The organism is Citrifermentans bemidjiense Bem (genome assembly GCF_000020725.1).
GTDB lineage: Bacteria > Desulfobacterota > Desulfuromonadia > Geobacterales > Geobacteraceae > Geomonas > Geomonas bemidjiensis.
In genome coordinates this window covers 115344-228481 of record NC_011146.1, presented here as the reverse complement: position 1 = coordinate 228481, position 113138 = coordinate 115344, and the positions used below count along the sequence as shown (strand labels likewise).

The 113138-nt window shown below is 61.8% G+C and carries 102 protein-coding genes and 4 tRNA genes (1 of these 106 only partly in view); 51 read left to right on the top strand and 55 right to left on the bottom strand.

Features of this window, described 5'->3' with window-relative positions; genetic code table 11:
* The 4 genes from gdhA to GBEM_RS00955 form a co-directional block, all read right to left on the bottom strand.
* A protein-coding gene (gdhA, locus tag GBEM_RS00970) for an NADP-specific glutamate dehydrogenase (protein ID WP_012528632.1) crosses the window boundary here: on the bottom strand, window positions 1–179 show its 5' end (the start). It extends 1171 nt beyond the left edge of the window; the window shows 179 of its 1350 coding nt (coding positions 1–179); it begins with the start codon at window positions 177–179; its stop codon lies beyond the left edge, outside the window.
* A gap of 374 nt (window positions 180–553) precedes the next feature.
* The gene (locus GBEM_RS00965) at window positions 554–1624 is read right to left on the bottom strand and encodes a type IV pilus twitching motility protein PilT (protein ID WP_012528631.1); all 1071 of its coding nucleotides are present in this window, start codon (window positions 1622–1624) and stop codon (window positions 554–556) included.
* A gap of 42 nt (window positions 1625–1666) precedes the next feature.
* Entirely contained in the window at window positions 1667–3379 is a 1713-nt protein-coding gene (locus GBEM_RS00960; RefSeq protein WP_012528630.1) for a DUF4388 domain-containing protein, read from the bottom strand.
* 204 nt (window positions 3380–3583) lie between these two features.
* Window positions 3584–4387 carry a triphosphoribosyl-dephospho-CoA synthase gene (locus GBEM_RS00955; protein WP_012528629.1) on the bottom strand — a complete coding sequence of 268 codons (804 nt, stop codon included), beginning with the start codon at window positions 4385–4387 and terminating at the stop codon, window positions 3584–3586.
* A gap of 461 nt (window positions 4388–4848) precedes the next feature.
* Here GBEM_RS00955 and GBEM_RS00950 point away from each other — a divergent pair, with 461 nt between their 5' ends.
* The 5 genes from GBEM_RS00950 to priA all read left to right on the top strand — a co-directional run bounded on the left by GBEM_RS00950 (window position 4849) and on the right by priA (window position 13385).
* On the top strand, window positions 4849–7332 hold the full coding sequence (locus GBEM_RS00950; RefSeq protein WP_012528628.1) for a penicillin-binding protein 1A: 2484 nt from the start codon (window positions 4849–4851) through the stop codon (window positions 7330–7332).
* Window positions 7333–7550: 218 nt separating this feature from the next.
* Window positions 7551–7835, top strand: a complete 285-nt coding sequence (locus GBEM_RS00945; RefSeq protein WP_012528627.1) for an HU family DNA-binding protein — start codon at window positions 7551–7553, stop codon at window positions 7833–7835.
* Window positions 7836–8293: 458 nt separating this feature from the next.
* Window positions 8294–9655, top strand: a complete 1362-nt coding sequence (locus GBEM_RS00940; RefSeq protein ID WP_012528626.1) for a DEAD/DEAH box helicase — start codon at window positions 8294–8296, stop codon at window positions 9653–9655.
* A 149-nt stretch (window positions 9656–9804) separates the two neighbouring features.
* Complete coding sequence (locus tag GBEM_RS00935; RefSeq protein ID WP_012528625.1) at window positions 9805–10992, top strand: FprA family A-type flavoprotein; 1188 nt, start codon at window positions 9805–9807, stop codon at window positions 10990–10992.
* Between the two features lie 134 nt (window positions 10993–11126).
* Window positions 11127–13385 carry a replication restart helicase PriA gene (gene priA, locus GBEM_RS00930; protein WP_012528624.1) on the top strand — a complete coding sequence of 753 codons (2259 nt, stop codon included), beginning with the start codon at window positions 11127–11129 and terminating at the stop codon, window positions 13383–13385.
* Between the two features lie 130 nt (window positions 13386–13515).
* On the opposite strand, the gene GBEM_RS00925 is transcribed toward priA, so the two are convergent.
* The gene (locus tag GBEM_RS00925; protein ID WP_012528623.1) at window positions 13516–13887 is read right to left on the bottom strand and encodes a hypothetical protein; all 372 of its coding nucleotides are present in this window, start codon (window positions 13885–13887) and stop codon (window positions 13516–13518) included.
* A 217-nt stretch (window positions 13888–14104) separates the two neighbouring features.
* Here GBEM_RS00925 and GBEM_RS00920 point away from each other — a divergent pair, with 217 nt between their 5' ends.
* From GBEM_RS00920 to GBEM_RS00830, 19 genes are all read left to right on the top strand, one after another.
* Window positions 14105–14653: an acyloxyacyl hydrolase gene (locus tag GBEM_RS00920; RefSeq protein ID WP_012528622.1), complete on the top strand. Its 549-nt coding sequence runs from the start codon at window positions 14105–14107 to the stop codon at window positions 14651–14653.
* Between the two features lie 125 nt (window positions 14654–14778).
* Window positions 14779–15234, top strand: coding sequence for a GreA/GreB family elongation factor (locus GBEM_RS00915; RefSeq protein WP_012528621.1), 456 nt, complete (start codon window positions 14779–14781; stop codon window positions 15232–15234).
* 22 nt (window positions 15235–15256) lie between these two features.
* Entirely contained in the window at window positions 15257–16261 is a 1005-nt protein-coding gene (locus GBEM_RS00910; RefSeq protein ID WP_012528620.1) for a YhdH/YhfP family quinone oxidoreductase, read from the top strand.
* 404 nt (window positions 16262–16665) lie between these two features.
* The gene (locus GBEM_RS00905; RefSeq protein WP_012528619.1) at window positions 16666–17841 is read left to right on the top strand and encodes a GspE/PulE/PilB domain-containing protein; all 1176 of its coding nucleotides are present in this window, start codon (window positions 16666–16668) and stop codon (window positions 17839–17841) included.
* Window positions 17842–17949: 108 nt separating this feature from the next.
* On the top strand, window positions 17950–18354 hold the full coding sequence (locus tag GBEM_RS00900) for an NADH-quinone oxidoreductase subunit A (protein ID WP_012528618.1): 405 nt from the start codon (window positions 17950–17952) through the stop codon (window positions 18352–18354).
* A complete protein-coding gene (locus tag GBEM_RS00895) occupies window positions 18351–20735 on the top strand; it encodes an NADH-quinone oxidoreductase subunit B/C/D (protein WP_012528617.1) in 2385 nt (794 codons plus the stop codon). The genes GBEM_RS00900 and GBEM_RS00895 overlap by 4 nt, the downstream gene beginning before the upstream one ends.
* Window positions 20736–20757: 22 nt before the next feature.
* Complete coding sequence (gene nuoE / locus GBEM_RS00890; RefSeq protein WP_012528616.1) at window positions 20758–21228, top strand: NADH-quinone oxidoreductase subunit NuoE; 471 nt, start codon at window positions 20758–20760, stop codon at window positions 21226–21228.
* Window positions 21229–21237: 9 nt separating this feature from the next.
* Entirely contained in the window at window positions 21238–22503 is a 1266-nt protein-coding gene (gene nuoF, locus GBEM_RS00885; RefSeq protein WP_012528615.1) for an NADH-quinone oxidoreductase subunit NuoF, read from the top strand.
* A 25-nt stretch (window positions 22504–22528) separates the two neighbouring features.
* Window positions 22529–24475, top strand: a complete 1947-nt coding sequence (locus GBEM_RS00880; RefSeq protein ID WP_012528614.1) for a 2Fe-2S iron-sulfur cluster-binding protein — start codon at window positions 22529–22531, stop codon at window positions 24473–24475.
* A complete protein-coding gene (nuoH, locus tag GBEM_RS00875) occupies window positions 24472–25464 on the top strand; it encodes an NADH-quinone oxidoreductase subunit NuoH (protein WP_012528613.1) in 993 nt (330 codons plus the stop codon). Before GBEM_RS00880 ends, nuoH begins: the two co-directional genes overlap by 4 nt.
* Window positions 25465–25510: 46 nt before the next feature.
* Window positions 25511–25960, top strand: a complete 450-nt coding sequence (locus GBEM_RS00870) for an ankyrin repeat domain-containing protein (RefSeq protein ID WP_012528612.1) — start codon at window positions 25511–25513, stop codon at window positions 25958–25960.
* A 127-nt stretch (window positions 25961–26087) separates the two neighbouring features.
* On the top strand, window positions 26088–26618 hold the full coding sequence (gene nuoI, locus GBEM_RS00865; RefSeq protein WP_012528611.1) for an NADH-quinone oxidoreductase subunit NuoI: 531 nt from the start codon (window positions 26088–26090) through the stop codon (window positions 26616–26618).
* 21 nt (window positions 26619–26639) lie between these two features.
* A complete protein-coding gene (locus GBEM_RS00860; protein ID WP_012528610.1) occupies window positions 26640–27122 on the top strand; it encodes an NADH-quinone oxidoreductase subunit J family protein in 483 nt (160 codons plus the stop codon).
* Entirely contained in the window at window positions 27119–27427 is a 309-nt protein-coding gene (gene nuoK, locus GBEM_RS00855) for an NADH-quinone oxidoreductase subunit NuoK (RefSeq protein WP_012528609.1), read from the top strand. The genes GBEM_RS00860 and nuoK overlap by 4 nt, the downstream gene beginning before the upstream one ends.
* A 163-nt stretch (window positions 27428–27590) precedes the next feature.
* Window positions 27591–29462, top strand: a complete 1872-nt coding sequence (gene nuoL / locus GBEM_RS00850) for an NADH-quinone oxidoreductase subunit L (RefSeq protein ID WP_012528608.1) — start codon at window positions 27591–27593, stop codon at window positions 29460–29462.
* 15 nt (window positions 29463–29477) lie between these two features.
* Window positions 29478–30962 carry a complex I subunit 4 family protein gene (locus tag GBEM_RS00845; RefSeq protein ID WP_012528607.1) on the top strand — a complete coding sequence of 495 codons (1485 nt, stop codon included), beginning with the start codon at window positions 29478–29480 and terminating at the stop codon, window positions 30960–30962.
* 48 nt (window positions 30963–31010) lie between these two features.
* Window positions 31011–31352 carry a GxxExxY protein gene (locus tag GBEM_RS00840; RefSeq protein WP_012528606.1) on the top strand — a complete coding sequence of 114 codons (342 nt, stop codon included), beginning with the start codon at window positions 31011–31013 and terminating at the stop codon, window positions 31350–31352.
* 81 nt (window positions 31353–31433) lie between these two features.
* Window positions 31434–32828, top strand: a complete 1395-nt coding sequence (locus GBEM_RS00835; protein WP_012528605.1) for an NADH-quinone oxidoreductase subunit N — start codon at window positions 31434–31436, stop codon at window positions 32826–32828.
* 68 nt (window positions 32829–32896) lie between these two features.
* Window positions 32897–33223 (top strand): MazG-like protein, encoded by a 327-nt coding sequence (locus GBEM_RS00830; RefSeq protein ID WP_012528604.1) that lies wholly within the window; start codon window positions 32897–32899, stop codon window positions 33221–33223.
* A 73-nt stretch (window positions 33224–33296) separates the two neighbouring features.
* Here GBEM_RS00830 and obgE read toward each other — a convergent pair whose 3' ends face one another.
* The 7 genes from obgE to GBEM_RS00795 all read right to left on the bottom strand — a co-directional run bounded on the left by obgE (window position 33297) and on the right by GBEM_RS00795 (window position 40926).
* A complete protein-coding gene (gene obgE / locus GBEM_RS00825; RefSeq protein WP_012528603.1) occupies window positions 33297–34313 on the bottom strand; it encodes a GTPase ObgE in 1017 nt (338 codons plus the stop codon).
* Window positions 34314–34387: 74 nt separating this feature from the next.
* On the bottom strand, window positions 34388–34645 hold the full coding sequence (gene rpmA, locus GBEM_RS00820) for a 50S ribosomal protein L27 (protein WP_012528602.1): 258 nt from the start codon (window positions 34643–34645) through the stop codon (window positions 34388–34390).
* Between the two features lie 67 nt (window positions 34646–34712).
* The gene (gene rplU, locus GBEM_RS00815) at window positions 34713–35021 is read right to left on the bottom strand and encodes a 50S ribosomal protein L21 (RefSeq protein ID WP_012528601.1); all 309 of its coding nucleotides are present in this window, start codon (window positions 35019–35021) and stop codon (window positions 34713–34715) included.
* 118 nt (window positions 35022–35139) lie between these two features.
* Entirely contained in the window at window positions 35140–35442 is a 303-nt protein-coding gene (locus GBEM_RS00810) for a Rieske (2Fe-2S) protein (RefSeq protein ID WP_012528600.1), read from the bottom strand.
* A 51-nt stretch (window positions 35443–35493) separates the two neighbouring features.
* Window positions 35494–36672: a formate-dependent phosphoribosylglycinamide formyltransferase gene (gene purT / locus GBEM_RS00805; RefSeq protein ID WP_012528599.1), complete on the bottom strand. Its 1179-nt coding sequence runs from the start codon at window positions 36670–36672 to the stop codon at window positions 35494–35496.
* Between the two features lie 34 nt (window positions 36673–36706).
* Entirely contained in the window at window positions 36707–38197 is a 1491-nt protein-coding gene (locus GBEM_RS00800) for an Rne/Rng family ribonuclease (protein ID WP_012528598.1), read from the bottom strand.
* A gap of 242 nt (window positions 38198–38439) precedes the next feature.
* Window positions 38440–40926 carry a TIGR03960 family B12-binding radical SAM protein gene (locus tag GBEM_RS00795; protein WP_012528597.1) on the bottom strand — a complete coding sequence of 829 codons (2487 nt, stop codon included), beginning with the start codon at window positions 40924–40926 and terminating at the stop codon, window positions 38440–38442.
* A gap of 286 nt (window positions 40927–41212) precedes the next feature.
* On the opposite strand from GBEM_RS00795, the gene GBEM_RS00790 reads away from it, so the two are divergent.
* The gene (locus tag GBEM_RS00790) at window positions 41213–41446 is read left to right on the top strand and encodes a hypothetical protein (protein WP_012528596.1); all 234 of its coding nucleotides are present in this window, start codon (window positions 41213–41215) and stop codon (window positions 41444–41446) included.
* 378 nt (window positions 41447–41824) lie between these two features.
* On the opposite strand, the gene GBEM_RS00785 is transcribed toward GBEM_RS00790, so the two are convergent.
* The 5 genes from GBEM_RS00785 to GBEM_RS00765 all read right to left on the bottom strand — a co-directional run bounded on the left by GBEM_RS00785 (window position 41825) and on the right by GBEM_RS00765 (window position 44732).
* Window positions 41825–42193 carry an exosortase system-associated protein, TIGR04073 family gene (locus tag GBEM_RS00785; protein ID WP_012528595.1) on the bottom strand — a complete coding sequence of 123 codons (369 nt, stop codon included), beginning with the start codon at window positions 42191–42193 and terminating at the stop codon, window positions 41825–41827.
* A 5-nt stretch (window positions 42194–42198) separates the two neighbouring features.
* A complete protein-coding gene (locus tag GBEM_RS00780) occupies window positions 42199–42627 on the bottom strand; it encodes an exosortase system-associated protein, TIGR04073 family (protein WP_012528594.1) in 429 nt (142 codons plus the stop codon).
* Between the two features lie 225 nt (window positions 42628–42852).
* Window positions 42853–43455 (bottom strand): peroxiredoxin, encoded by a 603-nt coding sequence (locus GBEM_RS00775; RefSeq protein ID WP_012528593.1) that lies wholly within the window; start codon window positions 43453–43455, stop codon window positions 42853–42855.
* Between the two features lie 116 nt (window positions 43456–43571).
* Complete coding sequence (locus GBEM_RS00770; RefSeq protein ID WP_012528592.1) at window positions 43572–44390, bottom strand: ATP-binding protein; 819 nt, start codon at window positions 44388–44390, stop codon at window positions 43572–43574.
* Window positions 44391–44429: 39 nt separating this feature from the next.
* A complete protein-coding gene (locus tag GBEM_RS00765; RefSeq protein WP_012528591.1) occupies window positions 44430–44732 on the bottom strand; it encodes a nitrous oxide-stimulated promoter family protein in 303 nt (100 codons plus the stop codon).
* A gap of 105 nt (window positions 44733–44837) precedes the next feature.
* On the opposite strand from GBEM_RS00765, the gene GBEM_RS00760 reads away from it, so the two are divergent.
* Window positions 44838–46283 (top strand): hypothetical protein, encoded by a 1446-nt coding sequence (locus tag GBEM_RS00760; protein ID WP_012528590.1) that lies wholly within the window; start codon window positions 44838–44840, stop codon window positions 46281–46283.
* A gap of 83 nt (window positions 46284–46366) precedes the next feature.
* Here GBEM_RS00760 and uvrB read toward each other — a convergent pair whose 3' ends face one another.
* Window positions 46367–48355 (bottom strand): excinuclease ABC subunit UvrB, encoded by a 1989-nt coding sequence (uvrB, locus tag GBEM_RS00755; RefSeq protein ID WP_012528589.1) that lies wholly within the window; start codon window positions 48353–48355, stop codon window positions 46367–46369.
* Window positions 48356–48400: 45 nt separating this feature from the next.
* Window positions 48401–48850 (bottom strand): response regulator, encoded by a 450-nt coding sequence (locus tag GBEM_RS00750; protein ID WP_012528588.1) that lies wholly within the window; start codon window positions 48848–48850, stop codon window positions 48401–48403.
* Between the two features lie 186 nt (window positions 48851–49036).
* On the opposite strand from GBEM_RS00750, the gene GBEM_RS00745 reads away from it, so the two are divergent.
* Window positions 49037–49228: a twin-arginine translocase TatA/TatE family subunit gene (locus GBEM_RS00745; RefSeq protein ID WP_012528587.1), complete on the top strand. Its 192-nt coding sequence runs from the start codon at window positions 49037–49039 to the stop codon at window positions 49226–49228.
* 373 nt (window positions 49229–49601) lie between these two features.
* On the opposite strand, the gene GBEM_RS00740 is transcribed toward GBEM_RS00745, so the two are convergent.
* The 6 genes from GBEM_RS00740 to GBEM_RS00720 all read right to left on the bottom strand — a co-directional run bounded on the left by GBEM_RS00740 (window position 49602) and on the right by GBEM_RS00720 (window position 53670).
* The gene (locus GBEM_RS00740) at window positions 49602–50012 is read right to left on the bottom strand and encodes a response regulator (protein ID WP_012528586.1); all 411 of its coding nucleotides are present in this window, start codon (window positions 50010–50012) and stop codon (window positions 49602–49604) included.
* 382 nt (window positions 50013–50394) lie between these two features.
* Window positions 50395–50910, bottom strand: a complete 516-nt coding sequence (locus GBEM_RS00735) for a hemerythrin domain-containing protein (protein ID WP_012528585.1) — start codon at window positions 50908–50910, stop codon at window positions 50395–50397.
* A gap of 113 nt (window positions 50911–51023) precedes the next feature.
* On the bottom strand, window positions 51024–51587 hold the full coding sequence (locus GBEM_RS00730) for a quinol:electron acceptor oxidoreductase subunit ActD (RefSeq protein WP_012528584.1): 564 nt from the start codon (window positions 51585–51587) through the stop codon (window positions 51024–51026).
* Between the two features lie 42 nt (window positions 51588–51629).
* Entirely contained in the window at window positions 51630–51812 is a 183-nt protein-coding gene (locus GBEM_RS00725) for a DUF6496 domain-containing protein (protein WP_012528583.1), read from the bottom strand.
* Window positions 51813–51857: 45 nt separating this feature from the next.
* Window positions 51858–52010: a DUF3309 family protein gene (locus GBEM_RS20545; protein ID WP_012528582.1), complete on the bottom strand. Its 153-nt coding sequence runs from the start codon at window positions 52008–52010 to the stop codon at window positions 51858–51860.
* Window positions 52011–52044: 34 nt separating this feature from the next.
* Window positions 52045–53670 carry an AsmA family protein gene (locus GBEM_RS00720; RefSeq protein ID WP_012528581.1) on the bottom strand — a complete coding sequence of 542 codons (1626 nt, stop codon included), beginning with the start codon at window positions 53668–53670 and terminating at the stop codon, window positions 52045–52047.
* A 316-nt stretch (window positions 53671–53986) separates the two neighbouring features.
* Here GBEM_RS00720 and ku point away from each other — a divergent pair, with 316 nt between their 5' ends.
* The 5 genes from ku to GBEM_RS00695 all read left to right on the top strand — a co-directional run bounded on the left by ku (window position 53987) and on the right by GBEM_RS00695 (window position 58852).
* Window positions 53987–54766 (top strand): non-homologous end joining protein Ku, encoded by a 780-nt coding sequence (gene ku / locus GBEM_RS00715; protein ID WP_012528580.1) that lies wholly within the window; start codon window positions 53987–53989, stop codon window positions 54764–54766.
* A 206-nt stretch (window positions 54767–54972) separates the two neighbouring features.
* Window positions 54973–55701: an SRPBCC family protein gene (locus GBEM_RS00710; protein WP_012528579.1), complete on the top strand. Its 729-nt coding sequence runs from the start codon at window positions 54973–54975 to the stop codon at window positions 55699–55701.
* 47 nt (window positions 55702–55748) lie between these two features.
* A complete protein-coding gene (locus GBEM_RS00705; protein ID WP_012528578.1) occupies window positions 55749–56954 on the top strand; it encodes a zinc-dependent alcohol dehydrogenase in 1206 nt (401 codons plus the stop codon).
* Between the two features lie 36 nt (window positions 56955–56990).
* A complete protein-coding gene (locus GBEM_RS00700) occupies window positions 56991–57851 on the top strand; it encodes an SDR family oxidoreductase (RefSeq protein ID WP_012528577.1) in 861 nt (286 codons plus the stop codon).
* Between the two features lie 50 nt (window positions 57852–57901).
* Window positions 57902–58852 (top strand): YihY/virulence factor BrkB family protein, encoded by a 951-nt coding sequence (locus GBEM_RS00695; protein ID WP_012528576.1) that lies wholly within the window; start codon window positions 57902–57904, stop codon window positions 58850–58852.
* A 123-nt stretch (window positions 58853–58975) separates the two neighbouring features.
* On the opposite strand, the gene treS is transcribed toward GBEM_RS00695, so the two are convergent.
* From treS to GBEM_RS00655, 8 genes are all read right to left on the bottom strand, one after another.
* Window positions 58976–62326: a maltose alpha-D-glucosyltransferase gene (gene treS, locus GBEM_RS00690; protein WP_012528575.1), complete on the bottom strand. Its 3351-nt coding sequence runs from the start codon at window positions 62324–62326 to the stop codon at window positions 58976–58978.
* A gap of 193 nt (window positions 62327–62519) precedes the next feature.
* Window positions 62520–64502 (bottom strand): alpha-1,4-glucan--maltose-1-phosphate maltosyltransferase, encoded by a 1983-nt coding sequence (locus tag GBEM_RS00685; protein ID WP_012528574.1) that lies wholly within the window; start codon window positions 64500–64502, stop codon window positions 62520–62522.
* A 40-nt stretch (window positions 64503–64542) separates the two neighbouring features.
* Window positions 64543–67527, bottom strand: coding sequence for a malto-oligosyltrehalose synthase (locus tag GBEM_RS00680; RefSeq protein ID WP_012528573.1), 2985 nt, complete (start codon window positions 67525–67527; stop codon window positions 64543–64545).
* A 12-nt stretch (window positions 67528–67539) separates the two neighbouring features.
* Window positions 67540–69984, bottom strand: coding sequence for a DUF3536 domain-containing protein (locus GBEM_RS00675; protein WP_012528572.1), 2445 nt, complete (start codon window positions 69982–69984; stop codon window positions 67540–67542).
* A complete protein-coding gene (treZ, locus tag GBEM_RS00670) occupies window positions 69971–71860 on the bottom strand; it encodes a malto-oligosyltrehalose trehalohydrolase (protein WP_012528571.1) in 1890 nt (629 codons plus the stop codon). The genes GBEM_RS00675 and treZ overlap by 14 nt, the downstream gene beginning before the upstream one ends.
* Window positions 71861–72090: 230 nt before the next feature.
* A complete protein-coding gene (locus GBEM_RS00665; RefSeq protein WP_012528570.1) occupies window positions 72091–72528 on the bottom strand; it encodes a ferritin-like domain-containing protein in 438 nt (145 codons plus the stop codon).
* 62 nt (window positions 72529–72590) lie between these two features.
* The gene (locus tag GBEM_RS00660) at window positions 72591–72773 is read right to left on the bottom strand and encodes a hypothetical protein (protein WP_012528569.1); all 183 of its coding nucleotides are present in this window, start codon (window positions 72771–72773) and stop codon (window positions 72591–72593) included.
* Between the two features lie 66 nt (window positions 72774–72839).
* Window positions 72840–73019: a Rho termination factor N-terminal domain-containing protein gene (locus tag GBEM_RS00655; RefSeq protein ID WP_012528568.1), complete on the bottom strand. Its 180-nt coding sequence runs from the start codon at window positions 73017–73019 to the stop codon at window positions 72840–72842.
* Window positions 73020–73254: 235 nt separating this feature from the next.
* Here GBEM_RS00655 and ligD point away from each other — a divergent pair, with 235 nt between their 5' ends.
* Window positions 73255–75870 (top strand): DNA ligase D, encoded by a 2616-nt coding sequence (gene ligD / locus GBEM_RS00650; protein ID WP_012528567.1) that lies wholly within the window; start codon window positions 73255–73257, stop codon window positions 75868–75870.
* 157 nt (window positions 75871–76027) lie between these two features.
* Window positions 76028–76204, top strand: a complete 177-nt coding sequence (locus tag GBEM_RS20540; protein WP_012528566.1) for a DUF1328 family protein — start codon at window positions 76028–76030, stop codon at window positions 76202–76204.
* A gap of 64 nt (window positions 76205–76268) precedes the next feature.
* On the opposite strand, the gene GBEM_RS00640 is transcribed toward GBEM_RS20540, so the two are convergent.
* Window positions 76269–77141 (bottom strand): ADP-polyphosphate phosphotransferase, encoded by an 873-nt coding sequence (locus GBEM_RS00640; RefSeq protein WP_012528565.1) that lies wholly within the window; start codon window positions 77139–77141, stop codon window positions 76269–76271.
* 192 nt (window positions 77142–77333) lie between these two features.
* On the opposite strand from GBEM_RS00640, the gene GBEM_RS00635 reads away from it, so the two are divergent.
* From GBEM_RS00635 to GBEM_RS00580, 12 genes are all read left to right on the top strand, one after another.
* Entirely contained in the window at window positions 77334–80234 is a 2901-nt protein-coding gene (locus GBEM_RS00635) for a 4Fe-4S dicluster domain-containing protein (RefSeq protein WP_012528564.1), read from the top strand.
* Window positions 80227–82101, top strand: coding sequence for a quinol:electron acceptor oxidoreductase subunit ActD (locus GBEM_RS00630; protein ID WP_012528563.1), 1875 nt, complete (start codon window positions 80227–80229; stop codon window positions 82099–82101). The genes GBEM_RS00635 and GBEM_RS00630 overlap by 8 nt, the downstream gene beginning before the upstream one ends.
* Window positions 82088–83164, top strand: coding sequence for a hypothetical protein (locus GBEM_RS00625; RefSeq protein ID WP_012528562.1), 1077 nt, complete (start codon window positions 82088–82090; stop codon window positions 83162–83164). Before GBEM_RS00630 ends, GBEM_RS00625 begins: the two co-directional genes overlap by 14 nt.
* Window positions 83161–83712 carry a cytochrome c3 family protein gene (locus GBEM_RS00620; RefSeq protein WP_012528561.1) on the top strand — a complete coding sequence of 184 codons (552 nt, stop codon included), beginning with the start codon at window positions 83161–83163 and terminating at the stop codon, window positions 83710–83712. The genes GBEM_RS00625 and GBEM_RS00620 overlap by 4 nt, the downstream gene beginning before the upstream one ends.
* A 33-nt stretch (window positions 83713–83745) precedes the next feature.
* Window positions 83746–85137, top strand: coding sequence for a cbb3-type cytochrome c oxidase subunit I (locus tag GBEM_RS00615; protein ID WP_012528560.1), 1392 nt, complete (start codon window positions 83746–83748; stop codon window positions 85135–85137).
* A complete protein-coding gene (locus GBEM_RS00610; protein ID WP_012528559.1) occupies window positions 85134–86153 on the top strand; it encodes a cbb3-type cytochrome c oxidase subunit II in 1020 nt (339 codons plus the stop codon). Before GBEM_RS00615 ends, GBEM_RS00610 begins: the two co-directional genes overlap by 4 nt.
* A 123-nt stretch (window positions 86154–86276) precedes the next feature.
* A complete protein-coding gene (locus GBEM_RS00605) occupies window positions 86277–86495 on the top strand; it encodes a cbb3-type cytochrome oxidase assembly protein (RefSeq protein WP_226373985.1) in 219 nt (72 codons plus the stop codon).
* A 17-nt stretch (window positions 86496–86512) separates the two neighbouring features.
* Window positions 86513–86791: a hypothetical protein gene (locus GBEM_RS00600; protein WP_012528557.1), complete on the top strand. Its 279-nt coding sequence runs from the start codon at window positions 86513–86515 to the stop codon at window positions 86789–86791.
* Between the two features lie 8 nt (window positions 86792–86799).
* Entirely contained in the window at window positions 86800–87084 is a 285-nt protein-coding gene (locus GBEM_RS00595; protein ID WP_012528556.1) for a hypothetical protein, read from the top strand.
* Complete coding sequence (locus GBEM_RS00590; protein ID WP_012528555.1) at window positions 87081–87581, top strand: c-type cytochrome; 501 nt, start codon at window positions 87081–87083, stop codon at window positions 87579–87581. Before GBEM_RS00595 ends, GBEM_RS00590 begins: the two co-directional genes overlap by 4 nt.
* 87 nt (window positions 87582–87668) lie before the next feature.
* Window positions 87669–88448 (top strand): sulfite exporter TauE/SafE family protein, encoded by a 780-nt coding sequence (locus GBEM_RS00585; RefSeq protein WP_012528554.1) that lies wholly within the window; start codon window positions 87669–87671, stop codon window positions 88446–88448.
* Window positions 88426–90633, top strand: a complete 2208-nt coding sequence (locus tag GBEM_RS00580; protein ID WP_012528553.1) for a heavy metal translocating P-type ATPase — start codon at window positions 88426–88428, stop codon at window positions 90631–90633. The genes GBEM_RS00585 and GBEM_RS00580 overlap by 23 nt, the downstream gene beginning before the upstream one ends.
* Here the strand turns inward: GBEM_RS00580 and GBEM_RS00575 are convergent.
* The 10 genes from GBEM_RS00575 to serS form a co-directional block, all read right to left on the bottom strand.
* Window positions 90548–92713, bottom strand: coding sequence for an EAL domain-containing protein (locus tag GBEM_RS00575; protein WP_012528552.1), 2166 nt, complete (start codon window positions 92711–92713; stop codon window positions 90548–90550). The two genes, GBEM_RS00580 and GBEM_RS00575, sit on opposite strands and share 86 nt — an antisense overlap.
* Complete coding sequence (locus GBEM_RS00570; RefSeq protein WP_226373908.1) at window positions 92710–93162, bottom strand: YfiR family protein; 453 nt, start codon at window positions 93160–93162, stop codon at window positions 92710–92712. The genes GBEM_RS00575 and GBEM_RS00570 overlap by 4 nt, the downstream gene beginning before the upstream one ends.
* Before the next feature lie 133 nt (window positions 93163–93295).
* Complete coding sequence (locus tag GBEM_RS00565; RefSeq protein WP_012528550.1) at window positions 93296–95341, bottom strand: TonB-dependent receptor plug domain-containing protein; 2046 nt, start codon at window positions 95339–95341, stop codon at window positions 93296–93298.
* A 365-nt stretch (window positions 95342–95706) separates the two neighbouring features.
* Window positions 95707–96057, bottom strand: a complete 351-nt coding sequence (locus tag GBEM_RS00560) for a hypothetical protein (RefSeq protein WP_012528549.1) — start codon at window positions 96055–96057, stop codon at window positions 95707–95709.
* Between the two features lie 98 nt (window positions 96058–96155).
* Window positions 96156–96232 (bottom strand) — tRNA-Arg (locus GBEM_RS00555).
* 46 nt (window positions 96233–96278) lie between these two features.
* A tRNA-Arg gene (locus tag GBEM_RS00550) sits at window positions 96279–96355 on the bottom strand.
* A gap of 8 nt (window positions 96356–96363) precedes the next feature.
* A complete protein-coding gene (locus tag GBEM_RS00545; RefSeq protein ID WP_012528548.1) occupies window positions 96364–96843 on the bottom strand; it encodes a DUF2155 domain-containing protein in 480 nt (159 codons plus the stop codon).
* Window positions 96844–96895: 52 nt separating this feature from the next.
* Window positions 96896–96988: transfer RNA gene (locus tag GBEM_RS00540), tRNA-Ser, on the bottom strand.
* A 68-nt stretch (window positions 96989–97056) separates the two neighbouring features.
* Window positions 97057–97142 (bottom strand) — tRNA-Ser (locus tag GBEM_RS00535).
* Between the two features lie 5 nt (window positions 97143–97147).
* A complete protein-coding gene (serS, locus tag GBEM_RS00530) occupies window positions 97148–98416 on the bottom strand; it encodes a serine--tRNA ligase (protein WP_012528547.1) in 1269 nt (422 codons plus the stop codon).
* Between the two features lie 119 nt (window positions 98417–98535).
* Here serS and thpR point away from each other — a divergent pair, with 119 nt between their 5' ends.
* On the top strand, window positions 98536–99090 hold the full coding sequence (thpR, locus tag GBEM_RS00525; RefSeq protein WP_012528546.1) for an RNA 2',3'-cyclic phosphodiesterase: 555 nt from the start codon (window positions 98536–98538) through the stop codon (window positions 99088–99090).
* Window positions 99091–99345: 255 nt separating this feature from the next.
* On the opposite strand, the gene GBEM_RS00520 is transcribed toward thpR, so the two are convergent.
* From GBEM_RS00520 to GBEM_RS00500, 5 genes are all read right to left on the bottom strand, one after another.
* A complete protein-coding gene (locus GBEM_RS00520; RefSeq protein ID WP_012528545.1) occupies window positions 99346–100164 on the bottom strand; it encodes a flagellin N-terminal helical domain-containing protein in 819 nt (272 codons plus the stop codon).
* A gap of 504 nt (window positions 100165–100668) precedes the next feature.
* A complete protein-coding gene (locus GBEM_RS00515; protein WP_012528544.1) occupies window positions 100669–101103 on the bottom strand; it encodes an FKBP-type peptidyl-prolyl cis-trans isomerase in 435 nt (144 codons plus the stop codon).
* A gap of 108 nt (window positions 101104–101211) precedes the next feature.
* Window positions 101212–101937, bottom strand: a complete 726-nt coding sequence (locus tag GBEM_RS00510) for a DUF1847 domain-containing protein (RefSeq protein WP_012528543.1) — start codon at window positions 101935–101937, stop codon at window positions 101212–101214.
* A gap of 13 nt (window positions 101938–101950) precedes the next feature.
* Window positions 101951–102253, bottom strand: coding sequence for a DUF2288 domain-containing protein (locus tag GBEM_RS00505; RefSeq protein ID WP_012528542.1), 303 nt, complete (start codon window positions 102251–102253; stop codon window positions 101951–101953).
* Window positions 102254–102264: 11 nt separating this feature from the next.
* Window positions 102265–102912: a YceH family protein gene (locus tag GBEM_RS00500; RefSeq protein WP_012528541.1), complete on the bottom strand. Its 648-nt coding sequence runs from the start codon at window positions 102910–102912 to the stop codon at window positions 102265–102267.
* A 282-nt stretch (window positions 102913–103194) separates the two neighbouring features.
* On the opposite strand from GBEM_RS00500, the gene GBEM_RS00495 reads away from it, so the two are divergent.
* Window positions 103195–103674 (top strand): hypothetical protein, encoded by a 480-nt coding sequence (locus GBEM_RS00495; RefSeq protein ID WP_012528540.1) that lies wholly within the window; start codon window positions 103195–103197, stop codon window positions 103672–103674.
* 14 nt (window positions 103675–103688) lie between these two features.
* Here GBEM_RS00495 and GBEM_RS00490 read toward each other — a convergent pair whose 3' ends face one another.
* On the bottom strand, window positions 103689–103904 hold the full coding sequence (locus GBEM_RS00490; RefSeq protein WP_012528539.1) for a MerR family transcriptional regulator: 216 nt from the start codon (window positions 103902–103904) through the stop codon (window positions 103689–103691).
* A gap of 156 nt (window positions 103905–104060) precedes the next feature.
* Here GBEM_RS00490 and GBEM_RS00485 point away from each other — a divergent pair, with 156 nt between their 5' ends.
* Together GBEM_RS00485 and GBEM_RS00480 are read left to right on the top strand one after the other, a co-directional pair.
* The gene (locus GBEM_RS00485) at window positions 104061–104552 is read left to right on the top strand and encodes an FKBP-type peptidyl-prolyl cis-trans isomerase (RefSeq protein WP_012528538.1); all 492 of its coding nucleotides are present in this window, start codon (window positions 104061–104063) and stop codon (window positions 104550–104552) included.
* An 80-nt stretch (window positions 104553–104632) separates the two neighbouring features.
* The gene (locus GBEM_RS00480; RefSeq protein ID WP_012528537.1) at window positions 104633–105658 is read left to right on the top strand and encodes a tRNA dihydrouridine synthase; all 1026 of its coding nucleotides are present in this window, start codon (window positions 104633–104635) and stop codon (window positions 105656–105658) included.
* 41 nt (window positions 105659–105699) lie between these two features.
* On the opposite strand, the gene GBEM_RS00475 is transcribed toward GBEM_RS00480, so the two are convergent.
* Window positions 105700–106947: an MFS transporter gene (locus tag GBEM_RS00475; RefSeq protein ID WP_012528536.1), complete on the bottom strand. Its 1248-nt coding sequence runs from the start codon at window positions 106945–106947 to the stop codon at window positions 105700–105702.
* A 233-nt stretch (window positions 106948–107180) separates the two neighbouring features.
* Here GBEM_RS00475 and GBEM_RS00470 point away from each other — a divergent pair, with 233 nt between their 5' ends.
* Window positions 107181–108218: a GMP reductase gene (locus GBEM_RS00470; RefSeq protein ID WP_012528535.1), complete on the top strand. Its 1038-nt coding sequence runs from the start codon at window positions 107181–107183 to the stop codon at window positions 108216–108218.
* 102 nt (window positions 108219–108320) lie between these two features.
* Here the strand turns inward: GBEM_RS00470 and GBEM_RS00465 are convergent, their stop codons facing one another.
* From GBEM_RS00465 to GBEM_RS00455, 4 genes are all read right to left on the bottom strand, one after another.
* Window positions 108321–110171 carry a cytochrome c3 family protein gene (locus GBEM_RS00465; RefSeq protein WP_012528534.1) on the bottom strand — a complete coding sequence of 617 codons (1851 nt, stop codon included), beginning with the start codon at window positions 110169–110171 and terminating at the stop codon, window positions 108321–108323.
* A 436-nt stretch (window positions 110172–110607) separates the two neighbouring features.
* Window positions 110608–110772 carry a hypothetical protein gene (locus GBEM_RS21640; protein WP_226373907.1) on the bottom strand — a complete coding sequence of 55 codons (165 nt, stop codon included), beginning with the start codon at window positions 110770–110772 and terminating at the stop codon, window positions 110608–110610.
* A 214-nt stretch (window positions 110773–110986) separates the two neighbouring features.
* Complete coding sequence (locus GBEM_RS00460) at window positions 110987–112459, bottom strand: B12-binding domain-containing radical SAM protein (RefSeq protein WP_226373906.1); 1473 nt, start codon at window positions 112457–112459, stop codon at window positions 110987–110989.
* On the bottom strand, window positions 112456–113016 hold the full coding sequence (locus tag GBEM_RS00455) for an MXAN_5187 C-terminal domain-containing protein (protein ID WP_012528532.1): 561 nt from the start codon (window positions 113014–113016) through the stop codon (window positions 112456–112458). Before GBEM_RS00455 ends, GBEM_RS00460 begins: the two co-directional genes overlap by 4 nt.
* Between the last annotated feature and the right edge of the window lie 122 nt (window positions 113017–113138).

Here is a 113138-nt window from a genome sequence, read left to right as displayed (position 1 = left end):
TCCGGCTCGCAGATCCTCTCGATGATCTTGCGCTCGGCGAATTCCGGGTGCTTCACCAGCACCGGTCCGAGGGACTCGAGGACCTCACGTACCGCCTGGTGGAACTCTACCTCACCGGGGTTGCGCTTGAGTACTTCCTGAAAAATCGGCTCTACTTTCTCGTCAATCTGTGGCGACATACTACCTCCTAGTGGCATGGTAAGAGTGTTATGGTCACTCTTTAATCAGTTTTACACTGTCAGGGCAAACCTCCCCCGCCAAGTGCCACATTTGTATGCACGCGCTGAACCATTTTTATGCAGCTATGCCTTAAAAAGATGCAGCCAATTGTTACCCCGCCGATTTATATGACAATTTTCCCAGAGATGTTGAGATACCCTGCTTTCTTTTTGTGCAAAATCGTGTCCTACCGTTTACATTTACGACACAACTAATGTTAGTTTTTACTCAAATGCAGGTATGACAGCTGGGAAAAATGGGAGGCGCAAATAAAAAAAAAGGGGGGGGTGCCGCAATAAACGGCACCCCCCCTTTTCTCGTGGCGATGGCGAGGCTAGTTGGTGAACATCAGTTTCCGTTCCAGGTCCATGGAGTGGGAAAGCCGCTTGGCGTCCTCCATGGTGATCTGCTCCTGCTCGTGCAACTGGATCAGGTGCTGGTCGAAGGTCTGCATCTGGTATTGGCTGCGGCCGTTCTCCATGTGCGCCTCGATCTCGTCCAGCCTCCCCTCCCTGATGCAGCTTTGGATGGTGGTGGTGGCGCGCATGATCTCGAGGACCGGAAGGATCGCCTCTCCGGTCTTGTTCATCACCAGGCGTATCGAGACGGTGGCGACCAGGATGTCCGCAAGCCTTTGGCGCACGATCTCCTGGGCGTCGGGAGGGAAGTGCCCGACGATCCTGTTGATGGTCGATACCGCACCCTGGGTGTGCAGGGTGGAGAGAACCAGGTGGCCGGTCTCGGCCGCCATCAGGCAGGATTCGATGGTGGCGGTGTCGCGCATCTCGCCGACCATGATCAGATCCGGGTCCATGCGCAAAGCGGCTTTTACCGCAGAACTGAAGCTGTCGGTGTCGATCCCCACCTCGCGCTGGATGATGCAGCTCTTCTCGGACTTGAACAGGAATTCGATCGGGTCCTCGATGGTGATGCAGTTGTAGGCGAGGTTTTCGTTGATGTAGCGCAGTATCGAGGCGAGGGTGGTCGATTTGCCGTTGCCGGTCGGGCCGGTCACCAGGATGAGTCCGTTGGGTGCCTTGGCAACCTCCCCAAGCACAGCCGGCAGGCGGAGTTCTTCAAAGGTGCCGATGTTGGCGGGAATGACCCTCATGATGATGCCGAAGTGCCCGCGCTGCTTGAAGATACTGACGCGGAAGCGCGCGCCGCTCGGCAGGGAGAAGGAGGTGTCGTATTCCTTCTGGTCGGCCTCCCAGCGGCGGTTGTTGTGTGCCATGATCTGCGACGCGATGAATTCCGTATCCTCGGAGGTGAGGCTGGGGAGCTTGGAGCGGATGATCTGTCCCTTGCCGCGGAAAAACGGGGGATTGTCCACCTCGAAATGCACGTCGGAAACCTTTTTGCTGAAGGCTATTTCAAGTATTTGGACGAAGATCTTGGAATCCATGGTCCCCCCTGTAACTGAATGGATGACATCGAAACTTGCTGCTTATTTTTGCGCGCACCTTTTGCGGTAGAGCACGTTGTCTATGATGAGCCCCGCATGCTGGGAGAGGATCTCGAGCAGCTGCAGTTGAGGATCGCCCCCGGCGCTGGAGCCGAAATCGGCGTAGATGACGGCGATGACCCTGCCGAAACTCCTGACCGGAAGCAGGAGGATCCTGCTGCTGGCGGGAGCCCCGATGGCGGAGAACATGGTCTCGCGCACGGCGCGGTCGGCGTCGCCGTAGTAGATCTCTCCTTCCAGCGCCTTTTGATACAGGTCAGGCTCGCCGGTCGGGATGCGCAGCTTCACCGAGGTGACGGCGCCCGTGTCGCTCGCTCCGATGGCGCGTTCGGCGATCAGCTCGGAGCGCACCACCACCAGGGTGACCCCGCGCTTGAAAAAGCCGCAGGCCGCCTGCAGCAGCGCAAAGGTGACCTCCGGCGGGTCGCGCTGCTCGGAAAGGGCCAGAAAGCTGCTTCTGAACCTGGGCAACAGCGCGAGCCCGGGCTCCTCGCTGCGCTTTTCCAGGTAGCCGGCCAGGGCTCGACAGCTCTCTATAGCATCGGCGATGAAGCTCCCGGCACGCTCCTTTCTGGTGGCGCGGGGCAAAAACGCGCTGGCTCCGACGTCGAATGCGCGTGCGAAGAGCGCGTAGTCGCCGGGGGAGGCGAGAAGGACGATGGGGAGATCGGGATGACGTTCCCGTCTTTGCTGCGCAAACGCGAGCAGAGCAGCTCCGTCACCCGGCTCGCCGGCATCCACCAACAGCAAGGGAAGGCGCTGCCTGGAGAGGGCCTGGTCGAGGACCGCATCGATATGGGAAGGATCGTCGGTCGCGCAGAGAAAGCTTGCGCCGCAGACGGCGGCCACGCATTCGCGCAGCACCTTGTCGGTGGTGTAGAGCACCACCCCGGTTCCGGCGAAGGCCCCCTCCTGAGGCTGCGGCAGCTGCTCCAGGTAGCGGAAAAGCAGCTGCTGTTCCTCCACGGGGATTCCCGTCAGCTCGTCCCGGAGCCTGTTGGACGGGGTGTCGGGGAGCTCCTCAGCCAGGGGGGCGAAGTGCTGGGGGATGCGCCTTTCCAGCTCGTCCAGTTCCTCCAGCCCCAGGTCGACGGCGGATATCTCAGCGGCGCCGGCAGGCGCTTCCGGCATCGGTGGCTCTGCGGTACCGAACATGGCCTCGGGGGTGAGGGTGCCGTCGCGCTTACGCTCATCGTAGATGCGCAGGGCGTCCATCAACAGGTTCTGCGTGTTGAGGTGGATCTCCTGCTTGACCTGTTCGGGGAAGTAGCGGTAGTCGTCGGAAACGACGGACTCGTTGACGTCGAGGGAGAAGGTCCCCCTGGTCCAGGTGAGGACCTCGACGATGGTCATTTCGATCAGCGCTTCGAGTCCCTTGTAGGCATCCGAAGTCTTGACCACCCCCCCCTCGATCAGGGTCTGGATGATCGGCTTGCGCTGCGAGCCGGCGGATCTCTGCTCCTTAAGCGCCAGATCGAGGTTCTCTTTGGTGATCAGCCCCATGTCGAGCATGATCTGGCCGATCCTGACGCTGTTGTTCACGTGATTCGCGCTGACCACGAACCCGTCCACAAAGGCCAGCTGGCTCTCACCCTTGGCGCTTTTCAAGGTCAAGGTGCCGGACTTGCCGGTCGCGTGCAGCAACTGGATCACGTCGACTATGGGCAGGTGCTCTAAATCACCGTCAAATGACATGCAGGTACCCTTGTGTTGGCTGGTGTTGCGGGTTTGAAGAACCGTTAGCTTTACCTTCGGGGACCGAGCCAGGGAAGGCTCTTCTCCCCTACGGCTGCCAAGGCCCCTGGTAAGCGGCGTCATATTAGCATGCGTAAACGGTCAAGTAAACCGAAACTGCTCGGGTTTTTGGCAGGATGGGCAGACGCGGGGGGCGCGACAGGCTTAGGCAGCCTCGAGTTCGCCGGTATGGCTCAGCCAGGCGAGCGCCAGGGCGAGCACACCGGCTACGCCTCCCATGGTGAGCCTGGCGCTGGTGTAGTGTGAGTTCCGCTCGGCAAGGAAGGCGAGGAAGTCGTCCCGCTGCGCCACCATCCGCTCCAAGTACCTGCCGTCCTCCCGGACCGTCCTCAGTCCGCTTCTGCCGCCGCTTTTCAAGGTGGTGCTGTCTTCCACCGTCTGCATAAGGCGCCCCAGCATGGCGAAGACGGCGCTGCCGCGGTTGCCGCTGGCGACCTCGCGCCTGAACACCGGGAGCGCCTGCTCGAAAAGGGAGGGGAGGCCGGCCAAGGCCTCCTCCCTGATCCCCCCGCCCTGGAAGCGGTTGCGCACGCGGGTGGAGGAGCCGGGCTCGCCGTGCTCGAAGAAGCGCGCCGCAAGGGCTGCGATCGACGCGCGCAAGGCGGTTTCGTCCCGGCTGGGGGCGCAGGCGCTGGCGCAGATGAGAAGCCCGCCGAGAAAGATGTACCCCTTGTGGCAGCTGCTGCCGATGGCCCGCTGCACCGCCCGCTCGGCTGCGGCGCCAAGGCGCACCTGCTCGGCCAGGTCCGCACCGCCGGCTACAGCCTGGCTCAGGTCGAGCAAGTACAGGGCCACTACCTTGAGGGACTCCTCCATTATCGCGATGTCGAGACCGGGGAGCGGACCGCTGTCGGCAAGATCGACGAGCCCCGGCTTCGGGGTCAGGTAGAGCTCCATGAACGCTCCGCGCACCAGGTTATGGGCCAGCTTTTCCAGATAGTTACGCATTTCACCTCGAGGTCAGTCGCCGGTTGATATCTTGAGCGCGCTATCTTAGCACCTTTTCCGGTGCCAAATAAACCTGTATACGATATCCGGCCTCGACCTAGCCCCCCTTGGGTACCGGTGGCCGGCGCCAACCCGGCGTCAGGAACTATCTCGACAGGGAGTCAATCGGGTCGCGGCGGGAAAACTTTATAAATATTTCGTTCTTAGGGAAGCGCCGGTCCGCGACTCCCCGCCGGCAAAGGCTCCTTTGCACAATAACCTTGAATTCATAGGTGGTTCTAGGATAATCTCGCTCTGGCATCCTGCTGCAGGCCCTGCCACACCCAGATGCACCGCCCCGGAAGCTAACCTTCCCCGCCGCGGGGGTAAACGCTCTCGCCGCCCCCGCCGTACCGAACCTTCCAAGGCACCACGCCCCGCCTCTGCCGGGCGCATCCGACCACTGGAGAAACACAGAACCTATGGAAACCTATAAGGCGCAGCCCCGGCAGCAAAACCGCAGACTGAAGCAGCGGACGGGAGGCAAAGTCCTCCTCGCCGCCTTCGCGACCGTTTCAACCATCCTGTTTCTCGCCTTCATCGGCTATTTCTTCTACCTTCTGGGAGCACTCCCAAAGGTGGACCGCCTGGCGGACTACCGCCCGCCCATCCTTTCCCAGGTCTACGGCGCCGACGGCGCCCTGGTGGGGGAATTCTACCTGGAGCGGCGCACGGTGGTCCCGGTAGACAAGATGCCCAAACGGCTGATCCAGGCCTTCGTCTCCGCCGAGGACTCGAACTTCTACCAGCACAAGGGTATCGACTACGTCGGCATCGCCAGGGCCGCTTTCAAGAACCTGATATCCATGCGCAAGAAGGAGGGGGCCTCCACCATCACGCAGCAGGTCGCCAAGTCGATGCTGCTCACCCCGGAAAAGAAGTTCTCCCGCAAGCTCAAGGAGGCGATCCTCGCTAAAAGGATGGAGGAGCGGCTCTCCAAGGACGAGATCCTCTACATCTACCTGAACCAGATCTACCTCGGGGCGGGGGCCTACGGCGTGCAGCTTGCGGCCGAGACCTACTTCGGCAAGGAAGTCGAGAACCTGAACCTCGCGGAGATGGCGATGCTGGCCGGGCTCCCCAAGGCCCCCAACAGCTACTCCCCCATCAAGCACCTGGACCGGGCCAAGGAGCGCCAGGCGTACGTGCTGGAGCGGATGGTGAAGGAGGGGTACATCACTCAGGCCGAGGCGCAGTACGCCAAGGCGACCCCTATCGTGATCCAGCCGCTCAAGAAGGTGAACGCGGAGCAGTCGGCCTACTTCCTTGAGCAGGTGCGGCAGCAGCTGGTGCAAAAGTACGGCGAGGAGCGGCTCTACAAGGACGGCCTCAAGATCTACACCACCATGAACGGAGAGATGCAGAAGGCGGCCTACACCTCGGTCGTGAACGGCCTGAAGGCGGTGGACAAGCGCCAGGGGTTCCGGGGGGCCGCGAAGTACCTCCAGGAAGCAGAGGTGGAGCCTTTCTGCAAGAAGGTCGAGGACGAGATCGACGACCTCTCCCTGAAGGAGGGGAACGTCTATCAGGGGGTGGTGACCGGCGTCGACCCGGCGAAACGCGAGCTCACCGTGCAGGTGGGGGAGCGTACCGGGACCGTCCCCAGGAAGAACATGGAATGGGCCGGGAAGCTGGAGCTGATCCCCAGGTTCGGAAAACCTGAGGCGAAGCGCGCCATCGGGCTTGGCGCCGTTTTGGAGCTGCAGGTGAAGGTGCCGGATCAGAACAGGACCGGGGCGGTGTTCGCGCTGGACCAGGCCCCTGAGGCACAGGCGGCGCTGATAGCCCTTGACCCGTTGACCGGGGGGGTGCGCGCCATGGTCGGGGGGTACGACTTCAAAAAGAGCCAGTTCAACCGCGCCATGCAGGCCAAGCGGAATCCGGGCTCCGCGTTCAAGCCAGTCATCTACGCCGCCGCTTTGGACAACGGCATGACAACCGCAAGCGTCATCGACGACTCCCAGGTTGAATACGAAAGCGGTGCGGAGAAGGCCTGGAAACCCAAGAACTACGACAACGTCTACCGCGGACCGGTCACCATGCGCGAGGCGCTTACCGAGTCGATCAACGTGGTGAGCGTGAAGATCCTGGAACAGATCGGGGTGGGAACCGCCATCGAGTACGCCAAGAAGATCGGGATCACCTCCCCCTTGGCCAGCAACCTGACCCTCGCCCTCGGTTCCTCTTCGGTGACCCCTATCGAGCTCACCAGCGCCTATGCCGTGTTCGCTTCCGGCGGTTACCGGACCACCCCCTACTTCGTCACCAAGGTGCTCGACCGCGATGGGAACGTGCTCGAGGAGACGGCGGAGCCGAAGATCCCCGTTTTCAGCCGCATGTCGTCTGCCGGCGAAGGGGACGAGAACACGGCGCCAGGCGAGAATGGGGAAGGAGCGGCACCGAAGCCGGCCGAAGCCGGCTTGAACTCGGCCGCAGGGGGGGCCTTCCCGGTGATCCCGCCTGAGACCGCCTTCATCATGACCAACCTGATGCAGAGCGTCGTCACCAGCGGCACCGGCGGCAGGGCACGCGCCGTGGGGAGGCCGGTCGCCGGCAAGACCGGGACCACCAACGACATGAAGGATGCCTGGTTCGTGGGATACGTGCCGCAACTGGTGGCCGGGGTGTGGGTAGGATACGACCAGGAGCGGAGTCTGGGAGCCGGAGGATCTGGGGGCCAGGCGGCAGCGCCGATCTGGACCGACTTCATGCAACGCGCCCTCGCCGGCCTTCCGGTGAAGTCGTTCCCCACCCCGGGGAACGTCACCTTCGCCCTCATCGACCCCCGCACGGGGCACCTGGCGCGCGAAGGGACCCCCGGCGCGGTGCAGGAATGTTTCATCGCCGGGACGGAACCGACCAGCTACGGCGCCGAGCCGCAGGCGGATGCAGGTGGCGCGCCGTAACATATTGTTTTTACTGCGCTTGAGCAGGCAGGGCTCGGAAGGAAAAGGAGACGGCGGCAGCGCCGCGAAGGGCTGCCAGGCGCGGTTTTACGGCTACCGCCGGAGGCTAAAACCGCTCCAGTTCTGGAAAAAATGGGGTTTATTCCAATAAAACCCTTGCAAACTGCGAATATATGATTATAGTGACCCTAATTTAATCCAGCCAAGGAGGGTCTCACATGACTAAAGCAGAACTGGTCGAAGCAGTGGCAAAGTCCGCAAACATCCCCAAAGGCGCAGCTGAGAAGGCCGTCGGTGCATTCATCTCCAGCGTCAGCGGCGCATTGAAGAAGGGAGACAGGGTAACCCTGGTCGGCTTCGGCAGCTTCGAAGTGGCCTCGCGTCAGGCCCGTACCGGCAGGAACCCGCAGACCGGCAAGGAAATCAAGATTGCCGAAGCCAAGGTGCCCAAATTCCGCCCCGGCAAGGCTCTCAAAGACGCCATCGCCGCCAAGAAGAAGTAGCACCGGACCAGCAGAGACGTGCCCCTCCGCGACTGTCGCACCGTCCCCGGCACGCACAGAAAACCCCGCTTATGCGGGGTTTTCTTTTTAGTGGAGGTATACGCTTTGGCCGAAATAAAAGCTTGCCTTATACCGATGGCTGTAGTAAAGCTGTTTGTCTGACTGACTCAGTTCCATCTGGGGGACTCCCCCTTCCCATCGATCCAACCCCTTCGCATTCAGGTTAATCCCCACAAGAAATGCGGCAGCAGCTATGGTTGGCGACGATGTTTGGTTTGCCGGTCATAAGGCGTGTTGCCGTTTCAGCTTTTAATTGCTTCGCGACAAATGCTGTCGCAGCGGCCCTCTCACGCCCAACACTTCACCGACCCTTTTGCAAAAAGAGCCGACTGCCGCCCCCGGGGATCTTCGGGCTGCGCCGCCGTGCGCTTTTGCCAAAAAGGGAGCAAAGGAATCACATGTCTTTTGAAACTCTGAACCTCTCCGCACCCATCCTCAAAGCAATCCAGGCCTGCGGCTATACGCAGCCCACCCCGATCCAGGCGGAGTCGATTCCGCTCGCGCTCTCCGGGCGCGACCTGATCGGCAGCGCACAGACCGGGACCGGCAAGACCGCGTCCTTCGTGCTCCCCGCGCTGGAGCGCCTGCTCACCCCGTCGCCGCTGCGCGGCAAGGGCCCGAGGATCCTGGTGCTCACCCCGACCCGCGAACTGGCTATCCAGGTGGTGGACGCAGTGAGAAGCTACGGCAAGTTCATGCGGGTGCGCTGCGGTTCCATCCTGGGCGGGATGCCCTACCGCGACCAGATGATGCTCCTGGCCCAGCCGGTCGACATCATCGTGGCAACCCCCGGGCGCTTGATCGACCACCTGGACCGCCGCTCCATCAACTTCTCCAGGCTGGAAATGCTGGTGCTGGACGAAGCGGACCGCATGCTGGACATGGGCTTCTCGGAGGACGTGGACCGGATCGCCAACGCGGCCCCCGCCGAGCGCCAGACGCTCCTCTTCACCGCGACCATGGACGACGCCATGGCGAAACTGGCCCAGCGCCTGCTCAAGGACCCGGTCCGGGTGGCTGTGGAAGGGACGGAAGTCGCCAACCTGCAGATCGAGCAGCGCCTGCACGTCACCGATGACATGCGCCACAAAAACCGCCTGCTGCAGCACCTGGTTTCCGACGCGAGCGTCACCAAGGCGATCATCTTCTCCGCCACCAAAAAGGACGCCGACCAGCTTGCCTTCGAGCTCTACTCCCAGGGTCACGCCGCGGCTGCCTTGCACGGCGACATGTCCCAGGGGGCACGCAACAAGACCATCACCATGATGCGCCGCGGCAAGGTGCGCCTCCTGGTAGCGACGGACGTAGCGGCTCGCGGCCTGGACGTCACCGGCATCAGCCACGTCATCAACTACGACCTCCCTAAATTCGCCGAGGACTACGTGCACCGCATCGGCAGGACCGGCCGCGCCGGTGCTACCGGCATCGCCATCTCCTTTTGCTCCATGAACGAGGTCGTCTACCTGGACCGCATCGAGCGCTTCACCGGGAAGAAGCTGCCGATGCACGTGGTCGAAGGTTTCGAGCCGACCCGCCCCCTGAGGAGAGGGAACAGCGGTGCGCCCGGCGCGAGGAAGGGGCGTCCTTCCTTCGATCCGCGCAAGAAAGGGTTCGCCCCCAAAGGGCGTTCCGACCAGGGGCGTTCCGACCAGGGGCGTTCGGGATACGCGGGGCGTTCCGGGCAGGGAGCAACGGCCGGCAGGCGCGACAACCAGGTCGTGGTCGAGTACCGCCGCGGCCAGGGCGGCGCCGGGAAATAGCCCTTTTCCTTGCTTTCAGCAGGTGATTTTGGTATGGTTTGCAGCGAAAAAGGCCCCCGCGGAAGCTTCCACGGGGGCCGCTTGTTCAACAGGGTCAGCTGCGGCAGGTTGGAAGCGGCTGCCATGATAGTTAGTACAGGGGGTGGCAGATGTCTGGAGCTGTTGAGTTAGGTAAAGGCCTTCACTGGATCGGGGTCAAGGACCCCAGCCTCACCGTCTTTGACGACCTCTTTCCCACAGAGTACGGCACTACCTACAACTCGTACCTGGTGCAGGGGGATACCCACACCGCCATCATCGACACGGTGAAGAGGAAGCGCTTCGACGAGTTCCTCGCGAACATCCGCTCCATCACCGATCTCTCCAAGATCGACTACATCGTGGTGAACCATTCCGAGCCGGACCACTCCGGTTCCCTCGCGCTCTTACTCGAGCTCTGCCCCGAGGCTACCGTGGTCTCCAGCCAGGCCGCCCGCACCTTCCTTGGCAACCAGATCCACACCCAGTTCGGCTCCCGCATCGTCAAGGACAACGACACCCTCGACTTGGGCGGCCGTACGCTCCGCTTCATCGCCGCGCCGTTTCTGCACTGGCCCGACACCATGTTCACCCTGCTTGAGGAGGAGGGGGTGCTCTTCCCCTGCGACGCCTTCGGCTCCCACTACACCGGCGAGGGGATCTTCGCCGACGAAATGCCCGACTTCTCCGGGGAGACCCGTTTCTATTTCGACTGCATCATGCGTCCCTTCAAGGAGCGCATCCTGCAGGCGGTCGCGAAGCTCGATGACGTGGAGCTGAAGATGCTCTGCCCGAGCCACGGCCCCATCTACCGCAGCGACGCCAGGAAACCCATCGAGCTGTACCGCAAGTGGTCCATGCCCAAGGCAGCCGGCCGCCGCATCGCCATCTTCTATATCTCCCCGCACGGCAATACCGAGCAGATGGCCGAGGCGGTCGCCAAGGGTGCCGGCGCGGCCGGGGTCCACGTCACCCTGTGCCACATAAACCACGCCTCCGTCGCCGATATCCGGGACCTGATGGAGGAGTGCGACGGCCTCATCTTCGGCACACCCACCATCAACCGCGACATCCCGAAGCCGATGTGGGACGTCTTGGCCTACCTCTCCACCGTGAGCCTGAAAGGGAACATCGGCGGCATCTTCGGCAGCTTCGGCTGGAGCGGCGAGGCGTGCCGGATGCTCGAGGAGAGGCTCAAGAGCCTGAACTTCAAGCTTCCCGCCCCCTTCGTCCGTGCCCCCTTCATGCCCAAGGCCGAGGCGCTCGCCGAGTGCGAGGCGCTGGGCCGCGCGGTAGCCGAAGAGGTCCTCAAGAAATAGCTGCAATGAACACTTCTCAGGCGGGAGCGGCAGCAAGCCGCCGGCACCAAGCCGCTTCTGCCACGTTTCACCACGGCCGCTCCCCTTCCTCTTCGTCTCTTCAACCCTTATAACCAAAGCCCCAACGACACCGCATGCAGACACCGGTTCCGCACATAGTCGAGGTAGCCATCCCGCTCCCCCTGGAGGGAAGCTTCCACTACCTCGTGCCCGCGCGCCTGTCGCCGCAAGTAGCCTCCGGAAAACGGGTGCTGGTTCCCTTCGGCAGGCGCAAGGTGACCGGGTATCTCCTGGGAGACACCGACGCCCCCGGCGCGGGAGAGCTGAAGGAGGTCCTCGACATCCTCGACGAGGAGCCGCTTTTCACCGCGTCCGAGCTCGACTTCTACCGCTGGATCGCCGGGTACTACCTGCACCCTCTGGGGGAGGTGATCAAGATGGCCCTTCCCGCCGGGATCAACCTGGTGAGCCGCTACCGCTGCGAGCAGGGTGAGGACGGGACCCCGGTGCTGAAGGAGTTTCTTGCCGGCGGCAGGAACGTGAGGACCGAGCGCTACTTCCTTCCGGTCGCCGACGAGGAGAGGCGCCCGAGAGGAAAGGGGCTGGAGATCCTTGAATACCTGCTGGAGATAGGTGAATGCCCGGCGGCCGATCTCAGGAAGCGGTTCGGCAACTGCACCCCGCAATTGAACCGGCTGGTGCAACTGGGCTGCGCCCGTGTCGAGGCGCGCGAGGTCTACCGCGATCCCTTCCGCTCGCAGGAGTACCAGCACGACGGCCCGCTGCCGCTGAACCTTGCGCAGTCCGAGTCGCTCACGCGGCTCACGGCCGCGATCGAGGCCAGCGCCTTCTCCCCGTTCTTGCTGCACGGGGTGACCGGTTCGGGGAAGACCGAGGTGTACCTGCAGAGCATTGCGGTAGCCCTTGCCGCCGGGCGGAGCGCTCTGGTGATGGTCCCGGAGATAGCGCTCACCCCGCAGCTCGTCGGGCGCTTCAAGAGGCGCTTCGACTGCGGCATCGCCGTCCTGCACTCCGGGCTTTCCGACGGCGAGCGCTACGACGAGTGGCGCCGCATCCGCCGCGGCGAGGCCTCTATCGTCATCGGCGCCCGCTCCGCCCTCTTCGCGCCGCTGACAGAGGTCGGCGTAATCGTGGTGGACGAGGAGCACGAGGGATCCTACAAGCAGTCGGAGGGGGTGCGCTACAACGCGCGGGACCTGGCTCTGGTGCGGGGCAAACTGGCTGGGGCCGTGGTGATCCTCGGCTCGGCGACCCCGCTGGTCACCAGCTACCATGCCGCGATGAACGGAAAGCTCGGCTACCTCCAGCTTCCGGACCGGGTGCGGGAACTCCCCATGCCGCAGACGGAGATGCTGGACGCCCGCAGGCAGAAGGGAGAAGTGTTCCTGCCGCCTCTCATCGAGGCCATGGGAGAGAACCTGGACAACGGGGGGCAGACCCTCCTCTTTTTGAACCGCCGCGGCTTTGCCACCTACCTCGTCTGCGAGAGCTGCGGCCACGTGCTCCGCTGCCCCAACTGCGAGGTCACCCTCACCTTCCATCGCCTGAAAGGAAAGCACGTCTGCCATTACTGCGACTTCTCCATGCTCCCCCCGAAGAACTGCCCCCACTGCGGCGACGGCGAGATAACTCTTCTGGGGCGGGGGACCGAGCGGGTCGAGGAGCAGGTGCAGCAGCTCTTCCCGCACGCCCGTGTCTCCCGGATGGACCGCGACACCACCAGGGGAAAAGGGGGGCACGCCCGCGTTTTGAAGGAGCTCGAGGAGGGAGAGGTCGACATCCTGATCGGCACCCAGATGATCGCCAAGGGGCACGATTTCCACGGCGTCACCCTGGTCGGGGTGCTCTCGGCCGACGCCTCTTTGAACCTGCCGGATTTCAGGAGCGCCGAGCGCACCTTTCAGCTGGTTACCCAGGTGATGGGGAGGGCGGGGAGGGGAGATAAACCGGGGCGGGTGCTGGTGCAGACACTCGCGCCCGAGCACTACGCACTCACCCGCGCGGTGAGCCACGACTTCCAGGGGTTCTACCAGGAGGAGATCGCCTTTCGGGAGGAGGTAGGATATCCCCCCTTCGCCCATCTCGCCTCGCTTACCCTCTCGGCGGTCGCGGCCTCGCAGGGGGAGCACTCCGCCGACGAGGCCGCTGCGCTGCTGCAGAAGATCAAGCGGGAGTGCCGGTTGCGGGTGGAGGTGCTCGGGCCGGTGACGGCGCCGCTTGGGAAGGTGCGGGGACGCTTCAGGTGGCAGATCCTGTTGAAGGGGAGGGAGCGGGCCGATCTGCACCGGCTGCTGTTCCACTTCAGGGGGGGCTTCAGCCACCCCTCTACGGTCAGGCTCACCATCGACGTGGACCCGGTGGACATGCTGTAACATGGGTGATGCGTCCGCTACTCTCCCCCTCCCCCGCAGGCGGGGAGGGGGGTTATACCGCCAAAATGAGCAAGCAAAAAAAAGGGCCTCGCATAACGGAGGCCCTGTTTATTCACCTGGCTCAATCACTTTAGTCGACATAGTTGTAGTTCGTCTCCTGATCCAGAATCTTCAACAGCGATTCCGGCGTGTACAAATACTCTCTCTGCTTCTCCTCAACCTCCTTCCCTTCTGGAGGTGTCCAGCGCAGCACCCAGTCGCCTTCACGCTGTTCCTTGGTCACCCTTCCCTTGCAGCGAGCCTGCACAGTACGCCACATCTCGTCCTGGCCTATCAGTTCGAATCCGTCGATTTTGCTGCTCTCTTTGAGGGTGTCCAGAAACCTGGATACAAGATCGAAATCGATGAAGTCCTCCTCATTGCGCCACCACTTGATAAACATTCGTTCCGGGTGATGACCTTTCTCCTCTCGTATTTGCTTTACCAACTCGTACCCTTTCATAGCCGCCTCCTTCGACTTGCCCATTCTCTTTAGGCACTGTCAGCTCCACCGGTCAATTTAATAGTACAGCTGGGCCAATTAATACGCAAGAACAGCTATTTTGTCCCTCCGGACGCCCATCCGCAGCGCCTTCCGACTGAATCACGATCCCCCTCGCTTGTTGCTTTCAAAGGATTATCAGATACATTAGGTACGGCAAATTTACAGGAGAAATCCCATGAAAACCTCCGGCTATCTGCTCCTCACCCTGCTCTTCCTCGGTCTGTGCCACTCCTCTCCGGCCCTCGCAGAAGGAGGCTGGGGGCCCTTCGGAATAAGAGGGGGCTTCGCTGCCGAATCGAAGGATAGAAACACCACCCAATACGAGGTCTTCGGGGAATACGAGCTCCCCTGGAGCCTGCGCAGCAAGGGAGGCTGGGGCATCTCTACCCGTCTCGCGCTAACGGCAGGAGCCCTCAAAAGCCAGGGACAGTATGGCTTCGTCGGTTCCCTGGGCCCCGCCTTCTCTCTAGGAAACCCTCAACTCTTCCCCCTGGAGCTCGATCTTGGGGTCAGCGTTGCCCTCCTGAGCCGCGAAAGATTCGGTACCAGGGACTATAACGGCATAGAGCAATTCTCCTCCCACGGCGGGTTCATCTACCACATCAACCGGAACCTCGGCCTGTCCTACCGCTACCAGCACATGTCCAACGCCGGCTTCAACGGCCGCCAGAACCCGGGCCTCAACATGCACCTCTTCGGCATCAACTGGTACCCCGACCGCTGAAAGTCCCCCCTTTTTTCCAATGACAGATGAGACGGGAAGTTATAGTATCGCCAGCACGCCGACAAGCGGCGGGAAAACCATCACAGAGGAAGGCATAGCTCATCGCAACGGAAAAAAAGAAGCTGGTGCACCAGCTCATCATCGAAAGGCTCGCAACGGATCTCGCAGTTTTGACCAACGCGGCCCGGGCCGCACATGAAGCGGCCACCCACGAAGAAAACATCCCCGACAACAAATACGACACGCTGAGCCTCGAGGCCTCGTACGTGGCCCAGGGTCAGGCAAACCGCGCCCAGGAGATACGGCGCGCACTGCACGCCTACCGCTCCCTGGAGCTGCAAGAGTTCAGCGCCGGCCAGGCTATCCGCCTCACCGCACTGGTGACGCTGGAGGGAGAGGACGGCGGCGGAAAAACCTTCTTCATCGGCCCCCAGGAAGGGGGGTTGAAGCTGGAAATCGAGGGTAAGGAAGTGGTCGTGATTACCCTCGGTTCTCCCATGGGGCAGGAGCTGATCGGCAAGAGCGCCGGCGACGAGGCCCGGATTGGGAGAGTGGCATACGAGATTGTCGCAGTATCCTGACCCGGAACCAACAGGAGGGAACATGGCAGCGGAACGTTTCGATGCACTAGTGGTAGAGGAAGAGGCGCCCGGAAGCTTCACCCGCCGGATCAAGAGCAGATCGATCGACGAACTGCCGCCGGGCGAGCTGCTGGTCAAGGTCCGTTACTCCTCGCTCAACTACAAGGACGCGCTCTCCGCGCTGGGACGCCCCGGGGTGACCAAGAACTATCCCCATACCCCTGGCATCGACGCGGCGGGCGAGGTGGTCTCCTGTTCCGACGGCGCCTTCAAAAGCGGCGAAAAGGTGATCGTGACCGGCTACGACTTGGGCATGAATACCCCCGGGGGATACGGCCAATACATCCGAGTCCCCTCCGCCTGGGGGGTCCGTCTCCCCGAGGGGCTGTCGCTGAAGGAGAGCATGGCCATCGGCACCGCGGGGCTGACCGCGGGGCTGTCGCTGCAAAAGCTCGTCCAGGCTGGGGTCAGGCCGGAACACGGAGAGATCCTGGTGACCGGCGCCACCGGCGGGGTCGGCAGCGTCGCCGTAACGCTTCTCGCCCAGGCGGGGTACCAGGTCGTGGCTGTCACCGGGAAGGCCCGGGAGACCGAGTTCCTCACAGGGCTTGGGGCGCGCCAGGTATTGAACCGTGACGCCTTCCTGCAGAACTCCGACCGCCCGCTCCTGAAGGAACGCTGGGCTGGGGTCATCGATGTCGTGGGCGGTCCCATGCTGGCGGCAGCCATAAAATCCACCGGGTACGGCGGCGTGGTCACCTGCTGCGGGCTTGCCGGTTCCGCCGAGCTCCCCCTGAACGTCTTCCCGTTCATTCTACGGGGGGTGTCGCTCTTGGGCGTCGACTCCGCGCAGGCCCCTTCCACCGTCAGAAACGAGGTATGGCAGCGGCTGGCAGGAGATTGGAAGCCGCAGCGGATTCTCGAGCAGGTGCAGGAAGTGCCGCTGGCCCAGCTGGAACAGAAGTTCGACGCCATTTTGAAAGGTGAGTTGCGCGGCCGGACGGTAGTCAATCTCGCCCCCCGTTAGCAAAGATCTTCCCCTGCCATGGTCAGCCTGTCTCCCCTCGCCCTTTGGGAGAGGGGCGGGGGTGAGGGCAGTGCCCAGCCAGGATCCCGCCTTCGTGACGTCTCCCTCACCCTGTCCCTCCCCCAGAGGGGGAGGGGACGCTGGGTTCCCCCTAATTCCGCTCATGAACCTTTAGAAAATGTGGTGACACTGTAACAGCTGCCCCCCTGTCTCTTTGCTTTTGTTCTTATTGACAACGTCGCCTGTTAGGCTCTATTTTAGCGCCTGATTCATTTGCTCTGTGCGGATCCGGCACTCCCCAATGATTGTCACTGTTCCATCATTGGGTGATGCCTATGCCAATGTCTTCCCAGCAGCAAATATGAAATGCCGGTGCAATGCCATGGGTGGAGGTTGCAGAAACAATGAGACTAGGCGAACTGCTGGTAGACGCCGGGAAGATCACCCCGACGCAACTCGAAGAGACGCTGAAAGGCCAGGCGATCTTCGGGGGACGCTTCGGCACCAACCTGGTAGAGATGGGGTACCTGGACGAACAGGAACTCGCCCATTTCCTCAGCCAGAAGACCGGCATCGCCCACACTTCCCCTGAACAGCTGATGGAGATCCCCCCCCATGTAGTCGGCGCCGTTCCCGAAGAATACGTCCGCAAGTACCGCGTGATGCCCGTCGCCCTCAACAACCGCAAGCTCACCCTCGCCATGCTGGACCCCAGCGACTTTCAGGCTATCGACGAGATCGCCTTTGCCACCGGGTACATAGTGGTCCCGGTCATTGCGCCCGAGTTGCGGATGCTGAGCGCGATGGAGAAGTACTACGGGATCAAGCGGGAATTGCGCTACATCAGTGTCGAGGGGCTCAGCCGGAACCGGGCGCACAACGCGGCGCCTGCGGCTCAACCGCGCCCTGCCGCAGCGGCGGCCTCGCATCCCCTTCCGGCTCCCGAGGAGGACCTCTGGCTGTCGGCAGAGGAGGCTGAGATACTGGAGCTTCCTTCCCTCGACGAGTCTGAATGCTTCGGCGACCTGAGTGCAGAGCCGAGCCTCGACCCCTTGGCGGGGAGTTCGCTCTACCAGAGCGCGCCGGAGAAGGATTACTCGCTGGACGGCGTACTGACTGGACTCGCCCATGCGGGCGAGCGCGACCAGATCGCGGACCTCGTCGTAGGGCACCTGGGACAGCAGTTCCGCCGGGTCGCCATCTTCCTGATCAAGGGGGGTAAGGCTACCGGATGGCTGGCGCAGGTCGACAGCAAACTGGTCCCCGGTTTCGAAACGGTCGAGATTCCCCAGTTTGAGCCTTCGGTGCTGCAGCTGGTGGAGGAGACGAAAAGCTTCTACCTCGGCCCGCTTCTCTCCACAACCGGAAACGCGCGCCTCTTGGATGCCCTGGGTGGAGGAGCTTCGCCGCAGAACCTCCTGGTACCCCTGCTGATGATGGGAAGGGTGGTGGCGGTTCTCTACGTCGACGGCGGGAATCTCCCTCTCGACCCGGAACTTCCCCAACTCCAGAAGCTGATGGCGAAGGCCTCCATGGCCTTCGAGATCCTTATCCTCAAGAGCAAAATTTTAATTACCTAACGCCAATGAACGACTAAAATAAGCGCCGTTCCAAATTGACTTTCATCGGCTCTACGTTAGATTATACGGGTTGCAGAAACCCCCTATCTTCTCATTGAAAGGCCAATGATGCCCGTTACCGCACAGCAAGTAGAATTAATTCCCCTTGCCATCTACACCCTCTTCGCGGTGGGGCTCATCGGCATCCTCTTGCTGGCGGCGCGCTACCTCGGTTCAGGGAAGGAAACCTCCGAAAAGCACATACCCTTCGAATCGGGGATGGTTCCCACCGGCAATGCCCGGCATGCATCCCAAGTCCCCTTCTACCTGATCGCTATCTTCTTCATAGTCTTCGACGTGGAAGGGGCCTTCATACTTGCCTGGGCCACCTCCTGGGACCTCCTTGGCATTCCAGGGCTGGTCCACATCACCCTCTTCATCACGGTGCTCCTTTTAGGGCTGGTCTGGCTCTGGATGAAAGGTGGGCTCGACTGGGGTCCTTCAGCCATGCGCGCGCGGGGTAAACGATCTTGAGCCAGGGTGACGACGACAAAATACCCGAAAACGTACTGCTCGCCTCCCTGGACGACATGATCAACTGGGGGAGGGCGAATTCTCTATGGCCGATGTTCTTCGGCCTTTCCTGCTGCTTCGTCGAAATGATGACCTCGTTTACCTCCCGCTACGACGTCTCGCGCTTCGGGGCGGAGGTGCTCCGCGGCACCCCCCGCGAATCCGACCTCATGGTGATAGCCGGCACCGTCTTCAAGAAGATGGCCCCCAGCATCCTCAGGCTCTACGACCAGATGGCCGAGCCCAAGTGGGTTATCTCCATGGGGAGCTGCGCCAACTCTGGCGGGATGTACGACGTCTACAGCGTGGTCCAGGGGGTGAACCAGATACTCCCGGTCGATCTCTACATCCCGGGTTGCCCGCCGCGGCCGGAGTCGTTCCTGGAAGGGCTGATGCTGCTGCAGCAAAAGATCCGCAGCGAAGAGCGCCCGACCCGCCCGGTGCTGAGGATGCAGGGGGGGACCCAGGGGACGGTGGCTCCCATCCTGGTGGACGGCGCCACCAAGTCGCGCGACACCCGGGGCCCCGGGATGGAGGGGATCGCCATACGCGGGAGCGCCATGCAGCCCCCCTACTTCGCGGCCCCGCGCTCCGACGAGCTCTGGCGCCCGAAACAGCCCCGGCTCCCCTACCCCGACTTCAATCTGCAGGCGGAACTGCAGGGGGCGTTCGCAGGCCAGGTGGTCCTGGACGAAACCGCCTGCGACATGCTGACCTACCGCGCGCCGGCGCGCCTGGTGCCGGAACTGCTCCGGCACCTCAAAGAGCGCAAGGAGTCCCCCTTCAGGCGCCTGGAGGACATCGCCTGCGTGGACGAGTCCTGCCGTCGCGACCGGGAAAAGTACAAGGATTTCACCGTCAATTACCACCTCACCTGCTTCGACACCCCGGGGAGGATCAGGATCAAGACCGAGCTTGAGGGGAGTTATCCCGAGGCCCCCAGCATCACCTCCGTCTTCCCGGTCGCCAACTGGTACGAGCGGGAAGCCTACGACATGTTCGGCATCCGCTTCGCCGGCCATCCCAACCTGAGAAGGATACTGATGCCCCCGGATTGGGACGGGCATCCGCTCCGCAAAGAGCACCCGGCCCGGGCCACGGAGCTTCCCCCCTACACGGCGGAAGACGCGCGCAGGCAAAAAGCGCTCCCAGCTGGCGACTTCTTCGACCGGGTGGACGACGAGACCCTGATCCTGAATTTGGGCCCGCAGCACCCCGGCACCCACGGCGTTATCAGGTTCGTGCTCAAGCTCTCCGGCGAAGAGATCGTCGACATGGACAGCGACATAGGCTACCACCACCGGGCCGCGGAGAAGACCGGCGAGCGGCAGAACTGGCACCAGTACATCCCCTACACGGACCGGGTGGACTACCTCTCGGGGGTGCAGAACAACCTGGCCTACCTGAACTCTGTGGAGACCCTCTGCGGCATCGAGATACCGGACCGGGCCATCTACATCCGGGTCATGCTCTGCGAGCTGTTCCGGATCGCGAACCACCTGGTCTGGCTCGGCACCTTCGCCTCCGACCTGGGCGCCATGACTCCGGTCTTCTACACCTTCACCGACCGGGAGAAGATCTTCGACATCGTCGAGTTCATCACCGGCGGCCGGATGCACCCCGCCTGGTTCCGGATCGGCGGCGTCGCCGAGGACCTACCCGAGGGGTGGCAGGAGAAGGTGCATTCCTTCCTGGAATGGTTCCCGGGAAGGCTCGCCGAGTACGAAAAGCTCCTCTCGGGGAACCCCATCTTCGTGGCGCGGCTGAAAGGTGTCTCCGCCATCACCGTAGACACGGCTCTTGAGTGGGGGATCACCGGACCCAACCTGCGCGCCTGCGACTTCGCCTGGGACCTCCGGAAGAAAATGCCCTACGGCGGCTACGACCGCTTCGAATTCGAGGTGGCGACGGCGCAAGGGGGCGACTGCTACGCACGCTACCAAGTGCGGATGGAGGAGATGAGGCAGTCGCTCTCCATCGTGAGGCAGGCCGCGGCCGGGATGCCGGGGGGGCGTTTCATCTCCCCTGACTACCGCTACACTCTGCCGCAGAAACGGGACGCCCTCGAAGATATCGAGTCGCTGATCCACCACTTCGTCAACTCCACCCGCGGCATCTCCCCCCCGAAAGGGGAGTGCTACGCACCCATCGAGGGGTCGAAGGGTGAGTACGGCTATTTCGCCGTGTCGGACGGGCTGCATACCGCCTACCGCATGAGGATACGGACCGCCACCTTTCCGCACATCCAGTCGCTTCCGGTGTTAAGCCGCGGCTGGCTGGTGTCCGATTTCCTGGCCATTCTTGGGTCGTTGGATTTCGTGCTTTCGGATTTGGACCGGTAATAAACGAGGAGCGGAAACGCTGATGATATCGGAAGCACTGAAAAAATCGCTGACCGAACGGGTGGCAGGCGCCATCACCCCGCGCGAGGCTGCGGTCGACGTGATGAAGGAACTGCAGGCGCACTACGGCTGGCTCACCGACGAGGCCGTCGCCGAGGCTGCCTCTCTCCTGGGGCTGTCGCCGCTGCAGGTGGAGGAACTGGCCACCTTTTACGAGATGATCTACCGCCGGCCGGTGGGTAAGAAGGTGATCCACGTCTGCGACTCCATCTCCTGCTGGTGCGCGGACTGCGACGGCATCATCGAGCACCTGAAAAAGCGGCTGGGGGTGGAGCTTGGGGGGACTACGGCGGACGGGATGTACACCCTTCTTCCCTGCGCCTGCATGGGAAGGTGCGGCGACAGCCCCGCGATGTCGGTGGGAGGGACCCCCTACGGGCACCTGACGCCGCATCTCGTGGACGAGATCCTGGAAAAGGAACGGCGGGCGTAAAAGGACGACATGGATCTCCCTCTCTTTCGACATAACCGCCGGGACCGCTCGGTCGCCTTCAAGGAGTACCGCTCCGAAGGGGGCTTCGAGGCGCTCAAGAGGGCGATCACGGGGATGACGCCGGCCGAGGTGCAGCAGACCGTCATCGACTCCGGCCTGCGCGGGCGGGGTGGCGCCGGCTTTCCGACCGGGAAGAAGTGGTCCTTCGTGCCGCGGGACCTCCCCGGGCCGCGCTGGATCATCTGCAACTGCGACGAGATGGAACCGGGGACCTACAAGGACCGGGTGCTCCTGGAGCATAACCCCTACAGCCTGATCGAGGGGATGACGCTCGCCTGTTACGCGCTAGGAGTGAGGCACGGCTTCATCTTCATCCGCAAGGGGTACGAGCAGGCCGCCGAGAATCTGGCCCGCGCCATCGACGAGGCAAAAAAGGAAGGGTTTCTGGGGGAGCGCATCCTCGGGAGCGAGCACTCCATCGACATCGACCTGCATCTTTCCGCCGGCCGCTACATCTGCGGCGAGGAGACGGCGCTCATCAACGCCCTGGAGGGGAAGCGCCCGAACCCGCGGCAAAAGCCCCCCTTCCCGGCGGTGAAGGGGCTTTGGGCCGGGCCTACGGTGGTGAACAACGTCGAGACCCTGGCCAACATACCGGGGATCCTCGCTCGCGGCGCCGCCTGGTTCAAGGGGCTGGCGATGAACCCAGAGGGGGCGGGCAGCAAGCTCTTCTGCGTGAGCGGATCGGTGAAGGACCGCGCCTGCGTCGAGCTTCCCATCGGCATACCGCTAGGCGACATCATCGACGGCCCCTGCGGCGGCATGCGCCTGGGAAAGAGGTTCAAGGCCTGCATCCCGGGGGGCGCCTCGACGCAGTTTCTCACCGCGGAGCACCTGAAGGTCCCCATGGATTACGACCCCGTCGCCAAGGTCGGCTCCCGGCTCGGCTCCGGCGGCATCATCGTCTTCGACCAGGACCACTGTCTGGTGGAGGCGACCCTGAACCTGATCACCTTTTTCGCCCGCGAATCGTGCGGCTGGTGTACCCCGTGCCGCGAGGGGCTGCCCTACGTGAGGGAGATTCTGACCAGGATCGAGACCGGGTACGGCAAGGAAGACGACATCGCCATCCTGCGCGAGCACATAAAGTACCTGAATTACTCGTTCTGCGCCCTGGCCCCCGGCGCCATGGCGCCGCTGGACGGGCTTTTGCGGCACTTCGAGGACGAGGTGCGGGAGCATATCGTGAAGAAGAAATGTCCCTTGAAGAAATAGGGCGAAAGGACCGTAGAGCTATCAGATGCCGAAGCTGATCATAGATGACATACCGGTGGAGGTCCCGCCGGGAACCAGCGTGCTGGAAGCCGCCCGCAGCGTCGGGATCACCATCCCGCACTTCTGCTACCACCCGGCGCTCGCCATCGCCGCCGCCTGCCGCCTCTGCGCCGTGAAGCTTCTGGACGGGCCGGTGAAGGGTATCCAGATGTCTTGCTCGCTCCCAGCGCAAGACGGGATGGTGGTCTCCACCACCGATCCCGAAGCGCTCAAGATGCGCTCGCTGGTCATCGAATGGCTCATGCTGAACCACCCTCACGACTGCCCGGTCTGCGACGAGGGGGGGGAGTGCCTCTTGCAGGACTTCACCATCGCCGGCGGTCACAGCCGCCGCAGGTATGTGGGCAAGAAGCGGACCTTCCAGAACCAGTACCTCGGTGAGGGGATCCACCACGAGATGAACCGCTGCATCGAATGCTACCGCTGCGTCAGGTTCTACCAGGAGTACGCCGGCGGCACCGATTTCGGCGTCACCGGGAGCGCGGGGCGGGTCTATTTCGGCAGGTTCGCCGAAGGAGCGCTGGAGTCCCCCTTCTCCGGGAACCTGGTGGATATCTGCCCGACCGGGGTCTTCACCGACAAGACGGGACGCTTCCGGGCGCGCTACTGGGACTACGAGTTCGCCCCCGCCGTCTGCCAGCACTGCTCGGTCGGCTGCAACACCTCGCCCCAGAACTTCCAGCGGGAGCTGATCAAGATCGTGGCGCGCAGAAACGACCAGGTGAACGGCTGGTTCATCTGCGACCGGGGGCGCTTCGACAAGGAGTACCTGAACGGCCCGCAACGGCCGCGCTACCCCGAGATCGGCGGCGCCCCGGGGGAATACCGCTTGGCCCTGGAGGCGGCGGCGAACCGCATCTCCGAGTTCTGCCTGCAAAACGGCCCGGCAGGCCTCGCCTTCGTAGGCTCCGGACGGCTCTCGCTGGAGGGGTGCCTGGTGCTCGCCGAACTGGCGCGGGTCGTGGGGGCGCCTGTTTCATATTTTGCCGAAGCGGCACCGGCGCAGGGAAGCCTCGCCGCGGTCCGGCTCCTGAACGAGCAGAACGCTGCCCGCATCCACGACATCGAGAAGGCGGAGTGCATCGCGCTCTTCGAGCTGGACCTTATGGAAGAGGGGGCCATGCTCTCGCTCGCGGTCCGGAAAGCGTCGCTAGCCGGGGCGCAGGTATTCCGCGTGGGAGGGGCAAGGGAGGGGGAAAAGCGCCAGCTCCCTTTCCGCTACCAGGAGGTTGCGACGCTCGACGAGGTTCCTTTCGAGGGAGGGTCCAAGGGAGTGGTCATCTGCGGCGCCGGTGGGAAGTCCCCCGAACTTCTCTCCTATCTCGCCTCAAGCGGCGCCAGGCTCGTGATGCTGCAACCTGGCCCCAACGCTTTCGGCGCCGCCCTGGTCAGCCTGGAAAGAAAGGGCGCCACCCTCTCCGACCTGGTCGAGTCGGGCCAGATCAAGGCGGTGGTCTGTTTCGAGGCGGACCTCCCCCCCTGGCTGCTGGAGCGGGTGGAGGTGCTGGCCTGCGCCGACTGGAAACGCGGCGGCTTAACCGAGAAGGCTTCCGTGCTCCTCCCCACCACCACCTGGGTCGAGTCGAACGGGACCAGCATCAACTACGAGGGGAGAGCGCAGCGCTTCCTGCGCAGCCGGCCGGCGGGGCTTCCGCTCAAGGGGCTGGACCCAAAGTACTACTCAAGCGAGACCGAGGCGGTCGCCCTGCACCCGCCCCACGTGCACCGGAACTACATCCCCGGAGGAGCTGAACGGGAGGCCTGGCGGGTCATGGCCGACCTGATGCTGGAACTGGGGGGCGAACCCGTCAACGAGCCGCTCACGGGTACATGGGGCAAACTGAGAGACCTTGATCCCGAGGGGGAAGGGGTGCGTATTTACGATCTCGTCTCCGCACAGGAATTATCATGACGACCTGGGACGCCTTAGACATAGCGCTTATGCTGGGGAAGATCGTCGTGCTCTTCGCCATCATCCTCACGCTCGCCGCCTACATGGTGCTGGCCGAGAGGCGCATCCTCGGCTGGATCCAGGATCGCATCGGCCCGAACCGCGTCGGCCCCTTCGGCCTGCTCCAGCCGCTGGCCGACGTCATCAAGATGCTCACCAAGGAAGACATGATCCCCAAGGCGGCGGACCGCTTCCTCTTTTCCGTGGCACCGGCGATGGCTGCTATTCCCGCCATTCTGACCTTCGCCATCATCCCGCTGGGGGCGCCGACCGTTCTTTTCGGACACGAAGTCAACCTCCAGATCGCCGACCTGGACGTAGGCGTGCTGGTCTTTCTCGCCCTTTCATCCATCGCCGTCTACGGCGTCGCGCTGGGCGGGTGGGCGTCCAACTCGAAGTACGCGCTCCTGGGGAGCATCCGGGGGCTCTCCCAGCTGATCTCCTACGAGCTCTCCATGGGGCTTTCGCTGGTTCCCGTGGTGATGCTGGCCAAGTCGCTCAGGCTCTCGGACATCGTCAACGCCCAGGCGCAGATGCCTTTCATCGTGTACCAGCCTCTCGCCTTCGCGATCTTCCTGGTCAGCATCCTGGCCGAGTGCCGCAGGATCCCGTTCGACCTCCCCGAGGCGGAAGGGGAACTGGTAGCCGGGTTCCATACCGAGTACTCAGGGATGCGCTTCGGCCTTTTCTTCGTGGGCGAATACATCAACATCATCTCGCTCAGCGCGCTCGCTTCCCTCTTTTTCCTGGGGGGGTGGCGCGGACCGCTTTTGCCGCCGATCCTGTGGTTCTTCATCAAGGTCGGACTTTTCGCTTTCGTCTTCATCTGGGTCAGGGGAACCCTTCCTCGTCTTCGCTACGACCAGCTCATGCACCTGGGCTGGAAGTTCCTGACACCGCTTGCTCTTCTCAACATTCTGGCCACCGGGTGGTGGCTGGCTTTACGATAGGGGGCGTTGTACCGGGCAATGTATTCTCACCAAAGGAGGAACTGCGATGACAACAACCGTGGAAGTCGAGTTGGGGGCAGGGTTCAGGGCACAGGTTGACGCCGTGGACAGAAACGGCCACACCGCGCTTATGGATGCCGCAAAAGCCGGTAACGTCACGAAAGTCAACGACCTGCTGGAACGAGGAGCGAATCTGTCCACGAGAAGCGGCAAAGGAAAGACGGCGCTGCATTTCGCCGCGGCACACGGCAGCGCCGAGGTAGTCAGATTGTTGTTGAGCAAAGGCGCGGAAGTCGACGCGCGGGACCGGGACGGCCACACGCCGCTGATGCTGGCCGCCAACTACGGCTGCACCGTGACCACCCAGCTCCTTGTGACTAGCGGCGCGGACCCGCTGGCCATGTCCTACAGCGGGAGCACGGCCCTCGTTTATGCCGAGAACAACTGCCACAAGCAAACCCTAGACGTACTGCTGAAATCGCTACGGCCCAACTAACCGCCCTCTTCCGGCAGACAGCCCAGGCTGTCTGCCGGGCCTCCGGCCCTCCCGGCAGATGCCAGGTTCCTCCGGGGCGGCTGAAATCGATCTCCCCAAGCGGCGCCCGTGCCGCAAACAGGAAAAGATGCCCATTCTGACCGACATAAAAGAGATCTTGACCGGCCTTTCCATCACCTTCAGCCATATCTGGCGGAAGCCCGTAACCGTGCAGTTCCCCGAGGAGCAAAGGCCGATGCCCCCCCGTTTCCGCGGCAGCATCGTGCTCACCCGGGACCCCGACGGCGCCGAGCGCTGCGTCGCCTGCTACCTCTGCTCCGGCGCCTGCCCCGTGGACTGCATCTCCATGGCCGCTGCCGAAGGGGAGAACGGCCGCCGCTACGCCGCCTGGTTCCGCATCAACTTCTCCCGCTGCATCCTGTGCGGCATGTGCGCCGAGGCGTGCCCGACCCTTGCCATCCAGATGTCGCCCGAGATGTTCCGCTGCAAGCGGCAGGTCATGGACATGGTGTACGAGAAGGAGGACCTCCTCATCGACGGCACCGGGAAGGATCCCGAATACAACTATTACCGGCATGCGGGAATCGGCGTGGTGCAGCCGCGGGGGAGCTCCCCCAGCGAGCAGGAACCTGCCGACCCGCGCAGCCTGCTGCCGTAAGAGAAATACCACCGGAGCGAAATGGAACGGACCATCTTCTACATACTTGCAGCCGTCACCGTGATAGGGACGCTCTGCGCCATCACGGCGCGGCAGGCGGTACGCGCCATCGTCTACCTGGTGACTTCGTTCTTCGCCCTGGCGCTCATCTTCTACCTTCTGGGCGCCCCCTTCGTCGCCGCACTGGAGGTCATCATCTATGCTGGCGCCATCATGGTGCTTTTCCTGTTCGTCATCATGATGGTCGAAGTAGCCTCCCCCGAGAAGCTCGCGAAGCCGGCGTTTTCCGACTGGTGGCCGGCGCTGGTCCTGGTCTTGGTCGTGGTCGCGTCGCTGACGGTGCTCGTCACCGGGCAGGCGCCGCCGGTACCGGGGGCCGGGGCGCAGACGGTACGCCAATTTTCCCAGGTACTCTTCACCCGGTACGGCGTCGCCATCGAGCTGGTTTCCATGCAGCTCCTCTTCGCGCTGGTCGGCGCCCTTTACCTCGGGAGGCGCAGATGACAATACCGCTGTACGAAGTGTTGATCCTCGCCTCGATCCTGTTCGCCATGGGGCTTGCCTGCGTCGTGGCTTGGCGCGCCAACGTGATTATGATGCTCATCGGCATCGAGATCATGCTGAACGCCGTGATGCTCACCTTCGTCGGAGGATCCGCCCACTGGGGGATCGCGGAGGGGCAGGTCTTCTCGCTGATGATCATGGCGCTCACTTCGGCGGAGGTGTCGCTGGCGCTGGCCATGGTGGCCTACCTGCACCGGCGCAAGCAGTCGGTGGATACCGACGACTTCAGCTCGATGAAAGGGTAGGAAAGGCACTCACCACAGAGGTACACAGAGGAACCACAGGGGAAAACCTGGAACCGAAAGACCTGAAGGCGGAACACAGAGGTCTCGGAGGTCCACGGAGGTTTTTCACCTCCCCCTCCCGCGAGGGGAGGGGGAACTGAAAGGCTAAGAACAAGGAGTATCGATGCAAACCTACCTATCCCTCATGCTTTTATTCCCGCTCTTCGGCTCTGTCGTCTGCGCCCTGGCGGGACGGAAACTGCCGCGCGTGCTGGTGGAGGTACTCGCCTGCGCGACGGTGTGGGGGAGCTTCGCCTGCGCGGCGCTGGCGGCCGCAGCCTATGGCGCGCCGCAAACGGTCATTATCGCGCGATGGTTCGCTTCATCGGACCTCCAGATCCCGGTCTCGCTCTACCTCGATCCTCTTTCGCTCTCGCTTTCCCTGATGGTCGGCTTTGTCTGCGGCCTGATCCACATCTACTCGGTCTTTTACATGCGAGGCGACGAGGACTACGCGCGCTACTTCGCCTTATTGAACCTCTTCGTCTTCGCCATGCTCGCCCTGGTCCTGGCAGAAAGCCTGCCGCTTCTCTACCTCGGCTGGGAAGGGGTCGGGTTCTGCTCGTACCTCCTCATCGGCTTCTGGTACCGGGACAAGGACAACGCCGACGCCGGCAGGAAGGCGTTCATCACCACCCGGATCGGGGATACGGCGCTCATGGTCGCCCTGGCCTGGCTGTTCCAGCTCTTCGGCACCCTCTCGATCACGCAACTAAACGGCATGGGCTTTCTCATGCCCGGCTCGATCATCACCGCCCTCGGCATCCTCTTCCTGATCGCCGCGATGGGTAAATCGGCCCAGGTCCCGCTCATGGTCTGGCTCCCCGACGCCATGGCCGGCCCCACGCCGGTCTCGGCTATGATCCACGCGGCGACCATGGTGACGGCCGGCGTCTACCTGCTGGCGCGCATGCTGCCGCTGATCGGTTCGTCCCCGACGGCCATGGCCGCCATCGCCGTCACCGGCGGCGTCACCGCTTTTTACGGGGCCACCTGCGCCCTGGCGCAGCGCGACCTGAAGCGCGTGCTGGCCTTTTCCACCATCAGCCAGATCGGCTACATGATGCTCGGGGTCGGCGCGGGCGCCGTCACCGCCGCAACCTTCCACCTGCTCGTGCACGCCTTCTTCAAGGCGCTCCTGTTCCTCGGCGCTGGCTGCGTCATAACCGCCATGCACCACGAGCAGGACATCTTCAAGATGGGGGGCCTGCGGCGCACCCTCCCGGTCACCTTCTGGAGCTTCCTCGCCGGAGCCGCCTGCCTGGCCGGGCTACCCCTGACCGGCGGGTTCTTCAGCAAGGACAGCATCCTCTTGGCCGTCTGGCACAAGGGGGGGCTCTTGTACCAGTCCCTGTACCTGTTCGCGCTCCTCACCGCGCTCATCACCGCCTACTACACCTTCCGCATGGTCTACCTCGTCTTCGGCGGCTCCTCCCATGCCGCTCATGAGACAGGCGGGCTGAAGACCATGCAGGCAGTCTTGATCCCGCTGGCGCTCTTGGCCCTCTTCGGCGGCATGCTTGACCTTCCCGCCTACTTGGGCGAAGGGTTCCTGGGCAGCCTGTTCGCCGGGGTCCCGGGAGGGAAAATGGTCGAGGGTCCGGGCAATGAGGAAATGGCGCTGCAGGCGATAGCAGGTGCGCTGGCCCTGGCTGGGCTTGTGGCCGCGCACGTAAGGTACGGCCGGGGACGGGAGCAACGGATCGAGGAGGCAGGGGACGAGTCCCCGCTCTTCGCGTTCCTTTTGAAGGGATGGTACTTCGACGCCTTGTACGACATGCTCCTGGTCCGCCCTTACCAGGCGGCAGCCAGGGTTCTCTGGCAAAAGGTAGACGAAAGGATGATAGACGACTCGCTGGACCGGCTGGCGGGCGGGGTTGGCTGGACCGGCACCTGGCTTGGGCGCTGGAGCACCGGCCGCGTCTCGATTTATCTGCTTAGTTTCGCCGCCGGGGTCGCTTTCATGATCGGCTACCTCGCCTGGATTTTCATCTAACACGGGACACCTGCGATGACACCTGACTTCCCGATACTTTCCGTGCTGGTCTTTCTGCCGCTTGCCGCGTCGCTGCTCCTTGTGGCGTTGCGCCCTGCGCAGGCGCTGGCGCGGGGTTTCGCCCTGGCAGTGGCCCTGGTGGAGCTGGCCCTCGCGGCTTTCCCGCTTCTCGGCACCTCGCTGTCCGCTACCTACCCTAGTGCGCCCAAGGGCTTCTTCCTGTTCGAGGACCTCCCCTGGATCGAGCGTTTCGGCATCCGTTACACCCTCGGCATGGATGGCATCAGCCAGATCATGGTGCTCCTGACCTCGTTCATTACCGTCGTCGCCGTCCTCATCTCATGGAAACAGATCAAGGAGCGGGCGCCTGTTTACTATGCCCTGCTGCTCGCCCTGCAGTGCAGCATCCAGGGCGTATTCCTCAGCCTCGACCTGTTTCTTTTCTACCTTTTCTTCGAGGCGATGCTGATCCCCATCGTGTTCCTCTCCGGCGTCTGGGGTGATGGGCGACCGGTTTATTCGGCCATCAAGTTCTTTCTCTATACCTTCGTCGGTTCCCTGCTCATGCTGGTCTCCATCATCACGCTCTACCTGATGCACGGCGCGCAGACAGGGAGCTACACCTTCGCCCTCCCCGCTTTGGTGCAGACCAGCGTCCCCTATGGCCTTGCCCTCTGGCTTTTTGCCGGGTTCCTGGTGGCCTTCGCGGTGAAGATCCCGCTTTTCCCGCTGCACAGCTGGCAGCCCGACGCCTACGCCGATGCCCCCATCGCCGGGACCCTGATCCTCGCCAGCCTGCTTTCCAAGACCGGCGCCTACGGCCTGATCCGTTTCGCCTATCCGCTTTTTCCCGAAGCCGCCCGCGCCTTCACCCCCGTCCTCTACCTGGCCGCCGTCTTCGTGATCAGCTATGGCGCCTGGATTGCCTTCGCCCAAAAGGACATGAAGCGGCTGGTGGCGTACTCCAGCCTCAGCCACATGGGTTTCATCGCCCTGGGGATAGCCGCCTGGAGCCCGCTAGCCCTGTCCGGAGCGCTTTTGCAGATGGTGAACCACGCCGTCACCACCGGGGCCCTCTTCGTTGTGGTGGGAATGCTGGACGAGCGTGCCGGCAGCAGGGATCTCCCCGCCTACGGCGGCATCTGGGAAAAGGTCCCGGCGCTGTCGTTCTTTTTCCTGTTCTTCTGCATGGCCTCCGCCGGGCTGCCAGGGTTGAACAACTTCGTCGGTGAGTTCTTGGTGCTGGTGGGGGCGTTCAAGGTTGCGCCCGCAGCCGCCCTGGGCGCGTTTCTGGGTATCGTGCTGACGCTGATCTACACGGTGAGGCTGGTGCAGGAGGTGTTGTTCGTCAGGGAGAGGAAGCCGCTAGAGTTGAAGGATCTGACCATGAGAGAAGCCGGCGTCCTGGCCATCCTCGCGCTGGTAGCCGTGTACCTGGGCGTTCATCCCAGCCCCGTGCTGGAACTGTTTAAAGGGCCGATCGCGTTGCTGGTCAAGTAAAGGCACTCACCACAGAGGAACACAGAGGAACCACAGAGGAAAAACCTCATGGATCCAAATCTTGTCACCGGTCATATCATTGATGCCGCCATGAAGGTTCATACTGCCTTGGGTCCTGGACTTCTGGAAAGTGCATACGAGGCGTGTTTACTGTACGAATTGCACAAAAGAAAAATGGCTGCATCTTCACAAATTATTCTGCCAGTACGGTACGACGGTTTGAAAATAGACGTAGGCTACCGGATGGATCTCCTTGTCGAGAACAAAGTGGTGGTCGAACTGAAGTCGGTTGATTTCCTACAACCCATTCATACAGCACAATTGCTGACGTACCTGAAATTGAGTGGGAAGGACCTGGGCTGCTTATTAACTTCAATGTCCCTCACCTGAAGGATGGAATTCAACGTTTTGTGCTTTAGGTTTTCCTCTGTGTACCTCTGTGGTGAGTGCTTTTGTTTCTGGAGAACCAAGATGATCATCCCTGACCTACATACCATCATGCCGATCATCATCACCGGGGTGGGGGCGCTGGTCGTGCTCCTTTGCGGGCCGCTGCTCCTTAGCGGGACCACCAGCTCTATCGCGGCGGTTACTGCGGCGGCAGCGGGGCTTTGGGCAATTTTCACCGCGCCCTCGGCTGTGCCTGCCGTCGCCGGGCTTACCTTCACGCCGCTGGCCCAGTTCCTGATCCCGCTTTTTTGCGCGGCGGCACTCCTGACGCTGCTCCTCTCCCACGGCTACAACGAAAACCGCGCCATCAAGGGAGAGGAATACCCGGCGACGGTCCTCTTCGCACTGTTCGCTTTGTGCGTGCTCCCCTGCGCCTCGAACCTCCTGATCCTCTTCCTGGCTATCGAGTCGGTCTCCTTCGCCTTCTACATCCTGGTCACCATGGACCTCCAGCGGGCGGAATCGGGCGAGGCGGGCCTGAAATACCTCCTCATGGGGGCGGTCGCCGCCGCCTTCACCGCTTTCGGCTTCGCCCTCATCTTCGCCGGCAGCGGTACCCTCGAACTTGCCGGCGCCGTGCCCCACGCGGATAACCGCGCCATCGTCGCCGCCGGTTGGGGCGTGGTCATCATGGGCATGGCCTTCAAGCTTTCGTTGGTCCCCGCGCACCTCTGGACTCCTGACGTCTACCAGGGAGCTCCGGCCCCGGTCGCAGCCTTTCTTTCCACCAGTTCCAAGGTGGCGGCGGCTTCGCTGCTGCTCATGCTGCTCACCTTCTCCCCCCCGATGCCGGAATTGCGCATCCCGCTTGTGCTGCTGTCGCTCCTCTCGATGGTGGTAGGAAACCTGGCGGCGCTCCGGCAGCAGAACATCAAGAGGATGCTCGCCTACTCCTCCATCGCCCACATGGGCTACCTCACCCTCGCGCTTCTCACCGGCACCAGGGAGGGATACGCCGCGCTCCTCCTTTACGGCGCTATCTACACCGCCATGAATCTTGCCGCTTTCGGCGCCATTGCCTCGCTCTCACTGGAAAAGGAAAGGGACCAGATAGCGGACTACTCCGGGCTCGGTTTCAGCGCTCCGCTGCGCGGCGGCGTGCTTGCCCTCGCCATGCTGGCACTGGCCGGCCTGCCACCTACCGGAGGCTTCATCGGCAAGTTCTTCATCTTCTATTCCGCCATCAAGGGGGGCGAAACGGCGCTCGCCATTGTCGGTATCATAAGCGCCGCGGTCTCCTCCTTTTTCTATCTCAAGGTCGTCGCGAGCCTCTACATGCACCGCTCCTCCTCCCCTGCCCCCCGCGCCGCTGCCGCTGCCGACGCCGTCGCCCTTTGCTGCGCGGCCGCCTTTATCCTGCTCCTGGGGGTATTCCCGGCCCCGCTGTTACGGTTGGTCGACGCCGCGCTGCAGTAAGCGCCTGACTCCGTAACCTCTCCAAATTGTCGTGTGACTTTGATTTTAATGAAGAAAGGGGAATAATAATGAAAGAGTTGAGCTTTGCTGAAGTTGTGGAGCGTTCTGTTCAAATACGGAAGCGCTATCACCTGCTTGAAAGAGAACTCCATGGCAAAGAATGGAGCGTTGAAGAAGATGCCTTAGCTTTTCTAACCGATGCGGGGCTGGTCGGCCGCCTGACGATGTCCCAGCAGGGGCGTTGGCCGACAGATGGCGAAACTATGCCTGAGCTTGAGCACAAACTTGGCGAGTGCATATGGTGGCTGGCTGTTTTGGCAGAACGTATGGAAATCAACATCAACGAAGCATTGGAAAATTTCCTGACCAAGACTGAAAAACTTTTGAAGAACTGAACCTTGCCATTATTTCCAACATAAAAAAAGGGGAGCAACCGCTTCGGCTGCTCCCCTCTTCTATTTTTAATCCCTACCAGGTCTCTTCCGGCTCGCCCCACAGGTTGAAGGCGATGTCGTCCAGGAGCTCCGGTATCCCTTCCCCGGTCGCGGCGGAGATGGGGAAGACCTTTATTCCCCGCTCCTCGAAGTAGGGGAGGATCTCTTTCAGGTTCTCCCTGACATGGGGGAGGTCGATCTTGTTGACGACGACAGTTTGGCGTTTGTCGGCAAGCTCGGGGTTGAAGAGCGCGAGCTCACGGTTGATCGCCTCGTACTCTGCGATGGGATCCCGATCCGGCATCCAGGAGAGGTCGAGCAGGTGCAGCAGCTGCCCGGTACGCTCCAGGTGTTTGAGGAAACGGTGCCCAAGCCCCGCCCCCTCGCTCGCCCCCTCGATCAGACCGGGAATATCGGCCATGACGAAGGAGCGGTAGTTCTTGTACTGGACCACGCCGAGGCTCGGCTTGAGCGTGGTGAAGTGGTATTCGGCGATCTTGGGGCGTGCGGCCGAGATCTTCGCGATCAGCGAGGACTTCCCGACGCTGGGCATGCCGAGCAGACCCACGTCCGCCATCAGCTTCAGCTCCATCCTGATCCAGCGCTCTTCGCCAGGCTCGCCGGGCTGCGCGAACTTGGGAGCCTTGTGGGTGGCGGTCTTGAACCGGGCGTTCCCCTGCCCGCCGCGCCCCCCCTTCAGGAGCACCATGGAGGAGTCGGGCTCGGCGAGGTCGGCGAGGATCTCCCCGGTCTCGGCATCCTTGATCACGGTCCCCTGCGGCACCAGGATCTCCAGGGTGTGGCCGTTCGCGCCGTGCCGGTCGCTACCCATGCCGTTCTTGCCGCGGCCGGCCTTCTGGTGCGGGTGCTGGCGCAGGTCGAGCAGCGTGGAGAGGTGCGAAGACACCTTGACGATCACGTCGCCACCCTTGCCGCCGTCGCCGCCGTCGGGCCCTCCCAGCGGGATGAACTTCTCCCTGCGGAAGGAGACGCACCCGGCACCGCCGTCGCCGGACTTCACGTTTATCTTAACTTCATCTATAAAACTCATTAACTTTCCTGTGGAAACAGCAAAAGCCCGGACCTTGCGGCTCCGGGCTTTCACACTCTTTTATGCTGCGTTGGCTAGTTGGCCGGGTAAACGGAGACCTTTTTACGGTCTTTGCCCATGCGCTCGAACTTCACCACGCCCTCGATCAGGGCGAAAAGGGTGTAGTCCTTGCCAAGGCCGACGTTGTTCCCCGGGTGGATCTTGGTGCCGTGCTGACGGTAGATGATGTTGCCGGCTTTGACAGCTTCGCCGCCAAATTTCTTGCAACCAAGCCTCTGGCCGTCGGAGTCGCGGCCGTTCCTGGAACTGCCGACGCCTTTCTTGTGTGCCATTTTCTGCTCCTTCTGCCGGTAGCACCCTGTCGAACTAGGGGTCGCCTACCGTCCTGTAAAATATTGCCTAGGCGTTGATCTTCTCGATCTTGAGGATCGTTCTGAGTTGACGGTGCCCATTAAGTTTCCTGGTGTTTTTCCGGCGCTTGGACTTGAAGACCAGAATCTTCTTGTCTTTGCCCTGCTCGACAATCTTGCCGACTACAGAGGCGCTGGGCACTAAAGGTGTTCCGATAACAACCTTATCGCCGCCAACCATCAGGATCTCGGAGAACTCGACGGTATCGCCTACCGCGCCCTCCAATTTTTCAACTTTCAGAAAATCGCCCTCGGAAACTTTATACTGCTTCCCTCCGGTTTTAACTACTGCGTACATGAACTTCACCACCTTTACCCTGGATTTACAATTGAGCGGTCAAACTTATCTTGAAAAGTTTTTGGAGTCAAGGCTTTTTTCCGCCAAGGCTATTTTTCCTGCCGGGTTGAACGGGGCATCAGCCAACTTCGACGAACACCTCGTCTCCCCGTATCTCGACCGGGTACACCTTCAGGGTGTACTCCTGATGGTCGGCACAGGCGCCGGTGGCGAGATCGAAACGGTAGCCGTGCCTCGGGCAGGAAAGACGCCCTGCCTCCTTGATGAAAGCCCCCTGCAGGGGCGCGCCCTGGTGCGGGCATTCCGCCTCGCAGGCGTACACCGTCCCCTTGGTCTTCACCAGGAGCACCTGCACTCCGCCTGCCTCGACCAGCTTCTTGCCAAATTCCGGAACCTCGGACACCTTCGCGGCAAAGACCATGGAACCTCCTAAGATGCGTGCGATTAAAGGGCTTCGATCATCCCAGCGGGTCTAGCGTTTTACGATGCCTACACAGTGGGCGGATTGTTCGGCCTTCTGGCGGGCCTCGTCGCAGTCGGCGCCGAAGGCGAGCGCCACGCCCATGCGGCGCCCCTTCCTGGTGTCGGGTTTGCCGAAAAGGCGCAGCTTGCTGCCGGGGATCTCCAGGGCTTTTGCCACTCCCTCGAAGGCGACCTCCGCGGCCTGCCCCTCCGACAGGATGACGTGCGAAGCGGCGCAGCCGAGGCTCTCGACCTGCGGCACCGGCAGCCCCAGGATAGCGCGCACGTGCAGCTCGAACTCGGAGAGGTTCTGGGAGATCATGGTGACCATCCCGGTGTCGTGCGGCCTGGGAGAGACCTCGGAGAACCAGACCTTGTCGCCGGTGACGAAGAACTCGACGCCGAAGATGCCGCGCCCGCCGAGAGCGCCGGTGACTGCCTCGGCCTGGCGCTGCGCTTCGGCCAGCACCGCAGGAACCATCGGTGTCGGCTGCCACGACTCGTGGTAGTCGCCGTCGATTTGGCGGTGCCCGATGGGGGGACAGAAGCTGGTGCCCCCTGCGTGCCGGACGGTGAGGAGCGTGATCTCATAGTCGAACGGGATGAACTGTTCCACGATCACCTTGTCGGAGGCGCCGCGCGCCCCCTCCATGGCGTATTTGAAGCAGCGCTCCAGGTCCGCCGCGTCGCGCAGCACGCTCTGCCCCTTGCCCGAGGAGCTCATGATCGGCTTCACCACGCAGGGAAGACCGATGGCGGCGACAGCTTCGCGGAACTCGTCCATGCTGGTCGCGAAACGGTAGGCGGCGGTGGGAAGCCCGAGTTCCTCGGCGGCGAGCCTGCGGATCCCCTCGCGGTTCATGGTGAGGTTCGCGGCGCGTGCGGTAGGGATGACGTTGAACCCTTCCTTCTCCAGCTCCAAAAGGTAGACGGTGTTGATCGCCTCGATCTCCGGCACGATCAGCGACGGATTCTCCAGGCGGACCACCCGGTCCAGTTGTTCGCGGTCGAGCATATCGATCACGTGGCTTCGGTGGGCGACCTGCATCGCCGGGGCGTCGGCATAACGGTCCACCGCTATCACCTCGATCCCCAGCCTCTGGGCCTCCAGGGCCACTTCCTTGCCTAGCTCGCCTGAGCCCAGCAGCATCATCCTCGTCGCACTGTTTTTCAGCGGCGTTCCTATCATCACTTCTCCTGGTTCTTTAATTTCTCAAGCGGTCCTAGCTGACCGCAACCTCGAACTGCTCCTGATGAAAACCGGGCTTGGCGCGGACGGTGATCCGCTTCTTGAAGTTCTTCTCCAATTCCTCCAGCCCGCGCCGCTCCTCGTCGTAAAGTAGGTCGGCCACCTGGGGATGCACGGTGAGCATCACCTTGGTGCCGCGGATGTCCAGCATCTCGCGACGCAGCTCACGGAAGATCTCGTGGCAGACCGAGATCTTGGACTTCACGTAACCGCGCCCCTCGCAGTAGGGGCAGGGCTCGCACATCATGCGTCCCAGGCTCTCGCGCACCCTCTTGCGGGTCATCTCCACGAGCCCCAGCTCCGAGATCTTCAGGATGTTGGTCTTGGACTTGTCGCTCTTCAGTGCCTCTTCTAGCGCGCCGTACACCTTCTCGCGGTTCACCTCCTTCTCCATGTCGATGAAGTCGATAATGATGATGCCGCCCAGGTTCCTGAGGCGCAGCTGGTAGGCGATCTCCTTCACCGCCTCCAGGTTGGTCTTCAGGATGGTGTCTTCCAGGTTGTGCTTGCCGACGTAGCGCCCGGTGTTGACGTCTATCGCGGTCAACGCCTCGGTCTGCTCGATGATTATGTAGCCGCCGCTCTTGAGCCAGACCTTGCGCCCCAAGGCGCGGCTGATCTCGACCTCCAGCCCGAAATGGTCGAAGATCGGCTCCTCTTCGTCGTAAAGCTCGATGGAGTACTTCATCTTGGGCATGAAGGTGCTGATGAACTGGACGATCTTGTCGTACTCGGGCTTCGAGTCCACTACGATCCGCTCCACCGATTCGGTGAGGATGTCGCGCACCACCTTCTGGGTTACGTCGAGATCGGAGTGGATCAGGGTCGGGGCTCCCGCCTTGTCCTTCTTCTTGGCGATCTCGTCCCAGAGCTTGGTCAGGTAGTGGAGGTCCGCCACCAGGTCCTCTTCGCTCTTGCCGTCGGAGACTGTCCTGACGATGAACCCGCCGCCGACCGGCTTGATGCGGTCCACGATCTCCTTCAGACGCTCGCGCTCCGCTTCGTCCTCGATCCTCCTGGAGATGCCGACGTGGTCGACCGTCGGCATGTAAACCAGGTGGCGCCCAGGAAGCGAGATGTGCGCCGTGATGCGAGCCCCCTTGGTCCCGATAGGCTCCTTGGAGATCTGCACCAGGAGTTCCTGCCCCTCCTGCAGCAGTTCCTCGATGGGGTGCAGCGGGTGCGGCATCGGCTCGTCGCCCTGCTCACCCTCGATGTAGCTGTCGTACTCGTCCATGGCGTCGAAGACGTCCGCCACGTAAAGAAAGGCTGCCTTTTCCAGCCCGATGTCCACGAACGCCGCCTGCATGCCCGGCAGCACCCGGACCACTCTTCCCTTGTAGATGTTGCCGATGATCCCCTTCACCCTGCTCCTCTCGACGTACAGCTCCGCAATGGTGCCGTTTTCGATGAGCGCGATGCGGGTTTCGTGGGAGGTGGTGTTTATGACCAGCTCGTTTCCCATGCTAACCCCTTCCTATATATGAAATTCAAAAACTCAAAAACTTAAAAACTGTTCAAGGTTCAACGTTCAAGGTTCGAGTTCATTCCTGCTCAATCCGCCATTGCCCCGACGGCACCAGCTACCCGGCAGACGACAAGGTCTGAAACAGTTTTTACAGCCAGAGCCGAGGCACGAGCCGTCACCAGCCCTTCCCGACGAGCACGCCGGTTGCACACGTTGAACGCAGAACGTTGAACGGATTTTCAGGAGAAGAGTACTTCCAGCTTCTCCAGCCGCGCCTCTTTCAGCGCCTCGGGCTGCACATCCAGGATGGCGCAGGTGAACTCGACGGGCTTGCCCCGGCCGACCACCATCTCCAGCGCGCTCCCCTCGACCTTCAGCTCTGCCAGCTCGTGGCGCAGGTCGAACTCGGTGGATTTACCCTTCTTCTCCCGCTTGAGCGGTGACGATTCCAGGGCGAGGAAAGCCTCGACCTTCGCCTGCAGGTCATGGGCAAGTTCTTCCGGAAGGGTTACCCGGTAACGCACCTTGTCCATGATGACGGAGAGCGCCGGCGCCCGCAGTGGAATCTCGGTCGCCTCCAGCACCCGGACCCCCTCGGGCAGGCTCCCGTTCAGGGCCCGCTCCAGCTCGGCTGCCGTATAACCGGCATTTACCTCGAAATCCATGTACTCAGCGTAGGAGACGATACCTACAGAGAGCGCTGTGGCGAAGGAAAACTTCGGGTGCGGGTGGAACCCCTGCGAGTAGCGGATCGGTATCCCGGAGCGCCCGACGGCCCTGGTGAACAGGGTGAGCATCTCCAGGTGGCTCAAGAAGCGCATCCGCCCCACTTTCTCGAAACGGATCCTGATCCGTTGTGCCTCTTCGACGGGCGCCTCGGGCGCGCTTTCGGTGGCGTAGGTGTCGAAGGGGACGGGGTCCTTCAACCTCAGCTTGATCTGGTCGAAGTCGCAGACGCCGCAACCGGTGCATTTGTCGAAGCGGCAGTCGGGGGTGGCGGTCTCCTTCAGGGCAGCCGCAAGCTCGGCGAGCAGGAACTCTTTCTTCACGCCGCAGTCGATGTGGTCCCAGGGAAGCAACTCGTCGGTCTCGCGGCGACGCAGGTAAAACGAGGCGTCGATGCCGCTCGCCTCGAAGGCCTGGGCCCATTTCAGGCGGTCGAAATGTTCCCACCAGCCGTCAAAGCGGCAGCCGAGGCGGTGCGCTTCGATGAGCAAGCGAGACAGCCGCCGGTCGCCGCGGGCGAATACCCCTTCCATCCCGGAGAGGGAGGCGTCCTGCCATTTCATGATCAGCTTTTTCTTTTTGAGCTCGCCGCGCAGGTGGCGCTGCTTGTCGACGATCTCCTCCTCCGTGATCTGCGGTTCCCACTGGAACGGCGTGTGCGGCTTCGGCACAAAGCTGGAGACCGAGACGTTGACGTCGCCGCCGTTGCCGGCGAATTTCCCCTGACGCTTCACCTCGCGGGAGATCTCCACGATGCGGTCCAGGTCTTCCATGGTCTCGGTGGGAAGGCCGATCATGAAGTAGAGCTTGATGAGACGCCAGCCGTTGCTGTAGACGGCGCGGGCGTTCTCCAGGAGCGCCTCCTCGGTGATCCCCTTGTTGATCACCCTTCTGAGCCGCTCGCTTCCCGCTTCGGGCGCCAGGGTGAAACCGGTCTTGCGCACCCGGCGGATCTCCTCGGCCATCTCGGGGCTGAGGCTCCCCACCCGCATGGAAGGGAGTGAAACCGCCTTTTTCTGGGAGGCGTAACGGTCCATGAGCCCCTTCAAGAGCGGAGTCAAGCAGCCGTAATCGCCTGTGGAAAGCGACAAAAGAGATACCTCGTCGTACCCGGTGTTGCCCAGGGTCTCCTCGACGATCTCCAGCACCCGCTCGGGGCTTCGCTCACGCACCGGGCGGTAAATGTAACCTGCCTGGCAGAACCGGCAACCTCGTGTGCAGCCTCGGGAAATCTCGACGCTCACCCTGTCGTGTACGGTCTTCAGGAAGGGAACCACCGGTGAGGTCGGGTAGTAAGCGCTTTCAAGGTCGGCCACGAAGCGCCGTTTCACGCTCCCATACCCCGCCAGAAGCGGCGCTATCTTTTCGACCGCGCCGTCGGGACGATAGCTCACCTCGAAGAAGCAAGGGACGTAAACCCCTTGGATGCGGGCAAGCTGCTCAAGAAGCACGCTCTTCGGCAGCTTCTCCTCTTTCCACTGGCGAACGCAGTCGGCGATCTCTACTATCGCGTCCTCGCCGTCCCCGATCAGAAAGGCGTCGAAGAAGTCGGCCAAGGGCTCCGGGTTGTAGGCGCAGGGACCGCCCCCCAGGATCAGGGGATAACCCTCGTTCCGCTCCGAGGCAAGCAGCGGAATTCCAGACAGATCAAGCATGTTCAATATGTTGGTGTAGGAGAGTTCGTACTGCAGCGTGAAACCCACTACGTCCGCCTCGATCAGAGGCAGGCTGCGCTCCAGCGTCACCAGCGGCTTCCCCTGGGTCCTGAGCGACTCCTCGAGGTCCGGCCAAGGCGCATAGGCGCGCTCCGGCATGATCCAGGGGACCTCTTTCAGCACTCCGTAAAGGACCTGCAGCCCCAGGTGGCTCATCCCAATTTCATAAACGTCAGGGAAAGCGAGCACGAACTCGAGCGCCCCCTCCCTGCCGGAAACCGTTCCCATCTCCCCGCCCATGTAACGGGCGGGCTTTTCCACTGACAAAAGTATGTTATTGCTCAAAAAACCCCCGGATACCGCTTTTCAGCTAAGACCGGCCATAATAACAAAAATTCTTCCGCACTGGCAAGGTAATATGCCCCAGCGCTGCCGCAACATGGGAGATTTCGCTCAGACACTACCTCATTTGCGGTACTCATTGGAGCAAATGCGGTGCGATTTTAATGTGCCTGCCAATGGTACCGGATCGGGTTTTCATTTAAACCGGACACTTACCTTATAATGAGAGACTGGCATAGTACCTGCTATAGGTTGGAGAGTTACTTACTTTTCAAAAAGGAGATTCACCATGAAAAAAGTTATGTCTTCCATCGTTGCTGCTCTCGTTGCTGTTGCTTTCGCTGGCGTTGTTTTCGCTGCTGACGCAGCACCGGCTGCTGCTCCGGCTGCAGAAGTGAAAAAAGAAGAAAAAGCTCCGGCTAAGAAAGCAGCTCCGAAGAAGAAAAAAGCTGCTAAGAAAGCTGCTGCTAAAAAAGAAGTGAAGAAAGAAGAAGCTCCGGCTGCTGCTCCGGCTGCAAAGTAATTTCCTTTTAAAGGGAATTCAGAAGGCCGCATCGCAAGATGCGGCCTTTTTTTGTGCCCCTCGCGAGCCTCGGCAGGAAGCTGCCCTAAACAGAAGAGGTGCCGGTTTCTTTGACCGATCTCGTTTGTTCTCGTTTTGCTCTCGTTCCCAAGGTCCACCTTGGGAACGCAAGGCCATCCCGAAGCTCCAGCTTCTACCGAATGCAAAGCTGGAGCTTTGCGACGCATTGGGTTCCCAAGCTGGAGCTTGGGAACCAGGAACACGATCGTTCGCGGAAGATTGTTGCTTCGGTAAAAGAAAAGGGGCGCCGGTTTCATCCGGCTGCCCCTTTTCTTTTCTTGCTTTACTGCCGCGACCGGCTAAGCGGCCACCTGCAGTTTACTCTTTCTGCCAGACATAGGCCGGGTCGAAATACGGATCGTAAAAGCCGGGATAGGCGAGGAAGAAGGTCGCGGTTTCCCCGGCGCCGGCGACGGTGCGCACGACTGTCATGCCGATTCCTTTAAGCGGTCCCACGGTGAGCCCCTTGGCAAACCCGTCGTCCCTGCAGGTCAGGTAGATCTGCTTGGGGAACTCCATCCACCCGGTGCCGATGTTGGCCACACCGCGCACCAGCTTGTTGGCCATCCCGTCGACGACATCCTGCGGGGCAGCGCTGTCGACGTTGCGATCGTCGGCTTGCGCCATGTCAACCGCACCTGCCAGGGCCAGAACCAGCAAAGCCATCACCACGACATACTTGCGCATTAGCTCTAATCCCCCTTTTTCTCTGCGGGTTCGGCGGGTTCGGCCGGCACGGCGACGGTTTGCGCTCTCGGCTCGACCCTCTTTGCGTCCCACCCCTCCCAGACGAATTCCGGCTGGATCATGGGATCGTAATAGCCCGGCTGGGGCACTGCAAAGAATACGGTCTCGGTCAGACCGGTGAAGAGACGGTAAACGCCCATCCCGAAACCCTTGAGCGGCCCGACTACATACCCTACTGCGCCGCGGTCCCGCACCGTGAGGTACGACTGTTTGGGGATCTCGACAATCGATGTTGCCACGTTCGTGACTCCCCGGACCAGCTTGAACGCCATCTTCTCGGCTATCGCTTCGGGTTGCTGCCCCTCGATCGCGAAGGAAGACGTGGCAAAGAGCATGACCAGCAACAGGGATAACATGGTTGCCTTGGTGCGCATTTTGGCTCCTCTTCGGGCTACGGGTTGGTAAAAAACTCATGTTCTTTTAACATAGATGGTTTTCATTGGCAAGAACGGCATCACTACCGCTACTCGCCCCGGCCGCGGATGGCGCCTGATCGGGAGCTGAGGCGCAGAAGGGGTTTCCAATGAAAGCAGGACAAAATGAAAAGGCGCGGTTCTCATGTGAGCCGCGCCTTTCCCATGTCGATCATCTTGTGGCTGTTACTTGCCGTGCTTCTTCTTGAGATACTCGGCAACACCCTCGGTGGAAGCCTTCATCGACTCCTCGCCTTCCTGCCAGTTTGCCGGGCAGACCTCGCCGCCGTGGGTTTCCACGAACTGCAGCGCATCCAGCATCCTGAGCGCCTCCCCGACGCTTCTGCCCAAGGGGAGGTCGTTAATGACGGAGTGGCGGATCACCCCTTTGGTGTCGATCAGGAACAGCCCGCGCAGGGCGACCGATTCGTTTAGCAGGATCCCGTAGGACCTCGCGATCGACTTGTCCAGGTCCTCGACCAGCGGATACTGGACGTTGCCGATGCCGCCGTTTTCCACCGAGGTGTTCTTCCAAGCGAGGTGGGTGAACCTGGAATCGACCGATACGCCGATCACCTCGCAATTCTTCGCCTTGAAATCCTCCACCCGCTTGTCGAAAGCGAGGATCTCGGAGGGGCAGACGAAGGTGAAATCGAGCGGGTAGAAAAAGAGCACGACGTACTTGCCACGGTATTTCGACAGAGTGAGTTCGGCGAACGAGTTGTCAGGCAGCACAGCCTGCGCTGTAAAATCGGGGGCTTCCTTAGTAACCAAGGTTGTAAGACTCATAAGTGCTGTTCTCCTTTGAGTGCTGATTGGGAAATCTAATGTGGGCAACTGTACCAGCAGCCACATTGGGTGTCAATCAAAAAAGGACTAAAAGCATCTTATTTGTCTCACCGGCACTAACGCTCGACGATTTCACCGCGAATACTGATAGTTACTTCCCTGAAGGGTATTTCCATCTCCGACGCCGCGAGGGCCTGGCGGGCCGCCATCACGATGCCGCCGCAGCAGGGAACCTCCATCCTCAGAACCGTGATCCCCTTGATACCGGAGACCTTGAAGAGCTCGGTCAGCTTGTTGAGGTAGGCGTTGTTGTCGTCCAGTTTCGGGCAACCGACGACGACCGCCTTGCCTGCCAAGAAGTCCTGGTGGTAGTTGCCGTAGGCGAATGGAACGCAGTCAGCGGTAATGAGGAGCTCGGCGTCCTTGAAGTAAGGCGCAGTAACCGGCACCAGGTGTAGCTGCACCGGCCATTGTGCCAGTTGGCTCTGCACCGCGCCTGCCGCGGGGGAACCGGCCTGGGCGGGGGCAGGGGCGAAGCTTTGCACCCTCGATCCCGGGCAGCCTCCGCCGTGACCTGCGCCGTGACCATGGCCTGTGCCGTGGCCATGAGCGCCGTGGCCGTGACCTAGCCCATTGCCATTCCCGTGGCCGTGCCCGTGCCCATGGCCGTGTGCCTGCGGCTTGGGCGTCACGCCCTGTGCCTGCAGGTGTTTCTCAACCGCCTCTTCATCGAACTCGTCCGCGTCACGCTCGATGATGGTGATGGCGTTCCGCGGGCAGTCGCCCAGGCAGGCTCCGAGCCCGTCGCAGAGGTTGTCTGCAGAGATCTGCGCCTTACCGTCCACGATCTTGATTGCGCCTTCCGCGCAGGAAGGGACACAGAGGCCGCAGCCGTCACACTTGTCCTGGTCGATGTTTACTATTTTCCTGATCATCCTTTGCCTCCAATGTTTCAATTGTTCTAAAAAATAGTGTCAGAAGAAGTAGTGCCACAGGAGATCGAGCCTGCCGCGCAGCATGAGATGCTTACCGGAATAGGCCATGATCTCTTTGATCTTTGCCCTTTGCACCTTGCCGTAGCAGTGCACGTGACAATGCTTGCAAGTGGGCTTGGGGTCGAGCGGGCATTTCTCTCTCTTTTGCTTCGCGTAGCTCAACAGCTCGTCGCATTCAGGGCAGAGTTTCCCCTTTTCGCCGTTGTGCTTGCTGCGGCAGTAACAGCTGATGAAGGTCTCGAGAATCCTGATGTCTTTTTCTTGCTTATGCTTGTTTTCCATGACTGTCACCATAGCAAAGGAAGGTGGATTTCCTCATGACCAAAGTCAAGAGAATAAACATTGCACCCTTTGCCTTTGCCGTTTCTTTATGCTATTTTCCATCGAATGAATACTAATATGGAAAAAGTCATCATCCCTCGCGCCGAGCACAGCGTTTCCCGCTCAGAATTGAGCCCAAATGCGGTAAAAACGCTTTACAAGCTCAAAGAACAAGGCTTCACCGCCTACCTGGTGGGAGGCGGCGTACGCGACCTGCTGCTGGGGCGCGAACCCAAAGATTTTGACGTGGTGACCGACGCCACCCCGGCCCAGCTCAAGAAGATGTTCCGCAACTGCCGCCTGATCGGCCGCCGTTTCCGGCTGGCGCACCTTCATTTTCACGATGAGATCATAGAGGTAGCCACCTTCCGCTCCACCGTCGATCCTTCCGCCGAAGCCCCTGCCGAGGAAACTGCTGAAGCCCCCTCCGAAGCGGCTCAGGAACTCCCCCAGGAAACCGTCGTTGAAGCCAAACTCCTGGAGGAAGAGCGCGAGGGGCGTCGCCGTCGCGGCCATCACGGTCCAAGCATGCTGAAGAGCGAAGACGGCATGGTGCTCAGGGACAACGTCTTCGGCACGCCGGAGGAGGATGCAGTTCGCCGCGACTTCACCGTCAACGCCCTTTTCTACAACATCGCCGACTTCTCCATCATCGACCATGTGGGCGGGATGGAAGACCTGAAGCAGGGACTGATTCGGACCATCGGCGATCCGTTGGTCCGTTTCACCGAGGACCCAGTCCGCATGATCCGGGCCATCCGTTTCGCCTCCATGCTGGGCTTCAATATCGAGGAACGGACCGAAGCCGCCATCGAGGAGCTCTGCGGCACCATCAACAAGGCGACCCCGCCGCGGCTCTACGAAGAAGTGCTGAAACTCCTCCTGCTGGGAGCCGGCGAGCGGACCTACCAGATGATGCGCCACAGCGGGCTTTTCGCGCCGCTCTTCCCCCACTTCGACGCCTGGCTGGAGCGGGAATCCGAAGGGTATCCCCATGCCCGGGTGAGCAAGGGGCTGGAATGGGTGGATGAGTTGATCGGGCAGGACGAGCCGGTTTCCCCTCCACTGCTCATCGCGCTGGTGTTCGGCGAGTACCTCGAGGAGAAGATTGCCGAGTTCAGGGATGGCGGACTGCCGCCGCAGCAGGCGGCCGATGCCGCCGTGGCCGCTTTTGCCGCCGAACTGACCCCGACTGTAGCCGTCCCCAACCGGGTGCTGGTTGCCGTGAGGGACATACTTTCTCTGCAGCTGCGCTTCCAGAAGACTCCGGGAAGAAACGGGCGCGGCGTGATCGGCAGGCCGTCCTTTTTGGACGCGCTGCAGTACCTGCGCTTCATGGGAAAGCTCACCCCGCCGAAGAAATCGCTTGCCGACTGGTGGGAGCGCTACGCGGTCCAGCAAGCTGCGGGGCAGCCGACTGCAGCCGCCGAGGTTCCAGGCGAGGCGGAGAAAGCCCCCGCGAAGAAGCGCAGGAGGCGGAGGCGGAGAAAGCCCGCCCCCATGCCGAGCTAGTGGATCCAAACAAGAACCCCCTCGCGCACCAAGCCCGAGGGGGTTTCGTTGTCAATCGTCAATCGTCAATTGTCAATTGCTTCTCAGCTTCCCCTGGTGATTTCCGCAACCTCCAGCCGCTTGATCTTGTCCCTCAGCTCCGCGGCCCTTTCGAATTCCTGAGCCTTGGCCGCCGCCAGCATCTCCTTTCGCAGCCTCTTCAGCGTCTTCTCCAGCTCCTTGACGCTCAAGAACTCCTCGGCCGATGCCGGCACCGTGACCCAGTCCTTCTCCTCAGGCGCCTGAAGCACGTTCCCGATCATCCTCCGCACGCTCTCCGGTGTGATGCCGTGCTCCTCGTTGTAGGCCGTCTGCAAAGCGCGCCTCCTGAGGGTTTCGTCGATGGCGGCCTGCATGGAACCGGTCACCTTGTCCGCATACATGAGGACACGCCCCGACACGTTCCTCGCCGCGCGGCCGCAGGTCTGGATCAGCGACCTCGTGGAGCGGAGGAACCCTTCCTTGTCCGCATCGAGGATCGCCACCAGCGAGACCTCGGGGAGGTCGAGCCCTTCCCTGAGCAGGTTGATCCCGACCAGCAGGTCGAACTCGCCGAGCCTTAAGTCCCTGAGGATCTCCATGCGCTGGAAGGTGTCGATGTCGGAGTGGAGGTAACGGACGCGGATCCCAAGCTCGCGGTAGTAGTCGGTGAGCTCCTCGGCCATGCGCTTGGTAAGGGTCGTGACCAGCACCCGTTCTCCCCTGGCCGCCGTCTCGCGCGCCTCGTGCAGCAGGTCGTCCACCTGCCCGGCGGCCGGGCGCACCTCGATGGCCGGGTCGATAAGACCGGTGGGGCGGATCAGCTGCTCGACCACGACCCCTTCCGCCAGCTTCAGCTCGTAGTCCGCCGGTGTCGCGGAAACGTAGATGGTCTGGTGCAGCTTCTTCTGGAACTCCTGGAAGGTGAGCGGGCGGTTGTCCAGGGCGGAGGGGAGCCTGAAACCGTAGTTCACCAGGGTCTCTTTCCGGCTGCGGTCGCCGCGGTACATCCCCCCCACCTGCGAAACGGTGATGTGGGACTCGTCGATCACCAGCAGGAAGTCCTTGGGGAAATAGTCGATCAGCGTATAAGGGGGCTCGCCGGCGGCGCGGCCGTCGAAGTGGCGCGAGTAGTTTTCGATCCCCTGGCAAAAACCCATCTCCTCCATCATCTCGATGTCGAAAAAGGTCCTCTGCTCAATGCGCTGCGCCTCAAGCAGCATGTTCTGCGAGTTGAAGTAGCGGAGCCGTTCCTCCAGTTCGAGTCGGATCTGCTCCACGGCCCGCTCCAGGGTCTGGCGGCTGGCGACGTAATGGGAGGCAGGGTAGATGGCGCAGCGGGAAAGCTTCTGCAGCTGCACCCCGCGCAAAGGGTCTATCTCGGAGATGGCATCCACCGTGTCCCCGAAGAACTCGATCCTGAGCGCCCGCTCGTCGTCGTGGGCGGGGAAGACCTCGACCGTGTCCCCACGGACCCGGAAGGAGCCGCGGTGGAAATCGACGTCGTTTCTCTGATACTGGATCGCCACCAGACGCTGCAGCATTTCGTCGCGCCCTACCTCGTCCCCTTCCCGGAAGCGGATCTGCATCTCCTGGTACGACTCGGGGGAGCCTATGCCGTAAATGCAGGAAACCGAGGCGACGATGATGACGTCGCGGCGGGTCAAAAGGCTCCTGGTGGCGGAGTGCCTGAACTTGTCGATCTCGTCGTTTATCGAGGAGTCCTTCTCGATGAAGGTATCGGAGGAGGGGATGTAGGCTTCAGGCTGGTAATAGTCGTAGTAGGAAACGAAATACTCGACGGCGTTGTTGGGGAACAGTTCCTTGAACTCGCCGTAGAGCTGGGCGGCCAGCGTCTTGTTGGGCGCAAGGACCAGGGTGGGGCAGTTGCAGCGTGCGATCACCTGGGCCATGGTGAAGGTCTTGCCCGACCCGGTGACCCCGAGGAGCACCTGGTGCGGATCGCCCCGCAGCACTCCGTCCGCCAGTTCTGCGATGGCCCTGGGTTGGTCGCCGCGGGGCTCGAAACTTGTTACCAGTTCGAATTTGTCCATGCCGGGGATATTAGCAGGCCTCGGCGCGCCTTGGCAACAGGGTGATCAGGCCGCCGCGCAATTTCTCTGGGGGGGGAGCTGGTTGACACTCAGCCAATAGGTCATGACTTGCTTCATGTTGTCGCAGAACTGGCCGTAGTCCACGGGCTTGCGGATGTAGCTGTTGGCCCCCAGGCGGTAGCTGTCCAATATGTCCTGTTCTTCGGTGGAGGAGGTGAAGACGATGACGGGGATGGAGCGGGTCTTACAGTTTTCCCGCATGCGCCTGAGCACCTCGAGGCCGTTGACTTTCGGGAGCTTGAGATCGAGGAGCACAAGCAGCGGATTCGCCAGGGAGTCCCTTTCGGAGTGGTTCCCGGTGCCGAAGAGGTAGTCCAACGCCTCGGCGCCGTCGCGCGCGACCACGATGCCGTAAGGCATGTGCTTGCGTACCGCCCGAAGGGTAAGAGCCTCGTCGTCAGGGTTGTCCTCGACCAGCAGAATCGTCTTATTCACCGCAGTTCTCCTTACTTAAAGAGATAGTCCAGAGAGAATAGTCGCACCGGATCTATATCAAGTTAAAAATTTTAACGCAATAGTTTTAATAATTGTCCTCTAAATTTAGTTTTAATCCTGCCTTGATTTTTTGCACCAGCGATGCCATACTGCAGCATCTTCAGCTACCTGAAAGGGAGGGAACCTATGTTTGGATTCGGCATGCCGGAGCTCATAATAATAATGGTGATCGTGCTTGTGGTTTTCGGTGCCGGCCGACTCCCGGAAATAGGCGGCGCGCTGGGCAAGAGCATCAGGAACTTCAAGAAGGCCTCCAGCGGCAAGGAGGAGATCGAGATTAAACCCGGACGCCCCGAGGACGACAAGAAGAGTAACTGAGTTGACTACCTATAGCCGTTTCGAAGGTCCCCCGCAGCAGAGGGGGGGCCTTTTTCTATTTCATTTACGAATAATGCATATGAATAAAATCAGCGACAAGGAGGATTCCCGCGCCGGTTCGGGCGGCCAAGGTTGTAGGGCACAAAAGGCGGGGTTCGGGGCGCAGGCCTAGGAGGCATCCGGGGAGGGTTGCTGCACGACCTGGGGAAGCAGCTCAAGGGGAGCACCAACCACGCCGCGCTGAGGGAGATGTGCTGACCACACTGCACGTGGAGCAGGGGCACCAGCTCACGGTGCAGTTGCAGATTGCCGAGGAACAAATCCTTGGGCTAAAGGTGGGGATGCGTTGCAAATACCGATGGCGCCCGAGATCCTATTGGCGGGGGGTACCCACCGGCTCTTCCGAAAGCCAGAATCTCAGAACTTCCGGGTTCAACGGTTTGGAGAGCACCGCCAGCACCCCCAGATTCCGGCACTCCTCCAGGTCCTTCGGGTCCTCGGAGGAGGAGAGGGCGAATACCTTCAGTCTCTTGGTACGTTCGTCGCTGCGGATCTTCTGCAGCACCCCGACACCGTCGATCTTTGGGAGCTTCATGTCGAGGAGCACAAAGTCAGGCTCGTTGTGCCCCCTTCCCTCCGCCGCCTCCCCCAGCAGCATACCAAGCGCCTCCGCACCGTCGCGCGCAACTGCCACATTGCTGTACCCGGCTTTCCTCAAGGCACGCAAGGCAAGCTCTTCGCAATTGCTGTTATCCTCTACAAGCAAAATCTCAGCGTCTTGCATAGCGCCTCCACAAACTGCGGTTCTCGGTGAATAGATCTGCATCGGTAGTCTCTTTGTCCTTCAGAAATGTCCTTTTTACTCAGGAGCCTGGGGACCTCTGTCATAGAGCTAGCCGCCTCTCTACCGGCCCACGGTTATCGCTTCAAAAGCCCCCGCGTGTTCAAACCTTGTGAGTATCTGCTTGCTTCTTTTTAGTGATATCTTACTTTCAGAATTTCTTTTATAACTTATCGGCAGCGTTCTCCTGAATGCCGAATAATTTTATAACATACATTAACAGATACACAAGCATTCTTTTTGACTGTCACAAAAAAAGGCGGCACAGGACCGGAGTACCTCTTTCCGGATGCGGCGCCGCCTTTTCCCCTTGCTGTGTGGTTCCCTACCCCTCTACCGGGGCTCCCCGGGAAGATTTGCGGCCCTCACGCTTGTTTCTTTGGAACTGCAGCGCGATCTCGTGCTGCTGCTCCTTGCCCAGCGCCTTCCTGGCAAGCTTGAAGACCTCGCGCTCTTCTTCCTGCATGTGATGCTCGACGATCTCGTTCAGGACCTGCATCTTCGCCATCCAGCGCTCGTCGTCGACGGCGAGCGCCTGGAAGGTGCCCAGCATGGTCCTCGCCACCTGGTGCTCCTCAAAGGACTGCAGCACTTTGTCGCGCATCTCCTCGTTTTGCTCCAGGACACTGTAGAAGAAACGCTCCTCGCCTTCCATGTGAATTTCCAGCTCCTCTTCCAGCTGGGCGAACAACTTCTGCAGCGTGGAGATCTCCTTGCGGCCCGCTTTTTGGGCCTTGTCGAACAGGTAGCGGGCCTTCTCGTGATCCTGCTTTAGCACGTCGAAGATGGTGAGCTCAGACGACTTGGCGTGCGATTCGCTGCTTGATTTGGTGGTCGGCATTCGGTCCTCCTATTGACGTTTTGCCGTTAGCCCTCTCCGCTTTGTCCTCCCTCCTCCTCAGGCAGTTCGTGCCATGCAGGGTGGAGTTGAGGACGAAAGGGGGGACGCCGTTTTTATGCGCTCCCCCGCGGCTTGGGTTTGTCCGAGCTGGCGAAGTCGGCCTTGGATTCGCCTTCGGACCCGATGTCTGCTGCGCCGGTCTGCCTCAGGACGTCCATCCCTCGTTTTTTCCAGTCGGCGTTGTCGCAATGGACCGAGAGGAGAATCCCCCCTTCCTTGACCCGCCCTTCGTACCGCTTCGCCTCGTATTCGGGGATCCCCATCCCCACCAGCGCGCCGGCTATGCCGCCGATAACCCCGCCTGCTCCGACACCCGCCAAGGCTGCCACGATCGGTCCCGCCGCGATGAACGGGCCGACGCCGGGGATTGCGAGGGCGCCGATGCCGGTGAGCCAGCCCAACGCCCCGCCGATCACCGCGCCAGTCCCAGCGCCCGCACTCGACCCCTCAGGGACCTTGGTGTGCTTTTCATGGGCGAAGTCCTTGGTGCCGACGTTCTCGGAGAAGAGCACGGAGATGTCGGTGTTGCGGAAATCCGCTGCCCTCAGTGCGTCGACTGCGTTCTCTACGCTCTCCCTGCTGTGATAGATGCCGAATACCGCGATGTTTTTTGCCATGACAGCCTCCTTTTAATTTCCCTTGCTGGTTATGGTGCCTGGTTACTTCTTCTTCGGAGGTTCAGGCACCTTGGCCCCTTTTTCGCGCGCCTCCGAAAGACCGATGGCAACGGCCTGCTTGCGGTCTGTCACCTTCTTGCCGCTGCCGCTTTTCAAATCACCCTTTTTGAACTTGTCCATGACTTCATGCACCGTTTCCTGCGCTTTCTTCCCATACTTCGGCATGTTCGCCTCCTTGTTACCCGTCGTTCCCACACCCGCCGGTCGCCGCTAGATGCGTTCCATGATGACCAGCAACAGCAGGACCACCAGCACCACCCCCAACCCGCCGCTCGGGAAGTAACCCCATCCCGCGCTGTAGGGCCAGGTCGGTAGCACCGCGATGACCAGCAGGATTAAAATCAGCAGCACGACGTTTCTCATAGCCACCTCCTTTGCCTTTGCGGCGGGTCCTTCTCTAGCGCTTTTTCCCCAGCGCCGTCACATCCCTCTCGAAGGTGGGAACAATGGCCTTGAAGAAGGCGTTGCGCACCAGTTGCACCACAATCTGCCAAGTGCTGGTCTGCGGGTTCTTCAAAGGACCCGAGATGTCCGCCTTGGTCGCAACCTGGTCCCGCTGCTTGTTTTCCAGGATCTTGGCGATGCCTCCGATCAGAATTTCCTTCACCTGCTTAAAGAACCCTTTGTTCTTGTCCTGGCGACGGTCGTAGACCTTCATGTCGCGGAAAAACGGTTTGATGTAGCCGTCTACTCTCTCGTTCTTCACATGCAGCTCGGTCACCAGCGAAAACGTCCCCGCCGTGACGTCGAAATCCCCATAGGAGCGGAGCAGGTCGTTGAGGGAGGTAAGCTGGGTGTTGGTGATCTTCAGGTAGAGATCGAAGTCGGGGCCGTTCTTCTCGGGACGAAAGTCTCCCGATGCGCTGGTCATGCCGCTGCCCATGAACTTGCCGCTTAGCTTCGCCTTCGCCGCCCCCCGGGAGAACTGGTTGGAAAAGTTGCTCAGGCTGAAATCGGTGTCGGCGACAAAGATGCGGAACTTTTTCCCGCCTGCGTTGTACATCATCCCGAGGTTGGAGCGGACCAGGTCGAACTGTTCGATGCTCAGCACCAGGTTCGGCTTGTTGCTCACCTCTTTCGCCGCCGCCTTCACCTTTTCCGCCCTTCTTTTCTCCACCGCCGCGGTCTTTTCCGAATGGAAGTAGGTCATAGTGACCCCGCTGATCACCAGTTTTTTCAGGCGTGCCGTCTGCACCTTTCGTCCGTACTCGATGTCGCCGTTGCCGCTCAGCGCCCCGCCTTGGACGGACATGTTGTAGCGGGCCAAAACCGGCTGGAAATAGTCGATGGGGACCTTTTCCAGCTTCAGGTCCGCCTTCACCGCGGGTGTCGGCTCGGCCAGGAAATTGGCCTTGCCGTCGACGGTCCCGTGGCCGGTCTTGAATATGTCCGTTTCCAGGTGGAAGGATGAGGGATAGACCTTGTCCGGCAGGTGGATGTTGCGGATGTTGTTCGCCTCCAGGTCCAGGTTGCTGAGCACGAGGGGGCGCTTGGCATCCTCGTCGATGTAGGTAATGCTCGCGTCGTTGATCTTCAGGTGGTTGATCTTCAAGGGGTAAATGGCCTCCACCGCCTGCTGCCACCCCTTTTCCTTCATGGGGACCTTGCTCTTGGCCTCGCTCTTTAGCTGTGTCAGGTTTATGTGGATCTTCGGGTCGTCCAGCCTCATCTCTCCGACCAGCTTTCCCGAGAGGATCTCGCGCCAATGAACGCTGGCCCGCAGGTACGGGAACTCCGCCACCGGCGGCTCAGGATGCGCCTGCTGCGAAACGGTGAGCCCTTTCAGCGTGATGGAAAGCCCGATCAGGCTGAAATGCAGCTTGGGAAGGCGGACCGAGTACCCCTTGAGGCTCTGGTTCATCTTCTTTTCAGTCGCGCGCCGCAAAGGTTCGTCGATGAAGAAACTGGCGATGAACACGATCAGGACCAGGGCGACGACGATTCCCACTATCCAGAGCAGCAGCTTCGTGCTCAGCAATTTCTTACCTGCGCCGTGCGCATGTTGTCCGCTTTCTTCAACCATATCTTCTCCAGGGGGTTGTGTGCTCCCTGCCCTCGCCAATGATTAAATTCCGTTAACAAATGTATGCACTCGCTTTGCTTTGTCAATCGCGGCAGCCGCTTTTAGCGCGCCGTCTTTGCGGCAGAAAACTGCGCCGGTATGGCACTTTGTGCAGCAAGCCTGCGCCGCTTCTGCATCAGCGCGGCAGCGCACAGGCAGAGAAGCGGGAGGGCGCGGTGCTCCATTGATGGTAAAATCCACCTGCATCGACAAATTCAGCAGTGTAAACCGCGCCGTGCCTCGTCGAACAAGGTACGGCAAGGTGAGGAGGTGAGACATGAGGGCGATGTGGTCCGGTTCGATCAGCTTTGGCCTGGTGAATATCCCGGTGAAGCTTTACAGCGGTTCCCAAAGCAACACGCTTGACTTGGACATGCTGCGCAAGAGCGATCTCTGCCCCATCAAATACCTGAGGGTCTGCAAAAATGACAATCAGGAGGTCCCCTATGAGGAGATCGTGAAAGGGTATGAGTACAGCGACGGCGAATACATCGTGCTGACCGACCAGGACTTCGAGAACGCGAGCCTGGAAAAAACCCACCTCATCGATATCGTCGATTTCATAGACGAGCGGGAGATCGACACCAGGTTCTTCGAGAAGCCGTACTACCTGGAACCGGAGAAGACCGGGCCCAAAGCGTACGCGCTCTTGAGGGAGGCGCTGAAGCGTTCGGGAAAGGTGGGAGTAGCACATTACGTGCTCAGGAACAGGGGGAGCATCGGCATCTTAAGACCGCTGGACCAGGTGCTGGTGCTGAACCAGATCAGGTATGCCGAGGAGGTGCGGGACGCCTCGGACCTGAAACTTCCGGGGGACGAGAACCTGCGCGAGCAGGAGGTGACGCTGGCGCTTTCCCTGATCGACCAATTGACGGTGAAGTTCGACCCAGAGAAATACAAGGACCAGTACGTAGACGACCTGAAGCGGATCATAGAGGAAAAGGCCCAGGGAAGAATGCCCGCCCCCCAGGCCAAACAGCCTCCTCCACCGAGAGTCGCCGACATGATGGCGCTTTTGAAGGAGAGCATTAAGCAGAAAAGAAAAGAGGCTGCCTGAAGCAACGAAAAGGGGACAGGCTACTTTTCCGAACAAATAAGTAGCCTGTCCCCTTCCCCCCCATCCGACCGGCTCATCCTCACCTGATTTTTGACCATCCAAAATCCCCCCACGTCTGTTGCAATCCAAAGTCGCTGTGTTAGTTTATTTCAATTCTTAAAAGATACTAATAAAAAACAGCATCGATGGTTCTAAGGAGGATAAGCATGGAAACCAGCGCAACCGAGCAGAGCCGCGCGTACCGGGGGCAAAGCAGACAAAAGCGGGTGAACGTGGGGCCGGGAGAGCGGAAGGCATCCATGGCAGGCGGAGCGGCCCTGGCCCTCTCCGGGCTCTGGAGCATCGGCAGGCGGAACTACCTCTCCGGCCTGGCCATGATTGCCAGCGGAGGGATGCTCCTTTACCGGGGACAGACCGGACACTGCGGCATGTATGAGGCGATGGGGGTGGACACCGTGCACACACAGGGATCGGGACTGCGCATAGAGAAGGTGGTGACCATCGGCCTGCCGCCGCACCAGGTCTACGAGTTCTGGCGCCACCTGGACAACCTGCCCCGTTTCATGAAGCATCTGGAATCGGTGCAGGTCACCGGCGAGCGTACCTCGCACTGGAAAGCGGTCGGACCCGGCGGGCTCTCTACGGAATGGGACGCAGAGATGATGGAGGACACCCCGGGGCAGCAGATCAGCTGGCACTCGGTGGGAAGCGCCGACATTCCCAACAAGGGAACGGTGGAGTTCAAGGAGGCCCCCGGCAACCGCGGCACCGAGGTGCGGGTAAGCATCGACTACTACCCCCCCGGCGGCACCGCCGGAAGGGCCGCAATGAAGATCGCTCACGGACTGAACGCCCAGCAGCTGGAAGAGGATCTCAAGCGCTTGAAGCAGATCCTCGAAGTGGGCGAGGAGACGACCGCGAGGCGGACCGCCTAATAAAACCGAGCCGAGCGCCCGGAACCGGGACGCGACAAGGAGGAGATATGAGGGCAGTATGCTGGCATGGCAAACAGGACGTGCGGGTGGACACCGTGCCCGACCCGGAGATCGTACAGAAGGGGGACGTCATCGTTAAGGTCGCCCTCACCTGCATCTGCGGTTCCGACCTGCACCTTTACAACGGCTACGTCCCCACCATGAAAAAGGGGGACATCCTGGGGCACGAGTTCGTCGGTGAGATCGTCGCGGCCTGCCCCGGCGTCACCCACTTCAGGGTCGGCGACCGCGTCATCGTGCCGTTTCCCATCAGTTGCGGCGCGTGCTGGTACTGCAAGCACGAGCTCTGGTCGCTTTGCGACAACACCAACCCGAACTCCTGGATGATGGAACACATCTACGGCGACACCGGCGGCGGGATCTTCGGTTACTCCCATCTCTACGGGGGGTATGCGGGCGGCCAGGCTGAATACGTCCGCGTTCCCTTCGCCGACGTGGGGCTCGAGAAGATACCGGACGGGATACCGTACGAGCAAGTGGTGCTCCTAACCGACATAATGCCGACCGGCTACCAGGCCGCCGTCTACTGCAATATCAACCCGGGGGATACCGTCGCCGTCTGGGGATGCGGACCGGTGGGGCTTCTGGCCATGAAATCGGCGAAGCTTCTCGGAGCCGAGCGGGTGATCGGCATCGACCGGTTCCCCGACCGCCTGCAGATGGCGCACAGCCAGTGCCAGGCCGAGGTGCTCAACTACGAGGAGGTGGACGTAGCCGAGCAGTTGCAGAACATGACCGGCGGCCGCGGCCCCGACTCCTGCATCGACGCGGTCGGCCTCGAGGCCCGCGGCACAGGCATAGAGGATGTCTACGACCTGGTGAAACAGACACTGCGTCTGGAGACCGACCGTGCCTCTGCGCTGCGCCAGCTGGTTCGGGCGTGCCGCAAAGGAGGCACCCTTTCTATCTCCGGTGTCTACAGCGGATTCATCGACAAGTTCCCCATGGGGGCCATCTTCGCCAAAGGGCTCACCGTGCGCGGAGGGCAGGCCCACGTGCACAAGTACCTCCCTCACCTGGTGAAGCTGGTCGCGGAGCAGCAGATCGATCCCTCCTCCATCATCACCCACAGGATGTCGCTGGAGGACGCGCCCGCCGGCTACCGCACCTTCCTGAAGAAGCAGGATTCCTGCATCAAGATCGCGCTCACACCGGAGCACGCCGCCCCGAAGACAGAACCAGCCTCCCCGTAACCCGGCCGCGCAGCACGCCGTCAAAGGAGATACCAGATGCCGACCGAAGAAGGGAAACAGTTCCCGCCGCAGCGCCAGGCGCAGCCGGGAAAAGAAGCCGAGATGACGCCCCGGCCGCAAAGCGGCGAGTTCGAGTACCGCGGGGCCGGAAAGCTGCAGGGAAAAACCGCCCTCATCACCGGCGGCGACAGCGGCATCGGCCGGGCCGTCGCCATCGCCTTTGCCCGCGAGGGTGCCAACATCGCTTTCGGATACCTGGAGGAAGACCAGGACGCGAAAGAGACCCGGGACATCGTGGAGCGGGAGGGGGTGCGCTGCCTCGCCTTCCGGGGCGACGTGGGTCAGGAGCAGTTCTGCCTCGACATCGTGAAAAAGACGTTGGAGGCATTTGGCCGGCTGGACATAGTGGTGAACAACGCGGCCGAGCAACATTACCGCGAGAGCATAGAAGAGATCTCCTCTGAGCAGTTGGAGCGGACCTTCAGGACCAACATCTTTTCCTATTTCTACCTGGTGAAGGCCGCTCTCAAGCATTTGCAAGAAGGATCGCGGATCATCAACACCACCTCGGTAACCGCCTACAAGGGAAACCCCAACCTCCTCGACTACTCCTCCACTAAGGGGGCCATCGTTGCCTTCACCCGCTCCCTTGCCCTCTCGCTCGCTGGAAAGGGGATCCTGGTGAACGCCGTCGCCCCAGGTCCGATCTGGACCCCGCTCATCCCCGGAACCTTTCCGGAGGAGAAGACCGAGCAGTTCGGCGGGAACGTGCTTTTGAAGAGGGCGGGACAGCCGGTGGAAGTGGCCCACAGCTACGTCTTCCTCGCCTCCGAAGGGGGCTCCTACATGACCGGGCAGGTGCTGCACCCAAACGGCGGAACCATCGTAGGAGGGTAGCTAACCCTTGCCTCGCAAGGTGGCAGGGTGACCACGTCAAGGAGCCGACCATGTTCTCACTGCGCAGATACTTCAAGCTGGGCGACACGAGCTACAAGGAACTGGCCAAACGGGCCTTCAAGAAATTCTCGGAAGAGGACTGCCCGGAGCACGCCGCCGCCATGGCGTACTACTTCCTGTTCGCCTCCTTTCCATTCCTCCTCTTCCTGACCACGCTGATCGCCTACCTGCCGATCCCGCACCTACTGGATTACGTGCTGGACAACGCCTCCAGGGTTCTTCCCGGCGAAACTTTCACGCTGATCGAGGACAACATCCAGGCGCTGTTCACCAACAAGAAGCAAGGGCTCCTCTCCATGGGGATCGTCCTTGCACTCTGGGCCTCCTCCAACGCTATCGTTTCCGTCATGGACGCCATGAACAACCTCTACGACGTCAAGGAAGGGCGCCCCTTCTGGAAGGTGCGCCTGATCGCCATCGGGCTGGTGATCGGGCTGTCGGTGCTGTTCCTCGTTGCCATGGCGGCGCTCATGTTCGGCAACCAGATCGGCGACTACGTAGCCGGCCTGATCAACTTCGGCGGGGCGTTCAAGGTGGCATGGTTCGCCGCCCTGGTGCCGGTCACCCTGTTCGTCCTCGTCCTCGCCGTCGCGGTCATTTACTACTTCACCCCCGACGTCGAGCACCAATGGGTCTGGATCAGCCCCGGCGCCGTGATCGCCATCCCGAGCTGGATCCTGATGTCCCTGGCGTTTTCGTATTACATCAACAACTTCGGCTCCTACGACAAGACCTACGGCAGTATCGGCGCGGTGATCGTGCTGCTGCTCTGGCTTTACCTGACCGGGCTCATCATCCTGGCGGGCGCCGTGGTCAATTCGGTGATCGAGCACAGCTCTGCGGAAGGGAAGAAACCGGGTGAGAAGGTGGCGGGAGAGGTGAGCGATCCGCGCGAGGACGTGAACGAAGAGATGAAGGAAGAAAAGGACCAGAAGCGCTAGCACCGCGGTGAATAAGCCCAGCGCACGGCGCACTGTAAAAAGGGGACAGGCTGCTTTTTGATTGAAAAAGTAGCCTGTCCCCTTTTGCTGCGGCTCCTCCCCCTGGAGGGGGCGGGGCGAACATCATTGCCCCCCCAGCTTGGGACCGCTCTTTTCCGACGCCAGCAGGTTCACAATGCCCCGCAGCGGTATCGAGACCCAGTGCGGGCGGTTGTTCAGTTCGTACCCCAGTTCGTAGATTGCCTTGTCCAGCATGAAGCAGCGCAGCATCGTCTCCACGTCCTGCGGGTGGTCCGGCATGAAGTTGCAACCTTCCACCCCCTTTTGGTAGGAGGCGAGGAAAAGGGCGGAGTTGTACCGGCACCAAGCCTGGATCCAGGGGAGCAGGAAGGCTACGTCCTCTTCCCGGACCTGGGGCCTCTGCATGAGCACGGCGTGGGCGGCATACTCGAAGGAGCGCATCATCCCCGCCACGTCCCTGAGCGGCGACTGCTTGATCCGGCGCTCTCCCAGGGATTTCACCGGTTCCCCTTCGAAGTCCATGATCAGGAAATCGTCTCCGGTGTAGAGGAGTTGCCCCAGATGGTAGTCGCCATGCACCCGCGTCTTCATCGCCGAAAACTTGCTGGCGGTGAACTTCTGCAGGGCTCCCTGCACCTCCGGTTCCATCCCCAGAAGCGCCTCGGCCTCCGGCACTAGTTCTTGGGGAAGCCGGCCCAGGTTCCGGCGTAAGAGGTCGAAGACCTTCCTGGTGCGGCTGCGCATCGACTGGTACACCGAGCGCTGGTAAAGAAGCGCAAAGGGTTCGGGCGCGAAGGAGGGGTCGTCGCTGCGGGAGGAAAGGGCCAGGTGCAGCTCCGCCGTGCGCTTTCCGATCAGGGCCACCATCTCCGGGTACAACCCCTGGATCAGATCATGCAGCACGGTGGAGAAGCCGGTGGCCGCGGTGTCCGGTTGGGCGACGGCGGGAGTCCCAGATTCCTTCGCCTCCTCGCGATGGGCCAGCACACGATCGATGAACTGCCCCGCTTCCCCGAGGGTGAAGGCCCAGGCATCCCCCTGGTTGGGGACGAAGGCCTGCAGCATCCCGATAGCCACCGGCTCCAGCCCGGGTCGCCGGTACTCGATGGTCCCGGCCAGGGGCGCCACGTGCTGGAAATGGATCCGGTCCGAGAGGAACCTCCCGATCTCCACTTCCGGATGCGCCCCCTCCTCCAGGCGCCGGTACAGCTTCAGGAAGAAGTGCTTGTCGAAGAGCATCGAGGTGTTGCTCTGCTCCGATTTCCCCACCTGGGAGACGAACGGAGGCTCCTTCCCTTCCATGAGCGCGCCCATCCCGCCGGCCGGGCGCCCGGAGAGCCTCCCCCCGTCGGTGCGGATCGCCTTGCGGCGCCAGATCATCTCGAAAAGCGACCAGCGGAAGTGAGAGTTGTAGGTGCCGTCGTAGAGGACTCCGACCTTGTCGCCGATGCGCAGCTTGCAGACGACGGCGGCCGGCGTCTCGGTAAGGATCCCTTCGCCTCCGCCGTCCATGGGGACGAAATGCAGCGGCAGCAGGTAGGTCTCCGGCGCCCCCTCGCTGTAGCTCACCTCCAAAAGCGTGAGGATGACCGAGGAGCTGTTGACCGGGACGGGTACCTTCTCCATCACCGAAAAGCGGACCATGATCCGGCTCTTCCCCTGGAACCAGCGGGACCTCTTCAGGTATTCGGGAAGGACCGACTGTTCCAGCTGCCTGAGCCCCGCCGACCTCAGCACGTTTTCCCAGCTGCCGGTGACCGGAACCTCTTCCAGCACCCCCTCCTCCCGAGGCTTGACCTCTTCGCTTCCGTCCTTCATGAGCAGAAGGTGGTAATCGTAAGCTCCCAGGATGACGCCATAAGGGGAGTCCTTGATGACCGGGAACCGGTTGCGGCTGAACATCTCCTCGGGATAAAAGCCGGCGAAGCGCGGCTGGTTCACCTGCACGAACTGCGTGGAACGGGATAGGTTGATCAGCACCACGATGGACTGATCCTCATATTTCCTGACCATGGCCAGCACCTTGGAGTTCTCAATCGGCATGAACTCGACGCTCCCCCAGCCGAAGGCCTTGAACCGCTTCCTCAGATCGATCATCCGCTTCATCCACCAAAGAAGCGAAGAGGGGTTCTTCGCCTGGTTCTCGACGTTGCGCGCCTCGTAGTGGTACTCCGGGTCGATGATGGCGGGGAGGTAGAGCTTTTGCGGGTTCACCGGGGAGAAGCCGGCGTTTCGGTCCGGGCTCCATTGCATCGGCGTGCGCACCCCGTTGCGGTCGCCGAGATAATAGTTGTCCCCCATGCCGATCTCGTCGCCGTAGTAGATGATGGGGGTGCCGGGAAGGCAGAAAAGAAGGACGTTCATCAGCTCTATCTTGCGCCGGTCGTCCCCCATGAGCGGCGCCAGCCGGCGCCGGATCCCCAGGTTGATGCGCGCCCTCGGGTCGCGTGCGTAGATCCGGTACATGTAGTCCCGCTCCTCGTCGGTCACCATCTCCAGGGTGAGCTCGTCGTGGTTTCTTAGGAAGAGCGCCCACTGGCACTGCTGCGGTATGACCGGGGTCTGCTGCAGGATGTTGATGATGGGGAAGGAATCCTCCATCTGCAGCGCCATGAACATGCGGGGCATGAGCGGGAAATGGAAGCACATCTGGCAGGCGGCTCCCCCCCCGAAATAGGAGGCTGCGTCCTCCGGCCATTGGTTGGCCTCGGCCAGGAGCATCCGGTCCGGGTACTTGGCGTCGATGTAGGCGCGCAGCTTCTTCAGGAACTCGTAGGTTTCCGGCAGGTTCTCGCAGTTGGTCCCCTCACGCTCGTAGAGGTAGGGGACGGCGTCGAGCCTGAGGCCGTCCACCCCCATCCCCAGCCAGAAGTCGATGACCCGGAACATCGCCTCGTGCACCCGGGGATTGTCGTAGTTGAGGTCGGGCTGGTGCGAATAGAACCGGTGCCAGAAGTAGCTCTTGGCGACGGGATCGCGGGTCCAGTTGGAGACCTCGAAATCCTTGAAGATGATGCGGGCGTCCAGGTACTTGTCGGGGGTGTCGGACCAGACGTAAAAGTCGCGCCAGGGGGAGCCCGGCTTCGAGGTGCGGGATTTCTGGAACCAGGGGTGCTGGTCCGAGGTGTGGTTTAAGACCAGCTCGGTGATGACCCGCATGCCGAGGGCGTGGGCACCCTTCAGGAAGTCCTGAAAATCGCGCAGGGTGCCGTAGTCCGGGTGAACGCTGCGGTAGTCGGCGATGTCGTAGCCGTCGTCCTTCAGGGGAGAGGGATAGAAGGGGAGCACCCAGATGGCGGTGATCCCCAGGTCGCGCAGGTAGGGGAGTTTTTGCAACAGCCCCCGGAAGTCTCCGATGCCGTCCCCGTTGCTGTCGCAAAAACTCCTGATGTGCACCTCGTAGACGATGGCGTCCTTGAACCAGAGCGGGTTTTTGTCGCTGCGCTGTGGCATGGCTTTACCCCTTTTAGTTACTTCGGAGGGACCGGCGGTGAAGCCACCAGCCTATGACGTGGCACCTTCCCCCACCCCCGCGCCCCCTCCCGCAAGTGGAGGGGGGAGTCGTTGATAGGTAGGTGAGTGATCCGCCCTGCCGCTTCCACAGGGCAAGGGGGACTCGATGTTAGCGGGACAGAATCGCCGCCTGCTATAAGTAGTAATCGAAGTCGGATTCCTTGCGGAGCCAGGTGCTGAGGCGGAAGATCCCTGCCGGCGCCAGCTGCGGGTCGAGGGTTACGCTGGCCCACTCCCCCTGCCAGATGGAGCGCTCGCCGTTCAAGAGGTCGTGCAACAGGTACGACTGTCCGGACAGGACACCGAGAAGCCCCAGCGGCAGGCGCAGTTTCGCGCTGCGGACCCGGAAAGGGTCGAGGTTCACGGCGACCAGGAGCGAGGCGCCCGGCTTACCGGAGGTCTTCACGAAAAAGAGCACGCTGTCGCTGTCGGACTCCAGGAACTGCACGTTGCAGGTCTCCTGCAGCGCCGAATACTCGCGCCGGATCCGGTTCAGCTTGGAGATCAGCTCCCTGATGTTCCCGGGCCCCTTGCGGTCCCATGGGCGGATCTCGTACTTCTCGGCGTCCTTGTATTCCTCGGATCCGGCGGCCTCCGCCGTCGGGATGCAGAGCTCGAACGCCGGGCCGTATATGCCGAAGTTGGAGGAAAGCGTCGCCGCCAGCGTCACCCGGATCATGAAAGCGGCACGGCCCCCGTACTGCAGGTACTCGGTCAGGATGTCCGGGGTGTTGGGCCAGAAGTTGGGGCGCATGAACTCCTTCGCGTCGCTTCGGGTCAACTCCGTCAGGTACTCGGTCAGCTCCCGCTTGCTGTTGCGCCAGGCGAAATAGCTGTAGGACTGCGAGAAGCCGAGCTTCGCCAGCCGGTACATGATCTTTTGCCTGGTGAACGCCTCGGCGAGGAAGATGACGTTTGGATCCTTCTCCCTCGCCTTGGCGATGATCCATTCCCACATGGGAAAGGGCTTCGTGTGCGGGTTGTCCACCCGGAAGATGCGCACCCCCCGGTCCATCCAGAAGAAGAAGATGCTCTTCAGCTCCTCCCAAAGCTCCTGCCACTGCGGCGTCTCGAAGTTGAACGGGACGATGTCCTGGTATTTCTTGGGAGGGTTCTCCGCGTACTGGACCGTGCCGTCCGGCCTCCAGAGAAACCATTCGGGATGCTCCTTCAGGTAGGGGTGGTCCGGCGAGCACTGGAAGGCGATGTCGAGGGCGATCTCGATGCCGTGCCGATCCGCTTCGAGGACCAGGGCCTGGAAATCCTCCAGTGTTCCCAGTTCGGGATGTATAGACTTGTGCCCACCCTCAGGCGAGCCGATGGCCCAGGGGCTCCCCGGGTCCCCGGGCTCCGCCTCGACCTGGTTCGCCTTCCCCTTTCTCTTGCTGGTGCCGATGGGGTGAATGGGGGGGAGATAGAGCACGTCGAAGCCAAGCTCAGCGATGTCTGGGAGGATCGCGATGCAGTCCTTCAGCGTGCCGTGCCTCCCTTCCGCTCCCCCCAGGGAGCGCGGGAAGAGTTCGTACCAGCTGCTGAAGAGCGCCTTTTTCCGGTCCACCCGGACCACAAGATCCTTGTGGTAGCGGGTGGCGAGGCCGCGGGCGCAGCAGGTGCTGACCAGATCGGCAAGCCGGCTGTCGAGTCCGAGCGCCACCGCCCCTTCCAGCTCCGGTTCCTGGTTCAGCGCTTCCACCGCCTGGCGCAGCTTCGCGTCGTCCGGCTCCTTCGCCTCCTTGGCCGCCTGCGACAGGATGCTGCTGCCGATCTTCAAGTCGACCGAGACATCCTGCCCCGCCTCGAACCTTTTCTGCAGGTCGCGCTGCCAGGTGCGGAAATGGTCCACCCAGCCGAGGAGGCTGTACTCGTAGAACCCCGGTTCCCCGAGCTTGAAGCTCCCCTGCCAGCGGTCGTTCTCCAGGCGCTGCATCTGGGTCTCCTGCCACACTTCATCCCCCTGGCGGCGGTAGAGCAGCATGGCCACCACCTCTTCGTGGCCGTCGCTGAAGATGTCCGCCTGCACCGCCATCTCGTCGCCCGTTACCCGCTGCACGGCGAACCGGCCACAATCGATCTGCGGGTGGACCCCCTCTATCGCTATCCGCGCTCTGCCTTCCATAGCTTCTCCCTTATGCGGAGCGGGCTTGTCCGCCGTAGCTTTACGCGGAGGCGGACTCCAAGAGCGCCACGCTCACCTGCCCGAAGAGCCGCGCCAGCGGGATCACCTGCTCCCCTCCCTGTTCCTGCGCCTCCAGTTCCTCGCCGTTGACGATGTTCCTGAACCTGCCGCCGCACCCTTCCGGCAGTACCAGGACCGTGTCCTGCCAGGCCTCCTCCCCCAAGGGGAGGCTTCCCTCCGCCGGCATCAGGGTCGCCACCAGCCGCGCGGCGGCGGCTATCACGGTCTTTTCCTTCCCCTTGCGGGCGAAGGCGCAGATGTGCCGCTCCCGCGTCCCCTTTGCCTCCAGCGGCAGGTACTCCCCCCCTTCGAAGGGGCCGCGGTTGCTCCTGCGGTAGTTCAAGACCCGGTAGATGAGATAGAGCTTGATCCTGCCGTCTTTCGCCTTCCCCATCAGTTCGCGGCAGAGCGCTTCCGGACCCGTTTCAGCCTCGCGCGCCTTGAGGTCGGCGAGCAGCTCAACCCTCTTGCCGTAATCGACCTGGCGGCGGTTGTCCGGGTCGACCAGGGTGAACTCGAAGAGCTCGGTCCCCTGGTAGAAGTCCGGAACCCCGGGGGAGACCATCTTCAGGAAGGTCTGCGAAAGCGAGCTGAAGATGCCGCAGCGCGCCAACCGCCTTTGCAGCGGCAGGAACTCGCGCAGAAACACGTTTTCCGGCCCCGGCTCCAGGATCCGGTCCACGAACGAGGTCACCCCTTCCTCGTAGGCGGTGTTCGGGCTCACCCAACTGGTGTTGACCTTGGCCTCCCGGAGCGCCTTGACCATGTAGTCCCGGACCCTCCCCTTGAGGCTCTTGTACTCTTCCTGGTCCATCTCGCCTGCCGGCCAGACCCCCAGAAGGATCTGGTACAGGAGGTACTCCTCGTTGCGGTCGGGCACCGGCTGGTTCTCAATGGAGGTGCTCTTCCCCTTGTTGAACCGGCTCCACCTGACCACGGACTTCTGCCAGAGCTCCGGGATCTCGGATAGCGCATCGATCCTGGTGCGTACGTCCTCGCCGCGCTTGGAGTCGTGGGTAGCGGTGGCGATCATGGCGTGGGGAAAGGTCTTGTTACGGTCGAGATTCTGGCCGTGGAACGCCTCGAGGGTGGTGCCGAACTTCCCGGGCATCCCCCCGACGTCGTTCAACGAAACCAGCCGGTTATAGACGTAGAAGGCTGTGTCCTCGAGCCCTTTGGCCATCACCGGCCCGGTTATCTGTTGGAAACGCATGGCGAAGTAGAGCCAGGCGCGGCGGTCGTTCTCGGTCGCACGCTCCGGCGATTTCAACAAGAGCACGTCCCTCACGAAGTCAAACACGGAGCCGCTGATGGCCGGGTTGCGCCGCTTGGCCTTATATACGGCCGCCTCGATGTACTGCACGTCCTTGTCGCGCACGGAGGCCGAGTTGGCGTAGGTGCGGTACACCGGGAAACAGGCGATGACCTCGCTGATGGCGCGGGCCAGGCTGTTCAGGGTGAAGTCGCGGGTGAGCCGATCCTGCTCGGCGATGTTGTTCAACTGGTGCGCCAGCATGTTCCTCTCGCCGGAGAGCGATACCTGCATCACCAGCTTCTTCTTTTCGTAGACGAGATCAGGGAAATCTCCCCCCCACTTCACGAACCGGTCGTAGAGTCGGTCCATCTGCTTCGCCTTCTCGGTGGCCACGAAGATGCCGTTCAAGCTGTTCAAAAAGTCGTACCCCGTGGTCCCGAAGACCGGCCACTGGTCGGGGAGCAGTTCCCCCTTCATCAGGATCTTCTCCACCACTGCGTAGAAAGGCTTGTAGCAGGGGTCCGTCTCCAGGAGCGCGTTATATTCCTTCTCGAGCGCCTCTTTCTTCTCCTCCCCGTTATCCGCGGGAAACGTGGAGCCTGCCTGCCGCAACTGGAAGTAACTGCTTTTCTGGAGGTTCTGCAGATAGGAAACGGGATCGTAGAGCCCGTCCACGTGGTCGATGCGGACGCCGGTGACCTTCCCCTCCCGGATCAGCCGGAACAAGAGCGTGTGGGTCAGGTCGTACACCGCCTGGTCTTCCATCCTGATGGCGGCAAGGCCGTTGATGTCGAAGAAGCGCCGGTAGTTGATCTCCTCCGTAGCCACCCGCCAGTAGGAGAGGCGGTACGCCTGGTCCCGCAAGAGTTTGTCCATAAGATCGAAGCTGCGCGGGTCCCCCTTGCTGCCATTGAAGCTCTTCACGTTGTCCGCGATGAAGGCGGCCACCTCCGGCGACTCATGGCAAAGCTGCCAGAGCCTCTTTTTGATGATCTCCTTCTCGCGGTGCCGCTCGCCCATCTTCTCCGGGTCCTGCTCGGTCGCCAGCGGCAGGTGCTGCAGCGCCGTCTCGATGCTCAAAAGTTCCTCGACCGGCGCCGCCTCGGCCGGGAACTTCTCCTTCAACGCGTCCAGCCGGTACTGGAGGATCTGCAGGTAGCTCCTAGGCTCCAGCGGGATCTGCAGCGCGTAGACCTGGACGAAGAAGGCACCCTCCTTGAAAATGAGCTGCAATCCGCCGCTTTCCAACACCTTGCCGTACTGATCCCCCAGAAGCGGCAGCAGCACCTTCCCGGTCAGCTCCTTTTTTACCGGCTCCCAATCGATATCGAAGAAGTGCGCGTAGGGGGAGCTCATCCCGTTTTCGAGGACGTCCATCCACCAGAGGTTCTCACCACTCTCGATGCACATGTGGTTGGGTACGAAGTCCAGGATATGCCCCATCCCGTGCCGCTTGAGCTCCTCCACCATGGCGAGGTGGCTCTGCTCGTCCCCAACTTCCTTGTTCAGCACGGTCTGGTTCACCACGTCGTAGCCGTGAACGCTTCCTTCCTTGGCAGCCAGGTACGAGGAGGCGTAGACGTCGCTAATCCCAAGATCGTTCAGGTATCCGATGATCCTGGTGGCGTCCGCGAAGGTGAACCCGGCGTTGAACTGCAGCCGGTAGGTGGCCGTCGGGATTCTCGCAGCCGGCTTATAATTCTCTGCCATGCTCCCCCCTGGCTACCCCTGCGGCAGCACTGCGCCGAGATTGAAGCGGAAGGTTTCCCCCAACTTCCGGAACGCCTCTATCCATGCGGCCGTCCCCTCCTCCCCCTTGGCTGCCTTTGCGGCGAAATCGGAGTACACGCTCTTGGCCAGGATGTAGTAGTCGTTTTGCATCTGCCAGAGCACCAGGTTGATGGGGATCTCGTTCAGGAGGTTCATGTACTTCAGCATCCTTCCCATCAGCTTCACGTCATCCGGATGCTCCATCAGTTGCGAGGACATGCTCTCCATGTGCCGGCGCATGAAATACTCGGTGTCCCCGCCGTCGATCCCCACCTGCCACTTCTTGATCTGGCCGATGATGCGGTGCACCGCGTCGTCGTCGATCTCCTCCTCGCTCATCGCTTTTTTCAGCGACTGGTTCAAAGCCGGCTCGGCCGCCGCCAGGAATATGTGCGGCACCGGGACCCGGGTCTCCTTGACGAACTCCATCAGCGGGCGGCTGCGCTCGAACATCTCCTGGTAGCTGGAGATGCTCTCCTCCATGTTCTGGTTGATGATGATGTTGATGATCTTGCGCTGCTCGTCGGAGAAAAGGTTCAAAAGGGAGAAGCTGTGGGTGCCGAAGTGCTTGTCCATCAGGGTGACCAGCTCGGTGTAAAGCCCCTTGTCGAAGCTGGCGCTCATCTCCTCCCGCATGGCTGCATACGCCTGCGGGTCGCAGCTTTCGATCACCCCCCCCTTGAAGTCGTGGCTCCCCAGGCGCATGACGCAGAAGGTGAGGCAGGCGTTCTCCTCGGTGATCTCGCTGGCGACGTGGATGCGCCCCATTGCTATCACCGCGTCGGGGGTGGAGACCTTGCTGTACTCCTCCTTGGCGATGGCGTAGCAGTAGATCTGAGAATGGTCCTCGTACTCCTCGTAGAGCGAGCTGAAGGCGTAGTGGGCGCCGACCTTGACCAGGTCCAGCCGGATGGGGAGCACGAAGTTCTGGTAGATCCAGAGCCCGTCCTGGTGCGCGGGAATGTTGCTCTTCGCCTCCTTCAGGCGGTCCAGAAAGGCCTTCTCCACACCGTGTTCCGCGATCCCCTCGGAGAGCTGCAGCGCGCGGCTGGCGTAATCGATCACCTGCACCGTCTCCAGCCCCGAGAGCTCGTCGAAGAACCAGCCGCAGCTCGTGTACATCAGCATGGCATGACGCTGCATCTCCAAAAGCTTCAGCGCGGTGATCTTTTCCGAGGCGTCGAGGTCCTTCTTCGCGTGCTGGGCCAGGAAGCTTTCCGCCCGCTCCATTTCCCGGTTCAGGATCACCTCGATGTAAGCGTCTCGCGCCTGCCAAGGGTCCTTGAAGAGTTCCGCCCCCTTCCGCGAGAAGCCCTGCGCCAGGCGGTCCCGCAGCCAGTCGAGCGAGGCGCGCAAGGGACCGCGCCACTGCTGGTTCCATCCCGGCACCCCGCCGGAGCATCCGCAGTCGCTGTTCCAGCGCTCCACGCCGTGGGCGCAGCTCCAGGAGGTCCGCTCGTGGATCTTCGCCTCCATCGTTGGGGGGCAGAGTTCCAGGTACTCGCCGTAGTTGGTGAGACGCGCCAGGTTGTTCAGCTCGATGTGGTTCAAGGCGGCGGCGAGCGCCATGTCGCCGAACTTCTGGTGGTGTCCGTAGGTCTCGCCGTCGGTGGCGATGTGCATGAGCTGGGACCAGTCGCGGTCCTCGGTGAATCCACCCACCAGCCGGTTGGCGAGCGCCTCGCCGCTGTCCAGAAGGTTCTCGAAGGCGACCGCGCGGGAGATGGGACCGTCGTAAAAGAAGAGGCTGATCTCGCGCCCGGAGGGAAGCTTGCAAAGGTAGGCCCGGGTCGGATCGATCTCCGTCTCGGTCCACTCCTCGTCGCCCAGCTCGCGGTACCCCGCCGCCTGGTGCGGGGCGAGGATGGTGTACTTGATCCCGTATTCCGCCAGGAGGTCCAAGCTCTCCAGGTCCACGGCGGTCTCGGCGAGCCACATCCCTTCGGGGAAGCGCTGGAACCTCTGCTCGAAGTCCTTGATCCCCCAGATGATCTGGGTCCGCTTGTCCCGGGAATTGGCCAGCGGCATGATCATGTGGTTGAAGACCTGGGCGATGGCCGAGCCGTGCCCGGAGCGCCACTCCATGCTCAGCTTGTCCGCCTCCAGGATTGCCTGGTAGATCTTCGGGGCGGCGAATTGCATCCAGGAGAGAACGGTAGGGCCGAAGTTGAAATTGATCTTGGCGTAGTTGCTGGTGATATCCATGACCCGCTGTTCGCCGTCCAATATCCGCGACGCGGAGTTGGAGGCGTAACACTCGGCGGTGATCCTCTCGTTCCAGTCATGGTAGGGGAAGGCGGAATCCTGGATCTCGACCGCTTCGAGCCAGGGGTTCTCGCGCGGCGGCTGGTAAAAATGGCCGTGAATGCAGACAAACCGCTCGTTAGCTTGCTCCATGTGCTCCTCCTGTCAGGTCGGCGGCGTAAACCACCACGCTGTATGGGTTGATCGATACCGGAATCTCTCCCGGCTCTCCTGTCACCTCGACCTTCACCGGTGCCTCTTCACCCGGCCCGAGCCAGTGCTGGGCCGAGGAGTCGAGCAGCTTTTCCCAAGTCCCTTCGGCAAGAGGCAGGGAGATCTCCTGCTGCATGTTGTTGAAGCTGAAGAGGCAAAGGACCGAATTCTGGCCGGACCACCTTCTGAAGCAGAGGACCTTTTGCTGAGGCATCCCGGACACCTCCATCTGCTCGCGCTGGAACACCTGGAGCGCGGGCAAGGTGCTGCGCAGCGAGAAGAGTTTCTTGTAGAACTCAAGGATGACCGCCTGCTCCCCCACCTTTTCGCTGACGAGATCTATCTTCGACTCCAGGAAGGTCTCCTCCGCCGCCGGGTCTGGGATCTCCCCCTCGCAGATGCCCGAGGCATGCTCCTCGTGTTTCCCCTTCCTGACCAGCTCGACCAGCTCCGGGTTGCCATGGTCGATGAAGTAGTGGAACGGCGCCTTTTCCCCGTACTCCTCTCCCATGAACAGCATCGGGATGTAGGGGGAAAGGATCACTACCCCGGCGACCAAAAGGAGCTGTCCCACCGGGAGGCTCCCGCTCAGCCGGTCCCCGCATTTTCTGTTTCCAACCTGGTCGTGGTTCTGCGAGAAGACCACGAACTGCGAGGTGGGGAGGTCCTTTGCCGGTCCTCCCTGGCGGCGCTTGCGGTATTGGGAGTATTCGCCGGTGAAGACGAAGGCCTCCTCGTAAGTCTTCACCATCTGGCTGAACTGGCCGAAGTCCTCGTAGTAGCCGGTAGTCTCTCTAGTGAGCAGGGTGCGCAGCGCGTGGTGGAAATTGTCGCACCACTGGGCGTCCAAGCCGAAGCCGCACAACTCCGGCGGCTTGATCAGTCGCGCGTCGTTGGTGTCGTTCTCCGCGAAGAGGAAGATCTCCCTCCCCAGCCGTCCCCGGTGCAGGTGCACCTCCTCGGCCAGCCGCTGCAAAAGCGGCTTCGGCGTCTGATCGAAGATCCAGTCCACCGCGTCCAGCCTGAGGCCATCGAAGCGGAACTCGTTGATCCAGTACCCAGCGTTCAGCAAGAAGAACTCGAGGACCGAGTCGCTGTAGGCCCCGTCCAGGTTCATGGCCCGCCCCCACGGGGTGCGGTACTTGTCGGTGAAGTAGTGGCCGAAATCCCAGAGGTAGTTCCCTTCCGGGCCGAAGTGGTTGTAGACCACGTCCAGGAGCACCGCGAGCCCCTTCTTGTGGCAGGCGTTCACCAGCCTTTTCAATCCGTCCGGGCCGCCGAAACTGCTCTGCGGCGCGAAGTGAAAAACGCCGTCGTAACCCCAGTTGCGCTTGCCGGGGCACTGCGACACCGGCATGATCTCGACCGCGGTGATCCCCAAGTCAACCAGGTAGTCGAGAAAAGATATCGCCGCCTCGAAGGTCCCCTCCTTGGTGAAGGTCCCAGTGTGGATCTCGTAGATCCGGTACTGCTCCAGCGGGATGCCGGTCCACCCTTCGTCCGACCATTCGAACAGATCTGGGTCCACCACCTGGGAAGGCTCGTGCACCCCATCCGGCTGGTAGCGCGAAACGGGATCGGGGAAGGTCTTGCCGTTGTCGAGCTGGTAGAGATAGCGGTCGCCGTCGGCCACCCCGGCTACCGTGGCGGAGTAGTAACCCATTTCCTCCTGCTGCATGAGGACCGCGCCGGCCGCCTTGCCGGAAAGGATGAGAAGGTTCACCGTCTGCGACTTCGGAGCCCAGACCCGAAAGCGGGTTCCTCCCTCTTTAAGCACGGTGGCACCCAGATCGAATTTCCAGGCAGCAGCTACCATAAGACGTCTCCTGCACGCGTCGTTGTTATCATTAATGACAAACAATAAAAATGGTTTATTAAAGATACTTTAGACATCTCTCGTGTCAATGCCCGTCAATGGCGGGGTTGCGTTTTAGTAGAAAACGCGGCGCAGCTCTCTCATTAACAAAAAGAACCCGGAATCGTAGCTGATCCGGGCCCTCTTCGAGGCAAGCGCCAAGCCTGCCTGGGTTGGTCAATTCCCTCTGACTATTTAAGCGTCGGTATCGCCTCGCGGATGAACGAGAGGTGGCGCTGTTCGTCGGCGTAGTTGGAACGGACGATGGCGGAGATGTCCACCGGGAAGTCGAGCTTTGAGGCTTCCTCGTAGCGGCTGGTGGTCAGGCGCTCGTTGGTCTCCATAGCTTCAAGGGCTCCTTTCGAACCGGTGAGGCTGCGCAGGGCGGTGAAGCCCGAGATCAGGAAGCCTTTGAAGTCGGAGGTGAGTTCAGGCGGGGTGCCACCCAACTCCAGCATTTTCGCTGAGAGTAAGTCGATGTGCTTTCTGTGGTCGGCCTGGAACTGGATCAGCTTGTCCTTGATGACCACCTCGTTCACGTTCCTGATCGCCTGGTCGTAGGCATGGGTGGCATCCACGTCGAGCTGTATCAGTTTTCCCAAGTGGTTGAGTATGTCGTCTCTGTTCATTCGGTACCTCCGGGTTGGTTCTCCCTGTTATTCCCGGCACCGATGGCGCCGGGTAGGACGTTTCATTTTCGGAGCGGCTGCTCCTCTCTCATCTTCTCCAGCACGATCCACTCGTGGCCGGTCTGCCTGCCATGGTTCTCACCTACCTCGCGTGCCATTTCCCTGCTGTTCAGCCAGTCGGTGATGGCGCCGCATCCGTCCTTGCACTCTGGAAGGTATTCGTACTCCGTGTAGTCAAAGTCCATCTCGGCGCCTCCTCCATCTGCCTCGCGTCATCACTGCCGCCGGCGGCGTTTGCCGCGGCGGTCGCCCTAGTTACAGTCATCGGCCCACAGGCATTCCCGCTGGCCGCATTGCCCCGACTGCCCCGAATCGAAACACTGCCGATTCCCCTCGGTTCTTTGTATCACCCTGATCAGTTCGCCTTTCTTCAGTTTTGATGTGGGGATCGCCATCCTCTGGGCTATCTCCCGGATATCCTGGACTCTCATGCCTCTTTCTCCTTTCCTGCGCCCGCTCGGGGGCTTTGTTTTTTCGGCTTTAAGCCGTGTTCCGAATCCGGTTCCAGCGCCTCCTCCTCGTTGGGTCGGCAGAGGGGAAACAGGGCCCATGATTTGCAACGTCTAATAATCTAGCCGCGGTCCTTGCTTTGTCAATTCAGACAAGCCCATCTAAAGCCGATCTGGCGATGTGATAAACTCATGACCTTGAAAAGGGGAGGTTCTCATGGGACTGGAAGAGTATCAGCGCAAAAGGAATCCGGGGAGGACGCCGGAGCCGCCGGCCAGCGAGGGGAAGTCGGAGAGATCTTTACGGTTCGTGGTGCATAAGCACGCGGCCTCTCATCTGCATTACGACTTTAGGCTCGAGCTCGACGGAGTTCTGAAAAGCTGGGCCATCCCCAAGGGCCCCTCGCTGGATCCCTCGGTAAAAAGGCTCGCCATGATGGTGGAGGACCACCCCTACGACTACGGCGACTTCGAGGGGGTGATTCCCAAGGGGAATTACGGGGCAGGCGAGGTGATCGTCTGGGACACCGGGAGCTATGAGGCCCCGGGGGCGGCCGATCCGGAACAGGGCGTGAGGCTGCTGCGCGAGGGGCTGAAAAAGGGAGACCTGAAATTCATCCTCGTCGGCCGGAAATTGAACGGGGAATATGCCCTAGTTCGCATCAAGGGGGACAAGGAGAACACCTGGCTTTTGATCAAGAAAAACGACCGGTTCGCCTCGACCGAGGACGTGACGTTGCAGGACCGTTCGGTGGTCAGTGACGTCACCATCGAGGAGCTAAAGACGGGGAGGAAGCCACAGGCGTTGCCCCTAGCCGCCGCAGAGGCGGCGGAACCAGTCGGACCTGTCAGACCTGCCGCTCCGATGCCGCACCGACTCACTCCGATGCTGGCCAACTCCGCGGCCGAGCCCTTCGACGATCCCGACTGGCTCTTCGAGATAAAACTCGACGGCTACCGCGCCATCGCCGAGATAGAGGGCGGCGAGGTGCAGCTCTACTCGCGCAACAACCTCTCCTTCAACAAGCGCTTCCCCGCCATCGTCCAGTCACTTGCTTCCCTGCCGGTCACGGCAGTGCTGGACGGTGAGGTGGTAGCCCTCGACGCCAAGGGGAGGTCTTCCTTCCAGCTCTTGCAGAACAGCCTGCGCACCGGGGAGAAGAACATCTACTACTACGCCTTCGACCTCCTCTACCTCGACGGCGAGGACCTGCGCGCCGAACCGCTCCAGGCACGCAAGGAGAGGCTTCGCAACCTGCTCCCCGAACTCCCCTGGGTCCGCTTCAGCGACCATATCAGGGAGTACGGCAGGCAGTTCTTCGAGCTTGCCCGCGAGAACAACCTGGAGGGAATCCTCGCCAAAAGGGCCGACAGCCGGTATTTTGCGGGAAGAAGAAGCGGCGACTGGCTGAAGATTAAGATACGGCTGCAGCAGGAGGCGGTGATCTGCGGGTTCACCCAGCCCCGAGGGAGCAGGAAAGGATTGGGCTCTCTCGTGCTGGGGGTCTACGAAAATGGCGAGCTGGTCTACATCGGGCTTACCGGAGGGGGGTTCGACGATGTGGGGTTGAAGGAGATGTACGCTGCGCTGCAACCGCTGATCCAGCCGGAGTCCCCTTTCCGGCAGCAGGTGAAGACCAGCATGCCGGTTACCTGGACCAAACCAGTGCTGGTCTGCGAGGTCGAATTCGCCGAGTGGACCGACGAGAACGTCATGCGCCTGCCCATTTTCCTGGGGCTTCGTGAGGACAAGGACCCCAGGTCCGTGCAGCGGGAGATCTTTCCCGCGGAGGTCCAGCCCCCGGTGCACCATGCGCAGACGGATCAAGAGGAGGATGTTGGCGAGCCTGCGGCAGGGGAAAAGGTGCCTGCAGAGGAGACGGTTGCCACAGCCAAGCCTTTCGTGAAGAAGGGGGGCGCGAAGAAAGGGGAGGTAAACCTCGTCATCGACGGGCAGCGGCTCACCCTGACCAACCTGGACAAGGTCTTCTGGCCGGAGGAGGGATATACCAAGGGGGACGTCATCGACTACTACCGCAAGATGGCACGGGTGATACTCCCGTACCTCATGGACCGCCCGGAGTCGATGTACCGTACGCCGCACGGCATCGCCGAAGGAGGTTTCTACCAGAAGGAGACGGCCGACCTGATCCCCCCCTGGATCACCGCCCGGGAGATCTATTCCAAACACGTCGACAAGAACATCAAGTTCCTCGTCTGCCAGGACGAGGCGACGCTCATCTACATGGCCAACCTGGGCTGCATCGAGATCAACCCATGGCTGTCGCGGCTGCAGCAGCTCGACTACCCCGATTACCTGGTGATCGACCTGGACCCCGAGGACATCTCCTTCGAGAAGGTGATCGAGACCGCGCTCGCCGTGCACGAAGTCCTGGAAAGCGCGGGCGCGGCCAGTTTCCCGAAGACCTCCGGCGCCACCGGCATCCACATCTACGTCCCGCTGGGAGCACGCTACGACTACGACACGGCAGGGGTATTCGCGAAGCTGGTGGCGACCCTCGCGCACCACAAGGTCCCCGGCTTCACCAGCCTCTTGCGCAGCCCCAGGCAGCGCCAGAAAAAGGTGTACCTCGACTTCCTGCAGAACAAGCCGGGCCAGACCCTCGCCGCCCCCTACAGCATCCGCCCCCGCCCCGGGGCGACCGTTTCGGCGCCGCTTCGCTGGGAGGAAGTGAAGCCGGGTCTCGACCCGCGCCAGTTCACCATCAACACCATCGGGAAGCGGCTGGAGCAGGTCGGCGACCTGTTCCAAGGCGTCCTCGGTCCCGGTATCGACATGGAGCGCTGCCTGGAGCGGCTGCAAAACGGGTAGCTTTGGCTGAAAACGGGGAGCAGACAGCGCTCATGTGTCCGCGCCCTGCCGCTTTCCAACCTCCAAAAATTGGAAAATTACAAGCTGTTAAACCGTTTTCTGCCCATGCTATACTTTATTTAGAGAAGTTAATGAAAGTGCAGGGAGGTGAGATGTCATGTTACGTTGGGCCCTCATTTTCTTCATTATCGCAATTATCGCCGCAGTATTCGGATTCGGCGGTATCGCCACAGCAGCGGCCGGGATAGCCAAGATCCTGTTCTATCTCTTCCTGGTGGTCGCAGTCGTCATGCTGGTATCGGCTCTACTCGCGGGCCGGAACATCACACGTTAGGTACAGTTGCCATGCAGCTTTCGAATCAGGCGGCGCAAGCCGCCTTTTTCATGCCTGCTTTCCGCTATTCCGGCTTAGCCAATTCCTTCCGTATCTCCTGCAGTTCCTTGCGGCGCTCCTCCGAGGTATCCGGATATTCCATCTTCAATTCCTCCAGCAGGTTCAGCAGTACCTGGGCGACGATCAGGCGCGCGTTCTTCTTGTCGTCCGCAGGGACGATGTACCACGGGGCGTTTTTGCGGCTGGTTGCCTCCAGGCAATCCTGGTACGCCTCCATGTACTGCTTCCAGAGCTTTCGCTCTTCCACGTCTGCCTTGTCGAACTTCCAATTCTTCTCCGGGTTGTCGATCCGCTCGATGAAGCGCTTGCGCTGCTCTTCCTTGGAGATGTGCAGGAAGAACTTGGCGATGCGGGTGCCGTTTCTGTGCAGATGCTCCTCCAGGTTCACGATGGACTCGAAGCGGTCCCGCCATACATGGCCGTTGACCAACTGCCCCGGAAGCCCTTCCCCCGCCAGGATCTCCGGGTGCACCCGAACTATCAGCACCTCCTCGTAATAGGAGCGGTTGAAGATCCCGATGCGCCCCCGTTCCGGGAGCCGGCGCCCGCTGCGCCACAGGAAGTCGTGGTCCAGTTCTTCGGCGCTGGGATGCTTGAAGGAGTAGACCTCGCACCCCTGCGGGTTGATCCCCGAAAGCACATGCTTGATGACACCATCCTTGCCTGCGGCGTCCATGGCCTGGAAGATCAAGAGCACGGCATAGTTGTTATTGGCATAGAGAAGCCCCTGCAGGGCGCTCAGCCTCTCGATCTGTTCGGTGAGACACTCCTGGTACTGTTCCTTTGAGTGATAAAAAGGGGCCACATCGGTCGGCCGCCTCTTCAGTGACACCTTCTCCTTTGCCTTAACCTGGAACTGCTCCACGTCTATCTTCATAGCTCGCTCCTTTCCACTCATAGAGCTTCAGGCTAGCGCAATTTATGGCTGCGTCAACGTGAGCGGTCTCGTCTGGTGAGTTTCACGTTCTTGACTAACGATCTCTAATCTGATAAATCAAATTAGCTTTTACTTAATATCTCTTTTATTGAAGCTGCTGCTATGGATTTGTTTGGATCACGGGGTTGCACCATGTCAGATATGTCTAGACGGACCTTTTTGTGGGTGACCGGAGGGAGCAGCATCGCGCTGGTCACCGAGCCGCCGCGAAAGCTGGTCAACAAGCTGATCCCCAAGGTGATTCCCCCGGAGAACATCCGTCCGGGTTCCTGGACCGTCTTCGCCACAACCTGCCGCGAATGCCCGGCGGGGTGCGGCATGCACCTCTCCCACCGCGACGGGAGGGTGACCAAGGCGGAGGGGAATCCGGCGCATCCGGTGAACCGGGGCGCCCTCTGCCCGCGGGGGCAGTCGGCGCCGCAAGGGCTCTACGACCCGGACCGCCTCCGGCAAGTCCTTTACCGCAGCGGCGGCGCCTCCAGGCCGAGCAACTGGCAGGACGCCCTCTCCGCCATCTCCACGCGCCTTATCTCCGGCGGGCGCGCCGTCATCCTTTCCAGCCTCCAGACTGGCGCGCTGGCCGAGGTGATGACCGGCTTCGCCTCCGCTTTCCGCGGAAAACTCCTCTTCCACGAAGCGTTCAACTACGAACCGATGCGGGCCGCGCACCAAGAGCTCTTCGGCCTGCCGGTGGTGCCGCACCACGACCTGGAAAATAGCGACTACATCCTGAGCTTCGCCGCCGACTTCCTGGAAACCTGGGTGTCGCCGGTTTCCTACGCGCGCCAGTTCGCCGACATGCACGGCTTCCGGCAGGACGAGGCGCAGAACCGCATGGTCTACGTCGGGCCCAGGCTTTCCATGACCGCCTCCAACGCCGACAGCTTCATCCAGGTCCCTCCCGGGCAGGAACGGCTGGTGGCCGCGACGCTATTGAAGCTCGTCATCGAGCGCGGCTGGCAGAAAAACGACCTCACCCCGTTCAGGGGGGCGCTCGACGGCATGCTGAAGGGAGCGGGTCAGGTTCCCGCCATACCCGAGGCGACGCTCTTGCAGGTGGCGCAGGCGTTCGCCAACGCCCGTGCCCCGCTGGCGCTCGCCGGCCCCTCGGCTGCCAAGGGAGCTGTGGCGTCCGACACGGCGCTTTGCGTAGCGCTTTTAAACTACGCCGTCGGAGCCGTCGGGAAGACCGTGGATTTTTCCCGCCCGCACGCCTTGAGCCGCACCGCGCGCGAAGCGGAACTTGCCGCCCTGCTCGGATCGCTCGGAGCCAACGACGTCCTGTTCGTGCACGACACCAATCCCGCCTACAGCCGAAACGGAGCGGCCGCGCAACTGCGCCGCGCCGGGACCGTGGTCTACCTGGGAACCATGCCGGACGAGACGGCGCAAATGGCCGACTGGGTCCTCCCCATCGATTCCCCGCTGGAGTCGTGGGGGGAATATGAACCCGAACCGGGGGTCCGCGGCCTGATGCAACCCGGAATGGGACGCATCCACGACACCCGCAGCGCGGGGGATCTCTTCCTCAAGATGGCCGGTCTGGCTCGGCGCCCCCTTTCCCGCAAGGGGAGCGCCGAGCCCCCCGCCGACTTCGCCTCCTGGCTCAAAGCCGGGTGGAGCGCTCCGGGGGGGGAAGCAGCCTGGGCCGGGGCCCTCAGAACGGGGGGGGACTGGAGTACCCGCCCGAAGTCCCCGGCTGCGCAACCCGCGCTGCAGGCAAAGGGCGGGCTCCGCTTCGCGGCGGCGGGGGTGACGCCACTTCCCAAGCCCGACCAGGCCGAGCTCTGGGCCTGGCCTTCCATCATGCTCTACGACGGCCGCCTCGCCAACCGCGGCTGGCTCCAGGAAGCGCCCGACCCGGTCTCCTTTGTGGTCTGGGGGAACTGGGTGGACATGAACCCCCGCCAGGCCGAAGCACTCGGCATAGAGGAGGGGGAGATGGTCCAGATCTCCACTGCCACCGGCTCCCTGCGCGCCCCCGCCCGGATCACCGAGGAGGTCGGCCTGCAGACGGTGGCCGTAGGGCTGGGACAGGGGCACACGGCGCTGGGAAAAAACGCCAAGGGAATCGGGGCCAACGCCTTCTTGCTCCTTGGGGGGGTGAACAGTGGCTCGACCTTCGCCCCCTGCCGCATCGCCAAGGTCCCCGGCGGCGCCGGCGACCGCATGACCGCCACCGCCCCGACCCGCAACCAGCTGCATCGCGAGCTGCTGCAGGCGGTGCCGGTGTCGGAGCTGCGAGTCATGAAGCCGGGGGAGGGGGACCGCCTCGACCTTCCCCTCTCCAAGGGGCACCGCCCGGAGGAAGACATGTACCCGGCGCACGAGCACAAGAAGCACCGTTGGGGGATGGCTATCGACCTGCAGCGCTGCATCGGCTGCGGGGCCTGCGCCGTCGCCTGCTACGCCGAGAACAACATCCCGGTGATCGGCAAGGAGCTGGTCAGGGGTGGGCGCGAGATGGCCTGGCTCAGGGTCCCCCCCTACCGGATGCCCGGGGACCGGCTTCGTTACGCCTGGCTCCCACTGCACTGCCAGCACTGCGACGCCGCCCCCTGCGAGCCGGTCTGCCCGGTCTTCGCCGCGGTCCACAACGAAGAAGGGCTGAACGCCCAGATCTACAACCGCTGCATCGGCACCCGCTACTGTTCCAACAACTGCCCCTATAAGGTGCGCCGCTTCAACTGGCTCAACGTGGAATGGCGCAAGCCTCTCGACCTGCAGCTGAACCCCGAGGTCACGGTCAGGACGCGCGGCGTCATGGAGAAATGCACCTTCTGCGTGCAGCGCATCCGCCAGGCGGAGTACCGCGCCTCGCGGGAGAGGCGGCAGCTTCAGGATGGGGAGGTCGTCCCCGCCTGCGCCCAGACCTGCCCTACCGGCGTCTTCACCTTCGGCGACCTGCTGGACCCCAACTCGCGCGTCTCCAGGCTCGCCGCGACCGAGCCGCGGCGCTACCAGCTGCTGCACGAGCTGCACACCAAACCTGCAGTGACCTTCCTGCGCAGGGTGGAGGTGGAGCTTGGCTGACTTAGGCTACGGCGAGATAAACGACGACGTCCTGCGCGCGCTGAAGAAGCCGACGCTCCCCTATTTCCTCACCGCCGCCGCGCTCGCGGGGGTGGTCGGGCTCGCGGCGCTCACCTTCATGTACCAGACCCAGGCGGGGATGGGGGTGACCGGGCTGAACCGCCCCGTCGGCTGGGCCGTCTACATCACCAACTTCGTCTTCTGGGTCGGGATCGCCCACTCCGGGACCCTGATCTCCGCCATCCTCTACCTGATGCGCGCCGACTGGCGCGACGCCGTCTCGCGCTCCGCCGAGGCGATGACCATCTTCGCGGTCCTGACCGCGGGGCTCTTCCCGCTCATCCACCTGGGGAGGCTTTGGGCCGCCTACTACATCGTCCCCTACCCCTCGCAGCGCCAGATCTGGCCCAACTTCGTGAGCCCCCTGGTCTGGGACGTCCTTGCCGTCACCACCTACCTCACGGTGAGCTCCATATTCTGGTTCGTCGGCATGATCCCCGACCTTGCCGCGGCGCGCGACCTGCACCAGGAACAGCTGGGCCCCAGGCACTGGCGCACCCGGCTCTACCGCGCGCTGTCGCTGGGCTGGTCCGGCACCGGGAGCCAGTGGCACCATTACGGGCGCTCCTACCTCTTCTTCGCCGCCTTTGCCACGCCGCTCGTGGTCTCGGTGCACTCGGTCGTTTCCTGGGACTTCGCCATGGGCCTCCTCCCCGGGTGGCACAGCGCCATCTTCCCCCCCTACTTCGTCGCTGGCGCCATCCACTCGGGGCTCGCCATGGTGATCACCCTGCTGATCCCGATGCGCAGATACCTGCGCCTGGAGCGCCTGATCGAAATGCGCCACTTCGAGATGCTGGCGAAGACCATCATCCTCACCGCGACCATCGTCGGCTACGCCTACGCCGTCGAGGCCTTCATCGCCTGGTACGGCGAGGACCCCATCGAGTGGCAGAACCACCTCTGGCGCGCCTTCGGCCCCCCGGCATGGATGTACTGGCTCTGCGTCGTCTGCAACGTCTTCGTCCCCTGGCTCTTCCTCTTCAAGAAGATGCGCACAAGCCTCGTCCCCCTCTTCGTCATCTCGCTCCTCATCAACCTGGGGATGTGGTTCGAGAGGCTGATGATCATCTACACCTCGCAGGCGCACGACTTCCTGCCGCACAACTTCGGCGGCTATGCGCCCAGTTGGGTCGAACTCATGATCACCGCCAGCTCCTTCGGCTTCTTCTTACTCTTCTTCCTGGGCTTCACCAAGACGCTCCCCACGGTCCCTCTGAGCGAGCTGAAGGAGAAGGTGGCCGACGAGGAGATCAAGCCGGTGGGGAGCTGCGACAGCCGGGTGCGGGAGAGGATCGCCACCCAAAGGCCGAGCGTCTTGGCGCTCTTCTCCAATGCCGGGCGCCTGGTGGAGGCGGCGAAGCTTTCCTGCGACGGAGGGTTCCAGGTGATGGAGAGCTTCTCGCCGGTGAAGATCGAAGCGCTCGACCACGTGCTCAAAAAGCGCCATAGCCCGGTCCGCCTCTTCACCCTGGGGGGCGCCGTGAGCGGCCTTGTCGGCGGCTTCTGGCTCGCCGGCGGTACCGCGCTGGTGAACCGGCTCATAGTGGGTGGTAAGCCGCCCCTCTCCTGGGTCCCCTTCTGCGTGGTCGCCTTCGAAGGGACCATCCTCCTGGGATGCCTCGCCAATCTCCTGGGGCTCGCCCTTTTTTCCCGCCTGTTCCGGTTCGAGACCGCCCCCTATTACGACCCCCGCTTCAGCCGCGACCGCTTCGGCCTTCTGGTGAGCTGCAAGGCGGGCGAGGTGGACCGGCTGAAAGAGCTGCTGGCCCCGTCCCTCCCGGAGGAAATCCATGTCCACAAGTGACCGCGGACATAGCTCGAAGAGCTGGGGCGTCGCCTGGGGGGTGGCCGCCGTCGCCGGGATCGCGCTCTGGGCGGTCCTGCTTAGGGGGGAGGACCCCGCGCGGGCCTGGCGCTCGCTCCTGGTCAACTTCCTCTTCTTCAGCTCGCTTTCCGCCGGGCTCGTGGTCTGGCCGGCGCTGGTAAGGACCTGCAACGGAAAATGGCAGCAGGGAGTGGAGCGCTACGCCAGCGCCGCCATAGCCTTCGCCCTCCCCTCCCTCCTCGCCCTCGCCCTCCTCTGGGGGGGGAGCGGCGCCTGGGCGCCCTGGTACCGGGTGAACTTCCACCAGGGGATGTGGCTGAACAACAGCTTCCTCTTCGGGCGGGACCTGGCGGCGCTCCTGTTGTTCTGGGGCTGGGCCGCCTTTCATCTGGCCAGGCGGCGCCGGGGAAGCGGTAGGCGCTCGGGAAGCATCCTGCTGGTGGTCTACTCCCTGGTCTTCTCCCTCTTAGGCTTCGACCTGGTGATGGCGCTCGACCCACACTTTCGCAGCAACCTGGCCGGCGGCTACTTCTTCATGTCCGGGCTCTACATCGGCATCAGCGCCTGGGCCCTCATCGCCTGCCTGAAGGGGGGGGCGAAGCCCAAGCAGCTGCACGACCTGGGAAACCTGGTGCTCGCCTTCAGCCTGATGACCACCTACCTCATGTATGCGCATCTGCTCCCCTTCTGGTACGAGAACCTCCCCCCGGAGATCCGGTTCCTGGTGCCGCGCATGCACAACGAAAACTGGTCCCCGGTGAGCGTCGCGCTCCTTTGCACCGTCTATTTCGGGCCGCTGGTGCTGCTCCTTCCCGCCCGCTTCAAGGAAAACCGCTGGACGCTGGGCGCGGTAGCCCTCCTGGTCGTGGCCGGGATGTGGCTGGAGCGCTGGTGGCTGGTGGCGCCGACCTTCGATCCGCTGGCAAGGCTCGGCCTGAGCGAGCTCTCGCTCGCCCTCGGGTGCACCGGGCTCCTCGGGCTGGGGATGCTGATCAGCCCTCGCCACCTGCCGCCGGATGCGGCGGACGGGGATAAGCCATGAGCCCGGCCTCCGAAGACAAGAACATGAAGAAATGGAAGACGCCCCTTTGGGCGGCGGTGGCCGCGGCTTGCGTGGTGCTCCTCTCCTTCCTCGCGACCCTCGTCTACCTGGACCAGCTCTACCCGGTCGGGCTGGGGCCGCGCCAGCCGATCCCCTTCAGCCACCGGGTGCACGCCGGGGTGAAAAAGATCAGCTGCTTCATGTGCCACAGCGAGGCTCACCGCTCGTCGCGCGCGGGGATACCGCCGCTTCAGACCTGCCTCCTCTGCCACTCGCGCATCATCAGGACCTACCCCTACATCGCCAAGCTGCGGGCTCTGGCGGCGTCGAACCAGCCGGTGATCTGGGCGCGGGTGAACTGGCTCCCCGAGTTCGTCTACTTCGACCACTCCATGCACATCCAGCGCGGCATCGACTGCGGCCACTGCCACGGGGACGTCTCCCGGATGGACCGGGTCTCGAAAGCGCGCAAATTCCAGATGGGTTTCTGCATCCAGTGCCACCGCTACAACCGCGCGACGCACGACTGCTTCACTTGCCACAGGTAGTCCCATCTCGGGAAGAGAGGAGCCAGGCAAAGCATGTTCAAATTCGCATCCAAACCGCAAAGCGCAGCTCTCGCCTTCATGGTGGCCGGTTCGGTCTGGTTCGTCGTCGGCGCCGTCTACGGCTTCATGTCCGCCATACACCTGGTCGCCCCCGAGTTCCTGCCGCACGTGGGCGCGCTGGTCTTCGGGCGCGAGCGGCCGGTCCACGTCAACACCATGCTCTACGGCTTCGTCGGGCCCATGCTGGTGGGGAGCGGCCTGTACTACCTCCCGGCCCTGTTGCGGACCCGGCTTTGGTCCGAGCCGCTCGCCTGGGCCGCCTTCTTCTTCTGGAACCTGACCGTCCTGAGCGGCCCCGTGGGGTTCGCCTTCGGGATCACCCAGGGGCGCGAGTACAACGAGTACGTCTGGCTCGCCGACGTCTCGCTGGTGATCGCCGTGGTCTGCCTCATCGTCAACAGCGCGCTCACCATCGCCAACCGCCAGGAAGATCAGATCTACGTCTCGATCTGGTACTTCATGGCCACCTTCCTCTGGACCGCCAGCAACTACCCTCTGGGGAACGTGATGTGGCACCCGGCGACCGGGGCCATGCCGGGGCTGATCGACTCCATCTTCCTCTGGTTCTGGGGGCACAACCTCCCCGGGCTCCTGATCACCCCGCTTGCCACCGGGGCCGCCTACTTCGTCATTCCCCGGGTGGCGAGGACCCCGCTCAACTCGCACACCCTGTCGCTATTGGGCTTCTGGCTCTTGATCGCGCTCTACTCGCACATTGGGGGGCACCACGTGCTGCAGTCCCCCATCCCCAACTGGCTTAAGACCGTCTCCGTTGTGGACTCCATCGCCATGGTCCTCCCCGTCTCCATCGTCGTCATCAACCTCTGGATGACGGCCCGCAACTTCGGGCGGCGCATCTGGGGAGACCCGGCGGCCAGGCTCGTCATGGGGGGTGTCGTCTGGTACATCGTCACCTGCATCCAGGGGCCCTTGCAGTCGCTCCCCTTCCTGCAGCGGGTGACCCACTTCAACAACTGGACCGTAGGGCACGCCCACATCGCCATGCTCGGCTTCGGCGGCTACATAGCTCTCGGGGCGATGTGGCACATCGTCCCCCTCATCACCGGGCGCGAGCTCTACTCGAAGAAGCTGGTCTCGCTGCAGTTCGGCCTGGTCACCTTCGGCCTCACCGGGTTTTTCCTGGTGCTGACCGCGGCGGGGCTGGTGCAGGGGACCGCCTGGCACAACGGGGAGACCGTGCTCCGGGTGCTACCCCAACTGGTCCCCTTCATGGCGTCGCGCGCAGCCCTCGGGGTCTTCATTTTCACCGCCTCGCTGGTCGGGCTCTACAACCTGCTCATGTCCTTACGCCGCGGCGAGGAGCAAGAGGGGGCGCAGCTTCAGCGCGCGGAGGATGCGGCATGAAGATGACCCCTGCCGTCCTCATCGTCGGTGCGCTGATGGTCTTCTGGGCCTCCGCCTTCATCATCGTCGGGATACCTTCCCTCACCATGAAGGAAACCCCTTCCGAGATCTGGCGCCCGCTCACCCCGCTGGAAAAGGCCGGCCACAGGCTCTACGTCAAAAACGGCTGCAGCTACTGCCATTCCCTCTTCATCAGGGTGAACGACTGGGACATAGGCGCCGAGCGGATCGCCAAGGCGGGCGACTATGTCGGCGTCGAGCCCGCCATCCTTGGCTCAGAGAGAACCGGCCCGGACCTCTCGCAGGAGGGGGGGGAGCACAGCGACGACTGGAACATCGCCCATTTCACCAACCCCCGCTTCACCAGTCCCATTTCGCTCATGCCCTCGTGGGATTTTCTGACCGAGGGCGAGATAACGGCCTTGACCGCCTACGTCCAATCGCAGGGGGGAAAGCATGCGGACCTGCGCCAGGCGCGGCAGAGGGAGTGGAAAAAGCAGGCGGTGGAGGCCTACAGCGGCGGGTTCGACCGCAACATCGAGTGGCTGCACGCGCAGGTCCCCGAGGTCTGGCGACGCATGCCTAACCCCTACCCGGCAACGGAAGCCGCGCTGCAGCGGGGGAAGCGGATCTACCAGCAGCTCTGCGTCAACTGCCACTCGCCGGTCGGCGACGGCAACGGCCCGGCGATGCCCTTTCTGAGCCCGCCGCCGCTGAACTTCACCACCCTGCGCCGGCACGTGGTCGAGAACAGGTACATCGGGGGGATCTTCTACTACCAGATCATGAACGGGATTACCGGGACCGCCATGCCCTACTTCAAGAAGCACCTGGAGAGCGAGAAGATCTGGGATCTGGCGAACTATTTGGGCGTCTCCTTCGTGGGGTACACCGACGCCAACACCGAACCCCGCGGCATCGACGCCTCCTTCGAGGGGGCGTGGGAGAACAGCTATCCCCCTCCGGGAAGGGAACGGCCGGAACTGCCCGTGGCGCCTCCGGCGCCGGTGCCGTGATTGCGGGGGAGCCCGATTGTGAAATCACCGCAAGTCTTCTCTCCGTGAAGGGCGAGAGATCGAAGCCCCCCCTCCCGCAAGGGGAGGGGGAAACCTTGGGGAAAGGAGCTGCAAGTGAACCCGATGGAAGGAAACGCATTCCTGTTTTTGTGGATCGGCTTTCTGCTGCTGATGAGCACCGCACTCGGCACACTTTTCCTCTGGGCCATACGCGCCGGGCAGTTCTCCAACCAGGAGCGCGCGCGTTACCTGGCATTGGATGCGGCGATCCCTGACCTGGAGCCGCCAACTGAAACCGCGCCGCAGGCAAAAGGGAAGCAGACAAGGCCGGAAGAGGGGTAAAGGCGGAGGGAACTGCCATGATGCTCTACCTGTACGTGCTGCAGAACCAGTGGATCGTCTTGTCCCTTTTGGGAGGCGCCATCCTCACGCTCCTTATGTGCCTCACCTACCAGGCACTTTGGGTCCCGCGCGGCACGGAGACGGAGAGCGAAAGGATCAAGGTCAAGGACCTGCGCAGCTTTATCGCCTGGATTAAAAGCTTCGTCCCCTGGACCGTCATTCTGCTCATCCTGGCGAGCCTGGCCTTCACCATATTAGAAATAACCCGAAACCACGCGATTCCGCCCAACTGGTGAGGCGACTCATGGAAACTCCCCGATACGACGAGAAGCAGGAACTACCCTCCCCGTGGGAATGGATCATCCTCACGGTCTTCAGCGCCACGATCATGGTCTTCGGCTGGATTGTCTACCTGCTTGTCGCCGATGCACCGCGGTTCTGGGACTTCGGGCAGCTCCCGGACGCGCCGGCTGAATCGATCTATTCCAGCACTACCCCCGAGAAGCAGCGGCTGCCCAGGCGGCAGATAGCGCCGCTCCCTGAGGCGATGCCGCTGCCGGTCGTCGTCCCCAAGGGGGCGCGCAAATGAAGAAGTTGATCGCGCTGATAATCGTGGTCCCCCCGCTCATCTTCACCGTCGTCTTCGGCTATCTCCTGGTCAAGGGGCCCAGGATGACCGTGCAGCACCACTTCCGCGAGTTCCAGACGGTTCTCCCGCCGCCGCCTCCCGGCACCGTGAGCGCGCAACCGGACGCCTCACGCATTCCCGCCGGCGCCGCTTTGGCGCTGGTAAAAAACCCGCTCCCCGCCAATCCGCAGAACCTGGAACGCGGCGGGATCTACTACGGCTACTACTGCCTCTTCTGCCATGGGGAGGGGGGCGCTGGAGACGGGCCGGTCGGGCACAGCTACATCCCGGCACCCGCCGACCTGAGGAGAGCGAAAGTAGTGGGATACAGCGACGGGGAGCTGCTTCGGGCCATGCTCACCGGGGCGGGGCACGAGCCGGTGCTGGAGCGGGTGGTTCCCCCGGAGCAGCGCTTTCACCTGGCCCTTTTCGTTCGCTCCCTCGCCCGAGCCCGTTAGCTCTTCTGCACAACCGTTCACCCGGCCTTTGGCCACCCTCGCCCGTGCGGCGAGTTGATTTTTCCCCTGCTAGGGGAGGAGGGAATCTTGGAAATTGAAGGCCTCACTCACCATCTCTGGATCGGATTCGCCGGCGGGCTCGTCGCCTGCGCCCACTGCGTCGGCATGTGCGGCGGGTTCGTGCTGCACCTGTCACGGGAAAAGGAGCGCCAGGACATGCTGACAGGGCAGTTCCTGTGGCAGGCCGGCAGGCTCAGCAGCTATCTCTTCCTGGGCGCGGTCGCCGGTTTCACCGGCGGCTATTTCCAGCTCCTGCTGCTGCGCCACGGCCTGTGGCAAAACCTGTTGAGCTACGCGGCGGCGGCAGTCATGTTCCTCATGGGGGCGAGCCTTCTGGGCCTGCTTCCCTTGCGGGGGGAGGCGAACCGGGGGATGTTTTCCTCGACTCTTTCCGCGCTGGCGGCCAGGCTTTGCACCGATTCCTCTCCCGGCTCCGCCCTCACCATGGGGATCGTCACCGGCTTTCTTCCCTGCCCCATCGTCGTCGCTTTCCTCGCCTATTCCCTGCAGACCGGCTCCGTCCTCTCCGGCCTCGCCACCATGGCCGCACTGGCGGCCGGGACCTCGCTGCCGCTTCTCGTACTGGGGAGCGCGGCGCGGCTCACCCGATGGCACCTGCGCGCCTGGGGGGCACGGGCCGGCGGCGCCGTCCTGCTCCTCTTCGCCCTGGGAACCGCCCTCCGGGGATCCGCCTTCTACCACAGGCTCCTCGGCTGCCCCCCCACCCCCGGGCCGCAGATAATCAGCGCCAGCGCTCATTCCGCGACCGGCGCCTGGAGGGGCGATGCCTACGACAGCGGCCGCTAGCACCATGGAGCACTATTCTTGCGCGCACTGCGGACTCCCGGTGGCAACCCCCTCGCTTGGGAAAGCCCCCTCTACTCTCGACCGGCAGGAGATCTTCTGCTGCCACGCCTGCAGGCTGGTCTCCGCCATCGTCGGAAACCGGCAGGGGGAGCAGGGGTGGCACCTGTTCCGGCTCGGCATCGGCGCGCTCCTGGCCATGAACGTGATGATGATTTCCCTGCTCCTCTACGCCGGGAGCGTGGAGACGCAGCTGATCCCCCTGTTCCGCCGCATACTCCTCGTGCTTTCCATCCCCGCCATGCTGATCCTGATCCCCCCGTTTCTTTCCGGCGCGCTACGCGAGATCTCGTCGCGGCGCTTTTGCCTCGACTTCCTCATCGCGCTCGGATCCCTCTCCGCCTTCTCCCTGAGCGCGGTGAACGCGGTCGTCGGCTCCGGAGAGGTCTATTTCGACACCGCCACCATGCTTCCGGTGCTGGTTACCCTGGGAAAATTCATCGAGGCGTCGGTGAAAAGGAAGGCGAGCGAGCTCCTGGAAACACTGGAGACGCTGCTGCCGCGGACCGCGCTCCGGGTGACCGGGGAGGGGACCGACGAGGTGGCGCTGGACGCGCTGCAGCCGGGCGACCTGGTGCGGGTGCGGCCGGGCGAGCGAGTGGCGGTGGACGGCACCGTGGTGGAAGGGACGAGCAGCATCGAGGAGGCACCCTTCACCGGCGAGTTCCTCCCCAGGCTCTGCCGCAAAGGGGACGCGGTCACAGCCGGCACGGTGAACGGCCAGGGGACCCTGCTGTTGCGCGCCGACCGGACCGGGTCGCAGCTTTTATTGCACAGTATCGCCGACATGGTGCAGCAGGCCTGGCGCGCCCCTTCGCAGAGCGAGCGGCTGGCGCAGAAGGCGGCCATGCTTTTTCTGCCGGCGGTGCTCCTGGTCTCCGTCGGCGCGCTCATCTGCTGGTCATTCAAGGGCCTTCCCGACCAGGCGCTCCTGAGTGCGCTTTCCGTGCTGGTGGTCGCCTGCCCCTGCACCATGGGGATAGCCACCCCCCTTGCCACCTCGCTGGCCGTAGCCCGTGCCGCGCGCGCCGGCATCGTCGTGCGCGGCGGCAGCGTCATGGAGGGGATAGCCGGCACTGGTACAGTCTTCTTCGACAAGACCGGCACCGTCACCTCCGGCACCCCGGTGCTGAGCGAGATGGAGCTGCTGGATCCGCTCACGACCCGCGCCGAACTGCTGGGGAGGCTGGCCGCCCTGGAATCGGCAAGCGAGCACCCGCTGGCGGCGGCGGTCAAGGCCGCGGCGGCTGCCTGCGGCGCAGCCCCCGGCACCGCAACGCAGGTCGAGCTCTCGGCTGGGTGCGGCATCAGCGGCACGGTGACCTGGAAAGGGGTGGCGACGAGGATGTGGGCAGGAAACGCCTCATGCGCCGACGGCGATGTGGGGTGCGAGGATCTGCCGGGGGAGGGTGCGGTGGTGTTCGCGGGGTGGGATGGGAGGCTCAGGGCGAGGCTTCATTTCGCCGATCCGCTCAAAGACGATGCGGCAAGCTCCCTGGACGCGCTGCACCGGTTGGGTTTGACGAGCGTGCTCCTCTCGGGCGACCGCTTTTCCTCGGCCCAGGTGGCGGCCAAGCGGCTGGGGATCCGCCGGGTCGAGGCCCCCTCCCCTCCGGACCGCAAGCTGGAGCTCATCGCCGGCTACATCGCCAAGGGGCGGAAGGTGGCCATGGTGGGGGACGGGGTAAACGACGCGCCCGCCCTCGCCGCGGCCCAGACCGGGATCGCGCTCGGAACCGGGATGGAGCTCGCCCAGGTGGCGGGGAACGTGGTGATCCTGTCGGGGCGGCTGTCGCAAATTCCCTGGCTGATCGCGCTCAGCCGGCGCGCCGGGAACATCATCCGCGGGAATCTCGCCTTAAGCTTCGCCTACAACGCGGTGGCGCTGGCCGCGGCGGCTGCAGGCCTGCTCCATCCGCTTCTGGCCGCGGTCGCCATGGTGGTCTCCAGCCTCACCGTGCTGGGAAACTCCCTGCGCATCGGCGCCTTTCCCGCCCCCTCCGCCCTCCCGGCACGAAGCCGGGAGACGGCGTCGCCGCAGCCTAAGGGCGTGTTGCCGGCGATGCCCCTTGAGGAGGCTCCGGCTGCGCAGGGTCGGTGTGCTGGTGCAGGTGGTTTTCCGGCGTGAAGAACTCGGTGACCGCGTCCGCGGCCACCGGGCGCGACACCAGGAAGCCCTGGATCTCGTGGCAACCCTGATCCTTTAGCTTCTCCAACTGGTCCACCGTCTCCACCCCCTCCGCTACGATCTGCATGTTGAGGCTCTTGGCCATGGCGATGATGGCCGTGACGATGGCCTGGTCCTCGGTGCTCTTCATCATGTTCAGGATGAAGGTCCGGTCGATCTTCAGCGTGTTGATGGGGAACCGGTGCAGGTAGCTCAGGGAGGAATAGCCGGTGCCGAAATCGTCCACCGAGATGGTCATGCCGAGTTCCCTCAGCTCCCGGAACAGCGCACAGGTGTACTCGTCGTTTTGCATCAGCGCCGACTCGGTGATCTCTATCTCAAGGAGCGCCGGCTCAAGGCCCGTCGCTTCCAGCACCGACAAGATCGCCTCCTTCACGTCCTGGCGCTGGAAATGGTAGGGCGAGAGGTTCACCGCCACCCGCACCGAGCCCAGGTTTTGCTCCTGCCACTTCTTGGCCTGGCTGCAGGCGGTGCGCAGCACCCAGTCGGTCAATTCCACGATGAACCCGCTCTCCTCGCTCAGCCGGATGAACTTGTCCGGCGCCAGCATCCCCAGCCTCGGGTGCATCCAGCGCACCAGGGCCTCCACCGAGGTCACGTTGCCGGTGAGGAGGTCCACCTTGGGCTGGTAGTGCAGCACGAATTCGTCGCGCTCCAGCGCAAGCCTTAAGTCCGACAGCAGCGTCACCCTCTCGGTCGCGTGCTCGTTCATCTTCCTGTCGAACATCTTGTAGACGTTCTTGCCGCAGGCTTTCGCGTGGTACATGGCGATGTCCGCGTTCATCAGCAGCTCGTCCACCGTCTTGCCGTCGTGCGGGAACAGGGTCACCCCGATGCTGGCCGTGACGTAGATCTCGCTTTCGCCCAGATGGAAGGGCTTGGCGAAGAGCCCGTTCAGCTTCGCCGCCACGATGGCCGCGTTCTCGGCGTTCACCACGTTCTGGGTGAATATGGTGAACTCGTCCCCCCCGAGCCGCGCCACGGTGTCGCAGCTGCGCACCACGGTGGAGAGCCGGCTGGCCACCTCGATCAGCAACAGATCCCCGGTGCGGTGCCCGAGGGTGTCGTTGATGTCCTTGAAATGGTCCAGGTCGATGAAGATCACGCTCAGGGCCTGCCTGCTCCGCTCGGCCTGGTACAGCGCCTGGGCCAGCCGGTCGTAGAACAGGGTGCGGTTGGGGAGCCGGGTCAGCGGATCGTAGTGCGCCAGCTGCTGCAGGTGCGCCTGGCGCTGCCTGAGGATCTGGTTGCGCTCCTCGATCTCGGAGAGCATCTCGTTGAAGCCGTCGTAGAGAAGCCCGATCTCGTCGTCCGAGGGCTTCGCCACCCTTATCGCGTAGTTCTTGCTGGCGGAGACGTCCTTCATGGAGGAGAGAAGATCCAGTAGCGGCCTGGAGATCATCTGTTGCAGCTTGGCCGAGAAGAAATAGGCCGCGATGACGGTGACCAGCATGAAAAGCAGGGTGACCGTCGCGGTCCAGCGCAGGTTTTTCCGGAACAGCTCGGTGTCGGCATGGATGACGACGGTGCCGACCCGCTCGTAGTCGAAGTAGACCGGCTGCACCAGGCAGTCGAAACCGGAGACGGCGCTGTTCTTTTCGGCCGTTTTCCTGATGGTCTCCACGGCCGCGAGCACGGCAGCCGGCGAGGGGGAGGACCCCAGCCGCTCCAGCGGGAGCTCCGCGTTTCCCGCCTCCGGCGCCACGTGGCGCGCCATGATCTGCCCTTCGCTGGTCAATACGTAAACGGCCAGGATGGAGCGCTTGCTCGCCAGCGGGGCGATGGTCCGCTGCGCGGATTCCGGGTCGTCGAAGACCAGGGCCGAGGCGGAGTTGGCTCCGATGATTTCCGCCAGCGAGACCAGGTCTTCCCGCTGCACCTGGTACAGCCCCTTGGCATCCCTGGTGAGAAAGAATATGGACGCCGCCAAAAGGGAGGCGCAGCAGCAGAGCATGATGATCAGCATCAGCTTGCGCTTCAGCGGCAGGTTCCTCACGAAACTCAGGCGCAAGGGGCTCATTGGTCACCCTCTCTTATCAGCTTGGCCAGCTTGAGCAGCTGCGAACTGATCTTGACCCTGGACTGCTGGGCCGCTTTCAGGTTGATCTCGAAACGCACCCGCCCGTCGTTTTCCACAAGGCCTATGACGCCGCCGAAGCGGGCGAAGTCCGGGATGTCCCCAACGGTCAGCACGCCGCGCCGGCGCGCCAGGTCCAGGACCCCGGCGAGGTACCTCTTCTCGATCCCGCTCACCACCAGGACGTTGCATTCCGACGGTTCGTCCCCCGTGGCCAGGCGCCGCAGCGACAGCGGGTGCCCCAGCACCGTCTTCCCCTGGTACTGCTCCAGGGCCGCCGAGAAGGGGCCGCGTCCCACGCTGCAGATCTGCAGGGGGGCGCCGGTGCGGGGAAAGGCCTCCGCCGGCCACTCGATGTACTTCGACAGGTTGACAACCATCGCCGCCTTCACCTGGTATTCCTGGGCTCCCTCGGCCCTCGGCTCAAAGGCGTGCAGGAAAAGAAGAGCCAGCAGTATCGGCAGACAGCGTAGTCCGGCTGCAGCCGGTATGGGACAGTGGCGTCGAATCAGGGCTCTCCTCCTTTCAGAAACCGTAGGTGGCCTGGACCCTGAAGGTCCGGCCGTCCTGCGCAATCAGGCTCTGCCTGTGGTCGGTCGTGGCCGGGTCCTGGTAGCGCCGGTCCAGGAAGTTGTAGACGGATAAAGAGAGGTCCAGCGACGGGAGTATCCCGGTGGAGAACAGGGTGGCGTTGGCGATCAGGTATCCCGGCGCCGCGGTCTGCACGCCGTTATGGGAGAAGTCGCGGCGGGCCGTCCCCTGCAGTTCCACCCCAGCGAAAAGCTTCTTGCGGTAAAGCGGCGCGGTCAGGTTCAGCTTGGCCAGTTGACGCGGCGAGTAGTCCAGCCGCTGGTCCTGCCCCTCGTCGCGGGCCGAGACGAAGCTGTAGCTGGTCCTCGCCGCGAAGCCGCTTGCCCACTGCCCCTCTACCTCGAACTCCCCTCCCACCGCCTTCACCCGGCCGGCGTTGCCGAAGGATACCTCTCCTGAAGGAAGGTTCTGGTAACTGATCAGGTTCTCTATCTTGTTCTGGAACAGGCTCAGGCTGGTTCTAAGCACCTCGCCCAGGTACTGCTCGTAGATCAGCTCCCTGGTCCTGACCGTCTCGGGCGCCAGGCGCGGATTGGCGACGTTGGTGTCGAAGACGTCGTTGTAGTAGAGCTCGTAGGCGTTGGGGGCGCGAAACGCCTTTCCCTCGATGTACTTGAAGACGGTCCCTTCGACCGGCGTGTAGATGACCGCCAGGCGCGGGCTGGTCGCGCCGCCGAAGGTCTGGTAGTGGTCGTGGCGGACCCCGACGTTGACGATCAGGTGCTCGAAAAGGCGCAGCTCCCCCTGCCCGAACAGGGCCAAGAAGAGGTCGCTGTGGTCGTTCTCCACTCTGCGCCCCTGTGGCACTGCGTCGTAGTTGGGAAGCTTTAGGAAGCTGTCCCGGAAGCTGGCGCCGGCGGTAAGCTGCAGGCGCGGCAGGACCTGGCGGCTCGCCTGGGCCTCCCCCCCCCACCAGCGCGCCAGATGATCGTCCCGGTTCAGGTAGGTGGGCGGGTAGAAACCGGGGTCGTCCAGGCCTTTTTCGTAGGCGAAATTCCCCTGGTAGCGGTACTCGTCGTAGAAGAGCCTGGCGGTGACGCCGGTCCCCCCTTCCAACGCCTTGTCGTACTTGAGGTCGAGGTAGCTGCGCCGGTCGACGGAATGGGTCCGTGGGTCGTTGAAGATGGTGTTGAACGAAGCGGTGGGGATCCGTTTATCCCGGGAAATCAGCGCCCCGGTCAGGGTGAAGTCGTGCAGGCGCCCGGAAGCGAACAGGGAATAATTCCGGTCCCGGTCCATGTTGCTTGCGATGCCGTTGTTGGTGGCGGGGTCGTTGAACTCGGGGTAGAAGAGCGAGTCGTTGCCGCGGCTTTTGTAGGCCGACCCGGAGGCGACGAACTCTCCGCCGTCGAAACTCTTCCCGTAGGTCAGGCGCCCGGCTCCGGTCCGCTGGCTTCCCCCCGAGGCCGCCGCCTCCCCCCCCTCGATCTGTTTGGCGCTGCGGGTGATGACGTTGATCACCCCGAAGAAGGCGCCCGCACCGTAAAGCGAGGAACTGGGCCCGCGGATGATCTCGATCCTGTCGATGAGCGCCAGATCGAGTATGAACTCGGTTCCGATCGCGGCGGTCTCGTAGATGGCGTCGTTGATCCGGTGCCCGTCGATCAGAAGGAGCACGCGGGTGTTGTAGTCCCCGGGGCGGCTGAAGCCCCGCGTCCCGATGTAGCTGTAGTTGCGGTCATAGCTCGTGAAGAACCCGCGGCTCGACCTGATCACGTCGGCAAGGGTACGCCACCCATAGTGCTTGATCTCGTCGGCGGTGATCACCGAGACCGAGGCAGGAGCCTCCGTTACCGCCTGTTCGAACTTCGAGACCCCGTACACCTGCTCCACCTTGAGGTTGGTCAACTGTTCCAGGTCCATTTCCCCCAGCGCCGGGGCGGCGGCTCCCTCCCCCTCCTGCTGCGCAAAGGCCAGGGGAGCGCCCAGCGTGGTCAGAAGAAAGATCCCCGTAACAAGGCGGGAGATGCAGGTACCCATCAGCGTCCTCCTGGAGAAACCGTTTCATCCGGTCCCCCCGCAGCAAAGTCGACAGACTCAATTTAGCAAGAGGCGATCACTATCTTAGCAACGTGACAATTTGTCAATCGGTGATTCCTACATTTTGGTTCAGATCGCATTAAGCCTTACACACAATCGAGGCGGACGTTTAGTCTGACGCCCCTGTGATTGAGACAGATCACGATGACCTTTTCGGCAACTTCTCTTTGGGAATTAGGGGATTTTGGAAGGATAGATTTTTTCGGCAGGAGTGAATGCCGGCAAATGGGGGGGCGGTCACGGAAAAGGCCACCCTTTTGAGCCGGGTGGCCTTCTGCTTTCCAGGAAACGGAATCGCTTCTGCTTTAGGCGGGGGCGTACTCCGCGGCCCCGATTTCGGTCAGGTAGAGGCGGATGGCGATGGAGAATTTATCTCCCGCCAGGGGAAGCACCTTGTCCAGGATGGCGGTCGCCAGCTTGTTTTCGGCCGAGGTCCTCGGGCCGACGCTGCGGGCCAGGACGATGATCCTCAGGTCAGCGCCGACGTCCCTGACGTTCGCCAGCGAGAACTGCAGCGAGATCTGCTCGGGCTTTAAAATGGCGATCTTGGCGCCGCGCACCTCCAAAAGCTCGGAGATGATGGCCGGGAGTTTTCCTGCCAGGGCGTCGAGCACCTCGTCTGTGACATTGGCCTTGTAGATAACCGACACATTCATTTTACTTTCCTCCTTTGGTCTTCACGGTCCATTGCTGCACCGGTAAAGCATAAAGAAAAAGGGACATACAGCAACCGCTGTAGTCCCTTTCAGGTAAATGGCGCGCCCGGAGCGATTCGAACGCCCGGCCCCAAGATTCGTAGTCTTGTGCTCTATCCAGCTGAGCTACGGGCGCAAACTAAAGATCAGGTAAGGAGTCCTAAGACCCCTTGGTGTATTAATGGCGCGCTCGGAGAGATTCGAACTCCCGACCTACGGATTCGTAGTCCGTTGCTCTATCCAGCTGAGCTACGAGCGCAAACTATGTCAACTGGCCGGCAGGTAATCGACCAATGTGAAACCATAAAGCGGATGCTGAAACGCATGCGTGGTGGGGTAAAGCGAGAAGAGCCAACCCTTGTAAATCTCCTTCGCGTCCTCGCGGATCACGATCTGCGCCGCCGGATTAACCAGCTGGTTGGACTGTGAGGTGAGGGTGGTCCCCTCCATCACGAAATGCGGCAGGAAATTTTCCACTCGAAGCGTCAGGTTCGACCCAGGGATCTTCAATTCGCTTCCCAGTTTGATCGTGTACACCTTCTGCTGATTATGCTGCTTGTCGGAAACGGCTATCTCTACTGCCTTCCATTTCCGTTTGACGTCATCGGGGACTACAACTTCAGTAGGAGGCTTTGCCGGTTGTGGCTTAACCGCTGCCTGCTCTTGCTTCTGCTTCTCGTTGCAGCCAGTTGTGAAACCAATAGCGACTAGAGATGACAAAACCAGCAGTTTCATCAACCGCTTCACCAAGACCTCCGCAACTTCGATGCTACTAGCCTGCTGCCTGCTGCAAAAAAAATGGCGGAGAGCGAGGGATTCGAACCCTCGATACCGGTTTCCCAGTATACACGCTTAGCAGGCGTGCGCCTTCGACCTACTCGGCCAGCTCTCCGTTTCAACATGAACTGCGTTTTTTGCCGCTATGACTGCTATGACTACTTTTACTGACTACAAAAGCGATGGCGGAGGAAGTAGGATTCGAACCCACGGAACTTTCGTTCAACGGTTTTCAAGACCGCCGCCTTCAACCACTCGGCCATTCCTCCAAAGCCTAGCTGATTCTCTCTGCCCCGCCCATGTAAGGCCTGAGCACCTCGGGGATCAGCACCGAGCCGTCTGCCTGCTGGTAGTTTTCCAGCACCGCCACCAGGGTCCTGCCGACGGCGAGGCCGGAGCCGTTCAGCGTGTGCACGAACTCGGGCTTGGCCTTCTCTTCCGGGCGGAACCGAATCCCGGCGCGACGGGCCTGGAAATCTTCGAAGCAGCTGCAGGAGGAAATCTCCCGGTAGCAGTTCTGTCCCGGCAGCCAGACCTCGATATCGAAGGTCTTGGCGGCGGAAAAACCTATGTCGCCGGTGCAAAGCTCCACCACCCGGTAAGGTATCTGCAACCTGCGCAGCACTTCCTCGGCGTGGCCAAGCAGCTTCTGCAATTGCTGGTAGGAATCCTCGGGGGAGGTGAACTTGACCAGTTCCACCTTGTTGAACTGGTGCTGCCTGATCAGCCCACGCGTGTCCTTGCCGTAAGAACCAGCCTCCTTGCGGAAGCAGGGCGTGTAGGCAACATAAGAAATCGGGAGATCGGAACCCTTCAGGATCTCGCCGCGGTGTATGTTGGTTACCGGTACTTCAGCCGTGGGGATGAGAAAAAAATCGACCCCTTCCATATGGAAGAGATCTTCCTCAAACTTGGGCAGCTGCCCGGTCCCGGTCATGCATTCCCTGTTTACCATAAAGGGCGGGAGCATTTCAATATATTTATGCTCGTCAGTATGCAGATCCAGCATGTAATTAATGAGAGCGCGTTCGAGCCTCGCTCCAGCCCCACGGTAGAGGGTGAAGCGTGCTCCGGCGAGCTTGGCGCCGCGCTCGAAGTCGAGGATGCCGAGTCCCTCGCCGATCTCCCAGTGCGGTTTCGGCTCGAAGGAAAGCGTCGGGACCTCGCCCCAAGTCCGCACCACGACGTTGTCCTCTTCGGACTTACCTATCGGGGTGGTCTCATTGGGTACGTTGGGAACGGTGAGCAGGAAGTTCTGCAGTTCCTCTTCGACGCTCCTGAGCGACTCGTCGATCCCCTTGATCTGTTGCGAGACCTCGCGCATCTCGGTCTTGCGCTCCGCCGCCTGGCTCTTGTCCTGCAGTCGCGCGATCTCTTCGGTCACCTTGTTGCGCAGTGCCTTGAGGGTCTCGCTTTGCTGCAGAAGTTCGCGACGACGGCCGTCCAGTTCCTTGAAGAGCGCAATATCAACGCCTTCGCCTCTGGTTTTGAGCCGCGCCTCTACAGTTTCCAGGTTTTCGCGTATGTATCTCGCGTCGAGCATGTGTCAGCGCCTTTACATTCAGATCACCAAAGCTATACTGTCTAACACTCAAATTTCAGTTAGTCAACCGTTTTTTGCACTCCCAGATACTCTTCCTGCATTTCCACGAGGAGGCCACCTTGCCAAGACTCTTCGTTGCCATCGATCTGCCAGAGGAAATCAAAGCCTCTCTCTCACAGCTTTCCTGCGCTGTGACAGGCGCCAGGTGGGTCGCTCCTTCCGAGATCCATCTCACCTTGCGCTTCATAGGAGACGTCGACCCTCAGACAGTTTCCAAGATAGAGAAGGCCTTATCCGCGGTGCAGTTCCCCTCTTTTCCCCTCCGCGTAGCCGGGGTCGGCCACTTCCCTGCGCGCGGCTATCCCCGCGTGCTTTGGGTCGGGCTGGAACCGCACCCCGAGCTCATCGCCCTGCAGCAGCGGATCGAATCCGCGCTGCAACCGGCAGGTGTTTCACCGGAAGACCGCCCTTTTTCCCCGCACATAACGCTCGCCCGCTTGAAAGAGACGCCCCCTGCTGCGGTCGCCGCCTTCGAGTCGTTGCACCGCGGGCTCGCCTACCCCCCTTTCCCCGCAACCGAGTACGTCCTCTACTCCAGCGTCCTCACCCCCAAAGGCGCCATCCACCGCAAGGAAGAGGTCTTCCGTTCAAGCGAAGAAGCGGCTTCACGGTGAAGGCGGGACTGCCGCACGTGCCGCGAACGGCGCAGGGCCAGTGAGATTCCCCGCGAAGACGGCAGGACCGAGCCAGGCCGTTTTGGCCTTGTGAGCTTGAGTTGCACGCCCGCGGGCAACCGGGGTGTCAAAAAATCGTTGAATTCGAAAAAAGTAGGTGGGGAGGTGCTACTGGGGGGAATGGGGTCCTGATCGTCGATTGCTGCTTCAGGGTCGTACCTGGAGGGGGATTCCCCCTCCAGGTAGAGTTGAGGTTTAGAAGAGTTTGAGAACAGACTGCGCTGCCTGCGAGGACATGGAGAGCGAGGTGGTACCCAAGCTCTGACGGGTCTGCAGCATCAGCATGTTGGCGCCTTCCTGGTTCATGTCGGCCAGAGTCAGGTTGTCGGCGCCGGTCTGCAGCGTGTTGATCATCGAGTCGGTGAAGTTCTGGCGCGTGGTGATGATGTTCAGGTTCGCTGCCAGGGTCTGGGTGTTCGACCTCAAGGTCGAGATGGCGGTATCCATCTTCGCTGTGTCGGTGGTGATGTCCGAGGCGGTGGCCCAGGCGCCGCTGTTCGCACCCATGCTCAGACCGGTGGACGTGGCCAGGAACCCGACGACGTTGAGGCTGGAACTGGCGTTCTCGTTGAAGTTGACGGTGAGGGTGTTGTTGGCGCTCAAAAGGTTCAGGCCACGATAGCCGGAGTCGGACGAAATGTTGTCGATCTGGCTGCGAATGGTGTCGTACTGGGTCGCCAGCTTGGACCTGGTGAGGGTGTCGCTGGTGGAAAGTGCCGACTGTGCAATACCTTTCGCTGCGTTGATCAGACCGGTGATCGCCGTGATGCCGGCGTTGGCTGCCGAAACCGTCTGAACCCCTTCGGACATGCCGTCCTTGCGGTCTGCGAGGTCGCTGGCGCGCTGGTTCGCGTTCTGCGCTGCGAAATAGTTGGTCGGGTTGTCAAGCGCGCTGTTGACTTGCTTGCCCGACGACAGCCTCTGCTGCGTTCTGTTCAGAAGCTGGCTGGTGTTCTGCAGGTTAAGAAGGTTGGTCCTCATGCCTGCGGTCAAAGAAATATCACTGGTTGCCATGGTGTTCTCCCCTTTCTGGTTTTTGTTCCGGCTTCTTGCCGGTTTTTTTACTACTGCGGCCGATGGGGAATCCGTTCTACACCTTGCGTGCCCAATTAATTAACAGCGATTTACTTAACAACTAAATCCTGGTTCCACTGCGCCGTCACCATCTTCAAATAGCAACGGCTGTCTCACAATTATCCTGCAATTACAGTAATATAAGCCATATCACAGCCGCGGCCGGATCCACCGAAAAGATCTTTATTTTTTTATTTCACCGCTTACCACCGCTCTAATTATCGCTCCTCATATACAGGTGATGCAGATAAGCAAACGACAAAGAATCGGGATGTTAGGACAAAGCCTCGGAAACAGCGTCAAAATACCGTCACCGATGGAGTAGGCGCATCGCGACCGCGTCAAAAAAACAGAAAACCGCCGCTCCTTTGGGAGCGGCGGTCAAGAGAAGCTTTTGTTGGAGTCATTGCGCCACGGGTAGGAGATGGGGAGGGTGCCCCATGCCTATTCTATGCTGAGCAGTTCAACCTCAAATATGAGAGTGGCATTCGGCGGTATGGCTTGTCCCGCACCGCGACTTCCATAGGCGAGCTCAGGAGGACAGACGAGCTTGGCTTTACCTCCGACCTTCATCATTTGTAGACCTTCAGTCCAACATGGAATAACCGATGACAACGGGAACTTTGTGACCATCTTGCTGTTATAGGAACTATCGAACTCTCGGCCATTTGGGAGGGTGCCCCGATAATCGACCCCCACCACGCTTGATGCCTTAGGCGAAGGACCGCTTCCGTCCTTTATGGACTTGTACACCATTCCTGATGCCGTCTGTATAGCCCCGTTTTCTCTAGCTGCATTAGCGATGACATCATTAGCTGCTGCAGCAAAGGCCGGAGCGGCAATAGCCATCATGACGACAATAAGTCCAAACCTTTTCATGTCTACTCCTGTCTTTAACCGGGTGTGTGATACCTCAACGGGCTACCTCTGCTTTGTCTATGAGCCTACGACCTCTGCTTTGCGGTACCGCAGCCGGCTCTGAATAAATCATTCAACGACCATCGGCCCCTTTTGCAGCCGCTTGTAATAGAAATTCTGACCGTAGAGAACGGCGGCCGGGTTGTGGCCGGTAACCCGGTCCTTCACCACCAAGGTGGTGACCGGTGCTTCGGAGTGCTTGTTGAACAGCATGTCGTGACCCACGCACAGGCCGACGATTATGTTCATGTCGGTTTTGAGGTCGTTGCAGATGCGCGCCTGGGCGATCGGGTTGCAGGCGGGCTCGAAGGTGCCAGGCCGTACCTTGTCGCTTTCGGCCAGCCCGAACTCCTTCTTGTCGAGGCTGCCTGCCTTGCAGCAGACGCTCAGCGGCGTGAAACCCTGCGCCTTGAGAATCGCGGCCAGCCGGTCGCTCTCTTCCAAAAGGCCGATGCAGGTGGCTATGCCGATGCGCTGGTAACCCATCAACTTTGCGAAGGCGATGGTGTCCTCGACACGGGTCCAGCGGGCGTTCACCGCATCGTTGCCTGGTATGGGCTGGTAGCAAAGCCCCTCCACCCGGGCGGCGACGAAGGCCATCTTCGCGTCGTCTCCGGTTCCCTGCATCATCTCCGCGGATTGCGCCACGACCCCGGGAAAGCTTCCCGCCGGGCAGTTGCCGGGACGGGGGGGAGCGGTCCCGGGATCCCCGCTCCAGCAGTTAGTGGTGCCGCTTTTCTGCCAGACGGCGCTGCAGCGTGAACAGGATACCTCCGCTACTTGCTCCTTTTCCATGAAGCCTCCTTTGTCACCCCTTGACGGGGCGCTCTTCCTGAGCCAGCACGTAGGGGGAGACGATCAGGCAGAGAAACGACTTGCCGCTTTCGGCATCCCAGGCCTGTATCTGCTCCGCTGACGGCTTGGAGAGAAGCCCCGACAACAGCCAGCGCTCCACAGTTTTGACCTCGTCGTTCGCCACCGCGGCTCCGACCTCGGCTAGGTCCAGCATGGGATCGACGATGATGACCCCGCCTCTTTCCAGGTGCGCCCTCAGCGACAGCCAGTCCGTGCTGTCGATCTTCGTGGCGAGTTCTTCCTTGATTGCAGACATCTGTTGCTCCTCTACTCGAACGATTTTCTGAATTCCGCGATAGTCTCCCGCAGGGACGCCACTTCCTCGCGCAGCTCGGAGAGCTCCTGCTCCAGCCGGGCTATCTTCTCGCCGTCGGCGCCCGCACCGCGCGCTTCCATTTGCGCCGCAAGCTCCGAGAGGTCCGGCTCGCCGCTGAAGAGCTGGCAGTAGCGCGGCTCCTTGCGCCCGGGCTGCAGCGGCAGCTTTGCCACCAAGGAAGGGGTGCGCTCCGCGAGGTCTGCCAGCACCGACTCCACCTCGGAGAGATCGGAGAACTTGTGCATCCGCTCTCCCCTCCCCCTAAGCTCTCCCACTGTCTGCGGACCCCGCAGCATCAGTTCGCACAGGATGGCCAGTTCCGCCGGGGAGAAGCGGAACTTCTCCACCAGGGCGTGGCGGTATTTGGCGACCCGTCCGCCGCTCCCCGAGACCAGGGCGTACTGCTTGAACCTCAGCGTATCGAGCGCGCGGGTCACCTGGGACTCGTCGAGACTCAAAACCGGATCCCGGTTCGACTTCTGGTTGCAGGCATTCACCAGGGCGTTCAGGGAGAGCGGGTAATATTCGGGGGTGGTAAGGTCTTTCTCGACCAAAGAGCCCAGCACCCGCAGTTCGGTGCCGTCGAGCGTCGCTTCCATAAGTCGTACTCCTTCTGTTTCTGGGAATGATACCGCCTTGCCGGAAGCTTCGGCACCTCCACTATTAAAACACCGCGGCAGGGATGGGCGCAAAGCGTCCTTCTGGCAAGCTCGCTAAAATTACTCGATTCTTAAGCAAGGATCAATGCTAAAAATAGGAAAAGAGGTGTCGTCCCCCGGGGCGGAGGGAGGGAAGACCTTTGTGTTGTATAACAACATTATATTTGTTATGGTAGCGCCATCTCGCCCTGCAGCAGGGGACTACCGATCACAGGAGATTACATGCCCCCTATCATGGACCTGCCGAAAATCAAAAAAACGATCCGGATTTTTGCCGTCGCGCAGTGCGCGCTGATCGCACTGCTCATTTTCATGGCCGTGCTTTTCCAGCAGAGGCTCCAGCTACTCGGGAGAGGGGACCAGTTCATGAGCGGAGTCGTGGCGGCATTCGTGATCCAGCTGCTACTCTTTTATCCGATCTTCCGGTTTGCCGGCAAGGAAGCGGAGCGCGATTTCTCGCTGATCGGAAAGACGCTGAACCAGGAGGAGCTCAAGGCCTTCACCAAGCAGAAGCGGTGGTCGGACGTCATCAAGATGGCCGTTTTCGGATTCTTCTTCATCTTCATCCTGGCGCTGAAACCTGCGACCCCCACCCTGGTTCTGAGCGTGATCTACTACAGCTTCGTCCTCACCATCGTCACCTACCTGCAGTGCTATAACTTCGCCGCCAGGAAGCGGAGCAAGGGAGTCGCGAATCCCTGAAGCGGCGCTTGCCGCTACTTCTTCGATTCAGCCGACTTCGAGCGTACCAGGGCGATGCGCTCCTCGGGGAGCCCCAGCCATTCCAGAAAGCTCTGGTGGCCCGATGGATTCTCCCGTTCGAAAAGCGTGTGCCAGTGCCCCATCTGTTCGTCGTCCAGACCTATGGCCCTGAACCTGGAGGTCCATTCTTCCACGGTCACCTTCTGCTTCTTCTCGTGCTTTTCATCCATGGCGCTTCCTCCTTTTTCCGATATGTTGCCCCCCCTTCCCCAGACCGCAGCAAAAAAGTGACATTGTAAACACAGATTTTACTGGACTACCGGGCACGGTCACACGTACCATCCCCCGATAGCATTCAAATATCCAAAGAGAAGGAAATAAAAGCAATGGCGACTGCAAAACAGGGCGACAAGGTACTTATCAATTACACCGGCAAGTTGGAAGACGGATCCGTATTCGACACCACCATCCAGGAAACCGGCTGCTGCGAAGACGACAACTGCGGCTGCGACGATGACGGCTGCGGCTGCGGGGAGACCGGTCCGCTGGAAATCACCATCGGCAACGAGGACTTCTTCCCGCAGATCGAAGAGGCGCTGGTAGGGATGGCCCCGGGCGAGAAGAAAACCGTGGTGATCCCTGCCGAGGACGCCTTCGGCGAGTACGACGAGGACGAGGTCTTCACCATCAGCCGAGAGCAGCTCACCGGCGAGATCATCCCGGAAGTGGGCATGGAGCTGGAGCTTACCGGCGACGACGACGAGCCGGTAGAGGTTGTCGTGGTCGAGGTCAGCGAAGAAACCATCACCGTCGACGCCAACCACCCGCTGGCTGGCGAGGACATCACCTACGAGATCGAGCTCCTCGAGATCAAGTAGCAAGCAGTTCGCACCATCCCGGGGAGGCGGCCAGCCGCCTCCCCGTTTCACAACAGCTACCGAAGCGAAAGCCCGCACAGATGACCATGGAAAACCCGCGCCACCAAGCCCTCCAGCCGAATTCCGCAACACCTGCGCCAGCACCCTCGAAGCTCCCCTGGCTTCCCGGGGTGAAGCCGCTCATGCTGGCCCCCATGCAGGGGTTGACCAACCGTGCGCTCCGCTCGCTTTTCACCAAGTGGGTGCGTCCGGACGTGGTCTGGACCGAGTTCATGCGGGTGAACCCGGTGTCGGCCAAGAAGCGCCTCATGCCGGGCGACCTGCGCGAGATCAGTGCCAGCGAGGACGGGATTCCCCTAGTGGTGCAGTTGATCGGGCACGGGCGGGAGGCGCTCGTTTCCGCGGCGCAAGCCGCGCAGGACGCGGGGGCGGTGCACCTGAACCTGAACATGGGATGCCCCTACGGCCGCATGACCAGCGGGCTTACCGGCGGCGGTATGCTGAAAAAGCCGGAACTTCTGGAAGAGATCATCCCTGCGCTGCGCGAGGCGATCCACGGCTCCTTCTCCATCAAGCTCCGCGCGGGGTACGAAGACCCGCAGCAGGTGTTCTCGCTTCTCCCTCTCTTCGAGCGGTCCGGTGTGGACTTCCTGGTGCTCCATCCGCGCACCGTGCGCCAGGCCTACAACGGCTGGGCCGATCACGAGGTGACGGCGGAGGTGGTGCGCCAAACCTCCATCCCGGTCATCGCCAACGGAGACATCAGGAGCGCGGCGGGTGGGCAGCGCCTTTTGGAGCAGACCGGCGCCGCCGGCCTCATGCTCGGCAGGGGGGGCATCGGCGAGCCCATGCTCTTCGAGCGTTTGCGCGGGCGCGCTGCAGCCGAACCGGACCTCGCCGAAAGAAAAGCCATGCTCCACCGCTACCTAATCGACCTGCTTCCCCTTTACTGCGCCCTTTTCTGCGGCGACGCCCAGGTCCTGGGGAAGATCAAAGGCGTGGTCTCCAATGTCGAAGACGCAGAACTTGAGCGCGAACTGAAAAAGCTTACAAGATCCAAGACCCTGCAGGCCTTCCGGTCGGCGCTAGAAGAACTCGCCCCTTAGCCCCAGTCCCCAGTCCCCAGCCCCCAGCCCCTGCCTCCCTGCTACTTTTCCCAGTAATCCTTAGCGAAGAAGAACATGGCCGCGGCGAAGGCAAGTGCCCCGATGGGGAGCTGAAACGCCGAGTGATACGCCTGAGCCGTTGCCTCCGGGGTCGTCTTGGCGACCGCGCCGATCACTATCCCCATCCCCTGCTGCACCGATGCGGCCCCCAGCAGCACGAAGAAGTTGAGCGACGTGAGTGCCGTCCCCACTATGGCTACCGGGAACATGGAGCGGACGATGGGATAGATCATCACGCCGCTGGAGACGCAAAGCCCCAGGCCGAAGAACAGGGCGGAAAGCGCCACAGTCGGCATCTTGTCGGCGAGCCCCAGAAAGTTCGTCATGAGGAGCAACAAGAGCAGTTGCCCGACGAGCAGGGTTTTCTTGTAGGAGTGAAAGATCCTGCGCGCCACGTGGTCGATCATGAGGCTTCCCGTGATGAACCCGAGCGAGGTGTACATCAGCATCCTTCCCGTTTCCTCCCGGGAAAGCCTTGCCACTTCCATCAGGTAGGGACCACCCCAAAGCCCCTGCACCGCCAGGTAATTCCCGTACCAGGCGAACGCTACCGCAGCCAAAAGCCAGAAGTCCCCGTTGGAGACGATCTTTTTCCAGGCTTCCAGCATCCCCAGCCGGGCCGGCGCTTCCTCCTCATGCCGCTCGGTAACGGGGGGGCGGTCGCGCACCAGCCCGAAGACAAGCACCGTGACCACCGCCTGCAGCACCCCCGCCGATAGAAACGAGTTGCGCCATCCAACCGCTGCGACCGCCAGGGCCAAAGGCGCCGTCCCCGCCAGGTTCCCCAGGTTTCCCGTCGCGACCATCATCCCGGAGACCTTTCCGAATTCCTGCTTGGTGAACCAGTGGCTGAAGATGGTGAAGGTCGCCATCAACACCGATGCCGTCCCGATCCCGATGAGGACGCGGCCGGCCATGGCCTGCCCCATGTTGGCCGCCTGCGAGAAGAGGATGCCGCCGAGGGCGGTGAGCACCCCCGAGCAGCTGATGACCACCCGGCTCCCGAGCCGGTCGATCATAGGCCCCAGCGGGATCTGGGCCGCGGCATAGACGTAGAAGAGGATGCTGGAAAGTGAGCCTAGCTGAGCGGGGGTGAGGTCCAGGTCGTGGGAGACGTCCTTGGCGACGACCGCGAGCGAGACGCGGTAGAAGTACACCATGATGTAGACCAAGGCCAGGATGAAGAAGATAAACCAGCGCTGCCGGCGCAGCCGCTCCTGTTCGTGCATTGTCATTACCCCCGGCCGGCACTCTAACACACCGTTTTCTCCGCCGCAACAGCCACAGATGCACCTTCCGTGTTGTCTTGCCGTAGAATTCCGATACTCTCTTTACTTGTTGATATAGTGCCGGTTGTAGCTCTTGCAATCATCAATGCCGTTACCGATTGCACCCGATCCAGTGTTTGGGCAAATGATACCGGCATTGTGAGACACACCCGACGGTTCAAAGGAGAAATAAGATGTTCCTGGAAAGCGACATAAAGCTCGGTTTCAGCGATGTCCTCATCAGACCCAAGCGGTCCAATCTCAAGAGCCGTTCGCAGGTGGACCTGCAGCGGCACTTCAAGTTCCTGCATAGCCGGCACGAATGGACCGGGGTGCCGGTCATCGCAGCGAACATGGATACCACCGGCACCTTCGAGGTCGCCGACCGGCTGGCGTCCCACGAGATGCTCACCGCCATCCACAAGCACTACTCCATTGCCGAGTGGGACGCCTACCTCGCCAGCCGCAACGACGACATCTACCCCCGCATCATGGTAAGCACCGGAACCTCCGAGGCCGATTTCGAGAAGGTCTCCGCCATCCTGGGAAAACACCCCAAGCTCGAATTCATCTGCATCGACGTCGCCAACGGCTATGCCGAGAGCTTTGTTGAGTTCGTGGCGAAGATGAGGGAGGCGTACGCGGAGAAGACCATTGTGGCGGGGAACGTGGTCACCGGCGAGATGGTAGAGGAACTGCTCTTGTCCGGCGCCGACATCGTCAAGGTCGGCATAGGTCCGGGCTCGGTCTGCACCACCCGGGTCAAGGCGGGAGTCGGTTACCCGCAACTCTCCGCGGTGATCGAATGCGCCGACGCGGCGCACGGTCTAGGGGGGAGGATCATCTCCGACGGCGGCTGCACCTGCCCCGGCGACGTCGCCAAGGCGTTCGGAGGGGGAGCCGACTTCGTCATGCTAGGGGGGATGTTCGCCGGGCACGACGAATGCGGGGGGCAGCTCCTTGAACGCGGGGGGAGGCAGTTCAAGCTTTTCTACGGCATGAGCTCCACCACAGCCATGGACAAGCACGCAGGCGGCGTCGCCTCCTACCGCGCTTCGGAAGGAAAGACCGTGGAGGTCCCCTACCGCGGCCCCATCGACGAAACGGTGCGCGACGTCCTGGGGGGGGTACGTTCCGCCTGCACCTACGTAGGCGCCTCAGCCCTTAAGGAGCTCACCAAGCGGACCACCTTCATCAGGGTTCAGGAACAGGAGAACAGGATCTTCGGGTAAAGAACAAAGAAACCCCGCTTCCGGAAAAGCGGGGTTGGCGGTTCAAATAAAAAAGGGCCTCCCATTCGGGAGGCCCTTTTTAGTTGTTGCTTCAGCAGCCGCTTAGTGGTGCGGGTGCATGAAGGCGTAGACCATCAGCATCAGCAGCGTGATGCCGATGAACAGCGCGGTGAAGCCGAAGGCCTTCAGGCAGAAGTCGTAGAAGATGCCGGAAGACTTCTTGGCTGCGAACTTCTCGGTGATCCCTTCCTTCTCGTAGCGTGCCCACTGATCGCCACGCTCTTCGACGAACTCGTGCTTGGACATCTGGCCGTTGAAGATGACGAAGTCCATCGGGAACTTCTCCGGACGTCCGTGGGTGTTGAAGAAGTGGACCGAGAAGATGAAGCCGGTCGCCAGGAGCGCCTCGTCCGAGTGGATGATGGTCGCTACGTTGAAGGCCCAACCCGGCAGGAACATGCCGAAGAACTCGGGGAACCAGAGCATGAGGCCGGAGCCGCCGATGGCGAACATACCCCAGAAGACCGCGATGAAGTCGAATTTCTCCCAGTAGGTCCACCTTTCGAAGGCCGGCTTCGGCCCTTTGAAGAAGAACCAGCGGACCATGCCGACGACATCGCTTATGTCGCGCAGGTTCGGGCAGAGGGAGTCAGGTCCGAAGAGCCTCTGCAGCGGGTTGCCTTTGATGTCCTTCCTGATGAAGAGGAAGTGGATGCTCATGGCCAGCGCCATGGAGAAGTAGACGAAGGTGATGCCCGCGCAAACCCTGTGGAATGCAGCTGCGTTGGGCGCCCCGCCGTAGAGGTCCATCAGGAACTTCGCCCATACCTGGTCGCTGAACTTGAGCGGCAGGCCGGTCAGCGACAGGCCGAGGAAGGAGATGATGACCAGAAGGTGCATGAAGACATGGACCCTTTTGAAGCGGCGGTACTGCTTGTGCCCTTCGGGTACGTGGTGCAGGATGACCCCTTCTTCGAGTGCTGCAGCCTTCTCACGGTTCTCGACGAAGCCGCGGATCATCCAGAGCAGGGTGTGAACCCAGAACACGGCGAAGGTGCCTACCAAGAGGCCGGTCATCGCGATGAAGGTGTAGAACAGGATCGGGTACTTCTCACGGTCGTTGTGCTCGCCGTGGGCGTAGAACTTGGTGAACGGCGTCTTCGCCTTGTCGTGGCACTTGGAGCAGGTCTTCACGAGGTTGTTCGGGTTGACCGAGGAGTTCGGATCCTTGGACGGGAGGATGCCGTGCGCGGTGTGGCAGTCAGCGCAGCCGGCAACCTTCTCCGGATAGCCGAGGCGGTAGTTCTTGCCGTGGTAGCTCTCCATGTAGCTCTTGACGGCCACTTCGGAGATATGGTTGCGCTCGACCAGCTTGGCATCGGCATGGCAGCGGAGGCAGACCTTGGTGTGGAATTCGCGGTTGGTGTGCGAGTTCGGGTTGCCCAGCGCCTTGATCTCGTGCAGGTTGTGGCAGTCGTTGCAAGCGGCGGAGTCCTGGTTCCCGGCGATTACACCCTTGCCGTGGACCGAGGTGAGGAAGCCCTTCTCGTCGGAGTGGCACTGCACGCACTTGGCGAGCACCCGGCGCTTGTCCTTGTTCCAGGAGGTGTGGCTGTGCATGTCGGTGTGGCAACCGGCGCACTGGACACCCTTCTCGGCGTGGACGCTGAGAGCATGTTCGGCAGCTTCCTTCTTGTGGCAGCGGACGCACTTGACTTTGCCGACCTTGATCTCGCCCTTCATGTGCTTGGCGAGCTCGACGATCTCAACGTGACAGCTGGTGCAGCCGTTTTTGCCGTGCACCGACACTGCCATCTTCTCTGCGGAGATTTTATCTCCATGGCAGCCGAGGCAGGTAGCCGGGTCGATCGCCAGCCCCTGGGCGGCGAACGCCGGCTGGCTTAGCAGTAGTAGCAGTAGCAGAGGGATGAGGCGTGTGAAGACGTGGACCATTGTAATCTCCTGTATTTAGCAGCGTCTTTAGAACGCTTTAATGTAGTGGGGCGCTCGCAACGGCGGCTAATGTAATACTGTTAGGCCGATAAATCAACTGAAAAAGCTTCAATTAATAAGGAGGATACAACTTTACTGCCAAGGTTCTCTAACAGCGCCTGCTAAAGGGTGTCTTGGAAGACTCGATAAAGAGATGAATCAAATACACTGGAACCTAAAGAGAGTTATCATTCCATCAAACTCAAGGAGAAATAAGGAGTTGTGAGGTGGTTGTTTGAACTTATCAATTAAAGTTTAACGGGATAGTGGGACGTGTCCGGCAATGAGATCACCTGCCGGTGATATGAGAGAAAAAGATAGGTAAGATCGAATCTGTAACTGAAATAATGTTAGTCGACAAACATGAGAAGGCTTTGGAGTCGGGTAGGGGACCGCTTCACCGGCTGAAGGAGGCGACCCCTTCGGTGACCAGGAACTCAAGGAAGGGAAGCGCGTCCGGGAGGGGGAGTCCGAGCTTTTTGCAGATGTCGCCGGCGCCGCGCTTGCCGTCCAAGGAGCGCAGCAGCTCGAAGTATTCAGGTGATATCGACTCGGTGGCCACTTCGCCCTGGGCGGGGTAGATGATGGCGCAGGAGCCGGCAGCCTCGAAGCAGCCGGCGAACTCGCCAAGGTCAAACTCGCCCGCTTCCAGGATGTCGAGGATCTCGTAATTGAAACTCGCGAGCGTGGCGGCCGCGGAGAGAACGAGAGGCGTCTGCAGCAGCTCGGAGTTGCGCGGCTTGCGGGCAGGCGTGACCGGCGCCGCGAGCAGCGCCTCAGCATAGTAGTGGTGGTAGTCGGCGAGGTCCAGCGCCAGGGGGAGCAGGCGCGCCTTCTTCTTCTGCTGGAAAAGAGCGGTCAGGAACTGCCGCTGCAGCCCCCAGATCTCCCCTTCCGCGATCTCCTTTTCCCCTTTCTCCCCCCCGTTCGCCCAGAAGATGCGCGAAGCCGGCCAGGAAGGCGCTCGGGGAGAGCTTCAGCGAGCAGGCGACCGCGTTGAACCAGGCCACCGCCTTGCCGCGGCTGTAGAAGACATCGCAGGCCGCCGCCAGAGCGGACGCCTCTTTCAGCTCCTTGGCGGAAAAGGTCGGGGTGGAGAGGACCGTATAGGGGGGGACCTTCAGGTGCTCCAGTCCCAGCGCATCCGCCTTGCCGTTGAGCCGGGTGCCGGGAAGCACGGCGAGCGGGAAGATGTCCAGGTGGTTCGGGTAGAGCGAGAGGGCGAAATCGAGCGAGGAGCGGAAGAGCTTCAGGCTGTCGCCGGGAAGGCCGTAGATGAGGTCGAAGCCGAAGATGGCGCCGGTGCGATTTAAAAGGGAAGCGCGCATGACGAAGTCGTCGCGGTCAAAGCCGCGCCCCACCCCACGTAAGACCGCCGGATCCGCGCTTTGCAGGCCGATCTGCAGGGAGCAGGTGATGGAGGCGAAGAGCTCGGCCATCTCCGCGTCGATGAACTCGCTGCGCACCTCGAAGTGGAAGTGCACCCCGGGCGCCAGCTTCCTGATCAGGCGCAGGATCTCCTTGGCCCGTTGCGGCACCTTGTTGAAGGTCGAGTCCAGCACGAACACCTGGGGGACCTGAAGGCGCGCGAACAGTCGCAGCTCCGCCTCGATCCGCTTGAGCGCGAAGCGCCGCACCCCGCCGTTTCCCTTGTGGTCGTAGCAGAAGGCGCAGGCGAAGTCGCAGCCGCGGGAGAGCTGCCAGAGGGCGCCGCCGGGGACGGTGGGGTCGAGCTGTCCGGAAAGGTAAGGAGAAGGGATCTGTTCCAGGTCGAGCGGGGCAGGGAGCGCTCCTGGCGCCTCACCCGGCAGGACCACGCCCGGCACCCCTTGCGGCATCGCTCCCTGAGCCAGGAGCTTTACCGCCTGCAGGAAAGACCCCTCCCCCTCGCCGCGCACCAGGAAGTCGAAGAGGCCGGTCTCCAGAAGGCCCGCCGGGTTCGCCGTGGGTTCCGCACCCCCGGCGCAGATCACCACCCCCGGGACCCGGGACCGGAGCTCGCGCGCCGTCTCGATGGCGCTCTCGCGGCTCCAGACGTAGACCGAGAAGGCGACCAACTGAGGCTTTGCTTGGGCGATGCTTTCGGCGCAGCGCGCCGGGTCGTCGCCCTGGAAAAATTCCAGGACCTCGGCCTCTACCTTCCCGCGCAAAGATGCATCGGCAAGAAGTGCCTCCTTGAGAAAGGCGCAGGCAAGCGGCACCGCCTGCGGCGAGCGCTCCGGATGTATGGCTATGAGCGTAATGTTCATGAATTTTTCGGGCGGGCCTTCAGGGAGGGTTTCCCCCCTTCGATGACGACGACGAAGTCGACGTCCTTGCAGCGGTACTTTTCCATCAGGGCGGGTTTCTGGCGGCTGATCGCCTCGGCGACTTTTTCACGGGTGACGTTCTCCACCGGCAGGTTGCAGGCCCGGCGGGCGTCGATGTACTGCTGGTACACGTTTTCCAGCTGGGAGTCGTTGGTACTCTTCGTGGTGGGGGCTGCGACGGTCGGTTCTTTGGGGGTGTCCTTTTGGTGCAGCGACATCCGGAAGCGGTCCCGCTGGAACTTCCCCTCCTCGATGAGGCGGTTGGTGCGGGTCCACTTCTGCTTGTGCACGCTCAGCGTGGATACCAGCGACTCGTACTTGAATCTCTGGCTCGTGTTGGGAATGCTCACGTTCTGGTACCGCCTCACTGCGCGCTCGACTGTATCAAGGAGTCTCAGCGGTTCCCTCTTCTCAATGCCGAAGAAGTACTGCTCGTACTTGATGATGAGCTCGCGCAGATCGACTTCCAAACGCGCTATATCATCTTGAATCCCCATGAAACCTCCAAAACCGACTATAACGATAAGTTACAATCGTGTAAATGAGAAAAAGCGGGGGTTGTAGCTACTGTCAGCCAGGGGAAACAGCTTGACTGGGTGGGTCAATATTGTTAAAAAAG

What these genes read in the sequence shown, in the direction of transcription:
- GBEM_RS00965 (WP_012528631.1), bottom strand. Translation starts at nt 1,624, where the DNA reads ATGGATTCCAAGATCTTCGTCCAAATACTTGAAATAGCCTTCAGCAAA.
- GBEM_RS00960 (WP_012528630.1), bottom strand. Translation starts at nt 3,379, where the DNA reads ATGTCATTTGACGGTGATTTAGAGCACCTGCCCATAGTCGACGTGATC.
- GBEM_RS00955 (WP_012528629.1), bottom strand. Translation starts at nt 4,387, where the DNA reads ATGCGTAACTATCTGGAAAAGCTGGCCCATAACCTGGTGCGCGGAGCG.
- GBEM_RS00950 (WP_012528628.1), top strand. Translation starts at nt 4,849, where the DNA reads ATGGAAACCTATAAGGCGCAGCCCCGGCAGCAAAACCGCAGACTGAAG.
- GBEM_RS00945 (WP_012528627.1), top strand. Translation starts at nt 7,551, where the DNA reads ATGACTAAAGCAGAACTGGTCGAAGCAGTGGCAAAGTCCGCAAACATC.
- GBEM_RS00940 (WP_012528626.1), top strand. Translation starts at nt 8,294, where the DNA reads ATGTCTTTTGAAACTCTGAACCTCTCCGCACCCATCCTCAAAGCAATC.
- GBEM_RS00935 (WP_012528625.1), top strand. Translation starts at nt 9,805, where the DNA reads ATGTCTGGAGCTGTTGAGTTAGGTAAAGGCCTTCACTGGATCGGGGTC.
- priA (WP_012528624.1), top strand. Translation starts at nt 11,127, where the DNA reads ATGCAGACACCGGTTCCGCACATAGTCGAGGTAGCCATCCCGCTCCCC.
- GBEM_RS00925 (WP_012528623.1), bottom strand. Translation starts at nt 13,887, where the DNA reads ATGAAAGGGTACGAGTTGGTAAAGCAAATACGAGAGGAGAAAGGTCAT.
- GBEM_RS00920 (WP_012528622.1), top strand. Translation starts at nt 14,105, where the DNA reads ATGAAAACCTCCGGCTATCTGCTCCTCACCCTGCTCTTCCTCGGTCTG.
- GBEM_RS00910 (WP_012528620.1), top strand. Translation starts at nt 15,257, where the DNA reads ATGGCAGCGGAACGTTTCGATGCACTAGTGGTAGAGGAAGAGGCGCCC.
- GBEM_RS00905 (WP_012528619.1), top strand. Translation starts at nt 16,666, where the DNA reads ATGAGACTAGGCGAACTGCTGGTAGACGCCGGGAAGATCACCCCGACG.
- GBEM_RS00900 (WP_012528618.1), top strand. Translation starts at nt 17,950, where the DNA reads ATGCCCGTTACCGCACAGCAAGTAGAATTAATTCCCCTTGCCATCTAC.
- nuoE (WP_012528616.1), top strand. Translation starts at nt 20,758, where the DNA reads ATGATATCGGAAGCACTGAAAAAATCGCTGACCGAACGGGTGGCAGGC.
- nuoF (WP_012528615.1), top strand. Translation starts at nt 21,238, where the DNA reads ATGGATCTCCCTCTCTTTCGACATAACCGCCGGGACCGCTCGGTCGCC.
- GBEM_RS00880 (WP_012528614.1), top strand. Translation starts at nt 22,529, where the DNA reads ATGCCGAAGCTGATCATAGATGACATACCGGTGGAGGTCCCGCCGGGA.
- nuoH (WP_012528613.1), top strand. Translation starts at nt 24,472, where the DNA reads ATGACGACCTGGGACGCCTTAGACATAGCGCTTATGCTGGGGAAGATC.
- GBEM_RS00870 (WP_012528612.1), top strand. Translation starts at nt 25,511, where the DNA reads ATGACAACAACCGTGGAAGTCGAGTTGGGGGCAGGGTTCAGGGCACAG.
- nuoI (WP_012528611.1), top strand. Translation starts at nt 26,088, where the DNA reads ATGCCCATTCTGACCGACATAAAAGAGATCTTGACCGGCCTTTCCATC.
- GBEM_RS00860 (WP_012528610.1), top strand. Translation starts at nt 26,640, where the DNA reads ATGGAACGGACCATCTTCTACATACTTGCAGCCGTCACCGTGATAGGG.
- nuoK (WP_012528609.1), top strand. Translation starts at nt 27,119, where the DNA reads ATGACAATACCGCTGTACGAAGTGTTGATCCTCGCCTCGATCCTGTTC.
- nuoL (WP_012528608.1), top strand. Translation starts at nt 27,591, where the DNA reads ATGCAAACCTACCTATCCCTCATGCTTTTATTCCCGCTCTTCGGCTCT.
- GBEM_RS00845 (WP_012528607.1), top strand. Translation starts at nt 29,478, where the DNA reads ATGACACCTGACTTCCCGATACTTTCCGTGCTGGTCTTTCTGCCGCTT.
- GBEM_RS00840 (WP_012528606.1), top strand. Translation starts at nt 31,011, where the DNA reads ATGGATCCAAATCTTGTCACCGGTCATATCATTGATGCCGCCATGAAG.
- GBEM_RS00835 (WP_012528605.1), top strand. Translation starts at nt 31,434, where the DNA reads ATGATCATCCCTGACCTACATACCATCATGCCGATCATCATCACCGGG.
- GBEM_RS00830 (WP_012528604.1), top strand. Translation starts at nt 32,897, where the DNA reads ATGAAAGAGTTGAGCTTTGCTGAAGTTGTGGAGCGTTCTGTTCAAATA.
- obgE (WP_012528603.1), bottom strand. Translation starts at nt 34,313, where the DNA reads ATGAGTTTTATAGATGAAGTTAAGATAAACGTGAAGTCCGGCGACGGC.
- rpmA (WP_012528602.1), bottom strand. Translation starts at nt 34,645, where the DNA reads ATGGCACACAAGAAAGGCGTCGGCAGTTCCAGGAACGGCCGCGACTCC.
- rplU (WP_012528601.1), bottom strand. Translation starts at nt 35,021, where the DNA reads ATGTACGCAGTAGTTAAAACCGGAGGGAAGCAGTATAAAGTTTCCGAG.
- GBEM_RS00810 (WP_012528600.1), bottom strand. Translation starts at nt 35,442, where the DNA reads ATGGTCTTTGCCGCGAAGGTGTCCGAGGTTCCGGAATTTGGCAAGAAG.
- purT (WP_012528599.1), bottom strand. Translation starts at nt 36,672, where the DNA reads ATGATAGGAACGCCGCTGAAAAACAGTGCGACGAGGATGATGCTGCTG.
- GBEM_RS00800 (WP_012528598.1), bottom strand. Translation starts at nt 38,197, where the DNA reads ATGGGAAACGAGCTGGTCATAAACACCACCTCCCACGAAACCCGCATC.
- GBEM_RS00790 (WP_012528596.1), top strand. Translation starts at nt 41,213, where the DNA reads ATGAAAAAAGTTATGTCTTCCATCGTTGCTGCTCTCGTTGCTGTTGCT.
- GBEM_RS00785 (WP_012528595.1), bottom strand. Translation starts at nt 42,193, where the DNA reads ATGCGCAAGTATGTCGTGGTGATGGCTTTGCTGGTTCTGGCCCTGGCA.
- GBEM_RS00780 (WP_012528594.1), bottom strand. Translation starts at nt 42,627, where the DNA reads ATGCGCACCAAGGCAACCATGTTATCCCTGTTGCTGGTCATGCTCTTT.
- GBEM_RS00775 (WP_012528593.1), bottom strand. Translation starts at nt 43,455, where the DNA reads ATGAGTCTTACAACCTTGGTTACTAAGGAAGCCCCCGATTTTACAGCG.
- GBEM_RS00770 (WP_012528592.1), bottom strand. Translation starts at nt 44,390, where the DNA reads ATGATCAGGAAAATAGTAAACATCGACCAGGACAAGTGTGACGGCTGC.
- GBEM_RS00765 (WP_012528591.1), bottom strand. Translation starts at nt 44,732, where the DNA reads ATGGAAAACAAGCATAAGCAAGAAAAAGACATCAGGATTCTCGAGACC.
- GBEM_RS00760 (WP_012528590.1), top strand. Translation starts at nt 44,838, where the DNA reads ATGAATACTAATATGGAAAAAGTCATCATCCCTCGCGCCGAGCACAGC.
- uvrB (WP_012528589.1), bottom strand. Translation starts at nt 48,355, where the DNA reads ATGGACAAATTCGAACTGGTAACAAGTTTCGAGCCCCGCGGCGACCAA.
- GBEM_RS00745 (WP_012528587.1), top strand. Translation starts at nt 49,037, where the DNA reads ATGTTTGGATTCGGCATGCCGGAGCTCATAATAATAATGGTGATCGTG.
- GBEM_RS00740 (WP_012528586.1), bottom strand. Translation starts at nt 50,012, where the DNA reads ATGCAAGACGCTGAGATTTTGCTTGTAGAGGATAACAGCAATTGCGAA.
- GBEM_RS00735 (WP_012528585.1), bottom strand. Translation starts at nt 50,910, where the DNA reads ATGCCGACCACCAAATCAAGCAGCGAATCGCACGCCAAGTCGTCTGAG.
- GBEM_RS00730 (WP_012528584.1), bottom strand. Translation starts at nt 51,587, where the DNA reads ATGGCAAAAAACATCGCGGTATTCGGCATCTATCACAGCAGGGAGAGC.
- GBEM_RS00725 (WP_012528583.1), bottom strand. Translation starts at nt 51,812, where the DNA reads ATGCCGAAGTATGGGAAGAAAGCGCAGGAAACGGTGCATGAAGTCATG.
- GBEM_RS20545 (WP_012528582.1), bottom strand. Translation starts at nt 52,010, where the DNA reads ATGAGAAACGTCGTGCTGCTGATTTTAATCCTGCTGGTCATCGCGGTG.
- GBEM_RS00720 (WP_012528581.1), bottom strand. Translation starts at nt 53,670, where the DNA reads ATGGTTGAAGAAAGCGGACAACATGCGCACGGCGCAGGTAAGAAATTG.
- ku (WP_012528580.1), top strand. Translation starts at nt 53,987, where the DNA reads ATGAGGGCGATGTGGTCCGGTTCGATCAGCTTTGGCCTGGTGAATATC.
- GBEM_RS00710 (WP_012528579.1), top strand. Translation starts at nt 54,973, where the DNA reads ATGGAAACCAGCGCAACCGAGCAGAGCCGCGCGTACCGGGGGCAAAGC.
- GBEM_RS00705 (WP_012528578.1), top strand. Translation starts at nt 55,749, where the DNA reads ATGAGGGCAGTATGCTGGCATGGCAAACAGGACGTGCGGGTGGACACC.
- GBEM_RS00700 (WP_012528577.1), top strand. Translation starts at nt 56,991, where the DNA reads ATGCCGACCGAAGAAGGGAAACAGTTCCCGCCGCAGCGCCAGGCGCAG.
- GBEM_RS00695 (WP_012528576.1), top strand. Translation starts at nt 57,902, where the DNA reads ATGTTCTCACTGCGCAGATACTTCAAGCTGGGCGACACGAGCTACAAG.
- treS (WP_012528575.1), bottom strand. Translation starts at nt 62,326, where the DNA reads ATGCCACAGCGCAGCGACAAAAACCCGCTCTGGTTCAAGGACGCCATC.
- GBEM_RS00685 (WP_012528574.1), bottom strand. Translation starts at nt 64,502, where the DNA reads ATGGAAGGCAGAGCGCGGATAGCGATAGAGGGGGTCCACCCGCAGATC.
- GBEM_RS00680 (WP_012528573.1), bottom strand. Translation starts at nt 67,527, where the DNA reads ATGGCAGAGAATTATAAGCCGGCTGCGAGAATCCCGACGGCCACCTAC.
- GBEM_RS00675 (WP_012528572.1), bottom strand. Translation starts at nt 69,984, where the DNA reads ATGGAGCAAGCTAACGAGCGGTTTGTCTGCATTCACGGCCATTTTTAC.
- treZ (WP_012528571.1), bottom strand. Translation starts at nt 71,860, where the DNA reads ATGGTAGCTGCTGCCTGGAAATTCGATCTGGGTGCCACCGTGCTTAAA.
- GBEM_RS00665 (WP_012528570.1), bottom strand. Translation starts at nt 72,528, where the DNA reads ATGAACAGAGACGACATACTCAACCACTTGGGAAAACTGATACAGCTC.
- GBEM_RS00660 (WP_012528569.1), bottom strand. Translation starts at nt 72,773, where the DNA reads ATGGACTTTGACTACACGGAGTACGAATACCTTCCAGAGTGCAAGGAC.
- GBEM_RS00655 (WP_012528568.1), bottom strand. Translation starts at nt 73,019, where the DNA reads ATGAGAGTCCAGGATATCCGGGAGATAGCCCAGAGGATGGCGATCCCC.
- ligD (WP_012528567.1), top strand. Translation starts at nt 73,255, where the DNA reads ATGGGACTGGAAGAGTATCAGCGCAAAAGGAATCCGGGGAGGACGCCG.
- GBEM_RS20540 (WP_012528566.1), top strand. Translation starts at nt 76,028, where the DNA reads ATGTTACGTTGGGCCCTCATTTTCTTCATTATCGCAATTATCGCCGCA.
- GBEM_RS00640 (WP_012528565.1), bottom strand. Translation starts at nt 77,141, where the DNA reads ATGAAGATAGACGTGGAGCAGTTCCAGGTTAAGGCAAAGGAGAAGGTG.
- GBEM_RS00635 (WP_012528564.1), top strand. Translation starts at nt 77,334, where the DNA reads ATGTCAGATATGTCTAGACGGACCTTTTTGTGGGTGACCGGAGGGAGC.
- GBEM_RS00625 (WP_012528562.1), top strand. Translation starts at nt 82,088, where the DNA reads ATGTCCACAAGTGACCGCGGACATAGCTCGAAGAGCTGGGGCGTCGCC.
- GBEM_RS00620 (WP_012528561.1), top strand. Translation starts at nt 83,161, where the DNA reads ATGAGCCCGGCCTCCGAAGACAAGAACATGAAGAAATGGAAGACGCCC.
- GBEM_RS00615 (WP_012528560.1), top strand. Translation starts at nt 83,746, where the DNA reads ATGTTCAAATTCGCATCCAAACCGCAAAGCGCAGCTCTCGCCTTCATG.
- GBEM_RS00610 (WP_012528559.1), top strand. Translation starts at nt 85,134, where the DNA reads ATGAAGATGACCCCTGCCGTCCTCATCGTCGGTGCGCTGATGGTCTTC.
- GBEM_RS00605 (WP_226373985.1), top strand. Translation starts at nt 86,277, where the DNA reads ATGGAAGGAAACGCATTCCTGTTTTTGTGGATCGGCTTTCTGCTGCTG.
- GBEM_RS00600 (WP_012528557.1), top strand. Translation starts at nt 86,513, where the DNA reads ATGATGCTCTACCTGTACGTGCTGCAGAACCAGTGGATCGTCTTGTCC.
- GBEM_RS00595 (WP_012528556.1), top strand. Translation starts at nt 86,800, where the DNA reads ATGGAAACTCCCCGATACGACGAGAAGCAGGAACTACCCTCCCCGTGG.
- GBEM_RS00590 (WP_012528555.1), top strand. Translation starts at nt 87,081, where the DNA reads ATGAAGAAGTTGATCGCGCTGATAATCGTGGTCCCCCCGCTCATCTTC.
- GBEM_RS00580 (WP_012528553.1), top strand. Translation starts at nt 88,426, where the DNA reads ATGCCTACGACAGCGGCCGCTAGCACCATGGAGCACTATTCTTGCGCG.
- GBEM_RS00575 (WP_012528552.1), bottom strand. Translation starts at nt 92,713, where the DNA reads ATGAGCCCCTTGCGCCTGAGTTTCGTGAGGAACCTGCCGCTGAAGCGC.
- GBEM_RS00565 (WP_012528550.1), bottom strand. Translation starts at nt 95,341, where the DNA reads ATGGGTACCTGCATCTCCCGCCTTGTTACGGGGATCTTTCTTCTGACC.
- GBEM_RS00560 (WP_012528549.1), bottom strand. Translation starts at nt 96,057, where the DNA reads ATGAATGTGTCGGTTATCTACAAGGCCAATGTCACAGACGAGGTGCTC.
- serS (WP_012528547.1), bottom strand. Translation starts at nt 98,416, where the DNA reads ATGCTCGACGCGAGATACATACGCGAAAACCTGGAAACTGTAGAGGCG.
- GBEM_RS00520 (WP_012528545.1), bottom strand. Translation starts at nt 100,164, where the DNA reads ATGGCAACCAGTGATATTTCTTTGACCGCAGGCATGAGGACCAACCTT.
- GBEM_RS00515 (WP_012528544.1), bottom strand. Translation starts at nt 101,103, where the DNA reads ATGAAAAGGTTTGGACTTATTGTCGTCATGATGGCTATTGCCGCTCCG.
- GBEM_RS00510 (WP_012528543.1), bottom strand. Translation starts at nt 101,937, where the DNA reads ATGGAAAAGGAGCAAGTAGCGGAGGTATCCTGTTCACGCTGCAGCGCC.
- GBEM_RS00505 (WP_012528542.1), bottom strand. Translation starts at nt 102,253, where the DNA reads ATGTCTGCAATCAAGGAAGAACTCGCCACGAAGATCGACAGCACGGAC.
- GBEM_RS00500 (WP_012528541.1), bottom strand. Translation starts at nt 102,912, where the DNA reads ATGGAAGCGACGCTCGACGGCACCGAACTGCGGGTGCTGGGCTCTTTG.
- GBEM_RS00495 (WP_012528540.1), top strand. Translation starts at nt 103,195, where the DNA reads ATGCCCCCTATCATGGACCTGCCGAAAATCAAAAAAACGATCCGGATT.
- GBEM_RS00490 (WP_012528539.1), bottom strand. Translation starts at nt 103,904, where the DNA reads ATGGATGAAAAGCACGAGAAGAAGCAGAAGGTGACCGTGGAAGAATGG.
- GBEM_RS00485 (WP_012528538.1), top strand. Translation starts at nt 104,061, where the DNA reads ATGGCGACTGCAAAACAGGGCGACAAGGTACTTATCAATTACACCGGC.
- GBEM_RS00480 (WP_012528537.1), top strand. Translation starts at nt 104,633, where the DNA reads ATGACCATGGAAAACCCGCGCCACCAAGCCCTCCAGCCGAATTCCGCA.
- GBEM_RS00475 (WP_012528536.1), bottom strand. Translation starts at nt 106,947, where the DNA reads ATGCACGAACAGGAGCGGCTGCGCCGGCAGCGCTGGTTTATCTTCTTC.
- GBEM_RS00470 (WP_012528535.1), top strand. Translation starts at nt 107,181, where the DNA reads ATGTTCCTGGAAAGCGACATAAAGCTCGGTTTCAGCGATGTCCTCATC.
- GBEM_RS00465 (WP_012528534.1), bottom strand. Translation starts at nt 110,171, where the DNA reads ATGGTCCACGTCTTCACACGCCTCATCCCTCTGCTACTGCTACTACTG.
- GBEM_RS00460 (WP_226373906.1), bottom strand. Translation starts at nt 112,459, where the DNA reads ATGAACATTACGCTCATAGCCATACATCCGGAGCGCTCGCCGCAGGCG.
- GBEM_RS00455 (WP_012528532.1), bottom strand. Translation starts at nt 113,016, where the DNA reads ATGGGGATTCAAGATGATATAGCGCGTTTGGAAGTCGATCTGCGCGAG.